We start from the raw sequence: 112,550 nt of genomic DNA on the forward strand, positions 1-112,550 counted from the left end.
TCAAGAGTCCGATCGACTACGAACGCGAGTACTGGACCGGCCTCACTGTGGGGCTGGCCGCATAGGAAGGACTCCACACTTCGAGGGGATTGACAGGTGCGAACTTGCCGCAGGTCGGGATCCACGGGCATGCGAGCATCTCGCGGCCACCGCGCAGGCTCAGGCAGTTCTCCTTGCCGGGACGGTAGGTGCCGGCGGAATCGAGCCAGTGCTGTTGCGCGCACCCGTAGGCGAGGTGGTCGACGTCACGGCGCCCTCGCTTACCCCATTCCCCAGGCGCGTCAGGATCCTCCTTGACCAGGGACGCATGCTTCAGGGCCCGTTCATGCCGAGAAGAAGGTGACATCAGAGGGGCACAAGTCGCCAAGTAGGCCGTCCTGTCAGCCCGGTGCAGGATCTCAAGGTCGCGGCTGATGTCCCAGACGGAGGCGAGGGTGGCCTTGACATCGGGAACGAGCAGCGTCACGCGGTAGTCGTTGAGTGCGGCCCACGAGCCCAGGATCCGTACCAGCACGGACTTTCCGGTTCCGGTAGGTGCGTGAAAGATGTGGGTCCGGCCGGCCAGCAGATCCAGCACGTCGACGGTGTCGGTGTCGCGGGCCTTGACCCGGTCAAGTAGACCTGTCAGCACCTTGTACAGCCAGGGGCCCGCCTCCGTGTCCTCGTATTGGGTGTCCAGGAGCTGTGCGATGTCCTTGAGTTCCTGGACAGTGACGCGAACCGTGTCAAGGCTGGGCCGGGTGGTTAGCGCGGGAAGTGTGTCGTGGCCCAGGGGCTGGGTGTAAGCGGGGAAGCGGGGGATGGTGACGCGGCCGTGGACGATCTCGTTGCCATCGGTGCGTTCACTGGTTTCGTACGTCTGACCCGGCGCTGCGAAGTCGTGGGGCTTGCGCCGGTTGCTTGGCCGCCGGTAGGGCGCGAGGAGGCTCTTGGCGTAGCCGAGGTAGTCGCCTCCCAGTAGAGGATGGGCTGCGGTAGCGGTGAGGGGGTCGCCGACCAGTTTGAACAGCTGGAGAGTGCTCTCGTCGTCCTCCTCGTCGATGCTGCCCATGGCGCCCAAGGCAATACGGGCGGCAGAGGAAAACCGCTTCTCGTCGGCGAGGGTCGGATTGCTGAGCTTCATTACCTCGGCCACGAGCAGTCGTTCCTCACGGCTTAGCTCATTCCATCTATCCCATGCCTGAGGCTTGCAGCTGGCGAAGAACGCCGCGTTACGGAAGGAAGCCAGCGGCTTGCCCTGGTCATCCTGCTGCGGGAAGTAGTGGGCAGCCAGGGCGAGCGCGGCGCGGACAAAAGTGTCCCTAGAGGTCATCTGGCTCATGCCCACACCACGCCGGCGCTCCGGCAGACCATCTTGGCGAAGTCGGTCATGGTTGCGGCCTTCATTTCGTACTGGTGGCAGGTCACGGTCAGTAGGGGGATCTGGTCGGCCCGGTGGTCGGGAACGACGAGCCACTCGGCGCCGCCCTTGTCGCCGTCGTTACGATGCAGGCTCTCGGCTAGGACACGGCCGTGGGTGTAGTCCTTCACATCTACGGTGAACACGTGAGTGCTCCCGTCCCTGCCCTTGACCTCGATGCGATGGTCGTAGGCGTCACTCATCGGCCAGAGCATGACGGCTTCGTTCACATCTGGTATCACGGCGGCCAGGCGCTCCTGCAGAACAGTGTGGAGGCGCAGCTCGTGTAGCCCGGGGACGCAGGTGTAACGCCATACGCCACGCTTGAGGGCCAGATGCCCCTCAACCGGCTTGGCCTCCGGTACGGCACCAGTGGTTTCCAGCGCGAGCGCTGCCTCGTGTGCAGCGGGGGTGTCGGGGCTGTCGGGGTGCAGCTGCGGTGCATCGCCTGAGGTGGGCCGGAACATGAAGCTGGCGCCCGTATCGGCGTGCCGAGCGTAGAGGCAGGTGACGCGGTAGTACTCGCGGCCCGCGCTCATTCGCTTGCTGATCTTCATGGGCCACTTGCACACCGTGCAGGGGAACCACCAGGTGCGGTAGATGGCGTGGTACGGGATCTGCTCGTAGAAGCCGATCGCGTTCAGGGGCAAGCCACGCTTGCTCAGCTCCGCGGCGGTGCCGGCCGGGCATTCCACCAGTGTGGTGCGGTCCACGACGTACTGGGCATCGCCGCGACCTTTGAGGATCTCGTACATCTGATCCTGGTCGATCTCGTCTTGGAGCTGCTCCTCGGTGAACCGCATGCGCCCGATTCGTCGCAGTTTTTGCAAGATCCGATGGAGTTGTGCAGTCTCCCACTGCAGATCGAAGGCGCTGCTGGTAACGCACCCCTCAGAGTCGACGACCGGGAAGTCGAGATCGTCGAAGCCGGACCTGTCCAGCCACGGAGGAAGTAGTCCCTCAACGGGCCCGCGCAGCCTTCGGCGAAACTCGCCGAACGACAGTGGTACTCCGGGGCCGTAAGCGGCAAGCAGGTCCCCGTGATACTGCATTAGCTTCTCGGCCCGGTGGCGCGGACTTAGGTCCGGGGCGGTGATCGTCTGGCAGGCTTTGATGAAGGTGAAGTTGATCAGGCGGAACGCCTCGAAATGGGAGAACGTCAGGCCGTCGTCATCGACTCGTGTCGTCACGAGAAACGACCGTAAAGCATGGGTCTGACAACGGGCCCGAAACCCTCAAAACGATCACTTCTGTGAGGATGCCGCGCGCGGGTACATCTCCTTATACACATGGAGGTAGGAGGCAATGTGCTGCTGCCCCAGCGTGGTGACGTGCCACCGGTACTCAAGGACGTGCGTATCGCCCGGCGCCATCACTGGCCGCAGCTCGATGAAGCCTCTGCTGGGGTGCGCTTGGCGCTTCGGCCGGTAGCCGACCGCCAGATAGAACAATGACTTGCCTGACAGCTCACTCTCGTGAAGACCCTTCGGGCCGACTGCGGCGACACGCAGCACAACGCCCCACAGCCATTCCGACAGAAGATGTGCGGGAGGCGGGGGATCGACGGGTTCACCTAGTCCGGCCCGGGCCCACGCACGGCCGCGACGCGTGATCTCCACCAGGGTTCGGTCCACCTCGCCAATCCCAGGAACCTCCATACGGTCCTTGGCCACCTTGATCAGCCGTAGCCGTTCCAGGGAGTGGAGGGTTGCCCCTGCACCTTGATCGTGGACACCTGCGCTTCGCAGACGCTCCTGCAGGCGGGTATAGCCGACCGCTTCGGCTGGCGCGTCCAGGGCGAACGGCAACTTCCGCCACTGCTTGGCCGGCGGAACGCTCGCGCTGCTTTGCCTGCGCATCCACATCTCGGCCTCGGTCATCCGGTCATCCCGCAGGATCTCCGCCAGGTACATACGCTGCCGAGCATTCAACCCATCCCAACCTTCGACTGCCGACTCCGGAGGAACGTGTTGGTCCCGCTCAGGCAGCCATGGGGGCTCATCCTCCGGCCGCGTACGCATCCACGCGTCCATCACCATTCGAACCGGCACCTCGTACAGGGCGGCTAGCTGCTGCACGAGCCGGCCCGTGTGTTCCGGCTTGTTCCAGTCCCAGCCGGGCACCCGACGATCCCGCTCCAGACGGCGGATCTTGTTGGCATCGACGAACAGGTCACGGCCTACTGCGGTCACGAGAAGCCGGCTGGCAACTTCCTCCGCGGTCAGGCCAGCTCCATAGCGAAGATCAATTAGTTCCTCGGCGCCGCTAGGGGTGCCCGTGAGGTCCGCAGTGGTGCAGCCGAGCGCGTCCGCGAGTCGACGGACGTTTCTGGCTTCGGGCCTGTATCTTCCCTCTTCCCAGTACGCGACCACGCGAGAGGTGACGCCCACGCGATCAGCAAGAATCTGCGTGGTGACTCCAGCCTGTTCGCGCAAAGTGCGGATCTTCGTGTGCTCCACGGACAGCAGGTGCCTCGGCATACCGATAGAGAACTGCAACGAAGTCTTCGTGGCAACTAGCGTCGCGCCGCAACATGCAGGCCTGACGTCCCCTCTCGCTATGGAACCCCGAACAGCTGTCGAGCCGCCGTAGCGTGGGTGACACACAGGAGGACCCTTGCAGTCTGACGGCGTCGTGCGTCGAGAGATGGCGTCAAGAGAAGGCCGCCCCCGACCACTGAGCAGGTCGACTTGGAGTAGTAGACCAGCGTCACGGTCACGCGCACAGCGCCCATAAGTCCCCACTTTCAACGCTCTGACCTGCGACTATTTTCTACCTGCTTGCGTTGTATCCAATTCTGATGACCCATCATGTCGAGTGCGTCGCGATCCTTGAACCCGCCGGAAAGGGCCTCTGACCTGCAGGTTAGGCCAGTGTGCGTTATGTGCACTGTGGGCGTTACGGGCGATATCTTGACGCAGATTTGACGCTCGTGACGCACGTTTGACGCACGCCTGACGCATTTTCTGATGAGTCGTCAGTATGAAAAAGCCGCCCCACTCGACAGGTCTTCAGCCTGGAGGGTGGGGCGGCTTTTTCATGCCGGTCGCAGTCGTGGAGTCTTCTGCCTAGGACGGATACAGAGTTTCCCGGGTTGCTACTTAGAGTGATCGTCGAGAGTGGATGCCGAGGCATCAGACCTTCCGGAAATAGATCTGGCTGACTGCGTGTTGGCGGTAGGTCGGTACGGAGGGGGAGGTGTCGGACCTGAAGTTGTTCAACACAAAGGACGGCGTGGCGGAGGTCGCGCCGCGTCTGGCTGTGGTCGAAGCCGATGTGCAGGACCTCGTCGAGGCGCACATGGAGGCGATGCTCGGAGTCCGGTTCCTCGCGAGCGAGTACAGCACCGGGCCGGTTCACGGCGGCAGGATCGATTCGCTGGGCATCGACGAGAATGGTGCCCCGGTGATCGTCGAGTACAAGCGGGGCACCGACGCGGGCGTGATCAACCAGGGCCTGTTCTACATGGCCTGGCTGCTCGACCACCGGGACACGTTCCGGCACCTGGTCCGCGACCGGCTCGGGGTGAAGGTCGCAGACCAGGTGCTGTGGAGCGCGCCGAGGCTGATCTGCGTGGCCGGCGACTTTACCCGCTACGACGTTCATGCCGTGCGCGAGCACCGGCACGCCATCGACCTGGTCCGCTACCGCTACTTCGGCAGCGAGCACCTTGGCCTTGAGGCGGTGGCCTCCTTTGCCGGCCGCGCGGCCGGGGTCCGGGTGGGCAGCCGGAACCGGGGCACGGCGAAGGTCCAGCGGACCGCAGCCGGGGGTGGGGGCATGGCGGAGCTGGCGGTGTCCCTGGGTGAGGTGCTGCTCGGGCTCGGCGAGGACCTCACCAAGGTCACCAACCAGACCTACACGGCCTACCGGCGGATGCAGAACTACGCGTGCCTGGTCCCGCCGAAGAAGGCGAAGCTGCTGGTCTACCTGAAGGCCGATCCGGCGACGGTCGACCTGGTGCCGGGTTTCGCACGGGACGTGACCGGGCTCGGCCACCACGGAACCGGCGACCTGGAGCTGACGCTTCAGTCCGAGCGGGATCTGGAGCGGGCGGCCGACTACTTCCGGCAGAGCTACGCGCTGGCCTGAGGTGTCACGGGACGTGGAGAGAAGGGTGGCTGGGTTCGTGTTGCTGCCTCTCGATGGTTCGGGCGTGGGTGGCGGTGGATTTCCAATGGTCCAGAGATTCCCCGGTTTGGCTGACCGGGGATCTGCTGCTATATTCCCCGCGCTTGTGGCTCTGGGATGAGATGAGGACCCGTTCGCCGCCGGCCGAGGGTCTGGTCCGCTCTGTGGCTTTGTTCACGAGTTCCGGCTCTGGCCTACGTAGCCAGCTCTGCAAGCAGGCTGTCGGCGTATCCAGGGAGGGGACACCGGGGGTGGCGCCGGTGTGGTCTGCTTGACGGCTGGATCAGGTCTGTGAATGCACCTGAGGCTTGATGACCGCCAGGTCTCCGTCGGAGACATCGCCGTCACGCCAGGCGACCTCGCCATCGACCGCTCCCCGGGCGGCATCCTGTGTGGTCACCGTGATCCAGACCTTCGGGGAGGCTAGCCCCCACCCGTGGGTGCTCGCCCACTCCATGACGTCGTCGGGGATCACCACACCCAAGGGACCGGGGTCGACTAGGGGAGCGAACCGTGCCTCGCCGACCATGACGGACCAGACAACGTTCATAGCTTCCTCCTAGGGTGTGTCCCGCAATGAGGCCGCCACGGCTCAGTCGGTCAGATGTCCTGCATCCCGCCATTGAGGTACCAGGAACTGTCCGCGAGAGCGGTTAGTAGCGCTACCTGCCAGCTGTTGGGGCTGTAGTCACCGTGTTCGTCGGCGTCGGCAAGGAGGAGGTTGCGCAACGCCTCGGGACCTGCGTCGGTGAATGTTCGCGTGTCCCTCCTCTTCCGTCTCGCGAGGGCGTGCCCTGCTTCGTCACGGTACCGGTCGGCAAGGTGGTACTTGTCGAAGTGCCTGCGAATTCGCGAGGCCTTGATGCCTGGCCACGTTGCGGGTGGTAGGGCTTCGAACAGCGCGACGCCCCCAGCGGAGGCGTCGATCTGCGCGAAGAGCCATCGGTCGGTACCAAGATCGTCGAAGTAGGGATGCAGTGCTTCCCGGGCAGGGTCCTCGTCGAAGGTGTTGGACTTGGCTTGGTTGCAGGTCCCGCACACCGCGACGAGGTTCAGAGGGGTCAAGGCGAGCAGAGGGAACTTGTCCTTCGGCGCATGGTGGTCAACCTGCGCAACGGCCTGGACACCACACAGGGGGCATCGGGTGTCAGCCGCGAGAGCCTTGATCGCGTCGTAGAGCTGGCGGCCCGAGGCGCGTCCCACCACAGCCTGTCCGTAAGTCTCTTCGAACATCACGCGGTCTTTGTGGTCGGACTGGGTGATCTTCTCGACGATGAGGAGGGACCGCAGGATTCCCAACTGGCCCGCCTTCAGGTACCTCTGTTCCAGTTCCCTGAGTCCATGCAGGTGTTGACTGAACCTCTCGGCGTACCCGAATTTCTCCAGCCAGACCGAGCAGGCCTCCACGACCTCCTTGACCCCGAACGGTGGTCGTTGTGGCTGGAGCATCAGTTGCTTCCCCGGGTACGCGCGTAGGTCATCGCCCGCAGGAGAGACCTCCCTTCCGAGCCCAGCCCGGTGAACCGCGCAGAGATCTCCTCGAAGGAGCCGCCTTCCTCCACCGCTTCGGCGATGGCTGCATGGAATCCGGTCGAGGTGGTCTCCAGCCCAAAGGCCTCATGGGTCAGCTCGCCGATGCTCTCGCCGTAGGTCTCCATGGTCGGCCTGCTGGCCGTAAGTTCCGCGCCGTTGCGGAACATCCTCCAGACGCATGATGCGGGTACTTCTTGCAGTACGACGGGGGAGTGAGTGGCGATGATGGCCATGCCGTTGCGGTCCGCAAGCAGGTCGGACAGGGCCCGAGTGAGGGCGGCAAGGAGGGGCGGGTGTAGATGCGTCTCCGGTTCGTCGATCAGTACGAGGGTGCGTTCCCTGACCACTCTCACCAGCCGTGTCACAAGGAGGAGTACGGCTTTGTGGCCGGAGCTGAGTCCGTCGAAGATGCGCCCCATCATCTCTTCGACGTGCCCCAGGTCGGCATGCCTCATGAGTTCTGTCAAAGTGTCGGCGTGCGCGTCGAGAAATCCGCTGCCGGGGTAGTTCAGCGTGTCGATGGCCCTCTGCCAACGTTCACCTGTCGCCCCGATGCGCACTTCGGTGAAGTTCCTCGTGAACTCGCCGCGCAGGTCGGCATCGGATTTGAGTTCCAGTCCGCTCTTTCTGAGACCGATGTAGGTGAAGCGAAGGTCCTCACCCAAGTCGTCGATCTGGTAGGGCCGGTCGAACGGACTGAAGCTCGCGGTCACGCAACCGGTGAAGCTGTCGTCCTCACCTCCGGAAGCGCTCTCCACCGATACAAGTCCGGCCATCACTTGCGCGGCAATGGCGTGGAGAAGATGAGACTTGCCAACACCGTTGCGGCCGATCAAGGCGTGCACGTTGGTGGCCGGCCGGCTCCCGGGTGAGGCGTTGAAGGCGAATTCCTGGGCGTAGAGCAGGCCGTCCCTGGGTGGGGTGTAGGACCACGCGAAGGGCACCCGGTGTTCACGCATACCGCGAGCAATACGCTGAAGGCGGCGCAAGTCCTTGTTCGTTTGGTCGCGCAGCAAGGACCGTTCGAAGACGGGATGCGAATGGAAGAAATCTTCCATTTCCGGATTGTAGGCGATGTCGTTCAGGGCCCGCAGGATGGTGCGTCCCGCACCCGACGGCAAGTCAATCAGGGCCGCGTAGTAATCATCTTGATGTCCAAGGCTGGCGAACTGTTCTGAGAGCGACGTGAACACCGGGGGCAACACCTCCTGGGTGGCCCAGATGCCGCCCTCTAGCCTGGGCTTCAGAGTGAGATGCCCGATCCGCACGTAACCGATGCGGGACATCTTCCCGGCCAGGCGTACCCGTAGGTCAAAGGTTGTGGAGAACCCGTAGTCGTTCCAGTTGTCCTTGATCAAATAGGCCCCGTCGCGGGCTGGCACCCTTGCTCTGTACTCCAGGACCTCGAAGCGCACCGGGCTCCCTCGGTAGACGTTGATCGACACTGACGATCAGACTGCCGCACGAATCCCAGGTGCGGCTACGACCCTGCGCCTGACATCCACCAGACACTCCGCGACTGAAGGCGAACATCCGCGTTAGAGGAGGACGGCAGGCCGCTTCCCGGGCACATTGATCAGGCGGCCCTGGCAAGCACCAACGAGTCTCCTGCAAGGCCGATCTGCAGCGCGACGGCGGAGGCAGCATCCCTAAGGTGCGGGCGGGTGCTGGAACTCCAGCGCCCGTGCGGCCCCTCGAAGAGCAGATGATGATGCCGAGTGTAGAGGCCCGCGTGTATCTGGACGGGCCTGATCCTGGATTTACCGTCGGGGGGTGGTGCGGGGCGCCGGCACCGCAGGACGGACGACGCCTGCCTGCGGCAACGGGCGGCTTGTGCTTGGGGCTGTGCGGCGCTGCGGCGGTCGGACGGCCTGGCCGTGGGCGAGCGCGAAGGCGATGTCCTGAATGAGCGACGTGGGGGCGTGCGTCGAGAGGCGGATGGCCCAGTGGGGGCTGTCCGCGGTGTTGCCGCCCCAGATGGTCCAGGCCGGCAGGGGATGCCCCTGCTTGACGAAGCTGTCGAAACGCAGACCGGCTGCCCCGTTGTAGGAGGCGGGGGTGGTCCAGTCGATGAGCCGGGGGCCGACCGCCACGGGCCAGCCGACGTCACCCAACGGGCGCGAGGCGGATGCGAGGTCTGCCTCCGTCACTGGACTGTTCGTGCCCGGGCCCCAGGCGTCTTCGGTACTCACGCTGTCGAGCAGGACGCCCATGATCTCGACGGGTGTGGTGGGGGTGGCGGTGGCGTGCCAGAGGCGCTCTCCGACGGGTGACTCGTAGGTTGCGACCGTCCAGGCGTTGTCTCCGCGGAGGGCTTCGTGGAGGAACTCCACGCGGACGGTCAAGGACTCGTGGCTGGCGATGGTCGTCTCGTCGTGGGGCCGCCACTTCTCCCATCCATGCTTGGCGAGGAAGTCCTGAAGGAGCGCTTCGTGGTCGCCGGGTTCGGCGGCGTACGAGGGAAGCGTCTGCGAGACCATCTCGGGCGGAGCATCGGCCTGCCTGGGTGTCCTGGTTGTTGTCAGCGGTTCCGCGGAAGGTGCGGCAAGGGCTGCGGCTGCGGCGAGCTCGATATCCGTAGGGGGCGCGGGGCCCGGCCGGGCTGCGACGGGGTAGTGGCGGAGGAAGTCGGCTATGGCCTCGGTCTCGGAGTCGAAGAGCATGGTCTCCTGGCGCACGTAGTTCTCGCCGTGCAGGTGGATGCTCTCGCCCCCGCGGTAGGTACCGACCGCGACGGTGGTCCAGCCGTCGTTGGCGTGCATGTGGATGACGAGGCTGCCGTCGGCGATGGCATCGTGGATGGCCTGGGCGTCGGCGCTGACCTCGCGGATCTCTTCCCTGGTCAGCCAGGTCATGGGGTAGTTGCCGTACGTCCACTCGGTGTCGATCTCTTCCTGCAGCGCGGGATCGATGTCCACGGTGGTGCCGTCTTCGCGGAGCGCTTGGGCGGCCATGTCGGCGTAGTGGGCTTCTTCGCGGTCGATGCGTGCCAGGACCATGGTCGTTTCGCTGGTCGCACGGAATCCGTGGATGGCCAGGGCGGTGCGCGTGAGGCTGTGGGGGCTTGCGGTGATGGTGGCGATCACGGCGTTGCGGTGGTCGGGATGAAGGGCCAGGCGGACATGGGCGGGTGACGGGCTGGGCATGTGGCTCATTCCTCGGGTCCGGCCGACAGGGGGCTGGCCGGACCCGGTCGGGTGGGCTTATCGGGAGGACCGCGTCGACACGGCGGGGGTTCGGGGTGAGCGGGTGTTTGGTGGCCCGGCCCGGGAGGCAGGGGTCGGCCGAGGGCGCGGGCGCTCGGTAGCCGTCTGGCCGGTGGCGTGCTGCCAGCGGGCTCGCACTGCGGTGAGGTCGGCGAGTGCGCGGCGGCTGCCCGTGACCAGCTGGTGCACGGAGTTCGCCCGGTCCTGGGTGAGGGTCTGGGTGTGCATGCCGGCGGCGTGGGCGTGGTGGAGGAGCGAGCGCCGCAGGATCTTCTCCCCCCAGTGCTCCGGGACCCCCGCCCCCGCGGAAAGCAGGTCCAGCGCGTCCTGCGCTGTGAATGCGGGGGTGATCAGGCCGTGCTGCTGGGCCTCCCAGAGCACGGTCACCCCGTCGACCGGATCCCCACGGGCGGTCAGCGAGCTCAAGCATCGGTACAGGGCGCCGTGCAGGGGGACGGCGAAGTCCTCCGGGCGCAGCCACCGCATCGACCCGAGCTCGGCCGGGTACGCGACGGCCGTGGACACCAGCAGCTGCTCTTCGCTCACCGCGTCCGGTCCGCTATCGCGGGCGGGGGGCGGCGGGGGTGTGGTGCGGGGGAGCGAGCCCGGGTGGGAGGGGAAGGCGGTTGCGAGGTGGTCGAGGGCGGAGGTGAGGGCGTCGGCCTGGGCCAGGGCAACTGCTACGGGGTCGGGCCGGGCGGTGTCGGTGGCTGCCTGGACGAGGAGGTCGGCGTGGGTGCGAACGGTTCGCCGGGCGTGGTCGGCGCGGACCATCCGCGCGTAGGCGGGGGCGTGTGCGGGCTCGGGGCAGGCCGCGGCCAGGGTGTGGAGGTAGGACTGGGCCAGGCCGCGGGCGTGGGGGAGGGCGTGGGCGTGGACGGCGTTGATCCAGACGGGCTCCTTGGCGTGGAGGGAGGGGGTCGGCGGAGTGAGGGCGGCCATCGCCGCGAACAGGGCACGGTGTCGGACATTGGCGAAGTGGCCGGCGTCGAGCGTGCCGAGGTTCTTGATTCCGTAGGGATCGAGGAGGAGCGCGCCGAGGAGGGCCTGCTCGGCGTAGTGGACTGGAGGGCTCGCGGGGATGTCGCCCAGGCCGAAGTCCGGTTCCGTTACCCGGTTGTTGGCCATCAAGCCGCCAGGACGAAGTCGGACCGGGTGAGGGTCTTGCCCAGGTGCGGCGCCACGAGGTGCGCGGCCAGCAGGGGAGGCACGGCGTTGCCTATCTGCGAGAACTGCTGGCCCTTCGTACCGACCCACGGATAGTCGGCCGGGAAGGTCTGCAACGCACCGGCCTCGGCGGCGGTGATCCGGATCGGATCAGGCGCCGGATCCAGTCCGCCAGGTGCGCTCGGTGAGGGTTCGGCGACCCACATGCACTCGTTCGCCCGGTGCCCGAAGAACAGGGTGCCGGCGGGCTCGTGCGCACCGCGGACGGTCGCGTTCGCCTGGTTGTTGCTGCGCAGGGACCAGGACCAGGGACAGTTCCCGCAGGTGCACGACGGGGTCACCACCCGGGAGGTGCGACCGCGCCTGGGGCGCGGGGCAGCAGACGGCGCGGGCGCCTTCCAAGTCCCGCGGTCCCGTGCATCGGTGAGAGTTTTGCGAGCTCCCGAGGGGAATGGCTCGGGTCCACCGCCCGGGCCGCCGCCGGCGCAGACGGTGGGAACGGGGCGGTCGGTGGCGCCCCAGCCGAGGGCTTCTGCCATGGACACCCACCTCTCGCGGCCCGGCCCGAACAAGGACTCCTGCTCGGCGCGCTCGGCATGCGTCGGGGGCGGAGGTTCGGCTTGCCGGGTCCGGGAGGCGAGCAGGATCGCCCGCTTACGGGTCTGCGGCACCCCGTAGTCCGCCGCGTTGAGGATCCCGGTCCAGACGGAGAAGCCCCAGCCGCGCAGGATCACCGCGTACTGCCGCCACAGAGGCAGGACGTCGGGGACCTCCTCCATGAGGATCCACTCCGGCTCGCCCCCCTGGCGCAGGGCGTGGAGGTAGCGCATCGGCTCAGCGGCCAGCAGGGACCGCGGATCCGCGCACCGGGCCAGCAGTTCCGTGCGGGTGTCGCGTCCTGCGGCGAGGTCGGCAACGGCCTGGTGAACGAGCGGCTGGTCGAGCAGGCCGAGCCGCTTACCGGCCATCGACCAGGCCTGACACGGTGGCGAGGCGATCAGCCCGCGCACCCGCCCCCGGAAAACGTGCGCCGGGTACATCGCGACGTCGGTGCGGATCGTCAACTGGGCAGCCTGAGCACGGGTCTTGCAGGCCCACTCGTCCCACTCCAGGCCTACGTCGCGCACTCCGAGTACTTGGAGCGCGTGGCTCCACCCGCCCGGTCCGGCGAACAGGTCCAGGACCATGCCCTTCAAGAGGCGAGTCCGAAGTCATCCTGTTCCGCGACGGCGGAGCCCCGGCAGGCCCACGGGGAGCATCCGTCGACCACGCCGGCTTCGAGCTCCTCGACGTCCGGCGCCGCACCTTCGGACTCCTCCTGGAGCGCGGCCCATTCGGCCGCCGTCACGTGGTCGATCGGAGCCTCGGAGAGAGGGACACGGGAGCGGTGCAAGAACGCCTCGCCCAGCAGCGGGTTTCCGGTCGCGTTGGCGCGCGCGTTTCCCTTGCGGATTTCCGCATCGAACCGCACCACGTCGTCCCACTCGGCCGGAGAGGTGTCACGGATATTTCGCCACTGCGCGTTGCCGTGGAAAGGGCATCCGAGACAGCTCGACTTCGGAGTGCTGGCGAGCCCGATCGACTTCAGGTAACGGATGCAGTCGGAGCGCGACCAACTCATGTCGATAAGCGGGTGCCGGTTGCGCATGTACTTTACATCGGAGTCCTTCGCGCGATGGAACTCATCGGTGGATATCCCCACCCACTGCTCCACGAAAATCCCAGATGGGATGCGCTGCGGATAGGAATAGCCGAGGAGCTCGCGCACCTTCTTCTTGATCGGCTTGATTTTATATTCCCCGGTGCATTGGCGCCGGGTCATACCAGCCTTTCCCTCCTTATTTAGAATGTAGAGGGGCATGGATGCGAAGCGCTTGGAGGGGTTCAGGGCATCATCGCGAATATTGCCGGACGAGACGCGGAGTATAGGTATGCCAGCCGGTTCCGCTATTTCGCGTTCCAGGCGGTCAAGATGGGAATACACGGCGGCCGGTTCCCAGCCTGTGTCAGCGACTCCGCCGCAAGTTCGCGATTTCTGAAGGTGCTGCGCGGTGAACTTGCGGGTGTGCGGGTGGGATATCGGGGGTCGGGGGCGCGGGTTCGAGCGTATGAGGGCAGGGTGGGGCAAGGAGAGGACACCAATCGGTGAGGGGGAGCCGCGAAAGTGTCGAAAGCGGCGTGGGGCTACTGCTCGAGCGGTGACTCGAGGAATGCTCTGGCGGCGTTGGCGTAGCGCATCGCGGCGCGTTCGCTGATGCCGAAGACGACGGCCAGGTGGAGGGCGTCGGGGCCGCGGGTGAGCGCCTCTTCCAGCTGCCGGTCCTGGCGGATCTGGTTGAGGGGGACGCCGACCTCGCGGAACTGGGAGCCGAGCCACGTCGGACTGACGGGGATCTGGGACTGGGCCGTGCGTTCCGAGACGATCAGGTGCTGGTTGACCGTGTGGGGCCATCGCTGATGGCGGTAGCGCAGGTAGGCGTTGATGATCTGCTCGGTGAGCTCATCGAGCCGGCGGGGATGGCCGCCGACGGTCAGGCGGCGCTTGTCGAGATCGACGTCGCTGAGGCCGAGGGTCTGTAGAGCGGTCGGACGAGCGGCATGCACTGCAGTGAGGGCAAGGATCAGTCGGCGGAGTGGTGTGGTGGCGTGGGCAACGAGCGCGTCGAGCTGATCGGGCTCCAGCCGTGGCGGCAAGCTCGGCTCGACCAGGCCGCCCTTGAAGTGAGCGGTGGGGTTTCGGAAGACCCGCCCGGCGGCCTTGTGGAACTGGAAGATGGACCGGAGGGCGACCAGGACGCGATTGCGCTGCAGGCCAGTGAGGGTCTTCGTGGCCTCCTTGATGTCCTCGCGGGTGACCTCGCGCAGGTGCTGATATCGGCCCGACCAGTCGACGAGTGCGGGCAAAGCGGCACCCAGGTAGTTGCGGATGGTGCTCGGGTCGCGCTGCAGGGTCCGAGGGCCACCGTCGCGGAGGGTGGTGGCCCAGAGCTCGATCTCCGCGGAGACGGTGGGGTTGAGCTGCGTGAGCTTGCGCTCAAGCCAGGCGTCGAAGGCGGAGACCCGGTCGTCGTCGAGGATGCCGAGGAGGTCGAGAACCTCTGCCGTGTGGCCGACCTTGAGGTTGAGCTGGTCGAGTACGACGAGGTCGGAGTAGGCGATGGTGTCGCCGGCTGCGTGCCCGGAGAGCACCACCGGCAGGGTGTCGTTGATCTTGCGCAGGACCCACGGAGCCCAGCCGCGGCCTTCGGCGAGGCGCCGTGCGGCCTCCTTGGCCTCGATCAGCGTGGGGTTGTCCGGGTTGGCGTGCAAGGCACGCTTGAAGCGGAGGTAGTCCGGCCGCGCCGGAAAGAGTGCCTGCTGCCCGGGGATCTGCCAGGTCAGCGGGATGATGACAGGCGGCGGCGCCTTGTGGGGCCGGCCGAGAGCGCGGCGAGGGCCCAGTGGGAAGGAAAAGAAGAGCTGCCAGGAGACGAGGTCGACCGGCGGCATGACTTCCCGAATGCGCTTGCGTTCGAGCTGCCGTAACGCCTGCGCATGGCAGAGGCGACAGTATCCGCGCCTCAGTGGCGCCTGCCGCTGACAGCCGGTGCACAGCTCGCGTCGCCAGACCCGCCAGACGAGGCACTCCTGGCACATCCGGCTGCCGACGATCGGGCCCCAGGCCAGACAGTAGCGGCAGCTGGCCACCGGGATCGGCGCACTCACTCCGGTGGCAGGGACCGGCCGCTCGCGGGCCGGGGCCGGACCGGAGGCGGTGGTGCCCCGACGGCCTGTTGTGACGCCACGTCCGCCGCCGGCGCTGCCACTGTGTTCGGTTCGGGGATGAGCAGTTCCGCGATACCGCAGCCGAGGACGGCGCAGATCACATCCAGGTCGGCGAGCTTGATACTGATGGGCTGCCCGGACCAGAGCCCGGACATCTTCCCGGCAGAGATCACCAGTCCCCGCTCGGCGAGCATCCGCTGCAGTTCGCTGGCCTTCCAGATACCGCGATTCGCCGCGGTCAGCCGCAGGTTCCACTTCATCGGGCCAGCCCTTCCAACCGGGAGGCGGCACGCTGCTGGCCAGCGAGCCAGGCGTCCTCGACGTGGGTGTGCAGGACGTGTACGTAGCGCATGGTGGTCGCCACCCACCAGTGGCCGAGAAGTTCCTGCACGGCCACCAGGTCCATGCCGTTCCGATAGAGCTCCGAGGCGCAATAGTGCCGCAGGACATGCGGGGTGAGCTGGCCAGACCATGTGGGCAGGTGCTTATCGACGGCCTGCGTGAGGCCGCGGCGCAGGGAATCCAGGCCGGCCCGGGGAGCCGATCCGTCGGCCATGTGTCGTTCAGATGGGAAGAGCGGCGCACCAGGGCGCGTGTGGTCGTCATCGAAGTGACCCCATACGTCCTCGATGTACCAACGCACCAGGCGGTCCGCCCCGTTGATCAGTGGCACCACGCGGGCACGCGGGCCTGAGCCCTGAGTTCCCTTGCCGAAGCGGACGTGCAGCTTGCCGAAGCGGCCGAGCTCCCAGCGCACGTCGTTCAGGTCCAACATCCGGGTCTCGTTGATGCGCAGGCCCACCAGGGTCATCAGCTTCGCCGCGGTGTAGTTGCGGGCTGCAGGGGCGAACTTCCGGCAGCCCGCCAGGTCCTCCCGCCAGCCCGCGAACAGGAGAGCCACCTCCGGGTCGGTCGGGGGGATTCGCAACCCGATCTCGCCTCGACCGCGCGGCCGGTTCATCTCGTCCAACGGGGATGCGATCACATCGCCGGTCAGCGCATGCAACTCGGCCCGGTGACGCAGCTCCAGGAAGGCGAAGAAGGTCGACAGGGACTGGGCATGCGCCAGTCGCGTTCCCTGCGAGGACGAGCGCACCACCCGCCCGAAGTACGCATCCGCATCCGGCGGCTTCATCTCCCACAGCGGCCGGCCGAACCACGAGCGGACCTGCTCCAGATGCGATACATCGCCGCGAATCGTGCCGTCCGCCAGCCCGGCCGACGCCCGCGCCAGGACGAAGCCCGCCAGCACGTCGGTCTCGAACGCCTCCAGCTCCTCCGGGCTCGCCGGGGTGCGCTCTGTTCTGATGTCCCGTACGACCGCCAGACTCATGTCGCCCCTCCGCATCCTCAGCAAAGCTGACAGTGCGAAGACTAGAGCGAGAAGGCTTCAGGAATCCTGAGAATCCATCAACTCGGCCTGTGAGTACGGGGAACCCACGGGTGCCCTGGTCAGCTGGTTGTAGCCCCGCACCGGCTCCGCGCCCCCACGAGGGAACCTGCTGTATATCCCACAAAACGGCGTAGTCGACCTTGGGGAGGATGCCCTCGGCGGACAGGGCGAGAAGAGCCGAAGACTGGATGCCGGCACCCAGCGACAGGATGCGCTTGGCAGGGCTGTTGCCCGAGTCGGCGGATCCCGGAGAGGTGGCGGTGGGCGGTGTCCGGCGGGAAGTGGAGGCGGTGGGGATAGAGAGTCCTTGGGGGTGACGGTGCACGGCCCGGGCGGGGAGGACGTGCGACGAGGAGAGGAAGATGAGCGGTCAGCGGGTTCGGGCTGGTGCCGCGGTGACGTGGGTGCTCGGTACCGGAGTTGTGGTCAGCGCGGAAGCGTGGGGGGCGCGTCCGAGTTGGGAGGCGACGGTCATCGCGCCGCTGAAGGTGAGGCGGACGCGGTCCGGGGGAGGCCCGCCGTCAAACGCCGGTGGAGCAGAAGCGGGTTCACGTGAGGTCAGGCCCCGCTGCTCCAGAACGAGCACGGTGTCGATGCGTACGGAGTCGGACCGGCTGTGGACGTGCTCACGGTCTCCGCTACCGCCGATCGCGAGGTGACCGCGTGCGGCGGCATGCAGCGCGGTCCGCTCGGCCGGGGTCAAGTGAACCGCGGCGGTGCCGGGGCTGCTGCGGTTCATCTCCACGGCGATGGCGGTCGCTGCCTCCACCGCCGCTGCCGGGCCCAGGGCCGTCAGCTCTTGCGCGAGCGCTATCTGTCGGCTGACCTCCCGGGTCGCGCGCGCCTGGTCCGGCACCGATGCCGGGGCGCCGAGGCATCCCTTCGCCTCGGCGAGGTGATGGGCCGCTCCGGCCGTCAGGTAGACGAGCTGCTTGATACGGATCGCGGCCTCCTCTACTACGGCGGTCGTGGGGATCGGATGGCCCTGGATGGCCTGGACCGCTTCCGTGCAGGCGTTCGCGAGGAACGCGGCGGAGGCGTGCCCGCGGGCCGCACCGTAGGCCGGGCGGAGTCGGGAGAGGAGGTCGTTGTGCTGGGTGAACTGGTCGGCGAGGGCGAGTAGACGCACGACCGGCGAGGCCGTTCCCGGGGAGGGCGGAGCGGGCAGGGCAGGGGCAGAGGCCACGGGCAGCACGGGACCAGGAGGCGCCGGTGGGGTGGGTGCGGTGACTGCGGGTGGCGTGGGTGCGGCGCGCGGTGGCCGGCGGGGCGCGGCTGGAGCGGGCTCGTTGGGGAAGGAGAAGAGGACGTCGTCGGTCATAGGTGGGATGAACCCTTCGGGGAACTGGTCCCGGACGGGGTTGGGGCCGTGGTCAGCGCAGCGCGGATCGTGTCGTTGCGGCAGGGCGGGGCGGCATCCGGGCGGCCTGGACCGGAGCGGAGGGCTGTGCGGTCTTGAGAGACGGAGCCAACTCGCGCAGCTCAATGCCCATGTGGTGGGCGCTGTCTTCCAGCATGGAGAGGCGGATGGCCACGTGATCGGGCAGCTTGTGGCTGTGGGTGTACCGGGCCCGCTGGATGAGTGCGAAGGCGGCCTCCATCTGTGCGGCGACCTGTTCGAGGATGAGGTCGTGTTCGTCGCCGGTCTCGGTGGCTTGGAGCAGCTCGTCCAGTGCGCCTGGCAGCGCGGGACGCTCGATCGGTAGGCCGTACAGCTCGGCGTGCAAGGAGTTGGCGAGGGAGAGTACGGAGCCACCAGTGCTCCGGTATCCGTAGCGGGGTGCTGCGTTGCGCAACAGACCGAGGTTGTAGGTGACGGCGTGCGGCGGGGGCGGAGGCGTGGTCGAGATGTGAGTGGCCAGGGCGCGCGCGATGTCGAAAGGGGTGGGCGCACCGGTGGGGGAGGCGTCGGGCGGGGGCGTACTCAGGGGTACTCCAAAGGGGGACGGATTGTCAGCGTCGTGCGGTGCTCCTCGGTGCGGCAACGGCGGGCGGCAGTACACGGGGAGCGGGGCGCTGCAGGGGGCGTGGTGCGGGATCAGGTCGTCGGACGGTGAGGACGAGGCCTTGGCCGGTGCCGTCTGCGGTACCGAGGACGGTGTCGCCGGCGCGGAGTTGGGCTGCAGGGATCTCGATCAGGTCGGGCAGCGGGCCGGCCGTGGTGCTCGGGGTCCAGCCCAAGGCCTGGAGGGCCGCGTCCAGGGGGAGGTCATGGTGGTCCATGGCGTAGCGCAGGACACCGGAGGGAATTTGAGTGTGCCGGGCCCAGTCCTCCAGGCCCATGCTCAGCCCGTACGCTCGGTGGGGAACACCGGAACCCAGGGTGCTGCGGTTGTGGGGCTCCTCGGCGATGGCCTGCTCGGTATCCCACCCCTGCACGAGACGGCGCCGCATGGTGGTGACGGAGCAGCCTGCGCGCGGGTCGACCGCCCACTGCGCCAGGGGCTTCGTTTCGCCGAACGCGGCGACCTGCAGTGTGAAGTCGGCGCCCTCCGCACCCTTGAGGAGAGCCTCCTCGAAGGTCATGCCCGCCGTCGTGATCCGGCCGTAGAGGGTGTGGTACTTGATCCCGGACTGCTCGGCCCAGCCCCGAAGGGTCAAGGTGCGTCCCTGATAGGTGTAGTCCAGGGTCGGCTTGTCGTGACGCTTCCGGGTGATCGCGTCCTCCGGAGACCAGCCGAGAGCGAGCCGGGTTCGCAGAGCCTCGCGCTTGACCGCGCAGCGTGGGTCCGTGGCCCAAGCGGCCAGGGTCTTGTCCTCACCGAACGCGGTGATCGGTCCGCGGGCACGCTCCCAGTCGTACCGGTCGAAGCGCTCCTCTCTCGGGCGGGCGGCGCGCTCGCCGTGCACGGGGCCACTGTCCGGGCGCACACGAGGATCGCCTTCGAGGCGAGCTGAGGGCGTCGAACTCATTGTCCCTTCAGCGTGGTTGGTTTGGTTCCGGCTAGCAGGCCGCTGCCGTGCGCGGTGGACCGGGTCGTCAATCAGGCGTATCCGTTTCTGGTAGGCCGGTCAGGGCCGGCGGGACTGTGCCCCGGTTGAGGGCGGCTGAGGGATCTGGGCGAGTGCGTGGTGTACGTGGGCACCAAGGCCAGGGGAGCGGGCGGGTGTGATGATCGCGGATCCCAGTTCGAGGGAGAGAAAGGGAATCTCGCGGTACTGGCGCTCCACGGGCGTGCTGGACGCCACGTGGGAGAAGAACTGGGCGACCAGCAGCGTGGGCACCGCGTCGGTGAAGGTGGCGCTCCAGTGCGTATCGAACCCGTCGTACACCGAGTGCTCGAAGGACCAGCCGACCCCGGGCCGGGGGCGGTGGTGCACCGAGCAGTGGCTGTCCGGGGAGCTGTAGGCGCTGTTGTCGGGCGCGCGCACCCACCGGTTGGTGACGGCGATCTCGCGGAGCGAGAGCGGGGTGATGGCAATCTGTTCGGCGTGGCGGTGGTCGCCGAGGATCTGCGGCAGACTCTGAGCGAGGGCCGATACCGCCTCGCTCGGTGCCTGGCGGCTGATCTGGATCTGCCAGTGGGGCTCGACGTTCTCGATCTTTCACCACTGGCCATCGGGGCTCTCAGGGGCGAACTCCAGCGCTGCTGCGCCCTGGGGATGGGAGACCCTCACACGTTGCGGGTTTTGTTCTGCCTGCCAGTCGAAAAAATGGACGAGCGACCCGATGACGTCGGAGATCTTGTCGGTGCCTGCCCCTGCGAGATAGCGGGGAGAGACAAGGACGCGGTCGGTGGGTGCGAAGTCCGTCATTTGCGCCCCAAGCTGCGAGGCACGGGAGCTGTCGGTGGGGGCGCAATCGTGGTGGAGCTGCTGGCCGGGAGGTCGGTGCGGGGCGTTCGGTGCCCGGCTGCGGCAGTGGGTACCCGAACGGCGTGGGCCCCGGCGGCGGGTTCAGCCGACGGGCTGAGGTCTTCATGCGGTGGCGCGTCGTTCCTCGGGACGCCTGTGACGCCGGGGCTGCCCGCTGCCCGGCCGATGAGTTCCTGGTCCTCGCGCTGTGCAGCGAAGGAAGCCAGTCGGAAGGACAGCTGGTGCGCCAGCCGGCGGTACGTCTTCGCCGCGCCATCCAGTTCCTCGGCGGCCTTGGTCAGGCAACTGCGGCTTGCGGCCGAGGTCTCGTCGGCGTCGTCGTACAACAGGACCTCGGTGCGACTGTGGATGGCGAATGTGCACAAGTAGGCCGCGCTGGAAACCAGGACGCTGGCTTCGACGAGTTTGGCGAGGTTCTCGTGGCCGTCCTTCATGGCGGCGTACTGGCTGGTCGACAGGGTGAGGGCCTGCTGGGTGCACTGCATTGCGAAGTTCTGTACGCGGATGGCGGTCGGCCCGATCTCGCGGACGGGTTTGGCTATCTCTCCCGCCCTCACGCTCTCTACCTCCTCGCGCAAGGTCTGCAGGGTGGGGGCCACTTGACCGAGGAGGCGGGTCTGTTCTACGAGGTCGATGATCTGCAAGGCGAACTTCCATGAGGAATCGGGGCGGGGTCCCGGCCACGGGCAGGAAGGTGTCGGCACCGTTGCCTACGGGCGGTCCGGGGTGTTGTCGCGCGGTCCAGTTAGCGGGTTCGGGCCGCCGGCGGGCGGACAGGACGTACGGGAGTGGAAGCCGCTGCGGGCAGCGGGGCCGGGCCGAGGCTGGCGAGGGCCTTCTTGCCGTCGGGAGTGAGGTGGAGTCGCTGGCCCATGACGAGGGGGGTGGCGAAACTGCGCGTCACCAGGTTCCTAGCCTCCAGGGCCTCCACCGTGCGCATGGTGAACCGGTGAGGGCCGGGCTGCTCGGAGAGGGCCAGCTTGTGCTTGCGCAGGTACACGGTGATCTCGTGCTCGGCGATGGTCTGGAGCGCGCGGTGCTGGGCGTCGTTCAGCTTGGACTGAACCTGGGGTGCGGATGGTTGCGGACCGCGGTCGGAGCTCGAGTCTGTCGGCGAAGGGGCGGGGTGCCCGGATACGTCGTCGATTGCGCCCGCCCGGGTGGGAGAGCTGGGGGCTTCCGACGGCTGGGGGGCGGCCGCGTCCGGACCTACGAGGTCACGGGCCTCGGACAGTGCCCGGCGGATGAGGGGCAGGTACTGATCGGCGGCCTCGTGGAAGTCGATGCGGTCCATGGCATCGTCGACCGTGCCGTAAGGGGTGGGCTCGGAGGCGATGGTCAGGGGGGCGAGGATCTTCGTGTAGCCGGACAGCGCCTCGGCCAGCGAGACGGAGGCCAGCGAAAGGATGTGGGTCGGCCGCCAGATGCTGGGCTCGGTGTGACGGTGTGCGTGGTCGCTGTGGGCGTCGGCCGCACCAGCTACCCGTGCGAGGACTGCACTGAGCGCGCTGATGTGCCGGGTGACGGTACTGACGGAGATGCGGTCGATGCCGATGGGGTGACGGCGAAGGTCCTCGATGATGTCGTCGATGAAGTCGGACAGGCCGAGGCTTTCCAGGGGTGGCGGGTTCGAAGCAGGCACGAGAGTCTTTCTGTTTGCGTGGGCTGGCTGTTGCAGGCCGGGGCGAGACGCCTTCCGGCGCTTCTGGGGAGGTCAGCGCGACCGATACGGTGCGTGTCTCGGCGAGCGGTCCGGTTCGTTCATGCCGCTTTCCCGAAGTCGTCCTTCTTCGGCGAAGCCTTGGCGACCGCGCGTTCCGTGATGCCCTTCGACGCAGCGGCGGAAGCGGCAGAGAGGGTGCTGGCGCCGGGTTCCAGGTACCAGGGGCGAAGGTCGAGCATGGCCACGCGCATGCCGGTGGCGAAGCAGAGGGCGGTCCCCTTGGGGAGGGCGCGAATCGCGTCGGCGGGCAGGATCCGCTCCTGGCGCATGCTGATACTGGTGGACTTCCCCGAGTCGGAGATGGAGGTGGACTTCGTCTCGACGTCGTGGTCGCCGATCAGCCGGGAGAGCTTGTCGGCGAAGTCAGGGTCGTCGATGCCGGAGCCGATCACCTTCACCGTGCTCGCGGACCACATGGCGTCCATGCCCGCGTCTCCCCACACCTTCTGGCCCTGGCGGTAGGACTGCAGGATGGTGATCGGGATGATCCCGCGGGATCCCAAGTGGGAGTACAGGTCGGGGAGGTCGCTGATCTTGCACACGTTCGCGGCCTCGTCGAGGATCGCGAGCATGGGCGGGTCCAGGCGTCCGCCGGCCCGTTCGGCCTGGGTGGTCGCGGCCCGCATCACTGAGTCCGCGCACGCCGCGATCAGTGCACTGGCGCCGCCGCCGCCGTCCTTCGAGAGCAGATACAACGTGTCCTTGCTGGTCACGAAGTCGGCGGGCTTGAATTCGGGGATGTTCTTCTGCGGGGTGACCCACGCGGCGATCTCCGAGTTCAGGAGTGCCGAGGCGTACTGCCTCGCCGTCTCGTAGATGCCGTCGCGTGTTTCCGGCGGGCCTTCGACGGTGCCCTTGAGCTGGGCGGCGACAGCGGAGAAGCCGTGGTCGCGGAGGATGTCCAGGGGCCGGCGGTCGGCGGGGAAGGCCAGCCACTGCATGACGTCGGTGATCGGCCGCTCGTCGAGGGCCGCAGCCAGGAAGAGCTGCGAGAGGATGTTGGATCCGGCCTTGGACCAGAAGTCGCCCTGCTGGGAGGCGTCCACGGACGCGGCGAGAAAATGGCCGGCCAGACGGCCGGCTCCGTCGAGGGATTTGGCGGTGGCGAGCGGGTTCCACCACATCTCGCGGGCCGCGTGGGCGATCTGCTGCGGATCCATGCTCCAGGTCTGACCGTCCTGGCCACGGGCATCGAGGGTCGCGGTGTAGGCATCTCCGGCCGCCTTATTCGAGGTCAGGAGCACGGGGCCGGGGGCCGCGAGAATCGCGGGGATGGCCAGACAGGTCGTCTTCCCGGAGCGGGGGGCCATGATCGCGACCGCGACGTCCTCGTATCCCATACGGACTTCGTGACGGCCGCCCTGGAGGTTGCCGAGGAGCACGCCGGTATCGGAGGCGTTGATCGTCTTGGCGTCCTTCAGGCTGGGACGCAGCGAGCGGGCCTTGGCGGTGATGGCCTTGGCGAGCAGCGGCTCGATGTCCTTCTGCTTTGCCATCCCCGCGATCCGCTTCCGCTTGCCGCTCGTGCCCTTGTACCGGGACCACACCCGGTATCCGGCGGCCGCCAGGGCGAGGAGGAGTACGGCGGGCAGGATCCGGGTGCCGATCAGCAGGGACGTTTCTCCTGCTGCGGGCCAGAGGCGTTCGGGATGGAGGAGTGCTACGGCCGGCTGGTAGGGGACCCAGGGGCCGGCAGAGGTGGCCCATGCGGTGGCATTGCCGCCGAGCCAGGCGAGCGTGGACAGGGGGAGCGCGATGGCGACGATGACGAGGAGGGCCTTGAAGGCAATGTCGTAGCCGTCGTTGGAGGTCTGGGAAGGGTTGGACAAGAGGGCGGTTCCAAGGGACGGGGGCGGGGAGTTCGGCGGTGGAGGGCACCTACCTGCGTGGGCCTGCGGTGCTGCGAGGGCTGGGGAGAGCCAGGGTGGGGGCAGTCGGCCGTGGCCGGATTAGCTGAACTGCGGAGTGGATGTCGAGGACGGCGTGGCCGTGGCGGGACCATTCGTTGAGGTAGTGCCAGGCCTCGGCGTTCCGTTCGGCGAGCGGTCCGTCGTACTCCTCGACCCCGGGCCGAGCGGACCCGGGCAAGGTGGCCCGAAAGTCGAGCCAGTCGCTCTGCAGGGAGCTGATCTCGCCCGCGGCAGTGTGAAGGCTGGCGATCTGCCAGGCCCAGCGCGAGTTGGTGCTGTCCTTGGGGAGGGCGCGCAACTGGGCTACGGCGGTCGCGGTCAGGTCCTTGGCGCTGAGGCGGATCCGGCTGTAGGACCGCCAGGTGTCGCCGTCACGCCGAGCCTGGCGAAAACCATAGGACGTCTCGTCCAGGGGCCAGCTCTCGTTGTCGACGACGTACTCGGTGTAGTCGTCCCAGGCGTTGAGGATCTCCTCGGCCTCGCGGAGGTAGAGGGCGAGCTGCTGCAGGAGGAGCTCATGTGCGGAGCGGGGGGCGGGGTTCATGACAGGTGCCTTCGGGGCGGGACAGTGGCCGGCGCCTACCGGGTGGGTCTGGCCGTCGTGGTGGTGTTCGGGAGGGCGGGGGCGGGCGCAGAGGGGGTGCTGGGAGGCTTGGGCCGGTGGCGGCGGGCTTCGGCCAAGCGCTGCTTGTGTGCGGCGACGACCTGGTCGCCGATCGCGAACTCCGCGCTCTGTGTGAGCAGGTCGCTGGAGTCGATGTCGAATCGGGCGCGTAGGACCGGCGCGGGGTCGCAAACCGCGGCGGCGACGGCGGCCAGCAGGTGCGCGGGAGTAGCGTCGTCGAAGTGGGCCCGCCACAGGAGCTGCTGCGGACCGTAGGCCCCGCGTTGGTGCCCGGCGTCGAGCTCCCAGCCCATGAAACCGAGGAGCGGGGAGACGTATCGCGTCATCTCCACGATGCCGTCGGGGGAGGCCAGCGTCTCGGAGCCGGTCTCGGCGGAGGTGTACTGCCATCCTCGGCTCGTGAGGAGTTCGGTCACCGACGGGGCGGGTTCCTGGGGCGCGGGCCGGATCATCGCGTCGGTGAGTCCGGCGACGATCTCGGCCGGGGTGCTGCCCCCGAACCGGGCCTGCCAGTGGGCCGGCGGCGAGTAGTTGTTGTCGATGCGCCACACGTAGGGGTCGATGCCTGCTGGGCCGAGGCTGAGGCGGTGTCCGTGGTCGGGGCTGGTCATGTGGATCGCAGGGTGCAGGGTGTCGGAGTCCAGGCTCCAACCGCAGGACCGCAAGGCGTGGGTCACGTGCCTGGGGTCCCCGGCGCCGGCGAGGTAGCGCGGGGCGATGGCCGAGCCGAGGTTGCTCTCGTGGTCGTTCGTGAAGGCGGCGAGCTGCCGTTCGGTGATGGACATGGGGACGGCTCCTTGGTGGACCGGTCGGGCCCCGCGTCAGCGGCGGGACTTGCTTGCACCGGTTGTCGTGTAGCCAGTGGGGGCCTGCCGGCGGGGGCGGGTGGCATTCCAGGAGTTGCGGGCCCAGGTGGCGGCGCGGGCGGCGGTGATCCGGGCCTGCTGCCAGTTCCCGAGTTGGGAGGGCAGCACGGATACCGAGGTGGTGCGGATCCACTTCGAGCCAGGGACACTGCCGCGGGGGCGCAGGAGCGGGGTCGGGTCGGACAGCGCTGCCGAGAATCCCTGGACGAGGTGCATCGGTGTCGTGGGGGTGAAGACGGCGTCCCAGCTGCGGCCGTGCTCCGTGCGGGCGCCGGCCCACCAGTGAGCCTGACCAGGCTCGTTCTGGTGGTACTGGAGCCAGGCGTTGCGGTCCGGTGAGACCGCCGTGAAGTGCTGTCCGCGTTCGGTCTCCCACCCGTTCTCCTCCAGCGGCGCCCACACGTTCGGGGCGTGGGCGGAGCGCGGTTTGGTCAGGGCGTCGGTAAATCCGGCGACGATCTCGATCGGTACGGCCGTGGTGAACGTTGCATGCCAGGCAGGCTGCTGCCCGACGGCCTGGCCGGAGACGGTCCAGCCGCCGGGCATCGTCGTGGGGTCGAAGCCGACGCGCACCGTGCGGTCGGGACTGTCGAAGACAATCGGGCCGCCGGTGCGGGAGAGGTCCTTCCAGCCGGAGGCGCGCATGTACTCGGCGACGAAGCGCAGGTCGCCACCGCCGCCGAGGTGGCGGGGCTCGACCAAGTAGTGCTGCTGGGGCTGGTCGGCGCCCGCGCCCCAGCCGGTCCAGTTGTTGCTCACCTGTGCCTCCGTGCGACGAGCGCGGACGGGACCGGCGGGACGGTGGCGGTCTGCTTGGGCCGGGCGATCCGCTGGATGTCCTCGGCGTGGTCGTCGAGGTCGAGGGCGACGTCGTGGAGTTCGTTCGCGGCGCGGCCCAGGGCGAGCCAGACCTCAGGCGGGAGAAGCCCGGCGCTCGCCCGGTCCTGCGCGAAGCGCGATCCCGTGGCCACCAGGGTGGTCAGGGCCGCGAGGACACCTGTTTCGGGGTCGAGAACCTGGCCCAGAATGCGGGCGACTTGCTGGGGCGGGGCTACGGACAGGTGCTCGTTGAGCAAGGCGATCTGCTGAACGGTCTGGTGGGCGAGGGCTTCGGGGTCGTGGACGGTCATGGTCCTCCAGGGCTTTTGGGGCGGGCCCCGGAAGGACCGGGGGCGGGCGGGATGTGCCGGTCGGCGGAGCCGGCGGTCACGGCGCGCAGGTATCGGCGCAGGACGAAGACGGCCAGGCGGGGGCTCAGGGCGGGCGAGATCGGCGGCGGTGGTCGGGTGGAACGGTGGCGGATCGTGGTGCTCCGGTTGGTCAAGGGCGCGGCTCCCGGTCCGAAGGCCGGGAACCGCGAGGGTCAGCGGGAGCGCGGAGGCGCGCTGGACGGCCCGGGCGGGGCGACAACTGGAGCCGAGCCAATCTTGGACTCCGCTTGCCGGGCACGGTGTGCGGCCATCGCCTGCGCCCACGCGGTGACATCGAGCAAGTCCGGATCGATGTTGACGTTGTAGTCGGCGATCATGAGCGGGAGTGCTGCGCGGGTGACCGTCTGCTTCTGGGCCTTCTCACTCAGGCCCTCGGGGGTCTCGTGCCAGATGTCGGCGGGGGCCGTCGTCGCCTCGGTGTGCCGTTCGAGGCCGGCGCTGTCGAGGAGGCGCAGCAGTTCTTCGGGGGCGTCGCTGCGGCTGACGACGTGGATGGTGTTGGGATTGTGGGCGAGGCGGTAGATCTCGACGTCGGTGCCGGATTCATCGGCCAGATTTCCCACGGGGATCTCCTCGCGGTGGTGGGTGGATCAGCGGGTCGGGGAAGCGGCAGCCGTAGCCGGAAGGGCGGCAGGCCATACCGGGGGAGTGGCCGCCAGCCGGGCGGGGCGCATGGTGACGCCGACGCCCATGCCGGCCAGGCGCTGCGAGACGGCCTGGACGCGGGCGATCTGCTCGCGGTCGCCGTAGGAGGCAGGCAGCAGGAACTGCCGGTCGTAGGGGTGGTACTGGAACCCAGCGCGGTACAGAACCACGGTGGCCTCCCGTACGCCCGTGACGGCGCCGACGGCCCCGTCCGGGTGCCAGGCCATGCTCACCGAACCCGCGATCAGGCGAGGTTCGGGCCGGCGGGGAATGGGATGGGCGGTGTTACGCCGGACCTGACGCAGCGCGGCATCGTGCCGGGGCAGCAGCCTGCGGACGATGTGAGCGCTGGCGCGAGCCGGATCGGCGGGCACGGTGATGCCGTTGGGCTCCGCCACCATATGGAAGGCATCGTGGGGAGCGTCTTCGGGTTCCAGCGCGCCGACCATGAACTGGTGCGGGTATCGGGGGCGGTCGAAGAGCAGCAGGCGGGCTCCGTCGGAACGGCCCAGGACGGCCTGGTGGCCGAGGACGAAGTTGGAGGTGGCGAAGCCGATCGCGCCCATGTCCCAGACCTTCGACGTGGTGGCGATCTGGTCGTGGTAGGCGGCGTGGCGCGTGTACGTGCTGGTCCAGTGATCAGGCAGGCGGGCGGCGAGGCCGTCTGCGAAGGCGGCGAGGTCGCTGCGGTGGCGGTGTGGGGGCATGGTCATTTCACAGGGGGAGGGCCGCAGGTTCAGCGTCTACCGGCGGACGATGCTGAGGGGCTTGGCGGCGACGGGGGGCTGCGCGACGGCCGGTTTGGCGGCGGTGGCCTGGTTGCGGATGTGGCGGATCTCGTCGCCGTGGCGTGCGAGGCCGCCGGTGGCTTCCATCAGCTGCATCGAGAGCTGGTCCTTGTACAGCGCGCCGTCCGCACGCTGGTCGCGCTCAGACCACGTCAGCCAGGCCATGGTCAAGGTCTGTGTCAGGCGGGGGAGTAGGCCTTCGGTGGGCGCGGCCACTTCGGCGAGGACTTCGGAGACCTGCTTGTTGGTGGTGGCCTCACGGGCTCGTTGGCCGAGCTGGTCCAGGTAGCGGTGGGTTGCCGCCCGGTCGTCGTCAGGGGCGGCGAGAGTGTTCAAAGAGGGGTCCAGGTAGACACTGAACCCTGCTACCAGGAGGGCTTGGGCCGCGGCGGTCGCGTAGTGGCGCTGCCGGTTGACATCCAGGCCCTGGGGCTGGCGGTGAAAGGGACCGCGAGGTCCGGGGACTTCGACGAAGTGGCCGACGGTTTCCAGGATCTCGGCGGCTTCCGGGGTGCAACCGCTGGTCAACACCACCTCGGTGCGCGGGTCGCGGGTGATGGTGACGTAGCTGAGGATGGCGAAGCTGGGCTCGTCGCCGTCCTTCACCGGGAGCGCACGGTGTTCGGCGCGGCCGGGCGAGGTGCCGGGAGGGGAAGCGTCGTCGGGGCACCCCGCATCGGTCCATGGCGCAGGGTGACACCGATGTTCAGGGCGCCCAGCGCGCTGCCAGCTGCGCGGACGCACTGCGCCTGGTGGGCGCTGTCGTCTCCGGAGGCGGTGTACGTCTGCTGGCCGTCATGGACGAAGCCGTGTGTGGTCAGGATGCCGACGACGTCCGCGCGCTCGGTGGCGACGGCGAGGTCGCCGGACTCCGTCCAGGTCATGACGACCGTGTCCGGCTGCACGGAGGGGCCGGAGAGTCGGGCGGCGTTGTCCTGGACCTGGGCCAGCGCGGTCTCGTAGCGGGGCAGGAGGGTGGTGAGGATGTTCTCGGCGGCCTGCTCGGGGTCGGTCGATATCGCGATGCCGTCCGGCTCGCGCACCCCGCGGAACGCTTCGGCCGGTGTGCCGGCGGGGGCCATGGCGGCGATGAGGAGTTCGTCGTCGTAGCGGGGGTGGTCAATGAGGAAGAGGCGGAGGCCGTCGTTGCGGATCAGGACGACGTCGTGGGCCGGCGGGTGCTGGGCGAGGGCTTCGGCGATGTGGTTCATGTCCCAGACGTCGGCTGTCAGTTCCTGCTGGTTGTCGTCGCCGGTGTGCTGGCGCAGTTCCTGGGTCCAGGTGCCGGGCAGGTGCTGGGTGAGGATGCCGGCGAAGGAGTAGAGCTCGTCGGGGTGGCGGTCGGCGTGCATGGTTCCTCGGGGGTTCGGGGTGGGTCAGCGGCGGCGGCCGGCCGGGGCGGGCGGCAGGACGGCTGGTCTGGTGGGAGCGGGGCAGGGGCAGGACGCCGACTTCTCGCGTTCGTCGGCGGTGACCTCTTGCGGGCAGGGAGCGCGGTGGGGGTGTGCTGCCTGCCGGTCGGCGAGTTTGTTGCGGACGCCCCCCAGGTCGAAAGCGATGAGCCGGAGCTGCTCCTCCGACAGGTTCCGCAGTCCCCCGGCGGTGTAGGGGTCGGATGGACCCCCGAGATCCCGCATGAAGTCCGCTGTTGCGGTGAGGACTTCGGCGAGCGCTGGGAGGATCCCGTCGTGGGTGGCTGTCAGCTCCGTCAGGGCGGCGGCTACCTCGTCGGTGGTCTCCGCTTCGCGGATCCGGACCGCGAGGTGGGCGACCTGGGCGCCGAGCGTCAGGTAGTGCGGTTCGTGCTGCTCGGTGGCGAAGGCGGTGTCCGCGGTCACGTCGTAGCCGACGGCTTGCAGGCGGGAGACGGCGCGGGTGGCCAGGCGGATTTCCTCGTCTTGGTCGAGGCCGGTGGGCAGACGGTGGTACGTCTCGTGGTAGCGGACGACCGGGACGAAGCCGGAGCGCTGAAGGATGCTGTGGGCTTCGGGGTCGCCTCCATGGGCGAGGACTTCACCGGAGTGCGGATCACGCCGGATGGTCAGGACTCGTTGGGCAAGGGACAAGAAGAGAATGCTTTCTGCCAGGGGGCTGCCGGTCAGCGTCTCCAGCCGGAGCGGGCCGCAGGTCCGGCCGGGGGTGCGACCGGGGCAAGCGGTCTGGTTGGTCCGGAGGTGGCGTGAGGACGGCCGGGAACCAGTGCGGCCAGGTCGCCTTCGAGGGTGTGGGAGCGGCGGGCGAGCCACTCCAGCTGGTGGGCGAGTTCCGGCCCGGCCGAGGGCGAGATGTGTAGCTGGTGCGCGGCCTCCTCCACGAGGCGGCGGCCGGCGTCGAAGTAGCGGATCGCTTCGTCCGTCCAGTGCGTCGCGACTTTGGGGTCGGGCTCCCCGGTGTCGCGCTCCACCAGAACCATGTTCCGTTTGACACCGGCGCCGTGGTCGCCTGGGGGGAGGAGGCAGAGGTCGGTTTCAATCCGTCGGCATTCCGCGACCACCTTGCGAAGAACCTGCGGGGGTGGGGTTGCCCGCACGCCGTCTTCGCGGATCAGGTTGGCCAGCAGGTCGAGGCGGTGGTCTTGTCCGCGAACGGCGATCCATCGGCAGGAGTCGATGTTGCCGGGCGGGGCGATGCCGGTGACGCGGGCGAGGCGGTGGCCGATCTCCGACCATTCGGCGTGGGTGAGTTTGCGGTCCTTGGGATTCAGCCGGACGCTGACGTGCAGGATGACGCGGTCATCCCCCGTGGGGTCGGCGGCGAAGGGGTGGAGCCTGTCGGGGTCACCGACGTGCCGGGCCCAGTCCACCGAGGTCCAGCTCCGGTCCTTGTCGGCGTAGAAGCCGAGGTGCTGCCAGTGCGCGACGATCGCATCGTCGGTAGTCAGGACTTCCTGGTCGCTGACGGGCCGGCCGAGCGCCTTGGCGAGCGCGTCGGTGGCGGAAGAGCCCAGGGCGTGCTGGGTGGGGATCATCGGCTGCCGCCCCGGCCGTCGGCCACGTGGACGAGCTGGCCCAGCTCGGTGATCGAGTACCAGCCGACATCCACGGCCTGGCTGCCGGTGAACCTCGGTACGAGGTAGTCCTGCAGGGCCCGCTGGTAGATCAGGCAGTCCGGGCAGCTCTTGGAGAGATGGACGAGGTAGCGGGGGTGGCCGGTGACGAAGCTGCGAGTCCCGCCGTCCGCATCCCGCAGCCGCCACCCGTCCTCGTTGGTCGGGGTGTGCCAGGACGGGGTCACCACCGTCATGGCATCCCCCCACAGGATGCCGTCGTCCACTCCCTTGATGACCACGATCCGGTCGCCGGGGGCGAAGTGCTCGTGGGTGATGTCCCGCTCGGGGGTGATGGTGTCAGCGGGTATGAACGCGGCACGGGTGGCGTCGGGCACGGCAGAAGTCCTTCCACGAAAGAGCCGCCAGGAGCGGCGGGTGAAGTACTTCAATGGTCTGGAGAATCCCCGGTTTGGCTGACCGGGGATCGTCGGCTATACATGGGCGCCCACGCTCACCGGAACGGGTTCTCCGTCCCCCGGTCATCGGCGCTGGCCGCGTCCAGGAGCTCGGGCAGGTCGCTGCCCTCCGCGTCCCGCTGATCGATCCACCACCCGGCCCGGGTGACGGTGCGGACCTGCTCCTCCAACGAGGCCCAGTCCGCCTCATCCCAGGTGCCCTCGGTGACCAGCGCGGCGTACGCGGCTGTCACCAGCTGGAACCGGGAGCGCTCTCCCCAGGCCAGCGCCCGCTCGGGCCCTTCCAGCGGAGGCATGTCGAACTGGCCGGCCCAGTCGAGCGCCGCCTGCTGCTCCTCGGCGCGCTTGGCCGCCAGCCACGCTTCCTTCGCCTCCGTGTCGGAGTCGCGCGATGCCTTCCAGCAGTCGGTGCAGTCGCGGCCTCCGAGCCAGCGGGCGTACCCGGCGCGCTTGTCGGCGGGACGGTTGGACAGGTCTTGGGTTACCTCGTGTCCACAGCTGTGGACGATCTTCCAGGTGTTGCGTACTGCCACGTGGTTGTTCCTTCTTTCTGATTTCTGGGTTGTCTCAGCGGGTTCTGCGGATGGCGTTCGTGGCCGCCGTGGCGATGGCGGCGGGAGCGCTGGAGGGCCGGGGCAGGTGCAGCAACGTGGTCCCCGGCAAGTGACGGGACCTCGCAGTGAGGGTGAGCTGGAGTACGGCGCAGCCGGCGGTCGTGAGCTGCTTGACGCGGTTGACGGCTTGAGCGGTTTCGTCGCTGTCGTACTGGGCGTCGGTGACGATCACGAGGAGGCGGCCGGCGCCGGGGCGGCTGAGTTCGAGGCCGTGGTCGAGTGCGTCGATGGCGTTGCCGAGGTTGTGGGCGCCGCCGTTGGCCTTGAACGTCGTCACGCGCTCTGGCGCTCGGTGGGTGGGTCGAGTCAAGGCGGTCAGGTGCCTGTCGTAGGCGATGGTGGCGGTGCGGGAGTCGGGGTCGGTCAGGGCGGCTGCGCGTGCCACGATCCAGGCAGCGGACGCGACGGGCGCGCAGGCGTCACTCATCGAGCCGGAGACGTCTACGGCGATACCCACGCGCAGCGGCGGGGTGGGGGAGTTCCGGCGGCGGGTGCGGGTGAACGGCTCCGCGGTGGGGACCGATCCGGCCGCGCGCTGGGCGTCGCGGGCGAGGGCTGCGCGCATGTTGAGGCGGCCGGGCGGGGTGGGGCTGGTGGTCCTCTCCTCGATCCTCTCCCGGTAGGCGGCGGCACGCAGGGCGCGGCTCAGGCGTGCGGCGGCGCTCTGCTCGGCGGCGGTGGGCCTGCGCGTACCGGTAACCGGGTTGCTGCGGGGTGCCGGTTTGCCGTCGGTGGTGACGGTGGTGCCGCTGGGGTTGAAGACCGACTTGGCGGTGGCGGCGGCTTTGCGTCGCTGGCCGGCCTGCTGGGCGCGGTCTTGAGCCTGCGCCTTGGACTGCGCGGCCTTGGCGTTGGCCGCTGCGGCCTGTGCCGCGAGGTCGGCGGCGTCGGTTGCCGCCGTGCTGTCCATGACGACCCCAACGGCGCCGGACAGCAGATCGGCGAGGTTCTCCGGCATGGGCAGGGCGGGAGTCGCGATGTCCAGAGCGTCGCACCATTCCTGACCGCGCGCGAGCATGGTCGTCGCGTCGTGGTCGGCGCTCTGGTGGGCCGCGGTCCAGATGCGGGTAAGGGTGGCCAGCAGGTCCGCGCCCAGCACCTTTTCGCACAGATCGGCGACGGCCCGGGTCTCACCGGCGCCCAAGATGCCGGCGTCACGGCGGCCGAGGATCAGAGCCGCCACGGAGGCGGCGTGCTCGATGCCCTGGAGGGTGGGATTGGCGATGTCGGGCACGACCAGGGTTCGGGCACTGGTACGCAGGTAGGCGCGGTCTGTGGGCCGCCGGATCAGGTGTGCGCCTTCGACACGGCTCTCTTCCAGCAGGTGGGCGGCCTCGACGACACGGGGGTTCGTTCCTGCCGGCGCCGTCCAGACGGAGTGGGCCGCGTGCGCGGCCTCGTGGACGAACACTCCCCAGGCGGCGGGATACTGCTCCTCGTCGCCCAGGATCCGCGGATGGATCTCGTGGGGCTGGAGCGGGGCGAACAGGGCGGCGTCGAACTCGACTTCGCCCAGCGTGGGGAAGAACGCGGCCGGAGCGCCGCTGCGGGTGCCGGGGCGGCAGGTGACGAGGAGGTCCTGGCGGCCGGAGAGGGCGACCAGCCGGTCGCCGAGTTCGGCTCCCACGCGTAGCCACGCGTCCGGGGAGGAACGGGGTTGCGCGGGCGGGGCGCCGTCGTCGTCCCATCGCGCGAGGTCGGCGTCCGCCTCCGGCGTGGTGGCGGGGAACTGGACGTGCTGGTGGGCGCTCATCGCGAGCGGCCCCGGGACGCGGCGCCGGTGACGGCCGGAGGCTTGCGGAGGGCTGAGGCGGACAGCTGCTTGCCGAGGGTGAGGGGCGCGATCTTCTTGACGCCGACGGCCTTGATAACGGCGTCGGCGACGGCATCACGATCCTCCAGCGGAGCGATGCCGACCAGGTTCGCGAGCGCCGCGTTGGTGCCGAGTACGGCCTCGGTCTTCTGGTAGCTGAGCAGCTCCCGCAGCTGCGGGGCCCAGCCCAGCTCGCCGAGCTCGACTTGGCCAGCGAGGTGTCGGGCGACCCGGACGACCCGGTCGTCGATCTTCAGCGCCAGGGCGAGGTCATAGTCCGTGCCGATCTGGATCTGCACGCTGAACCGGGACGACAGCGCCTCGGTCAACACCGCGCCGTGGACGCCGGGATTGTGGCCCGCCACCACGTAGAAGCCGGGCTCGGCCTTGATGGTCTCGCCCTTGTGGGCCTTGACCTGGATCTGCCTGCGCCCGTCCATCGCGGGATACAGCGCCGCCAGGACCTTCGGCGAGATCAGGGTGGCGTCGTCGATCAGCAGGGCGCGGCCCTCGGTCATCGCGGTGACCAGCGGACCGTACTGGAAGACGTAGCCTCCCGCGTCGGCCTGGGTGTACTCGCCGATCACGTCGCCGACCGTGGTGTCGCCGTCACCGGCGACGGTGAGCAGGTCCGGGAACGCCGCTTCCACCAACGAGGTCTTGCCGGTGCCCGGAGGGCCGTAGAGCAGTACCGGCACGTCGGCGTCGCGCAGCCGATTCAGCGCTTCCACGTCGGGCAGATCGGCCAGCTTCCGGGGGTGGTAGAGCTGGCCCCCCGCGCGGCGGATCGGCCCGGTCGTCTGCCTGGGCGTGGCTGCTGCGGGACTGGTCGTGCGGGCTGCAGCAGCCGCCTGGGCGCGGGGAGAGTGGGTGCCTGGTGGGCTGATCACAGCGCTCTGCGCGGCTGCGGCGGTTTTCGCGTTCGCGCGGAACTCGGGTTGCCCGACTCCGCTTTGGTCCGCCTCGCCGCGTCGCACCAGCGTGAGGGCGGCGTTGCGGACGGCGCCGTGGGAGTGGCCCAGCTGCCTGGCCATGTCCCCGATGGTGATCGTGTCCGCCGGCCGGTCGGCCAGCAGTCGGGCCACCTTGGCCCGCAGTTCGCCGCCCTTGGTTCGCGCTGAACTGCTAGGTGTTCCGGGTGTGGTCAAAGCGGGCCCCCTCAACAGGCGCAGGCACGGCCGGGATTGGCGAAGGTCTGGAGAGGCTGGCCCCGCTCTCGAAGCGGACCACGGACTGTGCCGGCATCGGGGGCCGGGGCGGCCGGGGCGTACGGTCTGCGCTCACCGGCCGGCCGACGGCTCGGTCCAGGTGCACGGGATGCCCAGCGACGAGCACCTCGCCGGCTGCCGAACGGGCCCGTGGGTCTGCTCCGTGCCGGGGTCCGTCGCTCGGCAGGTGCATTCTGGCGTCTCTTCGAAGCCGGACTGGAGCAGGATCCGCCGGGCGGCGGAGTTGTAGCCGGTGGTGGTGATCTCGCCGGTGATGGTGTGCCGGATCGGCATGAACGGCTCTGCTGGTTCGGGCAAGGCGAACCTCCTATCGGTGGTGGCGGGTCCGGCGGTGGCGGCCGGGTCGTCGGCCGGGGCCGAGCTTGCGGCGGGCGAGGATGAGGATGGCGAGGGTGGTGGCGGCGCCGGCCGCGGGGAGCGCCGCGAGTACCGCGGTGTGGGCCGAGAGCGCTCCGGCGAGCGCGGTTCCGCCAGCCTGGCCGGTACCGACCGACAGGATCAGCCAGGCGTACGCCTCGGTGGTCCGGGAGGCGGGCGCGAGGGCGTCCACGGTATGGAAGGCGTTGGTGATGATCAGGGTGAGGAACAGCCCGGGGACCACGGCCAAGGCGATGGCGGCGTGGGGGCGCAGGTGGGCCAGTAGCGGGAGCCAGCCCAGGAGGAACAGGGCGGCGGTCGTGATGAGGTGGCTGGTGGTGGTGCCGGGCCAGGTGCGGCGGGCGTAGAGGAGGCCGCCGAGGAAGCTGCCGGTGGAGAACGCGGCGGGAAGGACCCCGGCGAGCATGTCCAGCCCATGGGCGGTGGCCATGCCCGCGGCCCACACGTTCATCGCGCCGAGCGTGAACCCGGTTGCGGCCAGCCCGGTGAACAGCAGGACCAGCCCGCTGCTGCGCAAGCGCCCGCCTCCCGCCGCCCCGACCGTGGGGGCCGGCCGCCAGGTGCGCGAGGGCGCGGCGGTCAGGACGACTACCGTGCCCGCGAGACCGAGGGCGGAGGTCGCGATCAACGCGGTGCCGGGACCGTGCGTGGCTGCCAGCCACGAGGCCAGCAGGGGGCCGGCGATGTAGAGCAGGCCCTGCGACCCGGTGTCGAGGGCTTGCGCGAAGCGGCGTTGGGCCGGGTCGGGAAGGACCGACGGCCAAAGGGCCCGGAGCCCGGCCTCCAACGGGGGCGTCATGAGACCCGCGAACCCGACGACCGCCGCCACCGCCGCCGGGTGTCCGCCTGCCCCGATGAGGGGCAGGGCGAACAGGCATCCGGAGTTCAGCACTGCTGCGGGCGCCGAGACTCGCGGCTGTCCGAAGCGGTCCATCAGCCTGCCCTTGACAGGCTGGGACAGGGCGGACGCCAGCCCGTACAGCGCGGCGAGCAGCCCGGCGAAGGCCAGGGTGCCGCCGGCGCCCGTGATCCACAGGACGAGTCCGACGGGGACCATGCCGTTGGGGAGGCGTCCGGTCAGCGTGCCGCCGAGCAGGCGGACGACATGCCGGCTGCCGAGTACGGCTCCGTACGTGGCGGGTGGTGGGGTGATGGTCGGGTGATCGGCCAGGGTCAACAGGGCAGGGCTTTCCGTCAGCGGGCAGGGCGGGGCGGAGAGAAGGGGTTGGGCGCGGGGCTATCGGCGGCGCGCGGGCGCGGCGGAGCCCGATGGCGCCGGTAGGACCGGCGTGGTGCCCACGCTGGGTGGGCGCGGGGAGGGCAGGTGGCGGGGCGCGGGCGTGCGGTGCGGTGGCAGGACGGCCACCGCTTCCGCCAGCTGTCCGCCGACCGCCGCGAGGTCCTGGACCAGGTGACCGGTCTGCGCGGAGAGCATCCGCAGCCGCACGGCGATCTCCTGGCCGGCCCGGGTGTCCAGAGCGGTGGCCCAGGTGGCGCAGGTGTCGAGGAACTCCGACAGCTGGGCGATGTGCCCGGCGGGGGCGTGCGGCGGCCGCTCGGTGACGTAGAAGATCGCATCGGCGACGGAGCCGCTGTGCTGCGCGTCAATGACATCGCGGGTCAGCTGTGCCAGCGGCAGCCCAGGCGGCGGCCCGGGCTCCGGTGGGGCGCCGTTGGGGTAGAGCACGCCGGGCGGCACCGCTGGGGGGAGGTCCCGGATTGCTTCGTCGTCGGTGTCGTAGCGGCCGATCACGCGCATCTCGGGGCTGTCGATGTCCCCGGCGAGGACCAGCACCACCTCCTCGTCGAGGTCATCGGGGCGTGGGATGAGGGCGACGGTGAGCTGGAGTCCGGTGGCTTCATAGCGGGATTCGAGCGGCTGCAGCAGGCCATGGCTGCGGGCGGTGCGGGCCCGGTCGGTCCACCACGTCTCCTCCTCAGCCCAGAGCCGGGCTGCGGATTGCGGGGGATGTGCCGGCTGGAGGGCGAGGTCGCGCAGGAGTACGTGGTGCTCGCCCCAGGTCCTCAGGTAGGGCCACAGCCGGTCATCGCGCGCAGCGGTGTCCTGGCCGTCGGGATGCTCCTCGTCGAGTATCCGTCCGGCCTGGTCCGCGGCGTGGGCGAGGTCGGTGATCAGCAGGTGCCAGCGGGCGTGGTGCGGGGCCCTGGGCATGGCGTCGATTCCGGCTCGGGCGTGGGCGATCAGTGTGCCCAGGTGGGGGCGGAGATCGAGGAAGAGGCCGGCGAGCTCACGGTTGCGGGCGGCCTTCGCGGCCTCGGCGGCCGTGCCGTTCGCGAGGTCACCATGGCGGTTGCGGAGGTCGTCCAGGGCGGTGTCGCAGCGGAGCTTGATCACCGAGAACTGGACGGACCAGCCGGTCAGCGCGTTGACGGCCTGGTGCGGAGGTGGCGTCGGGGGGAGGGGGATAGAGGCTCCAGTGGTCTATCGGCGGTTGAGGGCGGCCCCGACTCGCGGGGGAGGGGAGGGAAGCACTCCGGGTGCTTCCACGGCACGGACGAGGCCGAGGGCGGTCTGCGCGGGCGCGGTGCGGACGGCGGCCCGGGCAAGTTCGACCAGACCCTCGCCCTCGCTCATCCACATCGACAGCAGATCCAGGCTCGGGTTCTCCCGCGTCTCCCCTGCGTCCTCGGCGCCCGGTCCCGGCTGGCGGAACGCAGCCCCCATGTCCTCCAAGAACGCCTGTTCGTGCGGGTTGAAGGCGTGAGCGTCGCTGTTACGCAGGGCGGTGATGATGTGCGGCGCGATGGAGGCGAAGCGGTCGAAGGCCTCGGCCAGGTCGCGCTGTGGAGGATCCTGGACGGTGCCGGGCTCGAACTCCTCCTGTGCCCATGCCAGGTCATCGCCCAGGTGGTTCAACTGCATTTCGAGGACGGCCCGGTGGTAATCGGTGAGCAGGCTGGAGGCGATCTTCCGGGCGGCAGGGACAGGAGCCGGATGCACGGTGATCATGGGCGGCGGCGTGACGCTCTCGTCCAGGTACATATCCGTCGGGACGAGCATCCCGACGTCGTACACGCGGTGGCGGGGGTTGTAGACGATGGCTATCTCGGCCCCGTCCTCTGCTTGCAGGATGGCCGCAGCGGGTATCCGCCGGTTCCCTAGGAAGCGGAGGTTGGAAGCGGTCGTCCACAGGCAAGAGGAGAGGTCGCCCTGCGCCGCCGGGTGCGGGTAGTTCTCGACCCGTACTTTCCACTGACCCGGCAGGTGCCTGCTGACATCGAGTGCGAAGTCGCCGATGTAGCGCTGGTCGGCTGCGATGACGGTGCTCTGGCATGAGCGCGAGGTCTCCGCGAGCGCGGCCAAGGCCTGGCGGGCGCGGCCCGCGTCGATCAGCGGCATGACGTAGTTGCCGTCACGGTCTGTGTCGAATCCGGCGAGTTGCAGGGCGGTGCGAGCCCAGCGGAAGGATTCGCCGGAGACGAGGGCGACGATGCCGTGGTGGTGGCTGGTGTAGAGGGTGATCTCGGAGGACGTCAGGTCGACACTCCCTCGTCGCTGCCGACGGAGGCCGACGGCGGCTTGGACATGTCCGGCCCGGTGGCATGGGCGCTGGCCAGTAGGTCAACCCCGAGCTGGAAGAGGGTCCGGTCGGCGATCTCGAGGAGGTCGCTGGTGCGCTCGTAGCGGGTGGCGAGCTGGCCTTCGCCCTGTTCTCGGCAGCGGGTGCCGGCAGCGCGTAGGAGGTTCCGCAGCGAGATCAGCCCGGCGTCCTCGCCGCTCGCCGCGAGTTCGGTCAGTGCGTGGACTTCGGAGGGGGTCGATGCCTCGGACATTGCTTCGGCACATGCGCGCAGCGGGGCGGCGGGGTCCGCGGACACCGGCAGGCCGCGCAGGAATACCGCGGCCTGCTGGCGGGCCCGAAGCCGCAGTTCGGCGCTGCCGGGGTGGTGGGGGGCGGTCTGGGCCATTTACAGGAGGGCTCCTTTCTGGATCAGCGGGTGCGGCTGGTGTGGGCGGTCGGGCTCGGTGCGGATATCACCGGTGAGGTCTGCGGTGGCACCGAGCTCCAGGCTCGTGTGGTCGCGTACTGGGGCGGGGTGGTGGCGGCGGCTGCCGAGACCCGGTACCAGGCCCGCGGATCCTGGACGGGGGCCGGTTGCGCAGATGGCTCGTTGGCGGGGTCGAGGGAGTAGTCGGCGTAGACCTTGTAGCCGCTGCGGCGCAGGCTCTTGACCGCTTCGCGGGTCTGCCGTGCCCCGTCGTTGCCGGGTAGCGAGAGCAGGTAGATGCCGTGGGCGCTGTGGGTCGTTCGGAAGCCGAGTTGGGTCAGGTACCAGTGGCTGATGTGGTGGGGAATTCCTTGGGCGGCGGCGACGAACCCGTACTGGGGGTGCGTGCCGACGACGAACTGGCCGGGCAGAGGGAGGCTCCTTCTCGGATCAGAGGCGAGCGGCCCGCGAGCGGGACGTGGCGGCGGGCGGGCTCGCAGCGACTGGGGTCGTGGTCAGCGCGGGTTCGGTCCGGGGTGTCTGGCCACGGGGAGGCCCGAGCGGCTGCCACTTCGCCGGGTGGTCACTGAATGGGGACAGGGGGCTCGTCGTCCATCCGATGAGGGGGCCGCGGTCCTGTTCGTAGAGGCTGATGACCTCGATGCCCTCGGTATGCAGGACATAGCCCCACTCCAGCTCGGTGGAGTTGTGGGGGGTGACGGTCATGCGCACCGGGGGAGAACCGTCGAAGGTAAAGAGGTTCTCGGGCTGGCGGCTGGACCAGGTCTCGCCACCTGTCAGGGCGACGAGGAGCTCTTGGGGGGCCCGGTCGAGGAGGTCGGTGCCCAGGTAGTCCCAGCTGACCGTCACATCGTCGATCAGGTGCCGGGACATGGCCTCCAGGTCTCCGCCGAACCTGTACTGGTATGCGGCCAGGAGGAGGGGGAGTTGGAAGCTGGGATTCCCTTCCATTTTGACGTGGATGCCGTGGTATTCGCCGGACTCGGTCGGGCGGGCGATGAAGGAACGAGTGGTCAGGGGGCTGCTCCGGTGGTGTGCGAGGGGTGTGGGATCGGTGGGGAGAGCGGTGGTGTTCCTGCCGAGGGCTCTCCGGGGTCAGCGGGCCCGGCCCGGTTTTCCGGGCGCGGGCGGCGGAGCGGCCGCTACGGGGGCGGTCCTGGCCGGGGGGTGGGAGGGGAAGTGGATCTCCAGTGGGTTGCGGTCGGTGAGGACAACCTCGAAGCCGAGCTGGCGGAGCCGGTCGCCGGCATCCTGGACGAGGACTTCGGGAGCGACCGGCTCTTTGATGTCCGTCACGCACAGCCCGGTTCCAGGGTCGAGGCGCCAGCGTCCGTCCTCGTGGAGCAGAACGCGGATGGCGCGGGGCATCACCGCGTCGGCGATCGGCCGCCCGTTGGAGGAGCGCCCGATGACCACCCTCGACGCCTGCTTGAACCGGGTGCCGCTGGCTACCCGTAGCGCCGCGTGGCGGTAGTACGGAAGCAGCCTGCGCCGTACCGCGGCGCCGGCGCGGACAGGGTCACCGGACACCGCGATGGCCTTGGGGTGATCGGTCGTGTCGTACTCGAAGACGCCTGCTGGCAGCATCGCTCCGACAAGGAACTCTCCTACTCGGTGGGGCCGTTCTATGAGGCAGAGCTGCAGCCCGTGGGCGTGTGTCAGGAAGGACCGCGCGAGCTTGTGATCACCGTGGCGGCCGAGGGCCCGCCACAACGTCCCCTCCTCCCTCTCCCAGACTCGGTCGTCGCTGTGGCTCCACCGATACCGCGTGGGGATGACGTGGTGACTCCATGCGGCGCCGAGCCGTGGCGCCAGCGCGGCCGTGAACGCCTCCAGCGAGTCGGCCACGGCGGCCGAGCGGCTTCTCCACTCCTGTTCGTAGCGCTGTACGGGGTCGCCCTGGATCACGGGGTGGGCGCCGGGTGATGGATGTGGGCGACGGGCAGTTCCAGTGACTGCAGGGCGTAGACGGCCTGGTGCGCGAGGTGCTCCTGCTGCTCGATCGGCAGGGATGCCGGCGCGGTGTAGGCATCCAACCGCGAGCAGTAGGAGAGCCCCGCCGACCACAGGATGCGATGTACCGGGTCTGTGAGGGGCAGGGACAGTGGCTTCGCGCGATGGAGCCCTATGTGGATGCTGACGGGGTGGTACACCGAAAGCCCTTCTGGGAGGGGGACGTGGGGAGAGACGAGAGCGGTTGCCCCGGCAGAGTTCACGGAGTTCGTTCGAGGAACTGGAGACCGGCAGCGTTGCCGGGATGTTCGAAGCGGCTGGCGCATCACCGACGGCGTGCTGGAATGCGCGGCAGCCGAAGGCTGCTGGGTGTAGTTGTGTCGAGTGCTTTCCGTGAGCCGAAGTTCGACTTACCGAGTGGACCTCGGTTGGAAAGAAGTGGGGGCACGGCCAGCACCTGCCGCATCTGGCTGAGTGATGCGATCCAGTGCTCCTTGGCGGTGGGGTCGAGCCACGTCCACGACTCCTCCAGATCGTCGTGGATAAACCGAGTAAGCACGCGAACAGCCAGACTTGACAGGTCTGACAGATTTCCGGCCGGTTCGGCTGATGGCCCGTAGGGTCCGACGGCCCTACCGCCCGGGAACTCGGCGGCTACCACTGCTGCGGCACCGATTGCCTCTTCGCCTTCGAAAGCGAGGCTTGTCGTCAGCCCTCGGGTGAGGGAGCTGCGGATCATGGTCTTGCGTTCTTCGGGAGCGGCGCTATCGAGGGCTACGGCGAGGTCGGCTGCCGAGTCGTTGTCGAACGGGCGTGGTCCCCACATTCCCAAGGTGATCTCCCTTCTGCCGTGTGACTGGGGGTGCGTGTGCGGGGGCTGGTGCCGACGGCGTACTGAGGATCCGTGCGAGGCGATCGTCGACCGCGACGAGAAGAGGGCCGACGCAGCGAAGGTCCTCGGGGCCCGTAGCGGGTCTGGAGTCGTACACGACGGTCATCGAGCTCCAGTCCTGGGCGGGCGCCTGGTGGGTGACCAGCCACCCGTCCTCCCGGCTGACGATGAGGACGGAATCGTGGCCCGGCGGCCAGGCGTAGACGAGCCAGTCGTCCAGCCCGAACTGGACATCGCAGATCCAGCCGCGCTCGCGCAGCGGAGTGGTCACGTGGGTGAAGCGGGCCCATGCCCGCTGCCAGCTGGGGTTGTGGACGTTGCGATGATCAGGCATAGGCGCCAGCGAACGCTCTGTTGGACGACCCGCCTGCGGCTCCTGACGCGAGATCATCGGACCCGGTCGGATACAGGCGTTGCTGCCGGGACCGCAGGTGAGCGCCTATTGCGGGCACGGGAGGGGTGGTCCCTACAGTTCGTCATGGTCTTCTTCCCAGTCGATAACGTCTAGGGCGTCCTGCCGGTAGTGGAAGACGGACTCCTCCAGAGAATGCAGTGCCGTGATTCCGGGGTTGACCCGAAATGCGTCGGTGCGCTCGTAGACGTACTGCTGGTTGTCGGCGCCCGCAGTCATGGTGCGGATTGTGTTCCTGGCGCAGATCACGCCCCACTGCGACAGGTCCGCATGGGTGGTGCGCTTCATCCACACCCAGATTCCATTGCCGAGCTTCATGATGCTCTCGGGGTGGTACAGGCCGCCGGAACGCCGGTTGCGTCGGGGACTGCGGCGCTCGCCTAGGTCCCGCATCAGGCCCTGAGCGGCCTTCCTGAGGACCGCGCCACTGAGGTCCTCGCGTTCGCGGATCCGCGCGCACAGGTCGTCGAGCATGTCGTCTTTGTGTATGCGGCCTGCGTCGTTGGTGACGTACTGGGCCGCTTCGAGGGCGAGCTTGCGCAGCTCGGGGTCGGAGGAATACTTCACGGGAGGTTACGGTCCTTCCATACGGTGGCCATTTCTGACAGGGCGGTGGCGGCGTGCTCGATCACCTTGTGGGTCACCGCTCGGCCGGGCGGTGCGAGTTCGGGGTCGTACTGGGCGAACGTGCGGCTGCCACGTATCTGCGCGAGGGCGGGGAGAATCTCGCAGAGGAGGTTGGTGGCGACTCGGCGCTGGCGCAGGTCCTCTTCCAGGCGGGCCTTCCGCTCCGCCCAGGCGCCCTGGACGGTGAGCTCGCCTTCCACGACACGGTCGGCGAGTCGAGGGTCTTCGGTGCGGAGCCGTGCGAGTTGAGCCTCGGCGGAGTTGGCTTTGGCCTTGTTCTCCTGGGCGATGGCGTAGGCCTCGTTGAGCCCTGTGGCACCGCTAATCACTGGCCCCACGAGGTCGGGCGCGTGCTGGAGCACGATGTATGCATTGCCTACGATGCCTCGTGAGATTCCCAGTTGGCGGCTCAGCGAACGGGAAGTCTGTCCATTTAGTGGACGCTCGCCCTGTCCATTCAATGGACAGGCTTTGGCGGTGATCATGGCGAGTTGGCCCTTGGTGAGATTGCGGCGGTGGATGTTCGCGGACAACGCGTAGCCGTCGGGGTCATCTCCCTCGTACGTGGTGTACGAGGGCTCGATGTCCGCGATCTCGCATGCCTTCAGGCGGTTACGTCCGTCGATGATCCGGTCGCTACGGTCGCGAACGATGGGGTGCAGCAGGCCGTTTTCCTTGATGTCGTCGGCGAGGGCATTGAGGTCGTCCTCGTCGAGCTCAGGGAAGAGCATGATGGTGGGATGGAATTCGATGGATTGCTCCTAGGAGGGCGTGGAGGGCGGAGGCAAGACGCTGGAATGTCGGTCAAGCGAAGTGAACTCGGCGTGTTTTCAATGCATTCGGGAGTCGGTATCGAACAGCGCCTGTTCGGCGGGGTGGAGCAGGTGCTGGACGATGAAGGAGCGGCCGGCGACCTTCCACAGGCCGCGTCCGCGGGTGAGGTGGGAGATCGCTTCGGTCTCGACGGAGGTCAGGCCGAGGAGGGTGGCGGCTGCGTGGACCTGGTCGGTTTCCTGGCGGTAGATGATGCGGGTGGAGCAGTCCGCGAGGAGGCCTTCGGCCAGGGCTCGTCCCTGGGATCCGGCGTCGCCGGCGGTCAGGAGGTCGGAGAGGCGGTGGATGACCATGAGGTTGGCGATGCCGAGGCCGCGGGAGAGCTTCCACTGGGACTGCATGCGCTGCAGCAGCGCGGGGTGGCGCATCAGGCGCCACGCCTCGTCGTAGACGATCCACCGGCGACCGCCGCGCGGATCGGTGAGGGCGGACTCCATCCAGGCGGAGGCACAGGTCATGGCGAGGACGAGGGCGGTGTCGTCGCCGGATCCGCCGAGCCGGGACAGGTCGATCGACAGCATCGGGGTGGCCGGGTCGAAGGCGACGGTGGACGGGGCGTCGAACATGCCGGCCAAATCTCCGTGGACGAGGCGGCGCATGGCGTGGGCGAGGTCGCGGGCGGCCTCTCCGAGGTGGCCGGAGACGGTTCCGGCGGCCTGGTCGAGGAGGGCGGGCTGGGCGAGGGTGTGGGCGATGTCGCCCAGGAGCGGGGTGCGCCCTGCTGCGGCGGCGGCCTTGACGACGCCGTCGAGGGCGATGTCCAGAGCGGTGTGTTCCATCGGCATCAGGTCGCGGGCCAGGACGGTGCGGGCGAGGGAGCCGAGGAGGAGCAGTCGGCGCTTGCGGATCTCGCCCGCCCAGTCCGCCTCCGGAACGGACGGCGGTCTCGGGGCGGCGTCCATCGGGTTGAGACGGCCTGGCAGTCCGGGGCCGAGCGCGATCGAGGTTCCGCCCAGTGCCTGTGCGACGGGCGTCCACTCGCCCTTGGGGTCGCAGGGGACGTAGATGCGGTAGCCGAAGGCCACCGACCGCAGCGCGAAGGACTTCGCGAGCGCGCTCTTGCCCTGGCCGATCACCCCGGCGAGCAGGATGTTCGGGTTGGTGAACCCTTCGACCTTCCCGTACAGGGTGAACGGGTCGAAGACGAAGGCGGCTTCGGCGTGGACGTCGCGGCCGATGTAGATGCCGTCAGCCCCCAGGCCGCCTTCGGCGAGGAAAGGGTAGGCGCCGGCGGCCACCGCGGTGGTCATGCGGTGGGCGGGAAGACGCAGACGGCTTCCGCGTGCGGAGGCACTGCCGGGCCGTCCGGCGAGAGGGTAGTGGGGGCGGGGCATCTCCGCCTCGGCGGGCTCATGCTCGCCGGAAGGGGAGGTGGCTTCGGCGCGGGCTTTGGCCTGGGCTTCGGCGAGCTGACGGCGGGCGGCCTTGCGGGTGTTGCGGTCGGTGCCGTGGGGGGTGAACAGGGGGCTCGCGCTCGCGCGGCGTGCGCGGCGGCCGGGTCGGTGCTGGGGCATGAGGCGGATCGATTCTGCGGGGGCTGCCTCAGGCGGTGCGCGCCGGGCGGGGGCCGTGGTCGGCGGGGGTGGTCTTGCGGCGGATGGCATGGCCGGAGGCGAGCTGGCGCTGGCAGATGGTCAGGACCGGCGGCCCCTCGGGCAACCGGTCAGGGCGGCATGCCGTGTCGGAGCTGTTGCGTTCCCCGGCGGGGAGGGTGTGGAAGGCGTCGTGGATGCTGGTCGCTGCCTGCCACAGCCGCAGGTGGGCGGAGGCCAGGTGTCGTCCGGCGGCGGGGTGCGGGGGCCGGGTGGTGTCCGCAAGCCGGTCCACCAAGAGATGGAGGCCTGTGAGGTGGCTGTGGAGGACGTCCAGGTGGACGCGGTCGGCGGGAGCTTCGCTGCCTGCTGCCGCTCGGGCGTGGTGGCGGACGCCGGCGGTCGCGGCCCGCAGGTAGGGGTGGGCGTCGCCCGGCGGGTTGTGGGGCTTGGTCAAAGGGTTGGTCCTTGCTGCCGCTGGGGTGTGCGGCGGGTGTTCGGCTACAGGGCGGTGCGGGCCAGGGGGAGTGCGGCGAGGGTGAAGGCGTCGGGCTGCTGGTAGACCAGGCGCCTCAGGTCGACCTGAGCGCCGACGGCGGCGGTTTCGATCTGCGCGCACGCCGCGTCCAGCGCGGAGTCGGTCTCGGCGGAGACGGTCAGGAGCCCGGTCAGGGCGACGTCGGCGTGCCCGGCGATCAGCTGCCGCTCGCGTTCCTTGACGTCCCCGTATTCGACGGAGTCGGCTTCGGAGTCGACCTGTCCGCGGCGCTGGCGTTCGGCGGCGTCCGCGATGATCGTGGCCTTGGTGCGCTGCACGTCGCGTAGCGCGGACTCGAGTCCCTGGGGCACGTAGATGAGGGAGAAGGAGCGGCGGACCCCGGTGGAGAACATCAGGCCGTGCAGGAATCCGGCGCCGGTCTCGGTGCGCGGCCAGTTCTCCACCCAGTAGGTGGCGTGGCGGGCGGAGTCGGTGATGACCCGGTCGTACTCCTCGACCTGCACGACGGGGCCAGCGGCGGCGGGGTCGGCTTCGGCCCGGCCGTGCTCGGACCACTGCTGCAGCCCGGCCAGGGCCTTGGGGTCGTACGCGGTGCGCACGACCGCGGCTATCTCGCGGGCCGTGAGCCAGCCGGTGACCGTCAGCCCGGCGCCGCGTGCGGCCTGGGCGACGGAGGAGGTGGTCTGCCCCAGCACGGTGAAGGCTCCGGGGAGCCCGCCGCCGGCCTGGCTGATCAGCCGCTTGGCGGCCTTCAGGTCGAGGGATACCGCGATGTACGTCTCGTGCGGGGCGGCGGCGGGACCGGCGGAGGCGACGAGCTCGGAGTAGACCTGCCCTGCGACCGGGGTCTGTGGGTGGCCATGGGTGGTCCAGTGCCTGGTCAGCGTGTCGCCGGAGTCGGGAACGGTGCGCTCCATCACCTGGACGGTGGCGATGTGCCCGCCGCGCGCGATACCGGCCAGCGCCCTACCCCACGAGGTGACGTTGCTGTTCTGGGTCGCGGGGTCGAGGAGTGCGTAGGCGCGGCTGGAGACGCGGGCGATGGCGGTCAGGGTCTGGGCGTGCGGGTCGTGGACGGCCGCGGCCTGCGATCCCGACGGGGTGACCACGCGCAGGGAGGCGGCGGTGCCGGGCAGGTGGAGCATGCCGTCGGTCCGGGGCCGCGATACCGCGCGGGCCAGCCACATCGTCTGCCCGGTGTGCCGGCGCTGTGCGTAGCGCAGGACGATCGGCGCCCAGTCGATCAGGGAGCGGCCGTTTCGGCGGATGGCGACGAGGGCGCCGACGGCGGCCCAGAGCGGGGTCAGGGCGAGGGCGCCGACCAGGCCGGTGGAGACCACGGTGGCCAGCAGCAGGGCGAGAGCCGCGGAGGTGAGGACGAGCTGGGAAAGGGACAGTCCGAGCAGGATCCCGCGCCGGGACCGGTGAGGGAATTTGATCGTGAGAGGAAGGACAAGGTCGGACAATGCAGAAGCCGCTTTCGAAGACCAGGGGTTGGAACCCGGGCGGGACACGGCATCGGGTGCGGCGTGTCCCGCCCGGGGATCGGGGACGGGTCAGGAACCGGTGGGCGAAGGCCCGCTCGCGACAGGGCCGCCAGCTGCGGCCGGACCGTGCACGGGCGCGCTTCGTGGCGGGCCCTCCTGGGTGCTGCGCGGTACGGGGCCCGTACCGCCCGGATCAGACGGGGAACCGGTGCTTCCGCCGAGCTGTCCGCTGGTGTCCTGGCTCGGGCTCGTCGGCGGCGGCTGGACTGCCTTCGACAGGGCGTCGACGGCCGGGCTGCCGCTGGAGGACGGCATCGGGGAGCTGTTCTGCTTGTCCCCCTGGCCGCCGGTCGGGTTGGCGGCGATGTCGCCGGGGAAGCCGGCCGGGCCCTGCGGGGACGCCCCGCCTCCGGCCGCGGCCGCTCCGGCTCCGCCGGTGGCGGCCATGGCGGCGGCTTTGCGGGCGGCCTGCTCGGTGTGCTGCTTGGCCATCTGCGCACCGGTGCCACCGGCACGGTGGATGGATTCGCCGTCGGTGCCCTCGGCCGCCCAGTGCACGAACTTGAACGTGGCGTACGGGCAGAGCAGGACCATCATCATGATCACGACTCCGGCGAGGCAGTCGGCGAGCGCGCCCAGTCCGTCCTTGGCCTGGGTCTGTCCGAGGGCGGAGATGCCCAGGAGGAACACGATCGTCATCAGGAGCTTGGAGACGACTAGGGTGGCGGTGGCTTCGATCCAGCCCCGGCGCCAGCGGCGCGCTGCTTCCCAGCCTCCGCCGGCTCCGGCGAACACGGCGAGCGTGACCAGGACGAGGATGCCGACCTTGCGGACCATCATCACGCACCAGTAGAGGATGGCGCCGACGCCGGCGCCGAGGCCGACGATGCCGGGGATCATCCAGCCCAGCGGCACCATCGAGGCGACGGAACTGGCCTTGACCATGCGGCGGACCGCTTCTTCGATCGAGGTGCCCGCCGCCGCGAACAAGCCGTCACTCAATGCGTCGACGACTTCGATGGCGATGGTGGTGCCCGCGATGGCAACGAAGCAGAAGATCACCCCGCTGACGGTGCCGGTGAAGGCCTGGGCGAGGGCCTGGCCGTCGCGCTTGACGGCGGCTCGTACGAGCTGGCCGCAGAACGTGGCGACCAGGAGGGTCAGGCCGATGGGCAGGAGCAGCTCGTAGTTGTCGACGAACCATCCGGCCCGCAGGTCGACCTTCGTGGTGGCGTTGACGGCTTCGGCAGCGAGGTCTGCCGACGCGGCGGCGAACTCGCCGGCCGACTTGGCAATCCAGTTGCCGATGCCCTCGGTGATGGCCTTGCCCGGATCATTCACGAAGTCGATGGCGTCGGCCGCGCTGCACAGCTTGCTGGCGAGGGGGATGGAACAGAAGTCCACTGGAGGTCTACCTCCTTTTCTTCAGTGGCGTGTTACGGGGCGACGCTGGGGGCGATGGAGACCAAGGCGCAGTCGGTGCTGGGCCGGCACTGGACGGCAAGGGTGACGGCGCGGTCCTCGGCGCCGCCTCCGCCGTCCTTCCAGGCCAGGGCCTGCTTGCCGGTGACGGTGACCGCGTAGATGTACGCCTCGGTGATCGCGGTCGGGTTCTCGGCCAGGGCCTGCTTGAACGCCGAGGGGAAGTGGGATTCGGTGACGGCGGCGGTTGCGTGCTGGGCGTTGTCGGCCATCCGCGACCACAGCACCGGGTCCGGGGTCTGCGCGGAGATCGCTGTCCAGTCGGTGTACTTCGTCTCGCGGGTCATCCACGCGTGCATGCCGGCGAGCTGCTGGTCACGGCTGGAGGTGCGGGTGTCGTAGGACCAGAGCATCACCGCCGCCGCCCGGGCGAAGGCGAGCGGGTCGGTCACCTTCGGCGGGGCCGGGACCGAGCCCGTACCGGCGGAAGGCTTCGGGGCGGTACCGGCAGGCGAGCTGGGCGCGGGCGGGGCGGGGGACCGTCCGGCCTCGGCCTTGCCGCCGCGAGCGGTGAACCAGGCGGTCAGCCCGGCGGTCCCGAGGAGCGCCACGATGACCACACTGGCGACGAGGATCCGCCGACCGGCCGACCAGTGCGTGGTGGCCCGGTGCAGGGGGGAGAGGGAACGTTTCGGCACTAGTTGACCTGCGTCCCCAGGGTGGAGAAGAAGACGACGATGCCGTTGGCGGCGCCGAGCCCGAGGGCGGCGCCCGCTGCCACGACGGCGCCCTTCTTGCCGTTGGCCTCGGCCTGGTGGCCGCCGGAGTGGTGGCCCCACGCCCACACGCCCAGCGATACGGCCAGGGCGCCGACGACGGCGATGAGTCCGAACATGTTGATCGAGTTGACGACCTTCTTCAGGACTTCGAGCCCGGGCAGGCCGCCCTCCTTTGGAGTGATTCCGGGGTCGTAGGCGAGGTAGAGGACACGGTCTGCGAGTGAAATGGGTATGGCGAAGCTCCTTGCCGCGCAGGCCGGCGAGGCCCTGCGGGTATACGGGGGAAGGGGAGAGGCGCCCGGGGCGCGGGAGGAAGGCCCAGCTCAGGCCCGCATCTGCGGGCAGCGGGCGGCTACTTGCTGAGCGCTGGGATCCGGCGGACGGCGAGGATCTGCCAGTCGCCGACCTTCTCGATCCGCACCGGCTTGGTGGTGCGCGGTGCGTTGATCACCAGGCCGGCGCCGATGTACATGCCGACGTGCTCGGGCACGGCGGCGGTGCCGCGGGTGAAGAGCAGGTCACCGGGGATCAGGGTGTTCGCCGGTACGGCGTCACCCTCCTTGACCTGCGTGTACGTGGTGCGGGTGAGGGTGATGCCTGCCTTGGCGTAGGCCTGCTGCATGAGGCTGGAGCAGTCGCAGCGGCCCATGGGGTCGGGGCCGCGCGGCGCCGTGCAGGTGCCGCCCCACTGGTAGAGCGTGCCGAGCTGGTGCATCGCCCAGTCGATCGCGATGCGCGCCTTCGGCGAGGCGTCGGCCGGGATCGTGTACCCCGCGGGGACGGTGCCTTCGGGAATGGCGCCCCAGTCGGATCCGTCCTCGCCCGGTTTGCAGCCGCTGGCGCCACCCGGAGTGGTGGCGGGTTCCTGGCCGGGCTGGCTGGTGCCGCCGCTCGGCAGCGTCTTGACGATGGCCTGCTGCAGGGCGCGGGCCAGCGGTTCCCATTGCGCGTACGCGTCCCGGAACCCGGAGAGCTGCACGGCCTGGGCGGCCTGCGTGATGGTCATCTGCTGCCACCCCTTCACCTCCAGGAGCCCCTTGTAGAAGCGTGTGGAGGCGTAGACGGGGTCGCGGATCTGCTCGGGGGTGCCCCAGCCCTGGCTGGGCCGCTGCTGGAATAGCCCCAGGCTGTCGCGGTCGCCGTAATTGAGGTTGCGCAGCCTTGATTCCTGGATGGCGGTGGCGAGCGCGACGACCTGTCCGCGCTCGGGGACCTTCAGGGCGATGCCGGTGGCGACGATGGTCTTGGCGTGGGGGATCTGCTCGGCGGGCAGTTCCAGGCCCTCGACGCGGATTGAGGTGTCGCCGCCCTGGCCGCCGAGGATCGCGGCGACCTGTTTGGCGACCGCGGAGACATCGACGCTCGTGCCGCCGCCTGGGGTACAGGGGGCGGTTCGGGCGGCGGCGCTTCCGGCCGCGGCCATGGAGACGGTAGTGGCGAGGGCGAGGGGGGAGAGGCACAGGAGGCCGATGGCGGCGGCTGCGGCCTTCAACCCGAGGTGCCTCCGCGCTCGCCGGACGGGGCCGGCGGCCGGATTTCAGGCAGGGGAGGGCGCAAGGAGTGCATAGGGGGGTCCTTCGGGGGTGTGAAGTCCCGGCCGCGCGGTGCCGGTGAAGACGTGAGAAGGGCGCGGCAGGCCGGGTGATGGGTGAGCTGTGCCCGCTGGCATCGCTACGAGTTGCCGCTCGCGACGACGCAGGGGCGGATCAGGTGTGCCGGGACAAGGGTGTGCCTCCGTAGGGACATGGCGGGGGAATACCGCCATCGGTGCTGCGTGCACCGGGCAGTTCCAAAACAGTAAGTGCCGATCCCCGGTTGACCAAGAAAAAGATGATCAAGGCTCTATTTCAAGGGTTTTCGCGGCGACCGTGGTCAACCGGGGATCGTGCCCTACTGTTTTGGAACTCCCCCCGCACAACCGCCCTATGGCCCTATGGCACAGCTGTGTCCACATTCGGGCTGACGGACTTTCGATGGCGGGCTGGAGTCCACCCTCACCATTCCCGAACCGCATTGGGGTATCTCTTTGCCTTTCTCCCTGCACCAGGGCGACGCCCTCTCCGTCCTGTCCACCCTCCCGGACGGCTGCGTCGACTCCGTCATCACCGACCCGCCGTACAACAGCGGTGGGCGTACGGCGAAGGAGCGTACGAGCCGCACGTCCCGGCAGAAGTACACCTCCGCGGATGCCGGCCACGCGCTGCCGGACTTCACCGGCGAGAACATGGACCAGCGGTCTTACGGCTTCTGGCTGACGCAGATCATGACCGAAGCCCAGCGGCTCACCCGCCCCGGCGGCACAGCGCTCCTGTTCACCGACTGGCGCCAGCTGCCCGTCACCACGGACGCGATCCAGGCCGCCGGCTGGACATGGCGCGGGGTCCTGGCCTGGCACAAGCCCGCGGCTCGCCCGCAGAAGGGGCGGTTTACTCAGAACTGCGAGTTCATCGTCTGGGGCTCCAACGGGGACATGGACGGTGACAACAACGCGGTCTACCTGCCGGGCCTGTACTCCGGCTCGCAGCCTGCGGGCAAGAAGCGCCAGCACATCACGCAGAAGCCGGTCGAGGTGATGCGCGAGCTCGTCAAGATCAGCCCCGCGGGCGGCACCGTCCTGGACTTCTGCGCCGGATCCGGCTCCACCGGCGTCGCCGCGCTGCTGGAGGGCCGGGACTTCATCGGCGTGGAGAAGACCCGCCACTACGCCGAGATCGCCTCCGACCGGCTCACCGAAGCCCTGCGCCAGATCCATTCCCAGGACGATTTCGTCCTGACCGCCTGACCTTCGCCCGCTTGCGGCACGGGCAGAAGAGCGGATTACCGGCCTTCTGCCCGGCTGCGCGGGGGCTTTGTAGCACGAGATCCCCGGTCAGCCAAACCGGGGAATGTGCGGATCGTTGAACTCCCACCCCATTCACGAATTCCGACGTGCCGCATGCGGCCGCGAGGAGAGATCTCCATGCTCGAACCCATCGACGGCCCCGAAGGCCAGGACATGGAACCGATCCGCGTTCCCGAAGCCGACTTGGAAAGCATCGAGGCCAGCGTCCGCAAGCTCATGGACCGCTCGGCCCAGCAGGCCAGGCAGCTCGACAGCCTGGCCGCAGCCCCCGACCCGATGCCGTTCGGCGGCTTCGGAATGCCGGGCCTGCCCGGTATGCCGGCCCCGGTGCTGCCGCCCGATCCGAAGCCGATCCTGGAGCTGGACGGTGAGGAGCGGGAGAACGAACTCGACTCGCTGACCGACTGGGTGGAGGACTTCCTCATGCCGGTCTACGGCGCGGAGATCACCACGTCCGCGCCCTGGTGCGAACAGTGGCAGGAACACCTCGACGTCGTCGCGTGGCTCCACGCCCTGTGGATGGCCTACCAGCAGCACAAGGACCCCGAGGCCGGACCGGCCGGGATGTTCGTGTGGCACCGGGACTTCCTCACCCACGCGATGGCCGCCGTCCGCTCGGCCGGCGGACCGCTCTCGGCCTGCCAGACCGACCCCGACCGTCCCGCCCACCGTGTCCTGCGCGGCCCCGGCCGATCCACTCGCCCGGCGGCCGCCGCGGCCGACGACACGCAACACGCCCTGGGGCCGGCGGCGTGAGCGGCAACGACCGGGCCGCATTCGGGCTGACCTTCGACCCGCGCGCCCTGACCGATCTCCTCCAGGCGCCCAGCGACATCCGCGACCTCGCGCTCGCCAAACTCCAGGACGTCGTCCACGCGAACCACTTCGGGGGGCGACTCACCCACGAACTCGACGGGCTCCGCAAGGTCTACGTCGACTCGGCCGCGGCCTGGCGCATCGTCTACGCCACGCGCAGGACTCCGGAAGGGTCCCCTTTGCGCTCCGAGATCCACGTGGTCGCGGTCAGGCCCCGAGCCCAGAGCGACGTCTACCGGACAGCCGCCCGCCGCCTGGGCATCAAGCCCCGTCCTGTCGACCCCCTCACCCACGCAGCCCGCGGCCGCTCCCCGCAGCTCGACACCACCCACACCACCCCCAAGCCCGGCCCGCCGACCTACGCGGTGCCCGGACTTCCCCAGCCCCCACTTCCGACCCTGACGAAAGGCCCCACCCGTTGACCCTGACCCTGCCCTTCCCCAACTTCCTGGACACCTTCGCCACCAACCTGCTGACCGCCGACCCGCTTGAGGAAAACCCCCGGCACCGCGCCATCGTGGACGCCTTCGACGAGGTCAAGGTCCTCGAACGACGCCTGCTCGTCGAACTCGCCAGCGCGATGGAGGACAGCACCGTAGCGGCCGAGCAGCTGACGGCGTGTTCCACCATCCTGATCGAGCGCCTCGTCGCCGGCCAGAAGCTGTCCGCGCTGCTGGCCGAGGCCTGCTGCTGCGCGGCCGACGAGGCCGAATACGAGCCCTGCCGGCCGTGCGGACTGGAGACGGGAGACGCCTGCTGCCAGGATTCGGCCGCCCCCGCCCAACTGCCGCTCACCCTGCTCGACGCGTGCATCCACGTCTTCTCCGACCTCGACGACCCGCACGCCATGGCCTCCGCCGACCTGGTGGACGCCCTCCGCCACCTGCCGGGCATCGCCGGCAAGTACTACCGCTACAGCGACCTCACCCAGGCCCGCCTCGCCGAGCTCCTCGCCCCGTACGGACTGCGCACCCGCGACATCACCCTGCCGGACGGCCGGCGCCGCAAGTCCTACACACTCGAAGCCCTCCTTACGGCCACGGGCGTGTGCACCAGCTGCTAAGCACCCCCGCCGGCTCCCAGATCCGGTTCCGGAGGGCGGCCCTCGGTGACTGGCCGCTCATCGACACCTTCCACCAGGACTGCTCCGAGCAGGCACTGCACCGCCGCTGGGGCAGAACCCGGATTCTGCACCGCGACATCGAGCGGCTGCTGCACCACTCGGCCTGCTGGATCGCCCTGCACGGTGCCGACGAAGTGGTCGCCCTGGCCTCGGTCGGGCCGGTCGTCCGAGAGCCGGGCGTCTTCGACCTCGGCCTGCAGGTAGCCGACGACCATCAGCGCCGGGGCATCGGCCTGGCCCTCGCTCTACAGGCCGCGGCCCACGCCCGCTTCCGTGGCGGGGACACCCTGGCCGTCTACACCGAGTTCTCGAACTGGCCACTGCGCGCCCTGATCCGACGCCTCGGCCACCCCACCGAGCTACGCGAGGGAACTCACCTCGACATCCGCATCCCCCTGACCTCCGCGGGAACCGACGGCCCGACCGCGCCGGCCCCGCCACCCTTCTCCGGAGGTGACCCTCGTGCCTTCCGGCAACCCACCGAAAGCCCTGACCAGCCTTGACCACCGTGTCGAGGTAGTCACCGGTCACGACATTGGCCGCTTGTGGAAGCACCACGACCGGGGCCTGCTCGACGAGCCACTGCACCGTCTCGCCGAAGCCCACCGCTCCCTCGCCGAAGCAGAGACGGGCGTCACCTTCTACCGGGTCCTCCTTGGGCGCCTGGCCTCAGGTGAACTAGCAGTCGACCAGGCTCTGTTCATCCGTATCGACAGAACGGTCGCCCAGCTCAAGGACGCCACCGCTATACGAGACGCCCGGCACGACGTGATGGTCGCCGGGCTGGAACCGCTGGAAGCCGCCAACCCGCGCGTTGCCGCAACGGGCGCGGACCTGCTCGCGAGCGAGTTCGCCGCGCTGTTGGCCATCAGTCAGGGAGCCAAGCTCCACCAGCATCTGCAGACCGGCCGCCTCGCCGTCGTGACCGGTTCCGGCGTACGAGTCCCACACCCGGTCTTCCAGAGGCTGGAGGAGGCCGAACTTGTCGTACGCGACACCTCCCACCCGCTCCATGCCGGACAGCCCGTCTCCCTGACCGACAGCGGGCGTACGACCCTCACCGGCCCTGCCCGGCCCGCGGCAGCAGTTGTGCCCCCGCCCCGGGTCGGCTCCTGGCCGGCTCCACCCGCACGGTCCCGCTGACCCTCGGTACTTCCGCAGAACGAAATGAGGACCATGCCCCGACCCGACTACCGGCCTGACTTCCGCCTCGACGGCTTCGATCCCGTCAACGAGGCGGTGGGGGAGGAGTTCTGGGACAGCGTCGAATCGGAACATCGGGAGTTGACCGAACTCTCCGCGCACCACAGTTCTGACGGCGCCCGCAGTTTCTACATGATCCACAACGGCGCCGTCACCTGGGGAATCCCCGGCGAGCCTCAGCTGATCGCCCTGTTCCTCGAACGCGACCTGTCCACCAAGTCGTACCGATTCGACCACGAAACCCTCCCGCTCCCGGAGCTGGCCCAAGCCTTCCTCATCGCCCGCGGCTGCCCGGCCGAGGCCATCGCCCTGCCGCCGGGGACGGGCACCCAGCCCGCCGACGCGGCCACCGTGGCCCTGCAGCAGCGGCTCGTCAAGGATGCCGACCGCTTCGTCCTGCGCTCCAGCCACACGGACGACTCCTATCCCAAGGCGGAGACGGTCGTGCTGCTGGAGGCGGTCGACGAGCGGGTCGAGAAGCCGTTCCGGGTCCTGCTGCAGCAAGCCGACCTCGACAACTTCACACACACGTTGCGCGAGGGCGCCTTCGAGACCTGCGAGGCCGCCGTCGACTGGATGGAGGACCGCTCCACCCCGCTGCCGGCACCCGCACCGGGCGCGGTCCGCAACGGCGTTCGGGCCGCCTTGCCGAGCGCTCCGCCGCCAGCCCGCGGCCGGGCCCGCTGAGGGCGGGGCGCCGGAACATAGCAGCACATCCCCGGTCAGCCAAACCGGGGAATCTCCGGAACCTAGTAACTAGCCCCACCGCACAACTCGGTGGCCCATCACCATCCTTCGCCTTGCCGCCCCATGCCCTCATGGAGAGGAGTTCGCCATGCCCGAAGAACTCGACGACGTGCTGGCCTTCTACACCCAGCAGATCGAAACCCGCTTCCAGATGCCCCTTCAGCAGCTGCGGGGCGCCGTAACGGCCGCGCCCGAAGCAAACCCCGAAGCCACGACGCTGGTGCGCTGGTACGGGCTCCTCGAAGAAGCCCAGGGAGCGCTGTCCAGCGCCGAGGATGACCTCGTCCTTGCCCTGGACCGAGCACCCGGGGGAGAGCTCGATGACCCGGTGATGGCGCTCGCCGACCGGGTGCGCACGCTGCTCGACGTCCGGGACGGCCGCGCCATGACCGTGACCTACCTCCTGGATGACAACGCCCCGGGGAAGCGCACGCCGGAACGCTGGTCGGGCACCCGCCGAACGGTGCCTGCGATCGGTACCACGCCCGTTGCCCGCCAGGTCGCCGTGCCGGCCGCACCGGCCAGGGGAGCAGTCCGATGAGCACCTCCACCAAGCCCAGCACCCAGGACGCGCGACTCGAAGAGGTCTTCGGCGCGCCGCTTGCCCAGCTCTACGCCGCCGCCGCAGCCGGGAGTGCCACGCCGGCTGAGCAGCGCGCGTTGGAGCTGCGGAGCTTCCTGGCCCTGACCGAGGAACAGGTCGCCCGCGTCCGTGACCGCGTCCACCGCAGCACAGCCCCCGACGCGGACATGAACACGCTCTCCGCCTCTGACCTGCGCTTTGACTCCGAGTGGATGGACGCCGCCCTGTCCGCCCGCACCGAGTACGTCGCCGCCCTGGACCAGCTCCTGCGGAGCATGCCCCCGCAGGGGGCGCCACGGCAGCCGAGCCGGGTGCGGTTCACCCAGAACAAGATCACTACCCGCGCCGTGCCCGCCACCCCACCGCTCGCTGCGGAGCCCGCGGCCAAAGGCGCGAGAGGCCACTGATTGACCCACACGACATCCCGGCAGATCGCCGAGCACATCGAAGCCCTCTACGGCCGTCCGCGCGCTGAGCTCGAAGCGCACGCCGACTCCACGACCCACCCGAACATGCTGTCCGCGCTCTTGGCCAGCCACAAGGCCATCGAGTTCGCCGAGCGTGATCTCGACTTCCAGCTCCAGCGCCTGCGGAAACTGACTGATCCCGCGCGCGAGGTCGGACGCTACGACGCCGGTCAATTCCACGACTGCGCCCGCCGCATCGGTGAAGCCGTCGCCGTCCGCGACACCCAGGCCCAGCACGTCTCCGCCGTGCTGCGGAGCCTGCACCGCACCGCCGCGCCGGAGACGACACCCGCCACCCCGGTCTCACCCCCGGTCCCGGCCGCTCCGGCGACCCGCACCCGCTGAACCCCGTACACCACGTTCCAGGAGCACCCCCCTTTGCCTATCACCGGCCTGCCCGAATCCATATCGTCCGACCTCTCCCGGGTCACCGAGAGCCTGCAGATGCTGGCCCCCCGGTGGAACGTCTGGGTCCTGATGTCCCTGTCCGAGAAGCCGCTGCGCTACGGGGAGCTCAAGCGCACCTTGCACTGGCTCCACGACGGACAGCTCCACCCGCGGCTCGTCCGGCTCACCGGCGCCGGGCTCCTGGAACGCACCGAGTACGACACCCAAGACGTGCTGTACAGCCTGTCCGTCCGCGGGCGTGAGCTCCTGCCGGTCCTGGGAGTGATCGCGGCCTGGGGCGGCAAGCACCTGGAGAAGGAGACGGTGCTCGATCCGGCGACCGGCCGGCAGGTGCCGAAGGCGGTGCCGCGCGCTCAGGACATCGAGGACACGATCGCGTTGATCGGCCCGCGACAGGCAACCCCGATCCTGTGGACCCTGCGGATCCGCGGCCTCTCCAGCCCCAAGGCCCTGGCCTTCACCGCCATGCCCGACCGGCACCTGACCACCGTGTACCCGCCGCTCAACCGTCTGGTCGAGGACTACCTGGTCGCCAGGGACGACCAGGGCCGCTTCGAGCTGACGGCCGCTGGGCGGGAGCTGGCCCCCGTCTACCAGGCCCTGTCCGCCTGGGCCGCGGGCCGCCCCCTGGCCGTGGCCGCCGAACACCCCGTGTGGGCGCCGAAGCCCGCGCAGTCCCCGGATCGCCCGGCCGTCTGGGCCACTACCCAGCCGCGCGTCCCGGCACCGGCGCCGAAGGCCCAGTCCCACGGGACCTGGCAGAGCAGTGCCCTCTTCTCCCATACCCCCGCCGTACGCCCCGCCGACGCGCCGACGACCGGAGGCCGCACCCGATGAACGCCACCACTCTGCGGCCGGCCACGGCCGCCCTGTCACACCCGGGTCTCATCCGGATCGTCACCGATATCGACGACAACGGGCCGCTCCACCGGCACCTCATCAGCCGGACCCTAACCGGCCTCTCCACCTGGCAGCGGCGCCAGGCCTCCGCCGTCGGACGCGCTCTGGGCCTCCTGGAGGCCACCTCCGAGGACGGGATCCCGAGTTTGAACCTCACGGCGGCCGGAGAAGCGCTCGCCGAGGTCTACGACACGACGGCCCGCTGGGCCCGCACCCACCACCACCCCAGCGACGTCAGCGACTTCGTCACCCGCGTCCAGGCCACCCTCACCCTCCTCAGCACGGACCCGACCAGCCCCGGCCACGCCGCAGAACTGGACGACGAGTCCCTGCACGAGCCCCGGACCGTCCTGACCGCGTGGATCCGCGACCACGGGGGAACCCTGGCCGCCCAGCTGACGCGCGGCTCCCGCGACGAGATGGAGCTGGCCGCGTGAGCACCGTACGCAAGTGGGCCGCCATCGCCGATCTCGGGACCAGCGAAGTGGCGCGCGTGGTCGGCACGGACCCCAACGTCTGGGCCTACACAGCGATGCAGGAGGCCCCCGAGCACGTGCAGCACACGGTCGTGGCGGTGATGAACACGGCTTCGCGCCTCGACACCGTGCAGCGCCAGCTCCTGGAAGACGCCGCGTGCGCCATCAACGAACTGAACTCCACCCTCAGCGGCCGTGACATGCGATGGGGCGCCCACAAGTGGACCACGGGCCTCCTCGGCATGCGAGGCACCCGTATCGAAGAAGCCGCGATCCAGCGAGGCGGCCTGTTCCGCGAACTCGAAACCCTCTTGGGCATCTACCAGCAACTCGTAGCCGAGCCGAGCCCCCCGGCCACCCCGTCGAAGGGTTTGGGCATGACGCCCCCAGCCCCGGCTCCGCCGAAGCCAGGCGCACAGCGCCGCTAAGCCGTACCTGTCCTGCTCGCCGCTGCGGGCGCCTTCCTGCGTGAAAGCGACGATGACCGATCTTGTGATCGCCGGTCCACGGCACGCCCTCCACCCCCAGCTGTCCCTGCTGCGCCGCATCTACCTCCCCCGCACCGCAGACGCCGGCGCATTCGCGATGACCACGTACGGCATCCCGCTCATCGTGCTCGCCACCACCCGCTCCGCCACCCTGACCGGGCTCGCGTTCGCACTGGAGTGGATCCCCCGCCTCGCGGCATTCTCCCTGGCCGGAACGATGGTCGACCGGCACGGCACCAAACGGGTCTTCCGCATCGCCTCCGTGCTGCGCGCCCTGGTGGTCCTGACCGCAGCCGTCATCCTGCCCACCCAGACGGGCGGCCCCGGCGCGACGATCACCGTGATGGCGCTCGCCGCCATCACCGGCGTCGCCACCGAGTTCTCCTACATCGCGGCCGAGACCGCAGGAGCATCCGCGAGCAAGGACGCGGGGGAGCGCGCCCATCGGGTGCAGTCGGCCCTCCTGGGCATCGACCAGACCGCCACCCTCGCTGGCCCCGCCGCAGCCGGGTTCCTCCTGCACTGGGCCGGAGTCACCGGCACCCTGATCACCATCGCCGCCTGCTCGCTCCTGGGCGCCGCCCTCGCCCCCTGGCACCGCGAAACCCGCCTCGTCCCCGCCGCCGTATCCGCACTCAGCGGGCTGCGCACCGGATGGAAGACGGTCCTCTCACTGCCGGCCCTTGCCTGGCTGATCGCCGGACTCACCGTCTCCAACCTCGCCACCGGCATGCTCCAGGCCGCCGCCCCGATCATCGTCGTCCAACACCTCGGCTACTCCAGCGCCGCCGTCGGCGTGATCTGGTCGGCCGCCGCCGCAGCCTCCCTCGTCGCCGTCGCCTGCTGCCGCTACGCCATCGACCGCGTCGGCCTGTGGCCCACCGGAGCTGCCAGCGCGGTGGTCGCGGCCCTGGCCGGCCTCGCCGTCTCCCAGGCCACCACCTACACCTACTTCCTCATCCTGACCGCCGTCCTGATGGCCGGCGAAGGCGGCATGACCGTCGTCCTGCGCACCCTGCGCTCCCACCTCATCCCTGAGCGGGTCTTCGGCGCCACCCTCGGCATCACCATCCTGATCATGCTCGCCCCGTTCCCGCTCGCCGGGATCCTCGTCGCCCTCACCCCCGCAGCAGCCCTCGGCCACGTCCTGACCGGCTGCGCAGCCCTCCAGGCCATCGGCCTCCTCGCCGCCTTCTGGCGCCTGCGCCGCGAACCCGCCATGCGTCGCCGTAATCCCGCACACAAGCGCCCCTGACCCGGCCCGTCAACCCCGACCTGGGAGACCCATGCCCCCGAGCCCTTCGGTCATCTCCTCACTCAACGCCGACCAAGCAGCGGCAGCCGGGAGCCTCGTGCGTCTGCTCGCCGACCGCTTCGACACCCTGCCCACCGACGAGACCACCACGCTGGCCCAGGCCCTGCTTACCGAGGACGGTCTCGTCGCCGACATCCAGAACCTGCTCCGGGCCGTCTCCCACTGGGCAGGCACCACCGGTCCCGCCCTCTACACCGGACCGCTCCCCTTCGAAGTACGCGACGCACTCCGTGAGGCCGCAGACCAGCTGGAACCGCTGGAGATCCTGGCCAAGGAGACGGTCTTCCCCATGACGCTGCCCCACCGGCACGGCCCGTCCGCAGCCGTGGCCCCCGTCCCCCGCCCCCCAGCCTTCACCGAGGGCCCCGGCTGGCGCCGCTGACGTCCCCGCCCCTGTTCGCCCGAACCCCCCGTTCCACCGAAAGGCCCCCCAAATCTTGACCTCGTCCACGCCCCGCCGCACCGCCCCCTCCCGCCCGGTCGTCCTGGTCGTCGCTCCCAACGACGAGCTCTATCGCGGCTACTGCCTCACTGGCGTAGCCGCCGCCTACGACACCGTCGTCATCACCCCGGGCGCCCTCACCTGGGAGAAGGACCTCGTGGTCGACCACGAGGTCGCCGACCCGTACGACATCGAGTCCCTGCTGGCCGCGGGCCAGGCGCTGGCCGCACGGCAGCCCATCTCCGCCGTGCTCACCTGGAACGAGATGCTCCTCGTTAACACCGCCGTCCTCGCCCAGCACCTGCAGGTGGCCACCGACAGCCCGGACATCCTCCGCGGATGCCGCGACAAGGCCACCAGCCGCGAACTCCTCGACCTCCACCGGGTGCCCTCCGCCAAGTCGATGAAGGTCGCCAACCTCCTGGAGGCGGCCCTGGCCTCCGAGTTCATCGGCTACCCCGTCGTCGTCAAACCGGCCGGACAGGCCGGAAGCGTCGGCGTCATCAAGGTCGACCGCGCCGAAGAACTCCCCGCCGGCTTCGAGTTCGCGACCGAAGGCGCGAGCCTGTGGAGCGGCGAGTCCCAGGCCGTCTTGGTCGAGGAGTACCTCGACGGCGAAGAGATATCCGTCGAATGCGTCACCCACCTCGGCGTCACCACCCCGGTTGCCGTCACCCGTAAGCAGCTCGCCTTCGCCCCCTACTTCGAAGAAGTCGGCCACACCGTGGACGCCGCCGACCCCCTGCTCCGCCGCGTCGGACCGATCGCCCAGGCCGCTGTCGCCGCCCTCGGCCTCACCACCGGCATCCAGCACGTCGAGATGCGCCTCACCGCCACCGGCCCCCGGATCATCGAAGTCAATGGGCGCATCGGCGGCGACCTGATCGGCAAGCTCGTCCTCCTCGCCACCGGCATCGACCTGCCGCGCGCCGCCGCCACCCTCGCCCTCGGCCGCCAGCCCGACCTCACCCCCACCCGCCGCCAGGCCGCCGGCGTCGCCCTCCTGTACCCCGAGGTCTCCGGCACCCTCGTCGAGCGAGGCATCGACCCGGAGTTCTTCGACGACACCGACTGGCTGGCGCAGGCCAGCTGGACCCTCTCCCCGGGCGACCAGGTCACCCTGCCGCCCGACGGCGACGTCGATGTTGCCCGCGTCGGCCTGTACGTCGTCACCGGCTACGACGACGCACAGGTCGAGGACCGTCTCGCCGAGACCGCACGGCACATCACCGTCACCGTGCAGCCCGCCGCCGGGGCGGAAGGCGCCGCGTGACGTACACGCCGGAGGGCGACGTGTACGTCTCCCCGCGCTACCTCGCAGGATCCGGCTGGAACGGCGACGCCGCCTTCGTCCCCGTGAACCACTGGCCCAAGACCCACTTGGACGGCCCCTGCCAGCTGCTGATCACCTCACCCGACCAGCGCATCCGAATCGGCTGGTACGGCGACGACTTCGACGTCTACCAGGTCTCGGCCAGCGAGGATGCCTCGTCCCCGACGCGCTGGGCAGCGACCTTCAACAGCTCGTTCCCCGCCGAGATAGTCGCCGGGTTCACCGCCGAGCTCGCACGCGACTGGGAAGCGCGCAAGGACCACGACCCCTTCACCAAGGCCCCCTCCCTCTACTGGGCAACACAAGTCCGGCCCCTGCTCGACGCCGGCTGGAATCAGCAGCGGCTTCCAGGAATGGTGACCCTCGGCATCGGCGGCCGCAGCGGCCAGGTCTCCGGGCCCTTCGTCGAGATCACCGCCCCGGACGGGACCGCGGGCGTGTCCATCGATGTCGGCAGCCAAGACCCCCACGAGGAGACGGTCCTGCTGTGGGCCGGACCATCCGGATGGAACCGAGCCGAAGCCCGCTTCACCTCCAACACACCAACTCACCTCATCGCGGCCACCGCGAAGGCCCTGCTGGACCCGGCACCGGTACTGCGATACCGCGAACAGCTCGCCCCCGAACTCGCGGCCCTCGCGCAGCTCACCCCGCTCACCCCACCGAAGCCGCCGGCCCCGACCCCACTCGACATCCAGCGCCTCCAAGGCCAGCCCCCGAAGATCACCACCCGCAGCGTGCCGCGCTGGAGCACCGCCACACGCCCAGCCGCAGCCGTACTGCCCGCTGGCCGCTCCGCGCGCCGTTGACCAAAGGAGCTGCCCGTGCCCCTGCACGCCAAGGAGTTCTTCGACAGCCTCGAACTCCCCTTCCCCTTCGGCACCGTCGTCGGTGACGTGTACTACGCCACTCCGACCGGCTCGCAGATCCGCCTGCGTATCGAGTTCGCCCGAACCATCATGGACCGCCAGTACGACGGCCTGCGCCTGACGCTCGTCCACACCGAGCGCGGCAACCTCGACACCGTGCACCTCCGCTTCAGCGAACACGGCACGTTCATGCGCCGCGATGCCGAACGGGGGCCCGGCGCCGGCCAGGGAGTCATACGCGACTGGCACAAGGACGGCCCGCCTCCCTGGGCCGGCGCCGAACTCACCGGTCTGCGCACAGGGATAGTGGACTTCGTCCAAGTCACCTGGCCCGCCCTCATCACGCCTGCAGGCTTCGCCGAACGCGAACCGTGGGCCGAGCGCTGGCACGAGGAACTGTGGGCGACCGACACCACCATGCTCACCCGCCTGCACGAAGCGACGGACACCGTCCTCGCCCTCGTCGATGGCGGCACCTACGACGACATGCCCATCACGGACTCCCTGTGCAACGCCCGCTACTACGTACGGGACATGCTCGGGTTGCGTCTGGACCAGGCGATGCTCGCCGAGGCCGAGGCCGTCGTCCAGCTCACCGGACGCCCACTCGGCCCCGAAACCGCCGCAGCCCTCACCCGCATCGCCGGCCTGCCGATGGACCAGCAACACCGCATCGCCATGGCGGCCTTGCGACGGCACGCCGCCACCCCCACCGCCCCGACCACGAGCACCCCTCCCGCACGCTCCGTCCCGGGCCCGGCCCAGACGCCGGTCCGCAGCCGCTGACTTCCGCCCTCAGACGGCCCACCACCCTTTCCACACCCAGGAGACCTCCTTCTTCATGCACGCCCACTACATTGCAGCCGCCGTTGCTGCGGCGACGCTTGCCACCAGCACCCTGATCTGGGCCCCTGGCGCCTTCGCCAACGCCCCCGAGCCGCAGCCCGGCACCGTCGAGATCCTCAAGAAGGACCCGGATGGAGCCCTCCTCGCGGGCGCCGAGTTCTCCCTGCTCGACACCCTCAACGGGACCAAGGCCCTGACCGGTACGACCAAAGCGGACGGTGTACTCCGGTTCGAGAACGTCACCCCCGGAGTCTGGCGACTCAAGGAGACCGCCACCGGCAGCCTGATCCACGACCTCGCACCCGACCAGGACGTCATCGTTACCCCCGGTCAGAACGCGAAGCTGACCATCGTCGACACGTTCAAGCCCGCCGACCTCACGGTTACCAAGACCGACAAGACCACCGGCAAGCCCCTCGCCGGCGCCGTCATCAACATCACCGCTGTCGGGGACACGAAGCCCATCATCCTGACCACGGGCAAGGACGGCACCGCCACCACCAAGCTCCCGGTCACCACCCGCGCCGGCACCACCTACACCGCCACCGAGACCAAGGCCCCCGACGGCTACCAGCTGAACTCCGCACCGGTGAAGATCACGGCCAAGCCCGGCACCCCCGCCACCGCCGCCTTCACCAACACCAAGAAGGAGAAGCCGACCCAGCCGCCCACCACCCCGAAGCCATCCGCCACACCGACGACCCCCACCACCCCGCCGAGCACCCCGCCGGCCAAGCCGAGCCCGAGCACGACGGAGGCGCCCTCGCAGCCCCCGGTGAGCGAGAAGCCGACCCCGGAGGAGAGCACCTCCAGCACCTCCTCGCCCGCTCCCAACGGCTCCCTCGCCCAGACGGGCGCCGGATCGACGGGCTGGCTGCTGGCCGGCGCCGGAGCCTTGATCGCCGCGGGCGGTGCCGCAGTGTTCGCTCTTCGTCGGCGCCGCAACGAGGCTTAAGGTTCCCCGAACGCTGGGTGACCTGACCGCCACCCGCAACTGAACATCAACACCGAAGGCCCCAGGACCGCAACGGCGGTTCCTGGGGCCTTCGTGCGTTTTCGTGCAGCCTGCCGCCCGTCGGCGCTACCCGTCAGCTCTCGCCGAGGAACTCGCGGGCCCCGCGGAGCCGGGTGGTCAACCGTTGCTGCGTAGCGCCGATATCGAGGCGCACATCGAGCGCGCCGGGCAGCCGTGTGTCCGCCCGGCGGCCAGCGGGCAGCAGGGACGGGTCCAGGCCGTCTCGCCGCGCGATGAGGACACCGAGCTCATGCCGGGAGAGCGCCTCGGCACCCGCGAGGTGGACGATCCCGGCGGTATCGCTCGCCGCGAGTTCCACGAGTGCGGCAGCCAGGTCGGCGACGTGTACCGGGCAGCGGACGTCGTCTGTGAATAGGGCTCCCGTCCGTGTAGCAGCGGCTAGTTCGTGAACCAGCTGCTCGTGCGAGGACCCGCCATCCCCGATGATCAGCGAGGTCCGGGCGACGACTGCGCCCGGATGCAAGAGACGTACGGCTGTCTCTGCCGCTCCCTTCGCCGCACCGTACGGAGTTACCGGATCGGGGAGGGCCGCCTCGTCATAGGCGGAGCCACGGTTCCCGGAGAAGACGGCGTCACTGGAGACGTGCACGAAGCGGATGCCCCGCCTGGCTGTGCTCCGGGCGAGATGGCCGGGCCCCTCGGCCGTGACTGCCCAGTCGCTGTTCCCGCTGGAGGCGTTGATCACCACGCTGGGCTGCACCAGGTCGAGGACTTCTTCGAGGCGCCCGGGGACGTGGAGGTCGAGGTGGTACCACAAGCCGCCAGACGTGCCGCTGGGGCGGGAGTTGAACGTCGCAGCCGTGGACTGGCCGGCCACTCTCGCCTGGCGCAGCAGCTCTGCGCCCAGGAACCCGCTGCCTCCGATGATCAGCACCGTCATGCCCCTGCACGGTAGCGGAGTCGCACGACGGCCGGCGGCGAAACAGCGGAGGCCCTCCACCGTCACCGCCGAAAACTTCCAACCGTTCCAGCCCGCCGGGAGGCCGAAGCCCGAAGTCGCACGTACGACTGTCTGCTCCTTCGTCCTCGGAGCAGGGGCCTCGTGCTGTCCGACTTCGGTAAGGTGCTGCCCCTCACGGAGGTACGACCATGACCGACGAACCCCTCGAACGCTGGGCCGCCCGACGCGAAGGACGCCTGCGCAAGCCCGGCGAACGCAAAGCCATTACCCTCAGCGATGGCCCGCAGCGCGCCACCCACGTCGACCCCGATGCTCCACGCATGCTCTTGGAATGGGATGGCTTCGCCTGGCAGCCGCTCCTAACCGTAGAGAACTACGCAGCGGCCCGCCTCGCCCTCTATCCGCCACCGGAAGCCACGCCCGCCGACCAGGCTGAGGTGACCGCCCCCGTCGAGGTACGCAGCCCCCTGGCCCCAGGCACTGGTCGCCACCGCAGGCCAAGATCCTGAGGCATGCCATTTCGCCGCAGCCGGAGGCGTGTAAGGCTGACCAAACACCCAGGATGCGGCGTCAGCCTTCCGGTATGGATGACCTACTGCCGTCGATAACTGCCAGGTTGTCAGTGGTATCCGGCACTATCGCGGCGTGAATACCAACGCGGCAAGTGCTGGTTCCCGCCAGGGCAGGAACTTCCACTCCCTGGTCACGGCCGGCGCTGTGCTGTACATCGCAGAGTGCCACGAGCTAGATGCCCTGAAGGTAGGCGTCACAAGCCGGGCTAGTCGCACCAGCCGGGTTCGACAGCACGCCCGACACGGGTGGCACACGACAGCCGAGATCTATTTCGACGACGGCAGGCAGGCCTTCGTCGCGGAGCAGGCCATCTTGGCGTTCCTGCGGGCGTGTGGCGCACGCCAAACCCTCAGGCAGGATCAGTTACCGCAGGGCGGCTACACAGAGACCATCGCGTTCGCCCGGCAGGCTCACCTAAGTGCCGGTCAACTGACTGCGGTTGCTCAGATCGCCGCCGGGATCGTTGAAGCTACCGAGCGGCCGCCGTACACATTGGAGGTGTGGTGCAGGGAGGTCATCGAGGCTGTGAACGAGATGGTTGAGTACGTCTTGACGCTGCGTCGCGCTGGGCGTCGGCGAGAAGCGGAGGCGTTTGCCGTCCGAACCCGGCTTGCCGTCGACGAGATCATCAAAGCCGGAGAAGCCGCAGTACGCGCTCTGAAGAGCTGACCGTCGTCTCGACTCCGTTGGAATGGGAAGGCCCGGGGGCGGGGTTCCTTCCCAAAGGTGGGCGGCGCGCTCACCTGGTTCCGAGCGCGCTTTACCAGCCCGCGCCGGTGGCGGGCTGCATTCGCGCATGAGCGGGGACCTACTGGGAGGCCGGCTGTTCTCCGGGAGCAAGTCTGCCTCCTGCGCGATCACTCCTCTACCCATTCCAGGATCAGGGCACCGAACCCTCAGGCGGCCGGGCGGGGCCTGGGGTAGCCCATCCGCTCGTACTCCATGGCCTTCACGTCGACCTCGTCCAGCGCCCTGGCGCGGCCGATGGCCTCCAGCGCCATGACCACGGTGCAGACCGCGATGGCGTGGATCTGCTCTGGCAGTGCCAGGCCATCCACGGCGGCGGTGAGCCCCATCTCCCGCGCGGCGACTCGCCGGACAGCGGCCGTTATCGCGAATTCGTTCTCCACGGGCGAGAGCGCTGCGACCGCGTCGATCTCGCGCACCGACATCAGCGGCGTAAGCAGTCTGTCGCAGAGCTCGTCGTGTTCGAGGACCAGCCAGGCCAGTACCAGCTCCATTCGACCGGAGCTCAGACCTGCGAGGCACGCCTCGATCTGAGCCCGGTCCTGGGCCAGGTAGGCGCGTGTCAGGTCGGTCGCACGCCACACCGCATCGACCAACCACGAATCATCCGTTTCCGCCATAGCCTCCTTCTACCCGAATGGGATGGCTTGCAGGGCGAGTTCCACCCGGATGACCACTTTCGGTATGCGGCGGGGGTGTAGCTCGTCCGGCCGGTGCCTTCGTGTAAAGACGAGATCTTCTGAGCCATTGCCGCAAACGTGCGCCACGGTACGGCGTTCCGCCTGCCGAATACGGGTAGAAATTCCAGTTCGCCGGTGGCAGACAAGAAAGAAGCCCAAAGGACTGGTGCAAAGGTGGAACGGATGTCAACGTAGACACCTTCCCCAGGAAACCCCAGGTCAGAGAGGTGTCTGTCGTTGACTGTGGACACAGTGAAACCCGGATACTCCACGACGAGCGAGGCTCTGCGGCTCCGTTCCTGGCGACTCGGACCGGGACAGCCCGCGATGGTGATCGACCAGTTCACCGACGAGGACTTTGTATGCGTCGTGGACGATCGGGCTGATATGCATATCAGCTCCCGGGACGGCCGTCTCTACCTCGGATGGTTTCCCGGCGGGCGCCCCGGCTCGGAGGGCGACGGATGGGTTTTGGCAGTTACGGGCACGGCCACCGTCCCCGGGTATCGCGTCATTTTCGACACCGAGACCCCTGCCCGGCTCGTCGCCGCAGTGGTGGCCGAAGTCATCGCCACCTCAGCGCCCGTACGCTCGCACTGAACCCCACCCCGCGTGCACCACGGAGCCAACCCGTGCACGCGATCTGATGACGATGAAGGAGAACACCTTGGACCGGGAGCACACCGTCGGCGAGATCATCGACCGGCTCGCCGCCTTCGACCGCGACGCCATCGTCCGCATGGCCATCAACCCGCTCTTCCCGATGGAGCACACCATGGGTCCCATCGTCAGCACGGAGGACCCGCGCGGCCGAACCGTCGTCTACCTCGCGGAAAGCGGCGAGCAGCTCGGGCCGCTGCCGAAGTCCGTCGCTGTTGACTTTGCCTGGCAGGAGCCGATCGAGGCTCCGCCCCGCCGGCGCCGAGGTGCCACCGGCAACCTGTAACTCGAAACCCGTTCCGCTGCCTTGGAGGCGCCCCTGACTCCCCGCTCTTCCCGCTACCCGTCCACCCCCGACCCCGGCCCGTCCTACTGGGTCACGCCCCGCCACCTCGCCGGCGACGACGGCATCCTCGCCGACCGGATCTGCGACACCCTCGCCGAGTCCGGCTGGGCCAGCTGGACGACCGCCCGCAGCACACTGCTCTTCCTCAGCCCGAACGGGCTGGCCGGCGCCGAGTGGATCCGCACCGACCCTGGCTTCCTCCTGGGCGACCTGCCCATCGCCTGGCAGATCTCCGCCCGCGCCCACCGCGACAGTGCCCTGATCGAGTGGAACGCCTACTTCACCACCGGCACCCCGCACGAGGCCGTCGCCGACTTCCTCCTCGCCGTCGCGGCACGGACGGACCTCGTCACCAACTACGCCGGCACCGAGGTCGTCATGTCCGCGCTGACAGCCCTGGGCTGGCCCCGCGACATCGACCAGCCGGAGACCACCGCCTGGGATGCGGGGATGTCGGCGGGCTTCACCTGGAGTCTGCTGCCGAAGGAGATCCAGGACGGAGACCCGCGCCCGGACCTCGCGGGCTGGCAGGCGTGGGCCGAGCCTCGCCCCGCATCGCCCTACCTCTGGAGTGCGATGTTCAGCCCGAGTACCCCGCACGACCTGGTCGCGGCCTTCGCCTCCTCGATCGCCTCGCCCGCCCCCGTCCGGCGCCGCATCCTGCCGGAACTCTCCGCAGGGCATATCACCTTCAGCCTTCCCGGCTGACCCCAGAGGTCTGCTCATTCCGAGGGGCTGCCGGCCGGCCGTCCTTCCCCCGTCCGGCGGTGGCCCCCTCGGCACATCCACTTCCCTGGCCACCAGGAGGCTCCTTGACCTGCCGCTTGATCCGCTTCTCCACCGGCCGCACCAACGGCGTCGCCCACTACGGCGTCCTGCTCGGGAACGACGAACCCCTGACGGCCTGCGCCACCCACGCGCCCAGCCTCGCACCGATCGGCGAGGGAACAGCCCACCAGGCATGCCAGGCCTGCATGCGGGCGCTCCTGGTGCTCACCACACCGCCCCACCCCGGAGACCTGGAGGCCAGTCCCGCCGCCGGTGCGGGAAGGACCGCAGCCGCCCACCGGCCGATCCCCGGCCACCTCCTCGGGTACTGCGGCAAGGCCCTCGACCATCGCCGCGCCACGAGTAAGCGGGCCTGCGCGAACTGCGCCCAGCTGGCCAAGACCCTGGACGCGCTGCGTGGACGGGCGGGCGAGCTCGTCTTGCCCGCACCCGATACGTGTCACAGCGACGAGGGCCTGCTGTGGGTTGCTCCCGGTGCCGGACGACTCGCGTTCGGCCACCGCCGCAACCACGCCACCGGCCAGACCTACTGCGGCGAGCGGCAACCCGCCGTTCCCTCCGCAGGGGCTCACGAGTGCCCGGCCTGCATGCGTCTCTGGGCGGAAGAGGAGACCGTCCGCCAGATGTACACGTTGCCCGAGATGCATGCGCACGCGGCGGCCGGGGACGCGGGCGGGCACGGTACGTTCCAGGAACGCGCCTGGGCGGTGCGGTCGGGCGACCGATACACGATCTCCGGCTGCACCGAAGACCACCACGTCGTCGCCGTCTCCCGGCACCGACACGGCACCCACGTCGATCTTGTCGTCTACCTTCCAGGCGAGGACCGCGTCACCGGTGCCCGTGTCCACGGCGACCGGCTCCTCCGTATCCAGCGCCCCTTCGCCGACGGCAACGCGACCTCACCGTTCGGCCCGCAACGCGGCGCGTGACGAGCCACGGTGCGGCTGCGGATACTCGGCGACCACGACTGAGGTGTCCTCGGTGCGATGGCTGACGACCTCCACGTCGCCGCCGTCAACATCCCAGGCCCGGTTCCCACTCCACCAGGAGCGGGGACCGGGCCTTTCGCGTACCCCGAGGGCTGCCCCTGCCGTCCGAGGTCTTCGCGATGTCCGGCAGGAGACGATGCGGGCCTGCGCACCGGGTCTTCACCCGCGCGAGGGATCTCCTTCCTCCCTCCGAGGCCCCTATGGTCGAGCGAAGCGCCGATTCGAGAACGGGAGCTCGGGGATGCAACGCGAACGTGCCACCGATCTACTGCGCGAGATGATCACCCGGCTCGACGCCGGCGAGCGCCCGCTGGATCTCGTGGAGAGTGTGTACGTCTTCGGCTCGTACGCCCGCGGTGCGCTCGACCCGGGGGACCTGGACGTCGCCGTCGTGCACCGCACGGACATGGCGTTCTCAGCAGAGGTCGTCGGCGCCATGATGGCCGGAGGAGACCCCATGGCCGCAATGAAGCGGGCGCTCAAGGGCAGTAAGCGCGGGATCCAGTTCCAGTTCAACCAGAACAGCGACCTTCCCGCGGGCGCGGAGCTGGTGCTGCTGTGGAAGCGGGGCGACGCTCTCTCCGACGCCCAGGCGCGTCTTGTAGCCATGAAGCCCGACCCGAAGGCGGGCCGAGCTCCCCGCGACGCCATGATCGGGCAGTTCGAAGGCCTCGACCGTTGGATCCCCCTCCCGGTGCGAGCGCAGTTAGTCGAGCTGGCGGCTTTGGGATCCATCGACATCCACCGCGTCGACCTGCCGGACGCCCAGCCCACCCGTCCCGAAGCTACTGCCCTGTTGGCTCGGCGGTGGAAAGCCGACAGCCCGCTCCGACGCGCCGCCGGGGCCGCCCTTCGCCACATCGAGGACCTGCCAACGGCCCCCGAAACCGTGTGGGTCCAGGGAGATCCGCTCACGCGGGGGCAGAGCTTCGAGCTGCCTGCCACGATGTGGATCAACCTTGGCTGGCACGACTTCGACCAGCTCCTCTTCCGCCTTCACCGGGGTGCGCAGACCTTCGAGGTCCTCCGCCCCACCCGCACCAAGCCGCTTCACGCCCTCCACATCACCCTCCGGGACGCCATGGCGCTGCCGCGGCTGTGACGCCGCGCGGCCCTGCCGGCGTCCCGGAAGACACAAGTCGGCCCCGCACGCTCACGAAAGAGCGGCGGGGCCGTGCTGGTGTCCATGCGGTCAATGCGCGGTGCTGGCCTTGGCGAGGGCCTTCTCCAGGTGGGAATCGACCAGGGCAGGTGCCCCCGAGACGACCATCAGGACGGAGCCGGTGCGGACCGCCGTCTGCTTGACGACGATGTCCTGCCCGCCGGTGGTGAAGGTCAGCAGCTGGCTCCAGGCCTGCTCACCCATGGCGGGAGCGGCGAGTTTCTGCGTGGCGATCTTGATGGGCTTGCTGCCGATCACCACCTGGTACACGGGGCAGCCGGTCATCGCGTCGAAGATCCGCTTCGTACCGTCGGCGAGCTTGGGCGTCGCGTCGCTGTAGAGCTCCTCGGAGATCTCGGAGCCGGCGCTGGTGCTGTAGACGAAGGAGGCCTTCGCCTTGTTCGGGAAGTTCAGGCTCCCGCCGGCGGCGGCGTCACCGCCGAGCTCCTCCAGTGCGGGGCAGCCGATCACCGTCACGTCGTCATGACGGGCGGCCTTCTCGGGCTTGCGGGTGTAGTCCTGGCCGAGGTCAGCCTCGGCCAGGAGCCGTCCGGCGAGAACGGAGGAAGATACCGGGGTGCTCGATGCCGGGGCGGCGGCCTTGGCCTTCTGCGACGCCTGCCCGAGAGGCTGGGCGGAAGCCGCAGGATCGCTGCTGGAGCACCCGGATATGGCGAAGGCGGCGACAACGGTCATGGTGATGGTGCGCATGCGCATGTGAACCCCTGGTGTGGTGGATCGGGTTTGACGGCCGGGCCCCCGTGGGGCTCTCCTCCGGCGTTGCGGGCGGCAGGGGCCAGAATCAGTGGCCGAGGAAGCGCAGGCATTCCTCGTACGAGGCGTGCTGTGCGGTGATCGGGCCGCTGGTGCGGTTGAACCAGGCGGCGTCCAGCCGGGGCTCGACCTGCTGGTGGCCGGCTGGGCAGCGCAGCCACACCCCGGTGGGGGTGCTCGCGACGATCCACTTCCGGTACGAGCTGCACTCGCTGCAGGCGCGGACCTCGCCGTCGAGGACGAGCGGGAGGTCGTGGGTCATCAGGATCCCGGCCAGCTCCTCGCCGGTCGGGAGACGCAGTTCGGGCGGCAGGAAGTCGTCCACGACCGGCGTGGCTGCCGGCTCCCCGTGGCCCGGTTCGAGCGACGGCTCGACGTGCCCCGCGCTCAACGCCTCCCACCGCTGCTGGGCTTCGCGGCGCTCTCTGAGTTCGCGATTGCGTCCGAACATGTGGTCCCCCTCGTTGCTGTTCTGCCGGGCACCATAGATCGTGCACCACGCCCCTGTCGTGGTTCCACTCTAGAATCTCTCAAAATCCACGGGCCCGGCCACGGTCGTCCTGACGGGTGCCTGCGGGGCCCTTCGTGTGCGAACGCGACGGCTTTCCGGCGGGACTGCTGCTGTGAAGGGGCATCGTGGAGGCGTCGGCGGGCAGCCCGGCCAGACGGCGCAGCCGCCACACCAGGACGTCGCTGACCGAGGATGCGGTCTCCAACTCCCTTCGGCCAGAGGCCTGTACGAGGAGCTGGGCCGGATCGTGGCCGGCGGCTTCGGCGTCGGCGAGGGTGGAGGCGAGCGCGGGCCAGCCCGCCTCGGCCAGTAGCTGCTCGGCGAGGTCGGGTATCGCTTCGCGCAGGATGGCGGCATGCCGTCGCTGGAGAGCGGGGGGCATGAGGCGGCCGCGCTGGTGCAGTACGGCCATGGGATGTCCGGCCGCGGCCTGGTAGGCGGCGCGCAGGTGTTCGGCGGCCTGGAGGGCAGCACCGGCCTGCTGGGCGTGTTCCTTCCTCCCGTGCCAGGCCGCGGCGGCGGTGACGAGGAAGAACGCCATGTCGATCAGCATCGCCGTGGTCGCCCCGTCCTCCCCCCGGCCGAGCGCCGGTCCGCCGTGGACGAGGTCACGGGCGGCCTGGCGCAGCGCGCGATCGTGCCCGCGGGCAGCCCGGACGTGGGAGCGTGAGGCCCGCTCGAACGCGATGGCCGCCTCGCCCAGTTGCCTTCGGGTGTGGGCGGCGGAGGTCTGGGCGAGCGCATCCAGGATCTCGCCGGCCGCGGCGATGTGCGCGGAGATCACGCCGTCGTCACCGTCGTCGAAGACCAGCACGGCCTGCCAGGCTGCGGTCGTGGCGGTGCGCCGCGCGGAAGCGGGCCCCGGCACCGCGCGCACGGGAGCATCATCGGTGACGCCCTCGGCGTCCTGGCCGGGAGCCACCGTGGAGCTCCAGCGCTCGCGGATCCGGGGCAGGGACAAGTCCGGGGCGAGCCGCGCGCCGGGGTAGAACACCGGCTCACCCTCCTTGTTGCGGTCGTCGGGAAGCGCGACCTTGTACCCGAGGAGATCACCGGACGGCGCGACCCGCTTCTGGACGAGCAGACCCGCGGAAGCGAGGCGGTCGAAGAACTCCTCCTCTCCTTGGGCGCCGGCCACAGCGCGGCGGACGGTCTCGCGCAGCTCTTCCCGTGGGGTGCGCTGGCGGCCCTGGCGTCGGGCCTTGTGAACCTCGGCGCTGGTGGGGCGTTGGGATGCAGTTCCGTCGCCCGCGTCCAGGCGGCGCAGTCCGTAGTCGATCTCGATCTGGCGCGCTTCGGCCTGGGACCGGGCGGCGTCATTCTGGAGGCGCGGTTTGCGGCCGTCCTCGCGGACCAAGGTGGCGACGATATGGATGTGGTCGTCGGCGTGGCGGACCGCGGCCCACCGGCAGCCGGGTCTGCCGTCGTCCGGATCGATGCCCGTAGCCGCGACCATGCGGCGGGCGATGTCCGCCCACTGCTCGTCGGAGAGGACAGGATCCTCTGGCGCCGCCCGTACGGACAGGTGCCACACGTGCTTGGCGGGCCGGCGTCGCGTGGAGACGGAGTCGACGGGAAGGTCCAGCAGCTGTTGGAGGGCCTGCTGGGTGGCTTCTGGGTCGCGCCCAGGGTCCGGTGCGAGACTGTCCCAGGCCGCGACCAGGTGCGGGTCGATGTGCTCCTCGTGGGTACCGGGACCATACAGGTAGTACAGCAGGCCGATGGTCCGGGATCCGCGCTTGTGGACTCGGGGTATCACTGCGGGGTGCTTCTGGATTCGACGTGGCGGCGGGTGAAGTCGTCCACGCGCTGTGCCGCCCGGCGCACGGCGGTGAGTACGGCTTCCGCGTGGGGGGTGTCCGCGCCGGAGTTCACGGCCTTGGCCACCTGGTTGACGTTGTTGCCGATGTGGCCCAGATGCCGGCGCAGGGCGAACAGCTCGTTCAGCATTTCGCGTTCTCCGGCGACCACGGCTGCCGTACGGGAGAGATCGTGCGCGGCGGCGAGGGAGGCGCGAGCGACGAATCCGGACACGGTCATCGCACTGGCACTCGCGGCGTCGAGGAGGCTCTGCTTCTCGGAGTCGTTGAATCGGCTGGCGATCATGTGGACGCGCTTGTCGGTAGCGGACTTACGCAGTCGGTTGCGGACGGGCGGCTGCGCGGGAGCTCGATGCGCGCAGAGCGGGTTGTGGCACGAGTGCTTCTCCTCCTGGGAATGCGAGCTGCCCTCGACCGCATCCTCTCTGCCCAGCGCCCCCCGGTGTTGGGCAGATCCCGCCTCCCCAGGGGCGGGGACACCATAAGTAGCACTCCCGACGGGAGTGCTACTTATGGGATAACTTGCTCGCCGCGAGAGCGAGTTGTTGTCCGGCTGGTCGGGGACGGTGGTTGCGCTGTTCGACGGGTTCGTCATCGGGTCGGGGTCCTCGCGAAACGGGGGCGGGCGGGTTCTGGTGGGGGTGTTCGGGCCTCTGTTGCCTGAACGGGAGGGCGGCCTGGGGGTGTCCGGGCCGCCCTGAGGAGCGCCTTAAGAGGGCGATCCGTTCACCGTTGCGGTCGGATTATCCGCATTCGGGGCAGTGTGAGTAGTGCCGTGTGAGGGCTTCTGCCATCCGTTGCTTGGTGCCGAGCGCGTTTCGGGCGCTGGTCTTCGCCGGCGCGGTGCCCTGGTGGCGGTCGGCATGGTTGCGGAGGTAGTGGATGTCCCGCTCGAAGTCGGCGCGGATGCGGGTGAACCGGGGGCAGGTCTTCATCGACTTCTCCTTGTCGTGGTGTTGTCGTCGCGCAGGCGGGCGAGGACGTGGGTGAGGCGGTCGTTGCGGATGGGGATCTGCTGGGCGCGCATGATCGTCCGCAGCTGCACGCGGGTGACGGCCTCGTTGCCGTCCCGTTGGAGGGCCTTCCGCACGTGGGGACGCAGCCGGGTGACGAGCTCGTCCTCGGTGAGGCGGGAGCGGGACCGTGGTCCCCGTCCGGTCCCCGGCTGATCCGGTGCATGGTCCCCGGCCTGTTTCGGCTTGGGGACCGTCGCCTGGCGTCGGTCGGCCGGGACGTCCTCGGCTTCGGCGCTGCCCCGGTCTCCGTCACTGTCCCCGGCGTTGTCTTGGCCCCCTTCGGGGACCGGGTGGGGACGGGGACCGTCCGCCTCGGTCCCGGGGACGGTCCCCTGCCGGTCCCCGGTCCCCGGGACCGTTGAGGTGGTGTCGCGACGGGGCCGGTCCCCTCGGATCCCGCTGTTCCGGGCCTTGGCGGGCCCGTGTCCCGGCCGGTCCCCGTCGGCCGTCGCCGCACTGGGGACCGTGCGGGGACCGTTGACGGTTCCCGTCTGGGCGGCGGTCCCCTCGGGACGGTCCCCGGATGACGTGGGGACCGTGTGGGGACCGAGCTTGTGGGTGGGGACCGTGGTGGGACGGTCCCCGGTCCCCGTGTCGGGGACGGTCCCCTCAGGACGGTCCCCAGCGTGGGGACCGTCGGTCCCCTCGGGACGGTCCCCGGATGGCGTGGGGACCGTGTGGGGACCGAGCTTGTTTGTGGGGACAGTGGTGGGACGGTCCCCACCGCGACGGTCCCCGGTCCCCGGGTCGGGGACCGTCCCCTCGGTCCCTTCTGCCTTCACCGTGGTCGTGCTGGCCGGGACCGCCGGGACGGGTTGGGGACCGTGGCTCTGCTGGGGGACCGTGCCGGCGCGGTCCCCGTCGGACAGGCTTCCGTCTGTGGGGACCGCGCTGCCATCGGTCCAGGAGTACATGGAGGCGCCGGAGTGGGAGTGCGTGTCCGATCCCTTGGAGGTGCCCGTGGTGAGGGGAGAGGCCTCATCTGCGGGGGAGTCGGTGCGGGGCACGGCGACGTGCTGGTGGATCTGGCGCATGAGGACGCCGAAGGCGAGCAAGGCGGCCGTGGGCGGGACGGCGGCGACCACGTAGTCGAGGACTGGGATCGGCCCGGCGCTGGTGCCGCTGACGCCGGCGACGTTCAGCGCGATCGAGCCGACCGACCCGATGGCCGTCAGAGCAATCGCCCAGCCGTCGGTCACCTTGCGGAGCCCTGCCCGCAGCATCAGCAGCTCCCCGATGACGATGAACGCGTCCAGGGTGCCGGGCCAGGCCCACTGGCGTTCGGGGGACTTGGCCAGCCCATGTTGCCCGGCAACCTCGGCGAGGTGCGCGTAACTCAGCCAGAAGGCGGCGCCGGTGAGGCCGACGATGACGGCCCCGGCGGCCGCGAGGGTGAACCGCTCGGCGGCCTCGGTGCTCCTCGTGGCCCTGGAGGGCTTGCCGGTGGTGCTCATACCGCCCTCCGGAGGTTGTCGAGCAGAGCTTGGGTCTGCACCTGGCGGGCTACCGGCCTCGGCTTCGGCACGCTGACCTCACCCTTCTTGTTCCTGTGAGGAAGGCTGCGGTCCCGGTCCGGTCCGTCGCCGTCGTGGGCCTTGCCGGCGCGCGGGGGCAGCTGCCCGTCGAGGACGGCCTGCCGTGCGGTCTCGGCCGGATTGGGGTCCGAGGCGACGTTGTAGTGGTCACGGTTTTCGATGGCGCGGGCCTCCACCCGAAGCAGGTCGCGGGCCCACTCGGCGCCGATGCGCAGGGTGTGGGCGAGACGCTCCGGGCTCCAGCCCCGGGCGCTCGCGTAGCGGATCAGCGTCCGTCGCTCCAGCCGACTCAGCTGGACGTCCCGGCCTTCGATGACCGCCTTGACCCGGCTGTAGTCCAGACGGTTCTTGACCTCGTCATGCCAGGTCAGGCGCTCGGCCTCGGTCAGGCCGCCCCAGACACCGTCCTTGACCTCGTTGTCCAGTGCGTAGTTGAAGCACTCGCGGCGGACCGGGCACCAGTTGCAGATCTCCTTCGCCTCCGCGATGGCGTACTCGTCGTTGGGCGTGTGGAAGAACAGCTCCTCCGCGGTGTCGGGTTCGACCCCGTTGCAGGCGGCTCGGGCGTGCCAGCTGATGTCGGAGACACCGTGGAGGCTGGTGGGAGGGACGTTGTTGGTGATGTAGCGCATGGTGATGTTCTCCGGGTACGCCTCATGGGCCGGCGGCGGCAGCGCGGCACACCGGCGGTGAAGCGGTGTGGGTGCGGCTCGGCGGTGAGGCAAGGGCAAGGGGAGCGGCGACGGGCCAGCCCCGAAGGGGGAGATGCTGGGGGGAAGGCGGTACCGGTCAGGCCCGCAGGAAGCGGTGGTCCGGACCGTCGAACTCGACGCCGGTGCACATCCCGGACAGCCGGGAGAGGATCCGGTCGCCCACCTTGTCGCGCAGCACCGGCTGGTACTTGTCCATGTCGTCGGTGCGCACCGGGGCCAGGTTGGTGGTGACCAGCGTCGGCAGGTGGTTCTCGCCACGCCAGGCAAGGAGCCGGAAGGTGATCTCCTCGTTCCACTCGGTGGACTTGCCGGCGCCGAGGTCATCCAGGAGCAGCAGCGGCACCCGGCAGATGTCGCGCAGCAGCCACTCGACGTCCACGCCGGTGCGCTGGCGCATCTGCCCGAAGAGGTCGACGGCCTTCACGGCGTGCCAGCGGACCGCGCACCCGGCGGCGGTGAGCGAGCGGATCGCCCCGTAGGCCTGACGGGTCTTGCCTACCCCGGTGTTGCCCCACATCAGCAGCGAAGGCCCGCGGGCGATCACCCGGCGTCCGCCGCTGCCCCACTGGGGGTTGTGGTCGCCGGCGTTCGGCGCGGTCGCCGACTCCGCGATGGTCCGCACCCAGGCCATGACCGCAGGGTGGTCGGCGAACGCGTCCCGGTAGTCGTACGGGATACGCCGCTGGGCTGCCTCCAGGGCCGGTATGGGCTCCGGAGTGTCCGCCACGGCCGGTCCGGCCGGGTCGATGCCGCGTTCGGCGAGACGGGCGGCGAGACGGGCCTGCAGCCGGTCGGAGACGGCGGGCTGCGGCTCGGCGAGACGGTAGCGGGTCACAGGCTGCCTCCGAACGTGGTGGGCGCGGGCGCCGGATTGCGGTAGGGCACGTAGGTGGATCCGGTGCTGGCCCATGGCCCCGCGCCGGAGGCGGAGGACGGCGGAGCGCCGAAGTGCTGCGGTGAGGCGTTGACCACCTGGTTCACCAGGCTGGGCAGGACACTCGGATGCAGGCCCTTGGCCCGCAGGAGCTCCATGGCGGCGCGGATGTCCCTCGGCGCGAAGTCCTCGTCGAGCAGCATCTTGATCTTCTTGCCGAGCAGCCCGCGCGTTTCGCTCGGAGGGTCTTGCCTGCAGCCCTTCACGTACTCGGCCACCAGATCCTTCGCGGACACCTTCTCCGAGACGCTGCCAAGTGCTGGCGCCTCGCGCCCCGTAGGTACAGATCCAGGATCCAAGATCCTAGATCCAGACGACGAGCCCTCGCGCATTTGTGTCGAGCCCTCGTCGAAAGCGGCCTGACCTGCGGTTTCTCCAGGCAGGCCAGAAAGCGGCTGCTGGAGGGGCTTCGGAGCGGATCGCGGGCCCGTGCCGGAGCTGGCGGGTGCGAGGTCCGGCTTCACCGGAGGCACGGAATCGGGCGAAACCGGCTGATCGAGTATTCGACGAGTATTCGTCGAATCCTGCGAGGTGTTGCCGGTGAGCCCAGCTGTCGTGGCCGGCGCCGAGGCCTTGGCGGGGGAGGGGGAGGTGGGGCAGGCCGCGCTTCCGCACTCGCTGCACTGGCGCTGGGCCTGGTGCACGGGGCATCGGGGCACGCGCGACGCGGAGGGACGGTCGATCTTCTGGTGCTTGTCCCACTTCACGATGTGCAAGTAGTCCTTGCCGTCGCACCCGGTGTAGCGGCAGATGATGCCGACGGTCTCCAGCTGGTCGAGGTCCCTGGCCACATGGGTGGGAGTGTGCTCGATGCGCAGCGGCCACACGAGCCCGGCGATGATCGCCGGGTGCGCGAGGAACCTGCCGCTGTCATCGGCCTGGACGAGCAGTCCCTGGAAGGTGACCATCGCGGTGACGTCGCACGCGGCGAGGTCCTCCGACCAGAACATCTCGGGCTTGATCGTGCGGATGCGGGCCATCAGGCAGCACCCCCCTGCCGACGGCGGAAGGTGCCGACGGTCTCCATCTGGTCGAGGTCCCTGGCCACGTGGGCGAGCGTGTGCTCGGTACGCAGCGGCCACGCGACGCCAGCGCTGATCGCCGGGTGGGCGAGGAACCTGCCGCTGTCATCGGCCTGGGCGAGCAGTCCTTGGAAGGTGACCATCGCGGTGTCGTCGCACGCGGCGAGGTCCTCCGACCAGAAGATCTCGGGCTTGGTCGTGCGGATGCGGGCCATCAGGCGGTACCCCCCTGCTGGGGGGTTGCGTGGGCAGCCGTATGCTCCGGTCTTTTGCGCGGGGCGGTCGCCATGCGACACTCTCCTCTGTTGTGAACATCGCACCGGTGTGCCCGTGAGAAGGTCCGGTGCTGTGGTGATGGGTAGCTCTCCCGCCCTTGCCGGGGCGGCGCGCTACCAGGAGCGTCCGGCGTCTGAGAGGTCCTCTCGGGCGCCGTCGCTGTTTCCGGGCTCACCCAGCCCGTAAGGTCCGTTCCTGGTACATCCAGTCCCCCTCCACGTCCTCCGGCGGGCCTGGTGGCCTGCTGGGGACGACGAACATACGCAGAACCCGCCCAAAGACCTAGAGACCGCTCTAGAACTCCTCACAGGTCACGACATCGCGCTGACCAGCGCCGATCCCGCTTCGAGATGAAGCCGAGAGGCGCACGTGATGAAAGGGCTGGCACCATAGAGGAACGCGGCATTCCGCGATCACTAGGTGCGATACAGGAACGTACGTTAGTTGAGCGGATGTATCAAGCAGTCGATTACAGTGCTCTAGACGTCACCCACACATAGGCCACTCGCAGGAGACCACGTGCCCCCACGCCAGATCGACGGCAGCCGTATACGTGCTGTCCGACGGGGCAGGGACCTTAGCCAGCAGCAGCTGGGCGACATGGTGGGCGTCAGTCGTCCGGCTGTCGCGCGATGGGAGAACGGCCAGGACTTCCCCAAGGGCGAGAAGCTGCCCGCGATCGCCAAGGCGCTGCAGCACCCCCTCGATGACCTCTTCCCCCATGACGGGCTGCCGGATCTGCAGCTCCTACGCTGCGACGCCGGCCTCAGCCATGCCCAGGCCGCCGAGATCATCAACGCCAGCCGTGGACCTGTGGGCAACGCTGAATCCGGACGTCGCAGGCTCAACGACGACTACGTGGAACCGCTCGCCAAGGCCTACGGGGTATCCGAAAGCGATCTGCTCGCCGCACAGGACCGCTCCTTCGGTGTCCGCGCTCCGTCCAGTGCTGAGCAGGCATCGGGACCCAGGACGATCAAGGAAAAGATCGACTATCTCCTGCAGCACGGGTACGTGGGCCAGGAAGCTCCATCCGACGAGGACATCGCGCACGCCGTCAACGAACATGCAGGTGTGGCCACCGTCACGGTCGGAGACATCACCGCGCTTCGGACGGGTGCTACGACCGAAGCCTCCGACGTGGTGCGTGCTGGGCTTGCCCACGCCCTCCAGGTCGACGCCGTCCTGTTCCAGGATGATGCCGAGCTCAGCGCCGAGGACCTGCAGGTCTGGGAGGCGTTCCGATTCATCGGCTCGATTCACCGAGGGCAGATCCTCGGCCTGACCGCCCGAGGCAACAGCACGGGTCTGTCCCCCGAGATGATGGCCACGATCAACGATCTCGTCGGGGAGCTGAGGGATAAGTTGCCGGGCGTCCCGGGCGAGGAGTAACGCGGCCCGCTCGTAGACCTGCCGGGGTTCGTGGGTGACAGCTCGGCGGTGGCGGCTGGGCCGTGAAGAGCTCGCGCCCTTCGCACTCAGGATTGCCCGCTGGTTCTGCGCAGGCGTGGAGCTTGTCGGCACCCGGGTAGCAACGATGAACGGGGCTACGGCGCCGCACCGATGGGTGCAACGCCGTAGCCCCGCTACTGTTCGCCGAGTCGTCTTCGGCCGCCGAAGGCGCGATGCCTGGTGTGCCGGAGCGTGCCGGCGGCCTACTACTGCCCGGAGGTGAGGTCCACGCCGAGCAGGTCCGAGAGTTCTGCCACCGTCTGCTTCGGGTCCCTGTTGTGCACCCCTGCGAGGCCGAGCTTCTCTGCTGCCTTAACGTACGCCTCGGTGTCGTCGACGAACACACACTGCTCGGCGGACAGGTCCATGGCCTTGAGGGTGGCTTCGAAGAGTGCCGAGTCCGGCTTCCGCATCTTGTAATGCTCGGAGATCACCACGGCGTCGTAGAGAGTCTCCAGCTCGTAGCCGTCGTACAGGTCCCACGGCGAGAGGCCGACGCTGTTGGAAAGGATGCCTACCTTGATCCCGGCGCGGCGTGCGGCCGCGGCCGCGTTGATGAGCAGCGGTTCGGGCCGCAGGCCGCCGAAGATCCTGCCCATCAGGTTATCGGGGCTCACGCCCAGCTTCTTGCCCGCGATCTCGTTCCACTCGGACTGACTGACCGCTCCTCGCTCCAGATCACTGGTGACCCGGACACCCTCTTCGTCCTGGTACAGCGCAGAGATGCACGCACCCTGGGGCAGCCCTTCGCGCTGCTCGAAGGCCAGCACGACAGGGAGCAGGGGAGTGGTGAGCACGCCTCCGAAATCGAGGATGAGGCCGGTGCGGTTGGACATGCGGGAACTCCATTGCTGAGACTTTGGGCGCTGTCCAGACGGGATAGCGTTACGGACCTGGCTGCATACGGCGACGGCAGCATCTGCGCGTCCCGGTCCAGGAAACTTGCGAGGCGGAGCGAGGCCGAACATTCCGCGCCTTCCACGGTACCAGCCGCGTCCATGCGGTAGTCAGTGCCGAATGTCACTAACGGCGCCGCGCTCAAGATCGGTTACTGAGTTGAACCCGGATTCTGCCTGCGTCGAGTGCTCTAGGAGAGTTCGAGCCTGGGCTGTTGATATTTGAGAATAGGCGACACCTACTCGCGTTAGCCAGGCTGCTTCGCTGTCCGTATCGACGAATGGTTTCGGGTTGAAGGGGGAAGTGGCGAACCTGTGGGATTTTCCTGTTGCTGCAACTTGCAGAGCGGCTTTAATCCAGTACGCCTCTGCGGCTGGCTCTGGGTCGGCATGCGAGACAGTTTTATCCTCTGCGGCGAATAGCAGTTCCTCCGGCGCGTAGTACCGAAGCTTTTCGCAGGCGTCAGCAATGTCCTGTGTCCAGCGATCGAGTCGCACATCCCCGGGGACGCGCATGTGGACGAGCTCTGCGAGACGAGACCCTGGTGGATAGAGGCTGGTGCCAGGAAACGCCTCTACCAGACTGAACCAGAGAGGATAGATCCTGTAGAGGGTGCGCCACGTTTTCCAGCGTGCAGTGGCTGTCTGAGTAGTGGGGATGCTTGCGCCGGCTGCGACGATCAGGAACAGCACGTTCATCCATACTGCCGTCGCATCCACGAGGAACTTCACCGTGGAGGCGCTTAGGGGGAAAGCCACCGCCACCCAAAGGATGGCAACACGGGCCATGGTGTGGGCCAAGCCCATCCACATGGAGAAACCCATCAATCTCAGCCCGACGCGCATGCTGGTGCTCTCGGCCTGGCGTGCCGCCCTTGTCCACTGGTATCCGCAAACTGCAGTCGTAACCAGAGGGAAGAAATAGAAAACGGTCATGTAGACCGCGGCGCCCCACTGTCCAGCGTGGTCGATGAGGAAACTCTGACTCGGCTTGGCGCGGTCCACCACGGTGAAGAACAGGATCGTCAGCAAGATCACGCCTATCGCACCCGTTCTATAGGATGCGCGAGCGATCCAGCGTGACACTGCGACGTGTCGAGGTACGACGGTCTCGGAGCTCTTCCCGTAGCTGGTCGCCACGTACGTCAAGGCTGCAAGGATGGCTGCCGTGCTGGCGAAGTGCCGGAGCAAGGCACTCAGATCGATGACGGGGATCCGTTCCACTGCCTGCATCACTACCGGGGTGTAGAGCCAAAGGGCTACGGCGAACCCGGCATAGCCGCCCCAGAGTGCCCGGCGATGCGAATCAGCATACCGAACTGCCGGAAATCGCCAGACGGCAATAATTGTCATGACTGCTGCAGTTAGGTATTTGAAGAAATCTAGCACGTAACCAACGCATATCTACGGGCCGGCTGGACGTGCGCCAGCCTCAGAAGGCTGGTCAGTCACAGCCGCGATTGACGGTGGGAGGGATGCGTGGCGGCCATCACAAAGCCGAGAATTAATGCCCTGTGATCACCGAGCGCTTATGGGCGGTGTCGGCGCGGCGGTGCAGCGACGGGGTGGCTGAGTGACGACTCAAGGAGGCTGACCATATCGTCGCCGCCGATCGATGACTGGCGGCGTGCCAGCCTCTTGATCAGCGACGCCGAAAGCTCTGCCTGCTTCTCCTCGGGACTGTCGAAGTTCACGCGGCCCTGTACCAAGGTCGTGGGGAAACGGCGAACGACTTCCTCGCGGATGTGTTCCGGCACGTATCGCTTGATCTCGGCAGCCGTCAGGGTAGTGCCGTGGTTGAGCCACTCGTGTGCGAGTTCATGGAGGATGATGTGCTCGGTCTGATTTCGACTTGAGCGGCGCCGGTACAGAACGATAGTAAATTCCGGCGCCTTGACCCGAAGGCCGCATGCCGTACCCAGGCCACCGTCAGGGTCGTCGAGTGGTACTAGGCGAATCTGACGACCCAGTGCGCGTTCCATGTTTCGAACGAGCGCCTCGACGCTAAAGGGAGCTGGAACTGGAAGATCAGCGAGTAGCCTCTCGCATTCTTTCACGAGAGAGCGTCGAGAGCTATTCCGACGCCAACGCATAGTCACTCCCTAGAAGTGCACCAAGGTGTCCGCTTTCGAGCCCCGATCTCGATTCACGCGCATGGGGCGCTAGCAGCCAGAGGCTCGCACTTGCGGGGGTGCGGGTGCCGGAGGCGCATCCTGCCGTGTCTGATCTTACAAGGGGAATTAGTGGGCGCTACGGGTTGAACGTGTTGTGAAGGTCACCTAAGCGGAGTGGATCTCTCTTGGATAGCAAGATCGAATCGCCAAGTGTTCTTGATCCAATTTGTGCGAAAATGCAGGCCGGGTTCTTTGGTCTTGTGTGAATGGCAGTCGCGGTCCGTAGGTGAAGCCATCTTCAGGGCGTCCATCTACGGCAGATCCGCCAGTCCGGGCTACGGTTTCCCCGCCCTCGCCGTGAGCCGCTTCGATGCGGGCGAAGGAGTCGCCCACCCCGCCCCAGCGGAACCTCCGACGCCTGAGGCGCAGAGTCACGGCTGAAGATCGTTCGCGCATCGTGCAGCTTCCTGGGGTGCCGGCGCCAGCCGGGGGTTGTCCTCGCACACGCGAGGGCCCACGATCTTCGACAGGAGCAACAACGCCACGGCCCCGGTTCTCCACATCGGCCCGCCGCTCGCGGTAGAACCGGTCGGCCAGGTCCGGGGCGGGCAATGTGTTCCCCCGGAGGGTCGCTGCGTTCAGCCCACGGGGGCCAACTTCCGAGGAGCCCCAGGCCTTGTCTCTGGCGCCGGGCTCGCTTGCGTGGGCGACCGTGCTTCCGCCAGCGGTCAGCGAAGCGGGCATGCCCGCCCTCAGCCCGGCTTAGGCTCGACGTGTAGCGGCGAGGGTGACGAGGCCGGCGAACCCTGCGCGGGAGAGTTCGAGAACGGGGCCCTGCTTGTGCTTCGAGTCGCGGACGTACACCTTGCCAGGGGTCGGTGCGACTTCCACGCAGTCCTGCTCGCCAGCGCTGAACGAGGACTTGAACCAGGGGGTGCCGGCAAGGGCTGAGGCGTTCATGTGCGCTGTTCCTCCAGGATGGTTTTGATGAGGCCGCGTGACTCGTCGGGTGAGAGCGCGTTGGCGACGATCTACTCGAAGGCGCCTTCGCTGCGGGGCATGGCCGTCGCGTTGATCACCTGCCGTGCGTACGAGCCGCGCTGTAGTAGCCCGGACATGAGATCGGGCAGGTAGCGCGCGCCCGTGGCGTCGGCGTCCAGGTGTTGGTGCTGGGAACGTCCTACGTGCCGCTGTTGGTCCACACGTCGGGGTTGGATGGCTGTGGTCCGAGGGTGTCCAGGACGGGGCCGGGCGCGGGCCGGGTCTCCAGGCGGGTGTACCACTCCGTGGCCAGGATCCGGTGCCGCACGTCGTCGGAGACGCTGGCAAGCAGCGCGGGTAGGGCACGCTGACCTTCAGTCTGGCTTCGGTGCGCGCAGATCGCCGCCCACTTCGTGGCCAGCACGGCGCTGACATCGAGGCGTGCGGTGATCTGCTCGTCGGGCGCGCAGTGGACTGCTTTGCCGACGCGCGTGAGGAGCGGTCCGAGTTCGCCGAGGCTTGACTTCGGGTGCGTTGCCAGGAACAGGGCACTTGGTGTCCAGGGCTCGCCCGCGTCGGGGTACAGATGGGGCAGGCCGGCGGCCTGCACGGCGAGCAGGGTCGCGCGGTGGGTGTGCAGATGGTCGGGGTGTCCCGTCAGCTGGCCGTACTGGTCGTGCGTGATGATGCTGTCCGGCCTCAGTGCTCGGATGTGGGCGACGAGGAGCCCGACGACCTCATCGAGGGGTGCGTCGAGGAGGCGGGGTCGCCCGGGCGCGGACTGCGGGACGCGGGCGTCGGCGTAGCCCAGCATCCGCGGCTTCCCGGCCCCCAGGATCGCGAGCGCGTCGGCGAGCTCGGCGGCCCGGTGACTATCGGGGGCCCAGGTGGCGGTGACCACGGCGATCGCCGCTCCCGCGGCGGCGTACTGCGCCAGGACGCCGCCGGCGAGAAGCCCTTCGTCGTCGGGGTGTGCGACCACTGCCATGAGGGAGGGCTGGGGGGCAGGAGATGGTGAGGTCACGGGGATGGTGCCTTCCTGGTCGGAGGGGGTGTGGTTGCGGGTCACGCGCGGCCGGGGATGGTGTACGGCTGGAAGCAGGCCGCCGGATGGTCGAGGGGCAGGTCCGGGTTCCAGGCGGTCAGAGCCTGGGAGTTCGGCACGAACAGCGGCTGGGGCAAGGCGTTCAGGGGCCAGAAGCGCCAGGATCCGAGTGCCTCTTCGCGCTGGTGTGGGGTGCCGGACCAGTCGGTGATGAGGACCGGCACCGTGACGCGGACGACGCCGCCCACTTGGTCGATGAGCGTGCCGAGCACCTGCACGGCACCGGGTTCGGCCACGAGGCCGGCTTCTTCGTAGAGCTCGCGGATAGCGGCTTCGGCCAGGGTTTCGCCCGCCTCGACGGTTCCGCCGGGCAGCTCATGAGCACCGTTGCGGTGGAGCCCGAGCAGGACGCCTTGCGGGCCGTGCACGATCACGCCGACTCCCAGTGCCGCGGTCGGTGTGGGCGGGGCGCTGGTGCGGGGGCGGCTCGGTACCCGCTTCGGGCGGTGGGCGCAGTACAGCCGGTAGGAGGCCCTGTTGTCGGGCTGTGGGGAGTCGATGGTGGTGACCGAGTCCAGGATGAGGCTGTGCTCGCCGAGAAGGTCCTCCCACAGCGAGGTCCCCAGGACCCACATGTGGGTGGGGTGGTCTTCGGTGGTGCCGGGCAGCCGGAGTGCTTCGGTCCTTGCGACGGCTTCGCTTGAGGGGCCGGCGCCGGCGGAGGTGGTGTGCAGCGCGGAGAAGACCAGGCGGCCGCCGGGCCGGATCGCGTTGGCCAGGGCGGGCAGGAGGCGGCGCGGGTCAGTGAAGGGGACGCCGCTGACCGAGTAGACGAGGTCGTAGGGGGCGGCGTGGTGCAGGTGGTCCACGGCGTCGGCGCAGACCAGATGGAGACCGAGGGTGTCGGGGTAGCGGTCGACGGCGCGCTGGTGCTGGGTGGGGGAGGAGTCGATGGCGGTGACCTGGGCTCCGTGTGCGGCCACGCGGGCGGCGTGCCGGCCGAGGCCGCTGCCCAGGTCGAGCACACGAAGCCCCCGTACGTCGCCGAGGACTTCGATGCCCGGGCCCGCGTCGGGGATGTCCCAGGCCCATGGATCCAGCTCGGGCAACTCGATGCCCCTGCTGATCTGATGGGCGCCGTACGTCGACCAGACGGCCAGGTTGTGCGACGAGATATCCGTCATGGGCTACTCCAGCATCCTGAGGTTGGTCAGAGGGCAGCGTGGCAGCGGGCCGCGCCCGGAGGCGGCGGAGGGCGCCGCCGTGCCTGGGCGGGTCAGTGCGCGGGGACGGGGACGCCGGTGAGGTGCTCGGCGTGCCGGGCGATCAGCGGGGCGAGGTGGGGGTGGACGCCTCTGCTGCAGGCTTGGAGGAGCTGGCCGAGGGCGACGAGCTCCCCGGCCCGGCCGGCGGGGGTGTCGAGGATGGCGGCGAACTCCTGCCGGAGCCGCGCCGCGGTCGCCGGCGCGGCGAGGCTGTACGCGAAGAGAAGGCCGCAGTCGTAACCGACTGGCAGGCGGCCCCAGTTTTCCCAGTCGAGGCAGACCAGCGGGGGATGGGTGAGGTTGGCCCAGTGCAGGTCAGCGTGTCCGGTCGTGTAGTCGCGGATCTGGATGGGGTCGATGCCGAGGAAGCGGCGGAAGTTGTTGTCGACCCATTTCTGCCGTACGGACTCCCGGTCGGTCTCCACCACCGCGAGGGTCTCCAGGGCGGTGCGCAGCTGCGTCCACCAGCTGTCGGGAAGGAAGGTGTCGCGGTCGAGGGCGGGGGTGCCGCTGGTGACCGGAGGCACGGGGACGTACTCGGTGAGCTCGGCGCGGTAGGCGTACGGTCCGCTCGTCCAGTCCACAAGCCCCCGCAGGCGGGGCCTTGGCACGGACCGGGGGACCAGGGCGTCGGCGTGCGCTGTGCCCTCCCACAACCGGCCGCCCTGCTTCTCGACGGGGGCGGAGACGACGCGCAGCCAGGAGGTTTCGGCCCGGCGCCCGAGGGTGCGGCCCTGCCAGCCCCATACGTCCGTCCCGGACGGGTTGACCTGGAGCGTCCTTGCCGCTGCCGTGTGGGCGTGCCGCATCCGCGAGCGGTCCTCGTGGCTGACCGGGGCGGTGAACACGGCGTCCGGCCGTACGGGTTCGACGGTCACAGGCTCTTCCCGGCCGTGATGCGGGAGGCGGATGTCGCGGCGGGGGCGGGGAGCAGCGCGTCGCGTCCGGGCCATTGCACGACCAGACGGCAACGCTCTTTGTCGACGACGTCTCCGGCGGGCAGGCGGTGATCGGGAGTGCCGGCCGCGTGCACGGTCACGACCGGGTCGGCGGCCTGGCCTTCGGCGCCGCGCACGTTGTGGTCCCAGGTCCTCACGGTGTCCGCCAGACGCTGGGCGAGAGCCGGTCCCCGCTCGCCGAATGCGTGCACCATCCACTCCCACTCCTGGGCCGCGTCCGACCGGGTCTTGACGTGCTTGAGGTAGGCGAGCGAGCCCTCCTCCAAGAGCGCCGGCGCATCGGAACCGGACGCGATCTGGACGATGGAGGTGTCCATGCCTTCGGCGACGGCCAGGCGGCAGAAACCGGGAACCGTCGTAGCTGCGAACAGCTGCAGACTGCCGAAGTAGAAGTTGGGGCCCATGGTCACCCCGGTAGCGACCTCGTGCCGCGGGCCGCGCAGCGCCACCTCCAGCCCGTCGAGGCCCTGAGGCTGGCCGTCCTCGAAGCGGACCTGCACCACACCGTCCAGCAGCCCGACGACCGGGGTGCTGCGGGCGTGCGCGCCCTGGGCGGCAACGAACCCGCAATGCGTGAACTTTTCCGCCACCAGGACGTCGCCTTCACGCCGGAAGGTGATCGCCCGGGTGTAGCCGCCGATCTCCAGCGGCAGTACGAGCCGCCCGCCCTGGGCCAACTGCTCACGCCACGCCGCCGCGATGTCCCAGCAGTTGTACGTGATCACGATCGCGTCGAACCCGCCGCGCGGCACGAGATGGGACGGGAGCCCGAGGGCGGCGTCGCCGTGGAAGACGCTGACGCGCCCGCTGCCGGCCTCCGCGAGGAACCGGCGGGTCCGGGCCACGACGTACGCGTCGATATCGCTTGTCACCACCCGTCCGCCCGGGCCGACCGCATGCGCGGCCAGCTCGGCGTTGTATCCGCCGGAGCCCGCCTCCCACACGGTCGCGCCTGCTTCGAGGCGAAGGCCCTCGATCATGTCGGCCTGCAGCCACGCCGCGGACACCGAGCTCGTCGCGCGCCCGGATTCATCACGGCGGGTGTCGACGGCCAGGTCGTCGTCGTACGCGGTCTTCAAGTCCTTCTCCGGCGCGAACCGGTGCCGGGGAACAGCGCGCAGCGCCTCCTGGACGGGTACGGAGGGCGCCCAGTCTCCGGCGATTACCTTCTCGGCCATCGCGTGGCGCAGCCGTACGGCTTCCGCTGGTTCGCCCGATACCGGCGGGTGGGTGGCGGCGAGCGGGTAGGTGTGGATGGGGGGCAGGCCGGGGATGATCCCGGGCCAGATCGCGGCCAAGGCCTGGGCGGCCGGCGTGAAGAGGGGGCCGATGCAGGCCAGAGCGTGCAGATCATGGAACTCCCACCGTTCGAACAGCCGCTCCTCGGGGTTGGTGAGGGTGCCCGAGAAGGCGGTGATCCGGACGACGGCGGTGAGGCGGGGCACGCCGTGGCTGTCATCGACGAGCATCGTCACCACATAGGCGTCCTGCTGGGCTGCGACCACTCCGGTCTCCTCGGCGAGCTCCCGGACGGCGGCCGCCGCGAAATCCTCCGGCCCGCTCGTCTTTCCCCCGGGGACCTCCCACATGCCGCGGGTGGACCTGCCGATCAGGACTCGGCCGGCCGGGTCGGTGACGATGGCGAGGGCACCCGTCAGGGCGTGGCCGGTGGGGGACCCCTTCTCGACTGCCGTGGTGTCCGTGTGGCACGGACCCCGCAGGACCAGGACGGTGAGCCCGTCCGCGTCGAAGCGCTCGACCAGCTCCCAAGCGTCGGTGATCTGCCGGAGCTCGTTCTCGTCGAGGGTGACGTCCCGCCGCTCCGGGGCACTCCCCTCGGCGGTGGGCGTGATGACCACGAGCGCCCCGCCGGGACGCAGCCGCTCACCGAGCGCGTGCAGGACACGGCTGCGCGAGGGCAGGAACGGCACGACCAGGCGCAGGGTGATCAGGTCGTATCCCTCCGGGTGGAGTTCGCCCGGGTCGTCGTTCTCGATGTCCAGCCGCATCCAGCGCACCCCCTCCGTGTCCGGGTGTTCCTGGCGGGCGCGGTCGATCGCGCTGTCGGCGAAGTCGCAGGCGTCCACCGTGTACCCGAGCGACGCGAGGAAAGCGGCGAGCTGGCCCGTCCCGGACCCGACATCGAGGGCACGCCCACCGCCCTTCGGCACCGGGACCTGCCCGGCGAGCAGCGCCTGTTCGCCGTCGCCGAGCGGGCGGAAGTCCTTCCCGTCCGCGTAGTGCCGTGCCCACTCCTGCTCGCTGACGTATGCCACGCTGCTGCTCCTCGAAGGATCGGTATCGGTGAAGGGGACGGCGTTCACGCCAAGCCCTGCGCGGGCTGCTGGGGGAATCGGGTCATGCGCATCAGTGCCGGGTCGCTGGCGAAACCGAGCCCCGCGTACAGGGCGGCTGATCCTTCGCTGGCGTAGAGCTCGTAGAGGGTGACGCCGTCCTGCTCCAGGTGGTCCAGGAGTGCGGCGAGGGCGGCGCGTGCGTGGCCGCGGCGCCGGTGGACGGTCTCGGCGGCTACCGCGTGGGTCCTCACCGCGAGCCCCGCGGGGGTACTTCGGCGCGGGGAGCACCGCGCGGACGAGCACGAGCGCGCAGGTGACCAGGCGCCCGTCGGGGCCGTCGACGGCGTAGGCCCGTGCGTCGCCGCCGTGCTGGAGGCGAACAGCGGGCTCGTCGCGGCAGATTCCGAGCCACTGTGCATCCAGGGGAGGACACGATGAGTATCCGAGCGGAGACGGGCAATTCCCAGCCCACGGCAGCAGGGCGGCAGGCAGTGCCTTCGGTCCGTGTTCGCGCGTGTCACTTTCCCTCCCCGTTTCGTGAATCCGTACAGGCGGTCTCCTGGCAGTGCCCGGGTGTGGGGATGGTGAAGGTGGCCGGCCATTCCTCCTTCGGGTCGTCGGGTGCGGTCGGCATCTGACGAAGGCCGCGCAGTGGGGAGCGGGCCAGGACGAGGAGCGGCACAACGAGCAGTACGGAGCCGACCGTCAGAGCGGGCCGTACTCCGATCCAGGTGCCGACCGCCCCGGCCAGCAGCGCTCCCAGCGGCCGGGCACTGGAGGTCAGGCAGGTGCTTACGGCCTGCATGCGGGCCTGCATCGACGGCTCCGTGACGATCTGCCGGATCGAACGTTGGGTGGTCCCGGCAGCCCCGGCGCAGGCCAGCTGGAGGACGAGCGCGCAGCCGATTACGACCTGCCAGGCGAGTCCGGGGGACGCGAGGAGGAGGGGGATCTGCGTGCAGGGGGTCAGGGCGAGCGCGCCGAGCATCATCGGCCCCGGACCGTGTCGACGAGCCAGAGCGGGCGCGGCCCAGGCGCCGCCGGCCGCGCCCAGGGCCCCGACTCCGAGGAGCACCCCGAACGCGGTCGGGCTCATCTGCAAGTTCCGCAGCAGGTACAGGGCCCAGAGAGTGTTGAGGATCGAGAGGCCGAACGAGGTCGTGGCATTGACCCAGGTCAGGACACTTAGCCGGGGATCGGCGCGGACATAGCGCAGGCCCTCGGCGATCTCTGTACGCATCCTCTTTCCCCGGACCCGCGTGGGGACGCTCTCGCGGACCTGGATCCGGGCGGTGCACCAGACGGAGACGAGGTAGGAGAAGACGTCGCCGGTCAGGGTGCGGGCCGGGCCCAGCAGGGCGGTCAGGGCAGCGCCGAGGTTGCTGCCGCCGGTCGCGGCGACTGCGAACAGCACGCCCACCTTCGAGTTACCGTGCTGGATCGAGGCGCGGTCGATGAGGCTGGGCAGGAGGCTGATCGCGGCCGCGTCGTGGAGCACGCCGGCGGTGCCCATGACCGCGGCCACCGTCATCAGCTGTGCCAGGGACAGCATCCCCGTGGCCGCGGCCGCCGGGATCGTCAGCATGGCTCCGGCGCTGACCAGGTCACTGATGATCATGAGGCGGCGTTTGGGGTGCCGGTCGGCGAGCACGCCGGCGTGCAGGGCCAGGAGCGCGGGCGGCAGCTGCCCGAGGACCGCGAGCACGGCGACCTGCCCTGTTGTGGCGTCCAGTTCGATCACGGCCAGGACCGGCAGGGCCATGGAGGTGATGGAACTTCCGGCGACGCTCGCGGTCTGCCCGGTCAGATACCGGCGGAAGTCGCGCTGACGCCACAACGAGGTACCGGCCGGGGCCGGAGTGCGGGTCATACGGACTCCTCCGCCTCGGTGTCCGCGGGGGCTGTTCGCGGGCTGGGCACGGTGTCGGCGAATGCGGCAGCCTGGATCAGGTAGGCGGTGCGGAACTCACCGGTGTTGTTTCCGGTCGTCTCGTCCATGAGCTCGTCGAAGGTCCCCGACTCGACAAGGCGGCCGTCATTCATGACATGGATCAGGTCTGCGTGCCGGACGGAGTGGAGGCGGTGGGTGATGAAGACGACGGTCTGACCGGTCGCGGCGAGTGCCTGGATCTGGTCGAAGACCCTCTGCTCGGCCGCCGCGTCCAGGGCGCTGGTCGGCTCGTCCACGACGAGGATCTCGGCTTGCCTGTACCAGGCGCGTGAGATTCCGATGGTCTGCCATTCGCCGCCGGAGGCTTCTTGGCCGCCCTTGAAGCCGCGCCCGAGGAGCGTGCCGAGCCCGCGGGGCAGGCCGGCGATGAAGTGGTCGGCGCCGGAGAACGCGGCGGCCTCCTCGACTTGGTGGTCGTCGATGGGTGAGGTGGGGCGGCCTACGCCGATGTTGACCCGGGCGGTGAAGGGCCAGCGGAAAAACGACTGGGTCATCAGGGCGATCCGGGCGAAGATCTGGTTGCGGTCGGCCTTGGACGCATCGACCCCGTCCCACCAGATCGTGCCGCCCTCGTCGGGGAGGTGGAGTCCGGCGAGCAGCTTGACCAGCGTGGTCTTGCCGGACCCGTTCGCCCCGCAGAGCGCAATGATCTTCCCGGTCGGGAAGGACAGGGACACCTCGCGCAGGCTCGGCTCCGGGCTCTGGCCGTCGCTGCCCGGGTAGGTGAAGGTGACGTTCTCGAAGCGGACCTCGCGCACCTTCTCCGGCAGGTCCTCGCCGCTCTCCGGGATCGCCCGCGCCTTCGCCTCGTCACAGAGCCTGTTGAAGTCCGTGACGAACAACGACTCCTGATGGAGATCGGACGTGCGCAGGACCAGACTGCTCAGGCTGGAGGTTCCGGTACGAATGGCCAGGACCGCCGTACCGGCGACCGCGAGGTCCATGCGCCCGCTCCACAGGAGCAGGCCGAGCGCACCGTACGTCAGCAGGGTCGCGAGGCCGGTCGCGGCGTCCGCGATCAGTCCGATCCGGGCGGCGCTGCGCGCGAGGCGGGTCTGCTCGCGCTCGCTGGACTCGGCCATCTCCCGGAAGTGGGTCAGCAGGAACGGGCCGACTTCGTGGACGCGGACCTCGGCGGCCGCTTCGCGCTGGGTGAGGAGTTGGCCGAGCAGGTGGCTGGCTCGAGCGTGCTGGACGAAGACGTGGAAGGAGACGTAGCGCTGCTTGGAGACGGTCAGGGATCCCCACGCGCTCGGCAGCGTCATCAGCACGAGGAGAGGCATCAACGCGGGGTGCAGGACGGTGAGGACGCCGGCCGCTGCGATCAGGGAGATACCCGAGTTCAGGGTGCTGGTGCAGTAGCCGATCATGCGGCGAGCGGAGTCGGCGCCGTAGCGGGCGGCGTCCAGCAGCCGGTGGAACTCGTCGTCCTCGATCGCCGCGAGCTCCACCCGGTGCACCAGGCCCAGGTACCGCTCGGTCGCGACCCGCTGCACCTTCGGCTCCAGTTCCCCGGTTGCCGCGGTGGACGCCGACTGCAGCAGCGAGCCCAGCAGCGCCGTGACCGCGACGACGACGAGCGCGGGCACGGCCCGCGTGAGGCGCTCGTTCGTGGTGCCGCCCGCCAGGATGTGGACCAGCACGCTGTTGACGGCGACGAGCCCGATGGCCTGGGTGATGCCCCGGGCGACCTCGGAGCCGAGGACCACGCGCAGGGAGCGGGCGTCAGCGGTGTGCGCGAGCCGCAGCCCGGTCCCGATCATGGCGGGTAACCCCTTGGCCATCTTCCACAGGCCAAGCTTCAGCCAGTTCCCCTCGTGACGGTCCCACCCGACGTCATAGGCCAGCTCCCCGCCGAACAGCAGCTGCTCCGACTCCGAAACCACCGCCGCCTCCCGGGCCGGCCCGTTCCTCTTCTTGCTCACGTCGTCCCCCATGTATCGGTCTGTGTGCTGGCGGTCTTCTCGCGGGCCCCCGGATGCCCCGGTTCTTGTTCCGGGGCAGGTTCCCCTCTCGGCGGCCGCACGCGACGGTCTTCTTCCGTCCCGCCTTCGGGGTGGGCGAACGAGGTGTAGAGGGTGCCCGCGACGTACTGGTTGAGGACGGCGTGAGTCAGGGGCCGGCAGTCCGGCGGCGGGCCGCCCGGATCCGCCCACACCACCTCGCTGTGCCGGCGTCCATCGGCGTTGTACGGGTCACCGGCCCAGTCCTGGGTGGAGAAGACGATGCACACCCGGCCCGCACCGGCTTTGTCGCGGTGGTGCACGACGCCGCTGAGCTCGACGTCGTGCGCCCCGACCTGAATGCCCAGCATGTGCGCGGCCTGCCGGCAGGCGGCCTCCTCCAGCCACTCCGAAGGGCCCAAGCGTCCGCCCGCCAAGGCCAGCTCGCCCCGGGCGTGCTGCCCGTGGTCCCTTGCACGGCGGACGAGCGCCACCCGCCCATCCGCGCGCAGGGCGAGCAGCGCCACGGTGGTGAGCGGTCGGTAGCCGGGCCCGGCGGATTCGAACGGGCTGGTTGAGCGGGGGCTGGGAGCGGCGGTCATGAGTCCTCCCTGGTTGACGTGGAACCGATCGTTGGTCGAACAACCCCCCACCCCGGGGTGCCGTCACGGACGAGACAGGGTGGAGATTTCGAACTCAGATCCGGATGAGGTGGGTGGGGCAGCAGGTTCGGGGGTGCGCGGGTTTGAACTCATTCGTTCGAGTGGCCGGTCGGCGTGTGGCACTCGATCAGGGTCTTGCGCGCTCCGAACGAGTACCGGTTCGGGATCGGCCCGAGCGATGTGGTGGTGGGATAACTGAGGCCAAGACGCCGATGTCTGTGGGCGGGAGCCGGCCGATGCTGATGTCAAGGCGGCGTAGGCGCTCGTCCGTCGAGTGCTCGGGGACGACGCTGTGCCCGGAGAGCGGCGTGGCGAACTGCGGGACCGGGGCTCTGTGCCCACCGGGTCAACCTCGGTGGGCACAGAGCCCCGGTCCCGCGGCCTCGAATGACCTTCGCGGTAGGTCAGTAGGCGAGGACGAGCCGGTTGGTGTGCTTGGTGATCACGTGCCCGGCGGGGAGGCTGCTGGTGGACTCAGACGCCGGGTGGATCGACAGCTGGGGGACGGCGCCACGGTCCGCGCCCCAGGCGTCGATGTGGGTAATGAGGGCGTGGGCGAGGGCGGTTCCGTCGGGGCCGTAGCCGGCGGCGCCGAGACGGAAAGGCCGGTCGGTGTGGACGTTGTCGCGGGTGTGGATCAAGTAGGCCAGGGAGTCGCCGTCCACGAGTGCCGGGCTGCGCACGGGCGTGGCGGGCCGCCGAAGGAGCCCGGTGTCGAGTGCGGCCTTGCTCACCTCGATGCGGCAGACGCGATCGTCGCTGGCGGTGGCGCGAAGCCACACGCCGTCGTACGACTCGGTCCCCGCGACCCAGGTCTTCGACCACTGCTCGGGCTGTGCGGCGGCGAGGGCGTGCTCCAGTGAGCTCAGTGAGAGGTTCTGGTCCTCGTCGTGGTGCAGGCGCACGGAGCCGCCCGCGAGGTCGAGGACGTGTTCGCCGCTCTGGCCTACGAGGGGGACGAACCCGCACAGCTCCATGGCGCTGGAGGTCAGGGTGTTGCCGGTGCGCGTGAGGGCGACGGCGCGGGTCTGGCCGCGCCAGCGCAGCGGCATGACGAGGCGGCCGCCGTCGCGGAGCTGCTGCCACCAGCTGTCGGGGACGTCCCAGGCGCCGACGGTGGCCTCGATGCGGTCGTAGGGGGCGTTCTCGGGGGCGCCGAGGAGGCCGTCGCGTTCCATGACGTGCACGTGCGGGTATCCGGCGCGGTCGAGGGCGGTGCGGGCGTGGAGGGCGACGTCGGGATCGATGTCGACGGTGGTGACCTTGCCCGTGGGGCCGGTCAGTTCGTCCAAGAGCGCCGCGTTGTATCCGGTGCCGGCGCCGATCTCCAGGATCCGGTCGCCTTCGCGGACGTCGAGTTGGGCGAGCATCATCGCGACGATGGAAGGGCCGGAGGCGCAGGACGTGGCCAGAACCCCGCCGTCGGAGTTCTCCTTGATGATCACGGCCTTCTCGGCGTAGGCGTCTTCGAGGGAGGCGCCGGGCAGGTGGAGGTCGCGGCGGACGGTGCGCATGGCCTTCTCCACCCGTGCGGGCAGCGTGGGCTGGGCGCGGACGATGTTGTCGACGAGGGTGTTGCGGAGGGCTTCGATGCGGTCGGTGGTGTCCACGGTGGTCACTTTCGTCAGGTGAGCAGGAGGCAGGTCGCCCACGTCGGGTCAACCGGGTCGGCGGTCTCGAGGGTGCGCTGGACGAGGAGGACGCCATCGCTGCCGGTGAGCAGCCCGGGTGGAACCGCGGGCTGGGAGCGGGCGCCCGCGGTGAGGCGGTTCGTGAGTTCGGCCAGGCGGTGTTGGGGGTTCTCGGGTGCGTCGGTGGCGGTCAGGTGTGCGGTCAGGAGCAGGCCCGCCCAGCCGTGGCAGACGCTGTCCTCGCTCAGCAGGCTGAGTTGCCGCTCGTCGTCCAGGCAGTCCCAGAGCGCGGTTTCGGCGAGTCTCTGCTGCTGGGGGTCGTGGCAGGCCAGGGCGGCGAGTTGGAGCGCGCGGGCGATGCCCGGGGTGCCGTAGCACCAGGAGGGCCGCCCGGGGAGCCGTTGATGCGGCCGGTGCTGTTCCCACTCGTCGAGGGTGAGGGTCTCCGGCCAGCCCGGTGCGTGCCCTGGGGGTTCCAGCCGTCGGTGGGTGAGGACTTGGCAGGCGGAGGCGAGGGCTTGGAGCTGGCCGGGGACGGTATGGCCGGCGCGGGCGGTGAGGGCCAGGAGGGCGATGGGACCGGCCAGGCCGTGCGCGAGCCCGAGGTTGGCGTGTCCGTGGGACGCGGGCCGGGTGCTGGGCGCATCTGCCGACCACCAGCCCGGTACGGGCCTGCCGGCCACGGTCACCGGCTCCTCCAGAAGGCGCACCAGGTAGCCGAGGACCTCGTGGAGCAGTGGGGAGTGGTGCCCGCGGTGCAGGAGGTAGGCACCGAGGCCGGCTAACCCGCTGATCAGGTCGAACTCCCGGGTGCGGGGGACTTCACCACGGTCGATGCGCCGGTGCGCGGTGAGGAGGCGCTGGCGGGTGAGCGTGGCCACGGCCGTGTCGAGCTGGACCAGGGGGGCTTCGTAGGCGGGATGGCCGGCGGCGCTCAGGGCGTAGGCGATGGCCGGGACCCCGCGGAAGAGGGAGGCATCGGCCGTGGTCACCGGCTGCCGGGTCAGGGCCTGCACGGCCGTGTGCGCCGTCCGCCAAGCGCCTCGCGTCCGCGCGGTGACACCGTGAAGCATGGCCGTGGCGGCGGCGCCGCTGCCCAGGTCGTGCGGGTGGCTGTGAAGGAGTGCGGTCACGGGGCGTTCCGGTGGTGCTGGAGGGTGCGGGCGAGCTGGCGGGCGGCGTGCCGGCAGGCGGCTTCGCCGTCGCGGTCCAGACCCAGCAGGCGGTTGTGGTGCATGTGCAGCAGCGACTCCAGGACGCGCGGGAGCTGATCTGTGGCCAGCCGTTCGCGATATACGGACAGGGCCCTGCGGCGCGTGGTGAGAGCCTCGGCCAGCGGGGAGCCTTCCGGCCACAGCCCGGCGCCGTGCTGGCGGACGTGATCGGCGGCCTGCCGGGTGACGGTAGGGATGCCCCGGCGGTGGGCGGGCGTGGTCGCCAGCCACTCGGTCCCGGGGCCGGTGCCGAGCAGCCCGCGGGCGATGTCGAGCATGCCGAACGCGCACAACACCCGAAGGTCCACCCCGGGCGGCTGCTCCAGGATCCGGCGGGCCATGTCGCTGTCCGCGGTGAAGACGGCTTCGGCGGCGGCCATGGTCTCGCCGGTGCCGTACCGGCCCCACTCGGGCCGATAGGCGTCGAAGACGAGGTGAGAGGCCTGTCCATCGCGGGCCAGAGCGGCCGCCCACCTCGACACCGCGTCCGTGATGCGGTGCCTGGTGGTGCCGGTGGCGTGGATCCGCAGCCGCAGGTGGTCCTCCTGGGTGGGGGATCGGTAGCGCACGAACCAGCTGTCCGGGTCGCCGAGTTCCGCGAGCAGGCCGGGAAGACGCTGGGTGAGGATCTGGTCCATCACGGTGGGGTGGGTCACCAAGCGGGCCTGTGCCCACTCCTGGCCGGCGCCCGTGCCGTGCTCGGAGACGGCCGTGTTGGTGACGATGGGTGCGTGGGTGAGGTCGGGGTGCTCTAGTGGGGGCCGGTTCGAGACCAGGGGCACGATGAACTCGTGGGCGTAGCCGATCCACGCCTCTTCGCCGGGGTGCCGGGCTCGGAGCAGGTCCACACGGGCGTGGCGCCGCAGGTGGGTGTGGAGGATCTGCTGGTGCAGGGGCACCTCCAGGTCCAGGCGGAGCGTCCGGTCGCCCTCGCGCAGCTCGACCGCCGTCGGGGTCCCCCACGTCTTGGCCCAGGCCTCAAGGGCATGGCGCCAGGCGTGGTCGAAGGGGCCGTCCGGTAGGGCGGAGGCGGGAAGTGTCCACCGGGCCGGGGAGATCACGGTACGGCGGTAGCGGACCTCGGGCAGGTAGGGCAGGGTGCTGGCGACGGGCCCCCAGTCGAAGCGGGTCCAGGCGGTCGCGGACGACCGGGTGGCCAGTGCCAGAAGGCGGGCCAGGGGCGGGGCCTGCTTCTCCAATGCCAAGGCGTGCAGTACGACCGGTTCCACCACCTGGCGGCGGGAGAGGCTGACCAGGAACAGGTGTGTCCCCGTAGAGGTGAGCGCCAGATCGTCCAGGTCAAGAACGTTCTCGGCGGGCCCCCGGTGTTCGTCCACGGAGATCAGGTGCGGCAGGTGCGCCGGCACCCGGGCCACGTTCTGGGCGTGGGGGTGGACCGGCGTGAACGACAGCTGTACGGGCAGGGCTCCGGCGACCAGAGTCGGCAAGGACGCGTAGAGACCGGGCAGCCCGCTGTCAGGCAGGCTGGCGGCGAACCTGCCGGTCAGGCACCCGACACTCCATACGGGGTGGACCGTGAGGCTGAAGTCGCCGCGGTCGACGGCCTCGGTGCTGGTCGCGAATACCCGCACGCCGAGCTCCGCGTGCGGCGTCGGTGCCAGGTCATCGCCATCGATGGCCAGCATCGCGACATCGTCATCGGTGAGCGTCAAGGCCGTGCCGCCCTCGGCCAGGGCCTTCATCGCCATCGCGGCCAGCGCCTCGTCCCGGGGCAGGATCCGCACCTGGGGCTCCGGCCACAGCGACCCGGGAAAGCTCGACGGGAGGCCCACGCCGGCCGCCAGGTTGGCGGCGTCCTTGACCGGCACGAGGGTGCCCGCCCCGTACCGCTCCCAGAACATCCCGTGATAGGCCGCCCACTCGGGCCGCTGATGACGGTTACGGGTCAGACGGACCAGAACGTCGGCTGCCCGGACTGCCTCGTCCAGCACGGATTCGGGAACGCTGACCGCAGCATCGAGGAGCACTCCCGTACTGAGCTGCGAGCGGCTCGCCCCGCCCAGGGACACCATCCGCACCGTGAGGGCGTCGCGAAGGCCGGAAGCGGCCGCCGGGTCCCGCTCCGCGGCGTGCTGGGCCAGAAGATCGTGAATTGCCCGCAGGTCATCCAGCAGCCTGCGGGTGTCGGCGGCGAGGCGGGCAGCGTGCGGCGTGAGGACGTCGAGGAGGTGGCCCAGTGGGTCGGTCTCGGTCATCGGGGCGGACAGATTACTGAGCAGGAAGCCCTTGGCCACGGCTTCGCCCACGAGGCGGGAGATCCGCTCCGGGGTACCGCCCAGCGCGGCCAGACGGTCGGCGATCTGCGTGAAGGAGACGGGCGCATGAGCCAGGGCGAACACGGCGTCCAGCGGCCCGGTCAAGCGCAGCCGCACTTCCTGCCCCCCGGCGAGCGTGCGCCGCAGCTCCCGGCCATGGCGGACCGTAAGGTTGCTCACCTGAAAGGTGAGGCACTCCAGCACCTCGGACCGGCCACACAGGTCCTGCCGGATCGTGTCCAACCACAGCGTGTCAGCGGCCGCCACCACCTGGTGCCCGTCCCCGAACCGGGCGGCGGCAGGACCTGAGCGTGCCGAGGTCACCCCGGCGAACAGCCCGAACGGAGTGGGCCGGCCGGTCGCCCGCAACGCGTACCGGGCAGCCGAAGCCGTCACCCTGCGCACCTGCCGATCCGTGTACTCCCGCCCACGCAGCAGCGCTTCGACGGCGTCGGCCAGCGGCGCGGAAGCGGCCCGTACGGCAGCTCGGAACACGGGCTCGGCCCAGACGGCGGCCAGCCAGTGCCGGCACTCCTCCATGTTGTCCACGGCAGGCCAGCCCGTCCCAGGAGTGGCAGGGGCGGCCTGGGCGGCGGCGCGCAGCAGCACGGCGTCAGTCCGGCTCCACACAGGGGTGCGCTTCACGTCTACGAACTCCGTTCCCGTCAGGTGTGGGTGGTGCGGGGCACGGCGGTTCAGCCTGCCGTGCCCCGCACTGAGGGGGAGTGCTTTTAGTCGCTGGCGCAGGACGAGTCACACGTCGATGCGCACGTGTCGTTGGTGTCGCAGTTCGCCACGGCCGGCCGCGGAGCGTCCGTGATCGTCGTGGTGAAGTCCCATTCGCCCAGCTCGGTCAGCTCGTCCGTCCCCTGCATGGGAGCCGTACTGCTCGCACTCATCTCGGGTCCTTCCTCTCGAATTGGGTCCCCTCCGGCGACAGCGGAAGGAGACGGGAGCCCCCGGGGCTCCTGCAGCAGCCCGCTCCGCCCGAGCGGGCTGCTGCAGAAACACCGGAGGGATGTGTCGTCGGTCGGGACGCCGGCGGAGCGCAGGTTCCGGGTCGGCGGTCGAGGACGTCGGATGCCGAGACAGCCGCAGGCCTTCATCACCGTCCTCGCAAGGGTGTCGAGGGTGCGTTGCGCCGGCGCAATCCGAGAGGGCCCCCTTGGGGCGAAGCAGTTTTCGCGAACACCTGTTCGCAGCAGAGGTGTTGGGAGAATTCGGCCACGGGTTGGCGGATCGCTACCCTGGCGTCGGCGCCTGCCTGATGCCCATGTGGGGCAGGTGATCGTCCGACGTTCCTGCCCAGTGAAGGTGTGCACCTGTGACCGGTACCGCGACCGTCTCCGACTTCTACTGCCATCAGGCGCTGGCCGGCGAGGTTCCCATCGAGAGGGTGAAGGAGACCGACCGGGTCTTGGCCTTCCACCACACCAACCCGTCGTACCCGGTGCACATCGTGGTGATCCCCAAGCCGCACGTCCCGTCGCTCACCGACCTCGGGAACTCCGATGAGGGCCTGCTGCACGAGGTCGTCGCGGTGGTGCGGGAGGTGGCGGCCGGGGTGGAGAAGGAGTACGGGGCGTGCTCGGTGACCACGAACCTCGGCCTGTACCAGGAGTCCAAGCATCAGCACTGGCACGTCACCTACCGGGGTGAGAGTGAGGCGGAGATCCGCGGCATGTACGGCAACCACGACTGACCCCTCTCGCTACCGGAACCGGGCCGCCTGCTCGACGAGATCGGCGATGCGCTCGGCCGCGGCTTCCGGCCGCGGCCGGGCGCTGTGCCCGCCGCGGGGGGCGCCGGACAGAGCAGCGCAGGCCTGGACGAGCGCGCCGGTGTCGGACAGCTGGTCGTCGGCGATGACGCGGCAGCGCTCGGGGTGCTGGGCGGCGTAGGCGCGTGCGTTGTCGAGCTGGTCGCCGCGGCTGACGGTGGCCGGCAGCGGTACCAGGACGGCGGGAAGCTCCAGGGCGGCGAGTTCGGCCAGGGTGGTGGCGCCAGCCCGGCCGATGACGAGGTCCGCCAAGGCCAGGGCGTGGGGCATGTCGTCGTGCAGGTACTCCAGCTGCCAGTACCCGGACCGCTCGGCGAACCGCTCGTCGAGATTGCCCTTGCCGACGACGTGCAGCACGCTGTACTGCTCGCACAGAGCGTCGAGTTCGGTGCGGACGACGGTGTTGATGCGCTGCGAGCCGCTGCTACCGCAGAAGATCAGCAGCACCGGCTTGTCGGCGGGAACCCCGAGACGCTGGCGTAGTACGTCGGGCTTGGCGTCGGCGAGGTCCGCGCGCAGCGGCAGCCCGGTCACCTGGGTCTTGTTGCGCATCCAGCGGGGCGTCGGACCGGCAGCGGGGAGGCTCAGGCAGATAGTGGTGGCCAGGCGTCCCAGGATCTTGTTCGCCAGGCCCAGGGAGTGGTCGCTCTCGTGGATGACGATGGGGACGCGGGCGAGGGCGGCCCCGATGCCGACGGGCACGGAGACGTAGGAGCCCTTGGAGAACAGGGCGTCGGGCTTCTCGCGCCGCAGTGCCGCGTAGGCGGCGAGGATGCCCCGGGCGACGGTGAAGGGCATCAGCAGGTTGCTGGCGGAGCGGTGGCGGCGCAGCCCGGCCGAGGGGACGTGCCGGAAGGGGATGTGGGCGCGCTGGGCGTAGTCGTGCTCGATGGTGTTCTCGCGCCCCAGGAACACCAGCTCGGCGCCGCGGTCGCGGAGCTGGCGGGCGACGGCGAGGGCTGGAACGACATGGCCGGCGCTGGCGCCGCCCGTGATGGCGATTTTCATCGGTCCCTTTTCTGGAATGAGCGCCCCGCCTTTCATCACGGGAGCGTTCTGCCTGTCGCCTTGCAGGTGCGATTTTGTCGGGTCGGCGGGATTCGAACCAGCTCCTCGGCAACGCTTTTGCCGTGCTCCACCAATTGAGCTACGACCCGTTTCGATGTGCGATGAGAGGGACGCTAGACCCGCTGCTGCCTGAGGTCAACGGGTTCGCACGGTGGAGCGAAGGGATTCGGTCGCCGCGCGAACTCGTTGAATCGAAGGCCCGGTTCTGATTTCGGGTATGGCAATGAAAGGCGTCACCGGAATTTATGCCGCCCTTTATTTCCCGGCGAATATATCGCCGTGAATCTATGCGTGCGTGAATGGATTCTTGTCGGCGATGTGGCTGAGATCGGTACGGGTGGTGCGTCCGGTGGTGCGTGTGATGACTTCGATCTCGGTGTCGGGGTGGTCGGGGGAGAGGACGGCCGCGTGGGGCAAGCCGAGGAGGCGGGCGTAGCGGAGCTTGTCGCCGGCGGGCAGGGGACGGTCGTCGACGAGGACGCTCACCCGGCGGGCGGTGAGGTCGCGGGCGAGGCGGTCCGCGCGCTCGCGCATGCCGGGCAGGTCGGCGCGCAGGACCACGACGTGGACGTCGGCGGGGCCGGTGCCCGGGGTCCAGCGCAGTCCGTGGCGGTCGCGGTTGAGTTCGGCGGCGGTCTGCAGGCAGCGGGTGATGCCGATGCCCGAGCAGGCCATCCAGGGTGTGGCGGGGTGGCCGTCGGGGTCGCGGTAGCGGAGGTTCATCGGGGTGGCGTACTGCGTGCCCAGCTCGAAGACGTGGGCGACCTCGACGGCGCGCAGGATGCTGTAGCGGCCCTGGCGGCAGGCGCCGCAGCTGCTGTGTTCGGTGGCGTGGTGCAGATCGACGCCGCGGGGATCGAGCGCGGGCAGGCCGCGGGTGCCGCTCCAGCGGACGCCGGTGCGTAGCCCGGTGTCCCCGTCGGAGACGGCGAACGTCTCCAGCTGGGAGGCGGACAGGTCGTACAGGGCCAGGACGTCGGGGGCGGTGGCGGCGTCCCAGGGGGTGAGGGTGCCGGCTTCTTTGCCGAGCTGGTCGGGAAGGTGGTCGGGGTCGAGGAGGCCGACGCGGGCGGCGCCGGTGGCGGCGGCGATCTTGCGGGGGCTGACGTGGAGGTCGGAGCGGATGGCGACGGTCGCGGTCTGGTTCGTGCCGTTGGGCAGGGTGAGGGTGAAGGCGATGACGTTGACGACCGGGTCCGGGCCGGGCGGTGGGGGCTGGGCGGCGACGACGGCTCCGTCGCCGCGGTTGCCGCAGTGGGTGCAGGCGACGATGGTGCCCTGCCCGCTGTCGGCGAGGACGAGGTGTTCGGTGCTGGGGCCGGCGGCGATGCTGCCGCCGTCGGCGGGCGCGGTGAAGGTGCCGGTCAGTCCCATGCCGGTGAGGGCGGCGGTGCAGGCTTCGTTGAGGAAGTCGACGGAGGCGCGCATGGTGTCGGGGCCGGTGTCGAAGGTGTAGGCGTCGGCCATGGTGAACTCGCGGCCGCGCATCAGCCCGCCACGCGGGGAGAGCTCGTCGCGGAACTTGGTGGTGCTCAGCGAGAGGCGTACGGGCAGGTCCCGGTGGGAGCGCAGGTGCTCGCGGACGGTGGCGGCCGCGATCTCCTCGGAGGTGGGGGCCAGGCACATCTCCTCCCCGCTGGAGGAGGACACGGTCAGCAGCGCGCCTTCGCGCCGGTAGAGGTCCCAGCGTCCGGTCTGCTCCCACAGGGTGCGGCTCTGCAGGGTGGGCGGGGCGAAGGTCAGGGCGCCGCGCTCTTCGAAGGCGCGCCGGGCGATGCCGGTGAGCCGGTCGTGGACCCGCAGGCCGAGCGGCAGGAGGGTGTGCACGCCGGTCGCGTCGGTGCGGGCGATCAAGCCGAGGGTGTGCAGCAGGTCGAGGGTGGAGGCGCCGGCGTCGCCGGTGCGCGGCCGGACCGGCGGCCACAGGCGGCTGGTGTACAGGGGGACGTCGTTCATCAGGCGCCGCCCGTGGCGGTGCGGGAGAGCGCGGCGAGGTGGGCCGTGGTGTGGGCGATGTCGTGGCCGCGGGCGTTGGCGACGGCCGCCCGGTGCAGGATGTGCCGGGTGGCGGGGCTGGCGGCCAGGTTGTCGATGAGCGAGGCCAAGGCGGCGCAGTCGCCCGGCGGGAAGCTCAGGCCGCCGGCGCCGAGGGTGGCAGCCAGCCCGGGGACGTCGCTGAACAGCACGGGCAGACCGTGCGCCTGGGCTTCGACGGCGACCAGGCCGTACGCCTCCAGCGTGCGGGTGGTGAACAGCATCGCGTCGAAGTCGGCGAACCGCTTGAACAGGTCCTGGCGCGGCAGGAACGACTCGAACGTCACCCGGTCGCCGAGGTGGAGTTCGGCGGTGCGCCGGGTGAGGGTGCCGAGTTCCCCGCCGCTGCCGATGACGGTGAGCTGGTGTCCCTCGGTCCGGGCCAAGGCCTCGATGGCAGTGACGGTGTCCTTGTTGGCGTCGAGGCGGCCCGCGTGCACCAGGCGCAGCCGCCTTCCGGCGCGCGGGTGTGCGGTCGGCGCGGCGGGCAGCGGAACGCCCCAGGGCACGACCACCAGGCGCTCGGTGTGGCGGCCGCCGGTGAGCCGGTCCACTTCGTCGGCCATGGCCGCGTTCGGGACGATGACGTGCACGCTCGCCTCCACGATCTCGTTCAGGACGGCCCTCGCCTGCTCGTGCTCGGTGGCGGCGATGACGTCGGTTCCGTGTGCGACGGACACCATCGGCGTGGCTCCGGCCGCCCGGGAGAAGGCGAGCGCGAGCCCGAAGCCCAGGTGCTGGGCGTGGATCAGGTCGGGCTGGTGTGTGCGGAGAAGGCCGCGGACTTCGTCGGTCAGGGCGTCGGCGTACGCGTCGAAGCCGGGCCCGTACGGTGCCTTCCGCGCGGCCAGTTGGGCAGTGGCGGTGAAGCCGTGCCGCCAGGTGCCGCTGCCGGGCAGGTGCGCGAACACCGTGTCGTAGCCGTGTCCGGCCAGGCGGGTGTAGACGTCGCTGCACCAGATTGTCGAGCCGCACGAGGGTTCCAGGGGCAGGTCGATGCCGGTGAGGATCAGCGGTCGAGTCACGTGGTCGCCTCCTTCGGGGCGTGCTGCTGGAGGTAGGTGTGGAGAGCTGTGCGCAGGAGCGCCGCGGTGCCCGCCCAGCCCAGCGCGCAGACGGTGTCGATGACGGACAGGTTCGGCACGAAGCCCTGCCGGCCCCACGCCTGCTGGTAGACGGGGTGGCGGGCGGCGTACTCGTTCCACCGCACGCTGACGCCGTGCTCGGCCAGCACGGTGGTGTCGAGGTAGGTACGGGTCCCCGATCCCGCCCACAGGACGTCGGCGCCGGTGGCCTCGCAGATGCCCGCCAGGCGCAGTGTCTTGTCGGCGGCGTCGATGGGCAGCTCGGAGGTGAGCCGCAGGCGTGCGGGGGCGCCGAGGGCGGCACTGAGCTGGGTGAGCAGGTCGAGGTTCAGGTCGACCAGCCAGGTGTGGCCGGCGCCGAGGACGGGGCGAAGGACGTGCAGCGCCTCCTCGACGTGCGGGGTGCGGGCGTAGGCCAGGCGGATCGTGCGCAGCATGCTGTCGGGGTCGAAGGCGGGGGCGATGGGGGTGTCGCGGATCAGCTGCCCGGGGGCGCGGGTGACCGGGACGGTCAGCCAGCGCACCCCGTCGGCGGTCTTGATCCGGTTGCGGTTCTGGTAGCCGCCGTCGGTGTAGGGCACGTCGTCGTAGAGGGCGACGGTGTCGCAGGCGAAGAGGGCCTCGCAGAACCCGAGCCAGGGTGCGAAGGGCGGCTGTTCGACGTAGGTCAAGGTCACGGCCGGTCCTCCAAGGGGAAGAGGGTGAGTACGGAGGTCTCGAAGGCCTCGTACGCGCGCCCCGCTGCGGCCGCTGCGGGGCGAAGGCGCCATCCGGCCTGGGCGGCGCGGTGGTGGGTGTAGTCCTTGCCGAGGTACCAGCGGCCGGCCTGGGTGCGGTGCGCGGCCAGGGCGGTGACCTTGTCGTCGAGGTGCTCGGTGATGTCGACCAGGACGGTGGGGGTGAACGCGGAGCGGGGGGCGTGGGGCTCGCCGTGCAGCACGGTGTGGCAGGTGGCCACGCGGGTCGCGGCGTTTGCGGCGGCGCCGGCCAGCGCCCGGTGGTCCTGGTGGTCGGTGGCGGCGTTCAGGCTGTGGGTGATCAGTAGCGTGCAGCCCAGACGGGTCAGCTCGCCCTCCACTGCGGAGACCAGGTGCCGGTCGGCGACCAGGGCGCCGTCAGGCAGTCCGAGGAAGGCGAGCTGGATGCCGGTGGCGTGCCAGGCCGCGCGGACCTCCTCGGACCGCTCGACCGTTCCGAGGTGGCGGCCGTCGGCGGCGTCGGCCAGGGAGATGCCGTTCGCGCCGTGGGTGACCACGACCACCGTCACGGTGGCCCCGGCCGCGGCGGCCCGCCGCAGTGTTCCGTAGCAGAGCAGCTCGGCGTCGTCGGGGTGGGCGACGAGCGCCACCACCCTCTCACCCGGTCCGCCGGGCCCAGGACCGTCCGGCTCGCGGCCGGATGCCGCCGCGGTGGTCACCGGGCCTCGAAGTCGAGGTAGGCCTTGGAGGGCTGCGGGCCGCAGCTGTGCTGGTACTTGCCGTCGTACAGCACCCGCTCGCCGGTCGCCTCCCAGAAGGTGACCTGACCGATCAGCATGCCCGGGTAGATCCGCACCGGCTGCACGGCGTGCAGCTGCAAGGTGAGCTGACCGAAGGAGCCGAGGTCGATCAGGTCGGCCGTGACGTGGACGAACAGGCCCAGGCGGGCGATGGAGGAGCGGGCCCGGATGATGGGCACGTAGTGGTCGCTGCCGATCCGCTCCCGGGTGGCGGCCAGGTAGATGCGGTTCGGCTGGATCTCGAACCCGTCGGCGGGGATGGGCCGTGTCTCGAAGGGGTTGTCGCGGGCGCAGTCCAGGACGTGGCCGGTGTACGTACCGATGTCCGTCCCGAGGTGGAAGTCGTAGGAGTTGGGCTGGGCGTGCTGCGCGTCGAAGGGTTCGATGCGGATGCGGCCGTCCTTGACGCGGGACGTGATCTCGGGGCCGGTGAGGATCATGCGGTCACCTCCTGGAAGAGCGGGCTGGGTGCGGCGCCGTCGCCGGCGGCCGCGCGGGGGGACCAGGGGGCGGGGACGCTGAGGGTGCCGTAGTGCCCGTGGTAGGGGGAGCGGTTGCCGGACGGCTGCCAGAAGGAGACCTGCCCGACGCGCATGCTGGGGTAGATCCGCAGGGGCTGGACGACGGTGATTTCCAGCGTCCAGCGGTGCACGGCGCCGAGCTGGCCGAGGTCGGCGGAGATCTGCAGGAAGCAGCCGAGCCGTCCAAGGGAGGAGCGGCCGATCAGGCTGGTGACGAAATCCTTGCTGCCGATCGTCTCGACGGTCGTGCCCAGGTAGACGGCGCCGGGCTGGAGCATGAAGCCGCTGTCGGGCAGGTCGATGGTGCGGGTGCGGGCGGGCACGGTGGGGTCGGCCGGGCGGCTGGTGAGCTCTTCGAGCCGGTTTCCGAGCCGGTAGTTGTAGCTGTTGGGGTTGAGCAGGTTCGGCTCGAACGGCTCGATGGTGATCAGCTTGTTGGTGACGGCTTCGCGGATCGCGGGTCCGGTGAGGATCATCGTGCTCCTCCGGTCTGCTCGGGGCGGTGGCCGTAGGCCTGCTTGAGCAGTCGGCGCCGGCTGGGGGACAGGTCGCTCTGGCCCGGGCCCATCTGCATGCGGCCGTGGGCGTAGCGCCACTGGTCGAAGATGAGGAGCTGGCCGGTCTGCAGCCGCACGGTGGTCCGCCGCGCCTCCGCGGCCGCCACGAGACGGCCGAACGCCGCTGCGACCTGCTCAGGGGCGCCGCCGTCCACCAGTTCGCCGCACTGGAGGTGGGGGAGCATCTTGGAGGTGAACCGGATCGGCTCCCGGCCGTCCAAGCGCTCGGGCAGGACAGGGAAGCGGGCCATCCCCTCACCGACGCCGTTCACCCCGCGGTCGGTGAAGTAGGAGAACACCGGCTGGCGCAGCAGGTCGAGGTCCACCTCGTCGAGGTCACCGACAGCGGCGTTGAGGTCGGACAAGGCGGAGGCGCCGCCGCCGGCCGGGTCCGCGCGCACGCAATACAGGGCGATCAGGCGCGGCGTGCGGTCGCGGTCGACGAGGTCGACGTGCAACCGGTTCTCGCCCACACCGTGGGTGCGCCCCGGGTCGACGTCGTCGCGGACCGTCAGCTCGTCCCAGCAGCCCCGGTCCGGGTAGAGGGCCAGGACCGTGCCCAGCGTGGACAGCAGGCTCAGCGCGAGGTCCAGGTTGCCGTCGTGGTTCTGGGGTTCGAACGTGATAAGCGCCCGGCCTTGGCCGGGGCCGTCGAAGGCGTCCGCGAAGGAGTCCGGTGCGGTCGGGCCGAAGGTCAGCTCACGGGCGTCCAGATGCAGCAGGTCGGTCATCACGTCTCCAGACAGGCGGTGAGGACGCCGTGCAGCGTGCACGGCTGGACAGGAGGCCGGGCGGGCAGTGCGAGGCGCTCGGCGAGGTACGTGGTGGTGGCGATGCGCCCCGGCTTACCTCTCGCCGGGGTGGGGGCGACGGTGAGGTCCTCGCCCAGTTCCCGGGCCCGCTCGGCGAGGGCCCGCGGCGAGTGGGTGCCGTCGAGCACCACCAGGTCGCTGTCGAAGGGCGCGCAGGCCCACAGCGCCGCCCGGGTCACCTCCGACGGCAGCCCTCCGCGCAACGTGTAGGTGTTGAGGACGAAGGCGTCGGCGCCCGTCGCACGCCGCGCCCGGGCCGAAAGAACGCGGGCGACGTCCTCGCGCCGGGGCAGGGCAGCCGCGAGATGGCCCACAGGCTGCTCCCCCCACGTCGTGAACGCCTCGAACTCCGCTTCCACGCCGGGCGCCGGGGATTCGGGGCCGCCTGGGGCGGGGCCGTCGTGACGAACGCTGAGGGGACCGTCTACGCCCAGGTCGAGGCGGAGCAGCCCGGCGCCCTGCGCGGCCGGCTTGACCACGTGCCGGGTGCCTTGCGTCCAGTGAGTCCACGGCGAGTGGCAGTGCGCGGAGATCACCGTGGTCAGCGGCCATCCGGACTCCTGGGCGGCGACATCGGCGAGGAAGCCGCTGTGGCTCACTCCCACCACCACATCGGCACCCGCCGACCGCAGCACCTCGGCCTCGGTGCCGATCAGCGCGGCCGTCGGGGCCCGGTACGTGAACCCCGCGCGCTCGGCGGGAGGGATCGCCTTGTACGCCTGCTCGCCCAGGTAGCCGACGATCCCGACGCGAAGCGATGCCCCGTGCAGCACCAGCCCGGACCGCCACCGGCCGGCGAAGGCGGACGGGGGAGAGAGATTGGCGCACACGACCGGCGGGAACGCCTCGGGATGACGCAGGCGCATCAGGTCGGGCAGGTCGTGGTTCCCGGGGACGACCGCGTCGTACAACTCGGCCAGGAGGCCCTCCTCCACGCGGCCGCCGGAGTAGGCGTGGAAGGCACTGCCGGAGAAGAAGTCGCCGGCGTCGATGGCGAGGGCCCCGGCCTTGCGCGCGGTGCGCAGCTCCGAGAGGGCGCGGTGGCCGTCGGGCAGCGCCGAGTGGAAGCAGCCGGTGG

General features: G+C 69.7%; 121 protein-coding genes, 1 tRNA gene and 1 pseudogene (1 of these 123 running past the window's edge). 29 read left to right on the plus strand and 94 right to left on the minus strand.

Going from position 1 to position 112,550, the window contains the following annotated elements:
* Nucleotides 1-16: 16 nt before the first annotated feature.
* The 3 genes from ACIQZO_RS19065 to ACIQZO_RS19075 are packed head-to-tail and all read right to left on the minus strand — an operon-like array spanning nt 17 to nt 3,858.
* Nucleotides 17-1,321 carry a hypothetical protein gene (locus ACIQZO_RS19065; protein WP_403627441.1) on the minus strand — a complete coding sequence of 435 codons (1,305 nt, stop codon included), beginning with the start codon at nt 1,319-1,321 and terminating at the stop codon, nt 17-19.
* Nucleotides 1,318-2,589: a hypothetical protein gene (locus ACIQZO_RS19070; protein WP_403627443.1), complete on the minus strand. Its 1,272-nt coding sequence runs from the start codon at nt 2,587-2,589 to the stop codon at nt 1,318-1,320. The genes ACIQZO_RS19065 and ACIQZO_RS19070 overlap by 4 nt, the downstream gene beginning before the upstream one ends.
* A gap of 54 nt (nt 2,590-2,643) precedes the next feature.
* Nucleotides 2,644-3,858 carry a helix-turn-helix transcriptional regulator gene (locus ACIQZO_RS19075; RefSeq protein WP_403627445.1) on the minus strand — a complete coding sequence of 405 codons (1,215 nt, stop codon included), beginning with the start codon at nt 3,856-3,858 and terminating at the stop codon, nt 2,644-2,646.
* A 739-nt stretch (nt 3,859-4,597) separates the two neighbouring features.
* Between ACIQZO_RS19075 and ACIQZO_RS19080 the strand changes: the two genes are divergently transcribed.
* A complete protein-coding gene (locus ACIQZO_RS19080; protein WP_403627447.1) occupies nt 4,598-5,491 on the plus strand; it encodes a DUF5655 domain-containing protein in 894 nt (297 codons plus the stop codon).
* A 322-nt stretch (nt 5,492-5,813) separates the two neighbouring features.
* On the opposite strand, the gene ACIQZO_RS19085 is transcribed toward ACIQZO_RS19080, so the two are convergent.
* From ACIQZO_RS19085 to ACIQZO_RS19340, 52 genes and pseudogenes are all read right to left on the minus strand, one after another.
* Complete coding sequence (locus ACIQZO_RS19085; RefSeq protein ID WP_403627449.1) at nt 5,814-6,080, minus strand: hypothetical protein; 267 nt, start codon at nt 6,078-6,080, stop codon at nt 5,814-5,816.
* A 50-nt stretch (nt 6,081-6,130) separates the two neighbouring features.
* Complete coding sequence (locus tag ACIQZO_RS19090) at nt 6,131-6,979, minus strand: HNH endonuclease (RefSeq protein WP_403627451.1); 849 nt, start codon at nt 6,977-6,979, stop codon at nt 6,131-6,133.
* Nucleotides 6,979-8,508: an AAA family ATPase gene (locus ACIQZO_RS19095; protein ID WP_403627453.1), complete on the minus strand. Its 1,530-nt coding sequence runs from the start codon at nt 8,506-8,508 to the stop codon at nt 6,979-6,981. Before ACIQZO_RS19095 ends, ACIQZO_RS19090 begins: the two co-directional genes overlap by 1 nt.
* Nucleotides 8,509-8,823: 315 nt before the next feature.
* Complete coding sequence (locus tag ACIQZO_RS19100) at nt 8,824-10,209, minus strand: DUF317 domain-containing protein (RefSeq protein WP_403627454.1); 1,386 nt, start codon at nt 10,207-10,209, stop codon at nt 8,824-8,826.
* A gap of 57 nt (nt 10,210-10,266) precedes the next feature.
* On the minus strand, nt 10,267-11,397 hold the full coding sequence (locus ACIQZO_RS19105; RefSeq protein ID WP_403627456.1) for a DnaB-like helicase N-terminal domain-containing protein: 1,131 nt from the start codon (nt 11,395-11,397) through the stop codon (nt 10,267-10,269).
* Nucleotides 11,397-12,623, minus strand: coding sequence for a DNA cytosine methyltransferase (locus tag ACIQZO_RS19110; RefSeq protein ID WP_403627805.1), 1,227 nt, complete (start codon nt 12,621-12,623; stop codon nt 11,397-11,399). The genes ACIQZO_RS19105 and ACIQZO_RS19110 overlap by 1 nt, the downstream gene beginning before the upstream one ends.
* A gap of 5 nt (nt 12,624-12,628) precedes the next feature.
* Nucleotides 12,629-13,447 (minus strand): annotated as a pseudogene (locus ACIQZO_RS19115) (hypothetical protein); the annotation flags it as partial.
* Nucleotides 13,448-13,620: 173 nt separating this feature from the next.
* Nucleotides 13,621-14,925, minus strand: a complete 1,305-nt coding sequence (locus tag ACIQZO_RS19120; protein ID WP_403627458.1) for a hypothetical protein — start codon at nt 14,923-14,925, stop codon at nt 13,621-13,623.
* A gap of 212 nt (nt 14,926-15,137) precedes the next feature.
* Entirely contained in the window at nt 15,138-15,461 is a 324-nt protein-coding gene (locus ACIQZO_RS19125; protein WP_403627460.1) for a helix-turn-helix domain-containing protein, read from the minus strand.
* Nucleotides 15,458-16,534, minus strand: a complete 1,077-nt coding sequence (locus ACIQZO_RS19130; protein ID WP_403627462.1) for a tyrosine-type recombinase/integrase — start codon at nt 16,532-16,534, stop codon at nt 15,458-15,460. Before ACIQZO_RS19130 ends, ACIQZO_RS19125 begins: the two co-directional genes overlap by 4 nt.
* A gap of 430 nt (nt 16,535-16,964) precedes the next feature.
* Nucleotides 16,965-17,915, minus strand: coding sequence for a hypothetical protein (locus ACIQZO_RS19135; protein ID WP_403627464.1), 951 nt, complete (start codon nt 17,913-17,915; stop codon nt 16,965-16,967).
* Between the two features lie 52 nt (nt 17,916-17,967).
* Entirely contained in the window at nt 17,968-18,390 is a 423-nt protein-coding gene (locus tag ACIQZO_RS19140; protein WP_403627466.1) for a hypothetical protein, read from the minus strand.
* A 157-nt stretch (nt 18,391-18,547) separates the two neighbouring features.
* Nucleotides 18,548-19,465 carry a hypothetical protein gene (locus tag ACIQZO_RS19145; RefSeq protein WP_403627468.1) on the minus strand — a complete coding sequence of 306 codons (918 nt, stop codon included), beginning with the start codon at nt 19,463-19,465 and terminating at the stop codon, nt 18,548-18,550.
* Nucleotides 19,466-19,606: 141 nt separating this feature from the next.
* On the minus strand, nt 19,607-19,966 hold the full coding sequence (locus tag ACIQZO_RS19150) for a DUF317 domain-containing protein (protein WP_403627470.1): 360 nt from the start codon (nt 19,964-19,966) through the stop codon (nt 19,607-19,609).
* A gap of 174 nt (nt 19,967-20,140) precedes the next feature.
* Nucleotides 20,141-20,350, minus strand: coding sequence for a hypothetical protein (locus ACIQZO_RS19155; protein WP_403627472.1), 210 nt, complete (start codon nt 20,348-20,350; stop codon nt 20,141-20,143).
* On the minus strand, nt 20,347-21,054 hold the full coding sequence (locus ACIQZO_RS19160) for a hypothetical protein (RefSeq protein ID WP_403627474.1): 708 nt from the start codon (nt 21,052-21,054) through the stop codon (nt 20,347-20,349). Before ACIQZO_RS19160 ends, ACIQZO_RS19155 begins: the two co-directional genes overlap by 4 nt.
* A 101-nt stretch (nt 21,055-21,155) precedes the next feature.
* Nucleotides 21,156-22,052, minus strand: a complete 897-nt coding sequence (locus tag ACIQZO_RS19165) for a hypothetical protein (RefSeq protein ID WP_403627476.1) — start codon at nt 22,050-22,052, stop codon at nt 21,156-21,158.
* 119 nt (nt 22,053-22,171) lie between these two features.
* Nucleotides 22,172-23,962: a type IV secretory system conjugative DNA transfer family protein gene (locus ACIQZO_RS19170; RefSeq protein WP_403627478.1), complete on the minus strand. Its 1,791-nt coding sequence runs from the start codon at nt 23,960-23,962 to the stop codon at nt 22,172-22,174.
* A gap of 49 nt (nt 23,963-24,011) precedes the next feature.
* Nucleotides 24,012-24,587, minus strand: coding sequence for a hypothetical protein (locus ACIQZO_RS19175; RefSeq protein WP_403627480.1), 576 nt, complete (start codon nt 24,585-24,587; stop codon nt 24,012-24,014).
* Between the two features lie 35 nt (nt 24,588-24,622).
* On the minus strand, nt 24,623-25,453 hold the full coding sequence (locus ACIQZO_RS19180; RefSeq protein ID WP_403627482.1) for a DUF317 domain-containing protein: 831 nt from the start codon (nt 25,451-25,453) through the stop codon (nt 24,623-24,625).
* Nucleotides 25,454-25,489: 36 nt separating this feature from the next.
* Nucleotides 25,490-26,293 carry a DUF317 domain-containing protein gene (locus ACIQZO_RS19185; protein WP_403627483.1) on the minus strand — a complete coding sequence of 268 codons (804 nt, stop codon included), beginning with the start codon at nt 26,291-26,293 and terminating at the stop codon, nt 25,490-25,492.
* Complete coding sequence (locus ACIQZO_RS19190; RefSeq protein ID WP_403627484.1) at nt 26,290-26,664, minus strand: hypothetical protein; 375 nt, start codon at nt 26,662-26,664, stop codon at nt 26,290-26,292. Before ACIQZO_RS19190 ends, ACIQZO_RS19185 begins: the two co-directional genes overlap by 4 nt.
* Nucleotides 26,661-26,858, minus strand: coding sequence for a hypothetical protein (locus ACIQZO_RS19195; protein ID WP_403627485.1), 198 nt, complete (start codon nt 26,856-26,858; stop codon nt 26,661-26,663). The genes ACIQZO_RS19190 and ACIQZO_RS19195 overlap by 4 nt, the downstream gene beginning before the upstream one ends.
* Before the next feature lie 39 nt (nt 26,859-26,897).
* On the minus strand, nt 26,898-27,308 hold the full coding sequence (locus ACIQZO_RS19200) for a hypothetical protein (protein WP_403627486.1): 411 nt from the start codon (nt 27,306-27,308) through the stop codon (nt 26,898-26,900).
* Between the two features lie 27 nt (nt 27,309-27,335).
* Nucleotides 27,336-28,103: a hypothetical protein gene (locus tag ACIQZO_RS19205; RefSeq protein WP_403627488.1), complete on the minus strand. Its 768-nt coding sequence runs from the start codon at nt 28,101-28,103 to the stop codon at nt 27,336-27,338.
* 30 nt (nt 28,104-28,133) lie between these two features.
* Nucleotides 28,134-28,784, minus strand: coding sequence for a hypothetical protein (locus tag ACIQZO_RS19210; protein ID WP_403627490.1), 651 nt, complete (start codon nt 28,782-28,784; stop codon nt 28,134-28,136).
* Complete coding sequence (locus ACIQZO_RS19215) at nt 28,781-29,530, minus strand: hypothetical protein (RefSeq protein ID WP_403627492.1); 750 nt, start codon at nt 29,528-29,530, stop codon at nt 28,781-28,783. Before ACIQZO_RS19215 ends, ACIQZO_RS19210 begins: the two co-directional genes overlap by 4 nt.
* A 24-nt stretch (nt 29,531-29,554) precedes the next feature.
* On the minus strand, nt 29,555-30,244 hold the full coding sequence (locus ACIQZO_RS19220) for a hypothetical protein (protein ID WP_403627494.1): 690 nt from the start codon (nt 30,242-30,244) through the stop codon (nt 29,555-29,557).
* A 32-nt stretch (nt 30,245-30,276) separates the two neighbouring features.
* Entirely contained in the window at nt 30,277-31,146 is an 870-nt protein-coding gene (locus ACIQZO_RS19225; RefSeq protein ID WP_403627496.1) for a relaxase/mobilization nuclease, read from the minus strand.
* Nucleotides 31,143-31,562, minus strand: a complete 420-nt coding sequence (locus tag ACIQZO_RS19230; RefSeq protein WP_403627497.1) for a hypothetical protein — start codon at nt 31,560-31,562, stop codon at nt 31,143-31,145. Before ACIQZO_RS19230 ends, ACIQZO_RS19225 begins: the two co-directional genes overlap by 4 nt.
* 116 nt (nt 31,563-31,678) lie before the next feature.
* Nucleotides 31,679-32,176 carry a hypothetical protein gene (locus tag ACIQZO_RS19235; protein ID WP_403627499.1) on the minus strand — a complete coding sequence of 166 codons (498 nt, stop codon included), beginning with the start codon at nt 32,174-32,176 and terminating at the stop codon, nt 31,679-31,681.
* 34 nt (nt 32,177-32,210) lie between these two features.
* Nucleotides 32,211-34,010, minus strand: a complete 1,800-nt coding sequence (locus ACIQZO_RS19240) for a VWA domain-containing protein (RefSeq protein ID WP_403627501.1) — start codon at nt 34,008-34,010, stop codon at nt 32,211-32,213.
* Entirely contained in the window at nt 34,007-35,155 is a 1,149-nt protein-coding gene (locus ACIQZO_RS19245; RefSeq protein ID WP_403627807.1) for an AAA family ATPase, read from the minus strand. Before ACIQZO_RS19245 ends, ACIQZO_RS19240 begins: the two co-directional genes overlap by 4 nt.
* A gap of 195 nt (nt 35,156-35,350) precedes the next feature.
* The gene (locus ACIQZO_RS19250; RefSeq protein ID WP_403627809.1) at nt 35,351-35,572 is read right to left on the minus strand and encodes a hypothetical protein; all 222 of its coding nucleotides are present in this window, start codon (nt 35,570-35,572) and stop codon (nt 35,351-35,353) included.
* Between the two features lie 34 nt (nt 35,573-35,606).
* The gene (locus ACIQZO_RS19255; RefSeq protein ID WP_403627503.1) at nt 35,607-36,854 is read right to left on the minus strand and encodes an MFS transporter; all 1,248 of its coding nucleotides are present in this window, start codon (nt 36,852-36,854) and stop codon (nt 35,607-35,609) included.
* Between the two features lie 60 nt (nt 36,855-36,914).
* Nucleotides 36,915-38,033: a hypothetical protein gene (locus tag ACIQZO_RS19260; protein WP_403627505.1), complete on the minus strand. Its 1,119-nt coding sequence runs from the start codon at nt 38,031-38,033 to the stop codon at nt 36,915-36,917.
* 87 nt (nt 38,034-38,120) lie between these two features.
* Nucleotides 38,121-39,038, minus strand: coding sequence for a hypothetical protein (locus ACIQZO_RS19265; protein ID WP_403627507.1), 918 nt, complete (start codon nt 39,036-39,038; stop codon nt 38,121-38,123).
* A gap of 134 nt (nt 39,039-39,172) precedes the next feature.
* Nucleotides 39,173-39,607, minus strand: coding sequence for a hypothetical protein (locus ACIQZO_RS19270; protein WP_403627509.1), 435 nt, complete (start codon nt 39,605-39,607; stop codon nt 39,173-39,175).
* 471 nt (nt 39,608-40,078) lie between these two features.
* Nucleotides 40,079-40,600, minus strand: a complete 522-nt coding sequence (locus tag ACIQZO_RS19275; RefSeq protein ID WP_403627511.1) for a hypothetical protein — start codon at nt 40,598-40,600, stop codon at nt 40,079-40,081.
* 144 nt (nt 40,601-40,744) lie between these two features.
* A complete protein-coding gene (locus ACIQZO_RS19280) occupies nt 40,745-41,557 on the minus strand; it encodes a hypothetical protein (protein ID WP_403627513.1) in 813 nt (270 codons plus the stop codon).
* A complete protein-coding gene (locus ACIQZO_RS19285) occupies nt 41,554-41,685 on the minus strand; it encodes a hypothetical protein (RefSeq protein ID WP_403627515.1) in 132 nt (43 codons plus the stop codon). Before ACIQZO_RS19285 ends, ACIQZO_RS19280 begins: the two co-directional genes overlap by 4 nt.
* A gap of 242 nt (nt 41,686-41,927) precedes the next feature.
* Nucleotides 41,928-42,428 carry a DUF4259 domain-containing protein gene (locus ACIQZO_RS19290; RefSeq protein WP_403627811.1) on the minus strand — a complete coding sequence of 167 codons (501 nt, stop codon included), beginning with the start codon at nt 42,426-42,428 and terminating at the stop codon, nt 41,928-41,930.
* The gene (locus tag ACIQZO_RS19295; RefSeq protein WP_403627517.1) at nt 42,367-42,828 is read right to left on the minus strand and encodes a hypothetical protein; all 462 of its coding nucleotides are present in this window, start codon (nt 42,826-42,828) and stop codon (nt 42,367-42,369) included. Before ACIQZO_RS19295 ends, ACIQZO_RS19290 begins: the two co-directional genes overlap by 62 nt.
* A gap of 132 nt (nt 42,829-42,960) precedes the next feature.
* Complete coding sequence (locus ACIQZO_RS19300; RefSeq protein WP_403627519.1) at nt 42,961-43,473, minus strand: hypothetical protein; 513 nt, start codon at nt 43,471-43,473, stop codon at nt 42,961-42,963.
* Nucleotides 43,470-44,264, minus strand: a complete 795-nt coding sequence (locus tag ACIQZO_RS19305; protein WP_403627520.1) for a ParB/RepB/Spo0J family partition protein — start codon at nt 44,262-44,264, stop codon at nt 43,470-43,472. The genes ACIQZO_RS19300 and ACIQZO_RS19305 overlap by 4 nt, the downstream gene beginning before the upstream one ends.
* A 99-nt stretch (nt 44,265-44,363) precedes the next feature.
* Nucleotides 44,364-45,881 (minus strand): VirB4 family type IV secretion system protein, encoded by a 1,518-nt coding sequence (locus ACIQZO_RS19310; protein ID WP_403627522.1) that lies wholly within the window; start codon nt 45,879-45,881, stop codon nt 44,364-44,366.
* Between the two features lie 28 nt (nt 45,882-45,909).
* Nucleotides 45,910-46,356 carry a DUF6238 family protein gene (locus ACIQZO_RS19315; protein WP_403627524.1) on the minus strand — a complete coding sequence of 149 codons (447 nt, stop codon included), beginning with the start codon at nt 46,354-46,356 and terminating at the stop codon, nt 45,910-45,912.
* Between the two features lie 44 nt (nt 46,357-46,400).
* Complete coding sequence (locus ACIQZO_RS19320) at nt 46,401-47,864, minus strand: SCO6880 family protein (RefSeq protein ID WP_403627526.1); 1,464 nt, start codon at nt 47,862-47,864, stop codon at nt 46,401-46,403.
* Nucleotides 47,865-47,954: 90 nt separating this feature from the next.
* Complete coding sequence (locus ACIQZO_RS19325) at nt 47,955-49,289, minus strand: ATP-binding protein (RefSeq protein WP_403627528.1); 1,335 nt, start codon at nt 49,287-49,289, stop codon at nt 47,955-47,957.
* A gap of 32 nt (nt 49,290-49,321) precedes the next feature.
* The gene (locus ACIQZO_RS19330) at nt 49,322-50,005 is read right to left on the minus strand and encodes a hypothetical protein (protein ID WP_403627529.1); all 684 of its coding nucleotides are present in this window, start codon (nt 50,003-50,005) and stop codon (nt 49,322-49,324) included.
* Nucleotides 50,005-50,319, minus strand: coding sequence for a DUF6112 family protein (locus ACIQZO_RS19335; protein WP_403627813.1), 315 nt, complete (start codon nt 50,317-50,319; stop codon nt 50,005-50,007). The genes ACIQZO_RS19330 and ACIQZO_RS19335 overlap by 1 nt, the downstream gene beginning before the upstream one ends.
* 119 nt (nt 50,320-50,438) lie before the next feature.
* Nucleotides 50,439-51,578, minus strand: coding sequence for a C40 family peptidase (locus tag ACIQZO_RS19340; protein WP_403627531.1), 1,140 nt, complete (start codon nt 51,576-51,578; stop codon nt 50,439-50,441).
* Nucleotides 51,579-52,112: 534 nt separating this feature from the next.
* Here ACIQZO_RS19340 and ACIQZO_RS19345 point away from each other — a divergent pair.
* From ACIQZO_RS19345 to ACIQZO_RS19435, 19 genes are all read left to right on the plus strand, one after another.
* A complete protein-coding gene (locus ACIQZO_RS19345) occupies nt 52,113-52,868 on the plus strand; it encodes a DNA-methyltransferase (RefSeq protein WP_403627533.1) in 756 nt (251 codons plus the stop codon).
* Between the two features lie 177 nt (nt 52,869-53,045).
* Nucleotides 53,046-53,684: a DUF4913 domain-containing protein gene (locus tag ACIQZO_RS19350; RefSeq protein ID WP_403627535.1), complete on the plus strand. Its 639-nt coding sequence runs from the start codon at nt 53,046-53,048 to the stop codon at nt 53,682-53,684.
* A complete protein-coding gene (locus tag ACIQZO_RS19355; RefSeq protein WP_403627536.1) occupies nt 53,681-54,166 on the plus strand; it encodes a hypothetical protein in 486 nt (161 codons plus the stop codon). The genes ACIQZO_RS19350 and ACIQZO_RS19355 overlap by 4 nt, the downstream gene beginning before the upstream one ends.
* A complete protein-coding gene (locus ACIQZO_RS19360; protein ID WP_403627538.1) occupies nt 54,163-54,807 on the plus strand; it encodes a DUF3631 domain-containing protein in 645 nt (214 codons plus the stop codon). Before ACIQZO_RS19355 ends, ACIQZO_RS19360 begins: the two co-directional genes overlap by 4 nt.
* Nucleotides 54,792-55,370 carry a GNAT family N-acetyltransferase gene (locus ACIQZO_RS19365; protein WP_403627540.1) on the plus strand — a complete coding sequence of 193 codons (579 nt, stop codon included), beginning with the start codon at nt 54,792-54,794 and terminating at the stop codon, nt 55,368-55,370. The genes ACIQZO_RS19360 and ACIQZO_RS19365 overlap by 16 nt, the downstream gene beginning before the upstream one ends.
* A gap of 40 nt (nt 55,371-55,410) precedes the next feature.
* A complete protein-coding gene (locus tag ACIQZO_RS19370) occupies nt 55,411-56,010 on the plus strand; it encodes a hypothetical protein (protein ID WP_403627542.1) in 600 nt (199 codons plus the stop codon).
* Between the two features lie 33 nt (nt 56,011-56,043).
* On the plus strand, nt 56,044-56,757 hold the full coding sequence (locus ACIQZO_RS19375) for a hypothetical protein (protein ID WP_403627544.1): 714 nt from the start codon (nt 56,044-56,046) through the stop codon (nt 56,755-56,757).
* A 148-nt stretch (nt 56,758-56,905) separates the two neighbouring features.
* The gene (locus ACIQZO_RS19380) at nt 56,906-57,358 is read left to right on the plus strand and encodes a hypothetical protein (protein WP_403627546.1); all 453 of its coding nucleotides are present in this window, start codon (nt 56,906-56,908) and stop codon (nt 57,356-57,358) included.
* The gene (locus ACIQZO_RS19385; RefSeq protein ID WP_403627548.1) at nt 57,355-57,807 is read left to right on the plus strand and encodes a hypothetical protein; all 453 of its coding nucleotides are present in this window, start codon (nt 57,355-57,357) and stop codon (nt 57,805-57,807) included. The genes ACIQZO_RS19380 and ACIQZO_RS19385 overlap by 4 nt, the downstream gene beginning before the upstream one ends.
* Nucleotides 57,808-58,212 (plus strand): hypothetical protein, encoded by a 405-nt coding sequence (locus ACIQZO_RS19390; RefSeq protein WP_403627550.1) that lies wholly within the window; start codon nt 57,808-57,810, stop codon nt 58,210-58,212.
* Between the two features lie 33 nt (nt 58,213-58,245).
* The gene (locus ACIQZO_RS19395; protein ID WP_403627551.1) at nt 58,246-59,112 is read left to right on the plus strand and encodes a winged helix-turn-helix transcriptional regulator; all 867 of its coding nucleotides are present in this window, start codon (nt 58,246-58,248) and stop codon (nt 59,110-59,112) included.
* Nucleotides 59,109-59,612, plus strand: coding sequence for a hypothetical protein (locus ACIQZO_RS19400; protein ID WP_403627553.1), 504 nt, complete (start codon nt 59,109-59,111; stop codon nt 59,610-59,612). The genes ACIQZO_RS19395 and ACIQZO_RS19400 overlap by 4 nt, the downstream gene beginning before the upstream one ends.
* On the plus strand, nt 59,609-60,079 hold the full coding sequence (locus tag ACIQZO_RS19405; protein WP_403627555.1) for a hypothetical protein: 471 nt from the start codon (nt 59,609-59,611) through the stop codon (nt 60,077-60,079). Before ACIQZO_RS19400 ends, ACIQZO_RS19405 begins: the two co-directional genes overlap by 4 nt.
* Nucleotides 60,080-60,131: 52 nt before the next feature.
* Nucleotides 60,132-61,394 carry an MFS transporter gene (locus ACIQZO_RS19410; RefSeq protein ID WP_403627557.1) on the plus strand — a complete coding sequence of 421 codons (1,263 nt, stop codon included), beginning with the start codon at nt 60,132-60,134 and terminating at the stop codon, nt 61,392-61,394.
* Between the two features lie 31 nt (nt 61,395-61,425).
* Nucleotides 61,426-61,836 (plus strand): hypothetical protein, encoded by a 411-nt coding sequence (locus tag ACIQZO_RS19415; protein WP_403627559.1) that lies wholly within the window; start codon nt 61,426-61,428, stop codon nt 61,834-61,836.
* 55 nt (nt 61,837-61,891) lie between these two features.
* Nucleotides 61,892-63,169: an acetyl-CoA carboxylase biotin carboxylase subunit family protein gene (locus ACIQZO_RS19420; RefSeq protein WP_403627561.1), complete on the plus strand. Its 1,278-nt coding sequence runs from the start codon at nt 61,892-61,894 to the stop codon at nt 63,167-63,169.
* Complete coding sequence (locus ACIQZO_RS19425) at nt 63,166-64,038, plus strand: DUF317 domain-containing protein (RefSeq protein ID WP_403627563.1); 873 nt, start codon at nt 63,166-63,168, stop codon at nt 64,036-64,038. Before ACIQZO_RS19420 ends, ACIQZO_RS19425 begins: the two co-directional genes overlap by 4 nt.
* Before the next feature lie 15 nt (nt 64,039-64,053).
* Nucleotides 64,054-64,884, plus strand: a complete 831-nt coding sequence (locus tag ACIQZO_RS19430; RefSeq protein ID WP_403627564.1) for a hypothetical protein — start codon at nt 64,054-64,056, stop codon at nt 64,882-64,884.
* Between the two features lie 55 nt (nt 64,885-64,939).
* A complete protein-coding gene (locus ACIQZO_RS19435; protein ID WP_403627566.1) occupies nt 64,940-65,899 on the plus strand; it encodes a collagen binding domain-containing protein in 960 nt (319 codons plus the stop codon).
* 133 nt (nt 65,900-66,032) lie between these two features.
* Here the strand turns inward: ACIQZO_RS19435 and ACIQZO_RS19440 are convergent, their stop codons facing one another.
* Nucleotides 66,033-66,860 (minus strand): SDR family oxidoreductase, encoded by an 828-nt coding sequence (locus ACIQZO_RS19440; RefSeq protein WP_403627568.1) that lies wholly within the window; start codon nt 66,858-66,860, stop codon nt 66,033-66,035.
* Between the two features lie 209 nt (nt 66,861-67,069).
* On the opposite strand from ACIQZO_RS19440, the gene ACIQZO_RS19445 reads away from it, so the two are divergent.
* Nucleotides 67,070-67,390: a DUF6087 family protein gene (locus ACIQZO_RS19445; protein WP_403627570.1), complete on the plus strand. Its 321-nt coding sequence runs from the start codon at nt 67,070-67,072 to the stop codon at nt 67,388-67,390.
* A gap of 136 nt (nt 67,391-67,526) precedes the next feature.
* The gene (locus ACIQZO_RS19450) at nt 67,527-68,123 is read left to right on the plus strand and encodes a hypothetical protein (protein ID WP_403627572.1); all 597 of its coding nucleotides are present in this window, start codon (nt 67,527-67,529) and stop codon (nt 68,121-68,123) included.
* 227 nt (nt 68,124-68,350) lie between these two features.
* On the opposite strand, the gene ACIQZO_RS19455 is transcribed toward ACIQZO_RS19450, so the two are convergent.
* Nucleotides 68,351-68,821: a hypothetical protein gene (locus ACIQZO_RS19455; RefSeq protein ID WP_403627574.1), complete on the minus strand. Its 471-nt coding sequence runs from the start codon at nt 68,819-68,821 to the stop codon at nt 68,351-68,353.
* 297 nt (nt 68,822-69,118) lie between these two features.
* Here ACIQZO_RS19455 and ACIQZO_RS19460 point away from each other — a divergent pair, with 297 nt between their 5' ends.
* From ACIQZO_RS19460 to ACIQZO_RS19480, 5 genes are all read left to right on the plus strand, one after another.
* A complete protein-coding gene (locus tag ACIQZO_RS19460) occupies nt 69,119-69,481 on the plus strand; it encodes a DUF317 domain-containing protein (protein ID WP_403627576.1) in 363 nt (120 codons plus the stop codon).
* A gap of 52 nt (nt 69,482-69,533) precedes the next feature.
* The gene (locus tag ACIQZO_RS19465; RefSeq protein ID WP_403627578.1) at nt 69,534-69,827 is read left to right on the plus strand and encodes a hypothetical protein; all 294 of its coding nucleotides are present in this window, start codon (nt 69,534-69,536) and stop codon (nt 69,825-69,827) included.
* A gap of 21 nt (nt 69,828-69,848) precedes the next feature.
* Nucleotides 69,849-70,595: a DUF317 domain-containing protein gene (locus tag ACIQZO_RS19470; protein WP_403627580.1), complete on the plus strand. Its 747-nt coding sequence runs from the start codon at nt 69,849-69,851 to the stop codon at nt 70,593-70,595.
* A gap of 104 nt (nt 70,596-70,699) precedes the next feature.
* Nucleotides 70,700-71,608, plus strand: a complete 909-nt coding sequence (locus ACIQZO_RS19475) for a hypothetical protein (RefSeq protein WP_403627582.1) — start codon at nt 70,700-70,702, stop codon at nt 71,606-71,608.
* A gap of 301 nt (nt 71,609-71,909) precedes the next feature.
* The gene (locus tag ACIQZO_RS19480) at nt 71,910-72,770 is read left to right on the plus strand and encodes a nucleotidyltransferase domain-containing protein (RefSeq protein ID WP_403627583.1); all 861 of its coding nucleotides are present in this window, start codon (nt 71,910-71,912) and stop codon (nt 72,768-72,770) included.
* Nucleotides 72,771-72,860: 90 nt separating this feature from the next.
* Here the strand turns inward: ACIQZO_RS19480 and ACIQZO_RS19485 are convergent, their stop codons facing one another.
* From ACIQZO_RS19485 to ACIQZO_RS19530, 10 genes are all read right to left on the minus strand, one after another.
* Nucleotides 72,861-73,547: a hypothetical protein gene (locus ACIQZO_RS19485; RefSeq protein ID WP_403627585.1), complete on the minus strand. Its 687-nt coding sequence runs from the start codon at nt 73,545-73,547 to the stop codon at nt 72,861-72,863.
* 85 nt (nt 73,548-73,632) lie between these two features.
* The gene (locus ACIQZO_RS19490; RefSeq protein ID WP_403627587.1) at nt 73,633-74,055 is read right to left on the minus strand and encodes a hypothetical protein; all 423 of its coding nucleotides are present in this window, start codon (nt 74,053-74,055) and stop codon (nt 73,633-73,635) included.
* A gap of 79 nt (nt 74,056-74,134) precedes the next feature.
* On the minus strand, nt 74,135-75,874 hold the full coding sequence (locus ACIQZO_RS19495; RefSeq protein ID WP_403627589.1) for a relaxase/mobilization nuclease domain-containing protein: 1,740 nt from the start codon (nt 75,872-75,874) through the stop codon (nt 74,135-74,137).
* Entirely contained in the window at nt 75,871-76,221 is a 351-nt protein-coding gene (locus ACIQZO_RS19500; RefSeq protein WP_403627591.1) for a plasmid mobilization protein, read from the minus strand. Before ACIQZO_RS19500 ends, ACIQZO_RS19495 begins: the two co-directional genes overlap by 4 nt.
* A gap of 457 nt (nt 76,222-76,678) precedes the next feature.
* A complete protein-coding gene (locus tag ACIQZO_RS19505) occupies nt 76,679-76,870 on the minus strand; it encodes a hypothetical protein (RefSeq protein WP_403627593.1) in 192 nt (63 codons plus the stop codon).
* The gene (locus ACIQZO_RS19510; protein ID WP_403627595.1) at nt 76,867-78,405 is read right to left on the minus strand and encodes a DUF2637 domain-containing protein; all 1,539 of its coding nucleotides are present in this window, start codon (nt 78,403-78,405) and stop codon (nt 76,867-76,869) included. The genes ACIQZO_RS19505 and ACIQZO_RS19510 overlap by 4 nt, the downstream gene beginning before the upstream one ends.
* Nucleotides 78,402-79,118 (minus strand): WhiB family transcriptional regulator, encoded by a 717-nt coding sequence (locus tag ACIQZO_RS19515; protein WP_403627597.1) that lies wholly within the window; start codon nt 79,116-79,118, stop codon nt 78,402-78,404. Before ACIQZO_RS19515 ends, ACIQZO_RS19510 begins: the two co-directional genes overlap by 4 nt.
* Before the next feature lie 157 nt (nt 79,119-79,275).
* Nucleotides 79,276-80,034, minus strand: coding sequence for an ATP-binding protein (locus ACIQZO_RS19520; RefSeq protein WP_403627599.1), 759 nt, complete (start codon nt 80,032-80,034; stop codon nt 79,276-79,278).
* The gene (locus ACIQZO_RS19525; RefSeq protein WP_403627601.1) at nt 80,031-81,113 is read right to left on the minus strand and encodes a hypothetical protein; all 1,083 of its coding nucleotides are present in this window, start codon (nt 81,111-81,113) and stop codon (nt 80,031-80,033) included. The genes ACIQZO_RS19520 and ACIQZO_RS19525 overlap by 4 nt, the downstream gene beginning before the upstream one ends.
* Nucleotides 81,113-81,370, minus strand: coding sequence for a hypothetical protein (locus ACIQZO_RS19530; protein ID WP_403627603.1), 258 nt, complete (start codon nt 81,368-81,370; stop codon nt 81,113-81,115). Before ACIQZO_RS19530 ends, ACIQZO_RS19525 begins: the two co-directional genes overlap by 1 nt.
* A gap of 580 nt (nt 81,371-81,950) precedes the next feature.
* Between ACIQZO_RS19530 and ACIQZO_RS19535 the strand changes: the two genes are divergently transcribed.
* Nucleotides 81,951-82,823, plus strand: coding sequence for a helix-turn-helix domain-containing protein (locus ACIQZO_RS19535; protein WP_403627605.1), 873 nt, complete (start codon nt 81,951-81,953; stop codon nt 82,821-82,823).
* Nucleotides 82,824-83,089: 266 nt separating this feature from the next.
* Here the strand turns inward: ACIQZO_RS19535 and ACIQZO_RS19540 are convergent, their stop codons facing one another.
* The 17 genes from ACIQZO_RS19540 to ACIQZO_RS19620 form a co-directional block, all read right to left on the minus strand.
* Nucleotides 83,090-83,719: an HAD-IA family hydrolase gene (locus ACIQZO_RS19540; protein WP_403627607.1), complete on the minus strand. Its 630-nt coding sequence runs from the start codon at nt 83,717-83,719 to the stop codon at nt 83,090-83,092.
* Between the two features lie 171 nt (nt 83,720-83,890).
* Nucleotides 83,891-85,168, minus strand: coding sequence for an MAB_1171c family putative transporter (locus ACIQZO_RS19545; protein ID WP_403627608.1), 1,278 nt, complete (start codon nt 85,166-85,168; stop codon nt 83,891-83,893).
* Between the two features lie 140 nt (nt 85,169-85,308).
* Nucleotides 85,309-85,761, minus strand: a complete 453-nt coding sequence (locus tag ACIQZO_RS19550; RefSeq protein WP_403627610.1) for a hypothetical protein — start codon at nt 85,759-85,761, stop codon at nt 85,309-85,311.
* An 894-nt stretch (nt 85,762-86,655) separates the two neighbouring features.
* A complete protein-coding gene (locus ACIQZO_RS19555; RefSeq protein WP_403627612.1) occupies nt 86,656-86,853 on the minus strand; it encodes a DUF397 domain-containing protein in 198 nt (65 codons plus the stop codon).
* A gap of 71 nt (nt 86,854-86,924) precedes the next feature.
* Nucleotides 86,925-87,095, minus strand: coding sequence for a hypothetical protein (locus ACIQZO_RS19560; protein ID WP_403627613.1), 171 nt, complete (start codon nt 87,093-87,095; stop codon nt 86,925-86,927).
* Nucleotides 87,074-87,862, minus strand: coding sequence for a PIG-L deacetylase family protein (locus ACIQZO_RS19565; protein ID WP_403627615.1), 789 nt, complete (start codon nt 87,860-87,862; stop codon nt 87,074-87,076). The genes ACIQZO_RS19560 and ACIQZO_RS19565 overlap by 22 nt, the downstream gene beginning before the upstream one ends.
* Before the next feature lie 77 nt (nt 87,863-87,939).
* Nucleotides 87,940-89,103: a bifunctional class I SAM-dependent methyltransferase/NUDIX hydrolase gene (locus ACIQZO_RS19570; RefSeq protein ID WP_403627617.1), complete on the minus strand. Its 1,164-nt coding sequence runs from the start codon at nt 89,101-89,103 to the stop codon at nt 87,940-87,942.
* Between the two features lie 92 nt (nt 89,104-89,195).
* Nucleotides 89,196-90,062 carry a hypothetical protein gene (locus ACIQZO_RS19575; protein ID WP_403627619.1) on the minus strand — a complete coding sequence of 289 codons (867 nt, stop codon included), beginning with the start codon at nt 90,060-90,062 and terminating at the stop codon, nt 89,196-89,198.
* A complete protein-coding gene (gene fxlM, locus ACIQZO_RS19580; protein WP_403627621.1) occupies nt 90,059-92,419 on the minus strand; it encodes a methyltransferase, FxLD system in 2,361 nt (786 codons plus the stop codon). Before fxlM (ACIQZO_RS19580) ends, ACIQZO_RS19575 begins: the two co-directional genes overlap by 4 nt.
* A gap of 44 nt (nt 92,420-92,463) precedes the next feature.
* Entirely contained in the window at nt 92,464-92,691 is a 228-nt protein-coding gene (locus ACIQZO_RS19585; RefSeq protein WP_403627623.1) for a GNAT family N-acetyltransferase, read from the minus strand.
* 266 nt (nt 92,692-92,957) lie between these two features.
* Complete coding sequence (locus ACIQZO_RS19590) at nt 92,958-94,310, minus strand: MFS transporter (protein ID WP_403627625.1); 1,353 nt, start codon at nt 94,308-94,310, stop codon at nt 92,958-92,960.
* Complete coding sequence (locus ACIQZO_RS19595; protein WP_403627627.1) at nt 94,307-96,328, minus strand: ABC transporter ATP-binding protein; 2,022 nt, start codon at nt 96,326-96,328, stop codon at nt 94,307-94,309. Before ACIQZO_RS19595 ends, ACIQZO_RS19590 begins: the two co-directional genes overlap by 4 nt.
* Nucleotides 96,313-96,936 carry an NUDIX domain-containing protein gene (locus tag ACIQZO_RS19600; protein ID WP_403627629.1) on the minus strand — a complete coding sequence of 208 codons (624 nt, stop codon included), beginning with the start codon at nt 96,934-96,936 and terminating at the stop codon, nt 96,313-96,315. Before ACIQZO_RS19600 ends, ACIQZO_RS19595 begins: the two co-directional genes overlap by 16 nt.
* Nucleotides 96,937-97,400: 464 nt before the next feature.
* Nucleotides 97,401-98,606 carry a methyltransferase, FxLD system gene (gene fxlM, locus ACIQZO_RS19605; protein WP_403627631.1) on the minus strand — a complete coding sequence of 402 codons (1,206 nt, stop codon included), beginning with the start codon at nt 98,604-98,606 and terminating at the stop codon, nt 97,401-97,403.
* Between the two features lie 14 nt (nt 98,607-98,620).
* Nucleotides 98,621-99,760 (minus strand): lanthionine synthetase C family protein, encoded by a 1,140-nt coding sequence (locus ACIQZO_RS19610; RefSeq protein WP_403627633.1) that lies wholly within the window; start codon nt 99,758-99,760, stop codon nt 98,621-98,623.
* A complete protein-coding gene (locus tag ACIQZO_RS19615; protein WP_403627635.1) occupies nt 99,757-102,762 on the minus strand; it encodes a lantibiotic dehydratase in 3,006 nt (1,001 codons plus the stop codon). The genes ACIQZO_RS19610 and ACIQZO_RS19615 overlap by 4 nt, the downstream gene beginning before the upstream one ends.
* An 86-nt stretch (nt 102,763-102,848) precedes the next feature.
* Entirely contained in the window at nt 102,849-103,016 is a 168-nt protein-coding gene (locus ACIQZO_RS19620; RefSeq protein ID WP_403627636.1) for a hypothetical protein, read from the minus strand.
* A gap of 425 nt (nt 103,017-103,441) precedes the next feature.
* Here ACIQZO_RS19620 and ACIQZO_RS19625 point away from each other — a divergent pair, with 425 nt between their 5' ends.
* On the plus strand, nt 103,442-103,819 hold the full coding sequence (locus tag ACIQZO_RS19625) for an HIT domain-containing protein (RefSeq protein WP_403627638.1): 378 nt from the start codon (nt 103,442-103,444) through the stop codon (nt 103,817-103,819).
* Between the two features lie 9 nt (nt 103,820-103,828).
* Here the strand turns inward: ACIQZO_RS19625 and ACIQZO_RS19630 are convergent, their stop codons facing one another.
* The 10 genes from ACIQZO_RS19630 to ACIQZO_RS19675 form a co-directional block, all read right to left on the minus strand.
* On the minus strand, nt 103,829-104,905 hold the full coding sequence (locus ACIQZO_RS19630; RefSeq protein ID WP_403627640.1) for a UDP-N-acetylglucosamine--N-acetylmuramyl-(pentapeptide) pyrophosphoryl-undecaprenol N-acetylglucosamine transferase: 1,077 nt from the start codon (nt 104,903-104,905) through the stop codon (nt 103,829-103,831).
* 77 nt (nt 104,906-104,982) lie between these two features.
* A tRNA-Ala gene (locus ACIQZO_RS19635) sits at nt 104,983-105,054 on the minus strand.
* 196 nt (nt 105,055-105,250) lie between these two features.
* Nucleotides 105,251-106,921, minus strand: a complete 1,671-nt coding sequence (locus ACIQZO_RS19640; RefSeq protein ID WP_403627642.1) for a proline--tRNA ligase — start codon at nt 106,919-106,921, stop codon at nt 105,251-105,253.
* Nucleotides 106,921-108,024, minus strand: a complete 1,104-nt coding sequence (locus ACIQZO_RS19645) for a glycosyltransferase family 4 protein (RefSeq protein WP_403627643.1) — start codon at nt 108,022-108,024, stop codon at nt 106,921-106,923. The genes ACIQZO_RS19640 and ACIQZO_RS19645 overlap by 1 nt, the downstream gene beginning before the upstream one ends.
* Nucleotides 108,021-108,761, minus strand: a complete 741-nt coding sequence (locus ACIQZO_RS19650) for a WbqC family protein (RefSeq protein WP_403627645.1) — start codon at nt 108,759-108,761, stop codon at nt 108,021-108,023. The genes ACIQZO_RS19645 and ACIQZO_RS19650 overlap by 4 nt, the downstream gene beginning before the upstream one ends.
* A complete protein-coding gene (locus ACIQZO_RS19655; protein WP_403627647.1) occupies nt 108,758-109,435 on the minus strand; it encodes a PIG-L deacetylase family protein in 678 nt (225 codons plus the stop codon). Before ACIQZO_RS19655 ends, ACIQZO_RS19650 begins: the two co-directional genes overlap by 4 nt.
* Before the next feature lie 62 nt (nt 109,436-109,497).
* Nucleotides 109,498-110,022 carry a dCTP deaminase gene (gene dcd, locus ACIQZO_RS19660; protein WP_403627649.1) on the minus strand — a complete coding sequence of 175 codons (525 nt, stop codon included), beginning with the start codon at nt 110,020-110,022 and terminating at the stop codon, nt 109,498-109,500.
* A complete protein-coding gene (locus tag ACIQZO_RS19665) occupies nt 110,019-110,579 on the minus strand; it encodes a dCTP deaminase domain-containing protein (RefSeq protein ID WP_403627651.1) in 561 nt (186 codons plus the stop codon). The genes dcd and ACIQZO_RS19665 overlap by 4 nt, the downstream gene beginning before the upstream one ends.
* Nucleotides 110,576-111,391 carry a TauD/TfdA family dioxygenase gene (locus ACIQZO_RS19670; RefSeq protein ID WP_403627652.1) on the minus strand — a complete coding sequence of 272 codons (816 nt, stop codon included), beginning with the start codon at nt 111,389-111,391 and terminating at the stop codon, nt 110,576-110,578. Before ACIQZO_RS19670 ends, ACIQZO_RS19665 begins: the two co-directional genes overlap by 4 nt.
* Nucleotides 111,391-112,550, minus strand: partial view of a phosphodiesterase gene (locus ACIQZO_RS19675; RefSeq protein ID WP_403627654.1) — the 3' portion only. 16 nt of this gene lie beyond the right edge of the window; the window shows 1,160 of its 1,176 coding nt (coding positions 17-1,176); its start codon lies beyond the right edge, outside the window; the stop codon is at nt 111,391-111,393. Before ACIQZO_RS19675 ends, ACIQZO_RS19670 begins: the two co-directional genes overlap by 1 nt.

The sequence above is a fragment of the Streptomyces sp. NPDC097617 genome (assembly GCF_044761485.1).
Lineage (GTDB): Bacteria > Actinomycetota > Actinomycetes > Streptomycetales > Streptomycetaceae > Streptomyces.

Bases quoted from the DNA above. Each gene is read 5' to 3' on its own strand.
- ACIQZO_RS19065 (WP_403627441.1), bottom strand. From the start codon at position 1,321: ATGAGCCAGATGACCTCTAGGGACACTTTTGTCCGCGCCGCGCTCGCC.
- ACIQZO_RS19085 (WP_403627449.1), bottom strand. From the start codon at position 6,080: ATGAACGTTGTCTGGTCCGTCATGGTCGGCGAGGCACGGTTCGCTCCC.
- ACIQZO_RS19090 (WP_403627451.1), bottom strand. From the start codon at position 6,979: ATGCTCCAGCCACAACGACCACCGTTCGGGGTCAAGGAGGTCGTGGAG.
- ACIQZO_RS19100 (WP_403627454.1), bottom strand. From the start codon at position 10,209: ATGCCCAGCCCGTCACCCGCCCATGTCCGCCTGGCCCTTCATCCCGAC.
- ACIQZO_RS19105 (WP_403627456.1), bottom strand. From the start codon at position 11,397: ATGGCCAACAACCGGGTAACGGAACCGGACTTCGGCCTGGGCGACATC.
- ACIQZO_RS19110 (WP_403627805.1), bottom strand. From the start codon at position 12,623: ATGGTCCTGGACCTGTTCGCCGGACCGGGCGGGTGGAGCCACGCGCTC.
- ACIQZO_RS19120 (WP_403627458.1), bottom strand. From the start codon at position 14,925: ATGCCGCCGGTCGACCTCGTCTCCTGGCAGCTCTTCTTTTCCTTCCCA.
- ACIQZO_RS19125 (WP_403627460.1), bottom strand. From the start codon at position 15,461: ATGAAGTGGAACCTGCGGCTGACCGCGGCGAATCGCGGTATCTGGAAG.
- ACIQZO_RS19130 (WP_403627462.1), bottom strand. From the start codon at position 16,534: ATGAGTCTGGCGGTCGTACGGGACATCAGAACAGAGCGCACCCCGGCG.
- ACIQZO_RS19135 (WP_403627464.1), bottom strand. From the start codon at position 17,915: ATGACCGACGACGTCCTCTTCTCCTTCCCCAACGAGCCCGCTCCAGCC.
- ACIQZO_RS19155 (WP_403627472.1), bottom strand. From the start codon at position 20,350: ATGACGGACTTCGCACCCACCGACCGCGTCCTTGTCTCTCCCCGCTAT.
- ACIQZO_RS19175 (WP_403627480.1), bottom strand. From the start codon at position 24,587: ATGAACCCCGCCCCCCGCTCCGCACATGAGCTCCTCCTGCAGCAGCTC.
- ACIQZO_RS19180 (WP_403627482.1), bottom strand. From the start codon at position 25,453: ATGTCCATCACCGAACGGCAGCTCGCCGCCTTCACGAACGACCACGAG.
- ACIQZO_RS19190 (WP_403627484.1), bottom strand. From the start codon at position 26,664: ATGACCGTCCACGACCCCGAAGCCCTCGCCCACCAGACCGTTCAGCAG.
- ACIQZO_RS19205 (WP_403627488.1), bottom strand. From the start codon at position 28,103: ATGACCATGCCCCCACACCGCCACCGCAGCGACCTCGCCGCCTTCGCA.
- ACIQZO_RS19215 (WP_403627492.1), bottom strand. From the start codon at position 29,530: ATGCACGCCGACCGCCACCCCGACGAGCTCTACTCCTTCGCCGGCATC.
- ACIQZO_RS19225 (WP_403627496.1), bottom strand. From the start codon at position 31,146: ATGATCCCCACCCAGCACGCCCTGGGCTCTTCCGCCACCGACGCGCTC.
- ACIQZO_RS19240 (WP_403627501.1), bottom strand. From the start codon at position 34,010: ATGAGCGCCCACCAGCACGTCCAGTTCCCCGCCACCACGCCGGAGGCG.
- ACIQZO_RS19250 (WP_403627809.1), bottom strand. From the start codon at position 35,572: ATGCCGATCCGGCACACCATCACCGGCGAGATCACCACCACCGGCTAC.
- ACIQZO_RS19265 (WP_403627507.1), bottom strand. From the start codon at position 39,038: ATGCCGCTGATCGACGCGGGCCGCGCCCGCCAGGCCTTGGCCGCGCTC.
- ACIQZO_RS19270 (WP_403627509.1), bottom strand. From the start codon at position 39,607: ATGGCCCAGACCGCCCCCCACCACCCCGGCAGCGCCGAACTGCGGCTT.
- ACIQZO_RS19275 (WP_403627511.1), bottom strand. From the start codon at position 40,600: ATGGAAGGGAATCCCAGCTTCCAACTCCCCCTCCTCCTGGCCGCATAC.
- ACIQZO_RS19290 (WP_403627811.1), bottom strand. From the start codon at position 42,428: ATGTGGGGACCACGCCCGTTCGACAACGACTCGGCAGCCGACCTCGCC.
- ACIQZO_RS19295 (WP_403627517.1), bottom strand. From the start codon at position 42,828: ATGCCTGATCATCGCAACGTCCACAACCCCAGCTGGCAGCGGGCATGG.
- ACIQZO_RS19305 (WP_403627520.1), bottom strand. From the start codon at position 44,264: ATGCTCTTCCCTGAGCTCGACGAGGACGACCTCAATGCCCTCGCCGAC.
- ACIQZO_RS19310 (WP_403627522.1), bottom strand. From the start codon at position 45,881: ATGCCCCAGCACCGACCCGGCCGCCGCGCACGCCGCGCGAGCGCGAGC.
- ACIQZO_RS19350 (WP_403627535.1), top strand. From the start codon at position 53,046: ATGCTCGAACCCATCGACGGCCCCGAAGGCCAGGACATGGAACCGATC.
- ACIQZO_RS19375 (WP_403627544.1), top strand. From the start codon at position 56,044: ATGCCCCGACCCGACTACCGGCCTGACTTCCGCCTCGACGGCTTCGAT.
- ACIQZO_RS19380 (WP_403627546.1), top strand. From the start codon at position 56,906: ATGCCCGAAGAACTCGACGACGTGCTGGCCTTCTACACCCAGCAGATC.
- ACIQZO_RS19385 (WP_403627548.1), top strand. From the start codon at position 57,355: ATGAGCACCTCCACCAAGCCCAGCACCCAGGACGCGCGACTCGAAGAG.
- ACIQZO_RS19400 (WP_403627553.1), top strand. From the start codon at position 59,109: ATGAACGCCACCACTCTGCGGCCGGCCACGGCCGCCCTGTCACACCCG.
- ACIQZO_RS19410 (WP_403627557.1), top strand. From the start codon at position 60,132: ATGACCGATCTTGTGATCGCCGGTCCACGGCACGCCCTCCACCCCCAG.
- ACIQZO_RS19415 (WP_403627559.1), top strand. From the start codon at position 61,426: ATGCCCCCGAGCCCTTCGGTCATCTCCTCACTCAACGCCGACCAAGCA.
- ACIQZO_RS19435 (WP_403627566.1), top strand. From the start codon at position 64,940: ATGCACGCCCACTACATTGCAGCCGCCGTTGCTGCGGCGACGCTTGCC.
- ACIQZO_RS19440 (WP_403627568.1), bottom strand. From the start codon at position 66,860: ATGACGGTGCTGATCATCGGAGGCAGCGGGTTCCTGGGCGCAGAGCTG.
- ACIQZO_RS19445 (WP_403627570.1), top strand. From the start codon at position 67,070: ATGACCGACGAACCCCTCGAACGCTGGGCCGCCCGACGCGAAGGACGC.
- ACIQZO_RS19455 (WP_403627574.1), bottom strand. From the start codon at position 68,821: ATGGCGGAAACGGATGATTCGTGGTTGGTCGATGCGGTGTGGCGTGCG.
- ACIQZO_RS19465 (WP_403627578.1), top strand. From the start codon at position 69,534: ATGAAGGAGAACACCTTGGACCGGGAGCACACCGTCGGCGAGATCATC.
- ACIQZO_RS19480 (WP_403627583.1), top strand. From the start codon at position 71,910: ATGCAACGCGAACGTGCCACCGATCTACTGCGCGAGATGATCACCCGG.
- ACIQZO_RS19485 (WP_403627585.1), bottom strand. From the start codon at position 73,547: ATGCGCATGCGCACCATCACCATGACCGTTGTCGCCGCCTTCGCCATA.
- ACIQZO_RS19490 (WP_403627587.1), bottom strand. From the start codon at position 74,055: ATGTTCGGACGCAATCGCGAACTCAGAGAGCGCCGCGAAGCCCAGCAG.
- ACIQZO_RS19500 (WP_403627591.1), bottom strand. From the start codon at position 76,221: ATGATCGCCAGCCGATTCAACGACTCCGAGAAGCAGAGCCTCCTCGAC.
- ACIQZO_RS19505 (WP_403627593.1), bottom strand. From the start codon at position 76,870: ATGAAGACCTGCCCCCGGTTCACCCGCATCCGCGCCGACTTCGAGCGG.
- ACIQZO_RS19510 (WP_403627595.1), bottom strand. From the start codon at position 78,405: ATGAGCACCACCGGCAAGCCCTCCAGGGCCACGAGGAGCACCGAGGCC.
- ACIQZO_RS19515 (WP_403627597.1), bottom strand. From the start codon at position 79,118: ATGCGCTACATCACCAACAACGTCCCTCCCACCAGCCTCCACGGTGTC.
- ACIQZO_RS19525 (WP_403627601.1), bottom strand. From the start codon at position 81,113: ATGGCCCGCATCCGCACGATCAAGCCCGAGATGTTCTGGTCGGAGGAC.
- ACIQZO_RS19530 (WP_403627603.1), bottom strand. From the start codon at position 81,370: ATGGCCCGCATCCGCACGACCAAGCCCGAGATCTTCTGGTCGGAGGAC.
- ACIQZO_RS19540 (WP_403627607.1), bottom strand. From the start codon at position 83,719: ATGTCCAACCGCACCGGCCTCATCCTCGATTTCGGAGGCGTGCTCACC.
- ACIQZO_RS19550 (WP_403627610.1), bottom strand. From the start codon at position 85,761: ATGGAACGCGCACTGGGTCGTCAGATTCGCCTAGTACCACTCGACGAC.
- ACIQZO_RS19555 (WP_403627612.1), bottom strand. From the start codon at position 86,853: ATGAACGCCTCAGCCCTTGCCGGCACCCCCTGGTTCAAGTCCTCGTTC.
- ACIQZO_RS19565 (WP_403627615.1), bottom strand. From the start codon at position 87,862: ATGGCAGTGGTCGCACACCCCGACGACGAAGGGCTTCTCGCCGGCGGC.
- ACIQZO_RS19570 (WP_403627617.1), bottom strand. From the start codon at position 89,103: ATGACGGATATCTCGTCGCACAACCTGGCCGTCTGGTCGACGTACGGC.
- ACIQZO_RS19590 (WP_403627625.1), bottom strand. From the start codon at position 94,310: ATGACCCGCACTCCGGCCCCGGCCGGTACCTCGTTGTGGCGTCAGCGC.
- ACIQZO_RS19595 (WP_403627627.1), bottom strand. From the start codon at position 96,328: ATGGGGGACGACGTGAGCAAGAAGAGGAACGGGCCGGCCCGGGAGGCG.
- ACIQZO_RS19600 (WP_403627629.1), bottom strand. From the start codon at position 96,936: ATGACCGCCGCTCCCAGCCCCCGCTCAACCAGCCCGTTCGAATCCGCC.
- ACIQZO_RS19620 (WP_403627636.1), bottom strand. From the start codon at position 103,016: ATGAGTGCGAGCAGTACGGCTCCCATGCAGGGGACGGACGAGCTGACC.
- ACIQZO_RS19630 (WP_403627640.1), bottom strand. From the start codon at position 104,905: ATGAAAATCGCCATCACGGGCGGCGCCAGCGCCGGCCATGTCGTTCCA.
- ACIQZO_RS19640 (WP_403627642.1), bottom strand. From the start codon at position 106,921: ATGAACGACGTCCCCCTGTACACCAGCCGCCTGTGGCCGCCGGTCCGG.
- dcd (WP_403627649.1), bottom strand. From the start codon at position 110,022: ATGATCCTCACCGGCCCCGAGATCACGTCCCGCGTCAAGGACGGCCGC.
- ACIQZO_RS19665 (WP_403627651.1), bottom strand. From the start codon at position 110,579: ATGATCCTCACCGGACCCGCGATCCGCGAAGCCGTCACCAACAAGCTG.
- ACIQZO_RS19670 (WP_403627652.1), bottom strand. From the start codon at position 111,391: ATGACCGACCTGCTGCATCTGGACGCCCGTGAGCTGACCTTCGGCCCG.